Below are 110,734 nucleotides of genomic sequence, written 5' to 3'. Positions count from 1 at the left end.
GCCCCTACCCGGATAGCGCAGTCGATATTGTCACTTAAAAAATCAGCCGAGCGGTCATTGAGCATCCACTCCACATTGAGTCGTGGATAGCGCAGCAGGAACGCCGTCAATGGCTCCAGCAACTGCTCCTGTCCAAAGGCATGCGGCGCACGCACGCGAAGCACCCCGACCGGCTCATCTTCTGTTTGCCCGACTTCATCCTCCAGCGCGTACCAGCTGTCAATGACCCGCCGGGCATGCTGATAGCAGCGTTCGCCGTCATCCGTCAGCTTCATGGCGTGTGTCGTTCGCAGGATCAGGCGCACGCCCAATAGCGTCTCCAGCGATTGCAGCCGACGGCTGACGGTGGCCTGGCTGGTCGCCATCTGCACCGCGGCAGCAGAAAGAGAGCCCGTCTCCACGATACGCACAAAAGTACGCATCAGCTCTACCCGGTCTATACGTTCCGTACGTTTCATTTTTAATCCGGTTATACGTTACACGTATAAGTGTTTTAACACCGGGCCAGCTACCACCGCAAGGCGGGGTGATAAAGAATAGCGACACACCCGAAATGAGGAACTGCATATGAACTCCAGTACCCTGAGCCCAGCCGTCAGCCGTTGGGTAGTTTTCATTCTTGCCATCGGCGCGGGCTTTAGCGTCGCCGCCATCTATTATGCTCAGCCGCTACTGCCGCTGATGGGCGCTGATTTGCATCTCAGTATTGAAGGGATGGGGATGGTGCCCACTCTGACGCAGGCGGGCTATGCGCTGGGGATCCTCTTCCTGCTGCCGCTTGGCGATCGTTATGATCGCCGCACCCTGATTGTGGTGAAAAGCGTTGCGCTGGCATTGCTGCTTTTGGCCTGTAGCCTGACGGCTCAGATCCACTCCCTGCTGCTGGTCAGTCTGCTGATTGGGATGACCGCCACCATGGCGCAGGATATCGTTCCGGCTGCGGCGATCCTCGCCCCGGAGGGCAAACAGGGGAAAACCGTCGGTACGGTGATGACCGGCCTGTTACTGGGGATCCTGCTCTCCCGTACGGTGAGCGGCGTGGTAGGTGAAGCCTTTGGCTGGCGAGTGATGTACCAACTTGCGGCGGGCAGTATTGCGATCCTCGCCGCCGTGATGTGGTTTATTCTGCCCCGCTTCGCGGTGCCGTCGAACCTGCGTTATCCGCAGCTGATGCGTTCCATGGCACATCTGTGGCGTCGCTACCCCGCTCTGCGCCGCGCCGCGCTGGCACAGGGTTTTCTCTCCATCGCCTTTAGCGCCTTCTGGTCTACTCTGGCGGTGATGCTGATGGAACACTACGGGCTTGGCAGCGCCGTTGCCGGTGGCTATGGCATTGCCGGTGCCGCAGGCGCTCTGGCCGCGCCACTCGCAGGCGGTCTGGCGGATAAACTGGGCGCCGGTAAAGTCACTCAGCTGGGTGCCGCGCTGGTAACCGTCTCCTTCGCCCTGATGTTTTTCATGCCGGCACTAGGTGTACAGGGCCAGCTGATCCTGATTGCCATTGCCGCGGTAGGTTTTGATCTCGGTCTGCAGTCGAGCCTGGTGGCCCACCAGAACCTGGTTTACAGCCTTGAGCCCCAGGCCCGTGGCCGGCTGAACGCTCTGCTCTTTACCGGTGTGTTTATCGGGATGGCGTTAGGTTCCGCACTGGGCAGTCAGCTCTATACCATGGCCGGTTGGCCGGGCGTGATTGCGCTGGCGACCATTACAGCAGGCGTGGCGCTGGTTATCCGTATGACCGAAAACGTCCGCACCCGCTCATCGGCCCTGCAAAATTCCTGAAAAAAAAGCCCAATCCGCAAAACGGATTGGGCATACAGAACATAACCAGTTTCAAGCCATGTTCTAAAGGTCAAGTCAGTTATTTATTCAGCTGGAACAGGGACATCCCCTGCATATCGCTGAATGCTTTATAAGATGCCTGAAGCGCCGCTTGTTGCATCACATAAGAGGAGATAGCTGAGTTCCAGTCAACGTCCACCAGGTCGCTCATTTGCTGGGTTAGTCCTAACGCCCGGTCGCTGCCCAGGGAATCGAGCGAACTCAGCTCGGTCAGTTTAGTTCCGAGATCGGCGCGCACGGTCAGCACATTGTCCAGTGAATTACGCAATCCGCGGTTTGCCTTATCAATATCCAACGTCATCTGATCGGCTTTATCCTGATCGCCTTCAACCGGTGTTTTCAGCGCAGCAATCACGTTATCCAGAATTTTAAACATATTTTTTTCTGGCGTAGCGTCACCCGGTTCTGGTGCGGCATTACTGGTAAAGGATTCAAACACGTCGCTACCGATATGGCTAATCTGCATGGTACGTGCAGAATCGACCTGCTGACTGATTGGCGTATCGCCGCCAGCATACTCGCCAGTAGCTTGATCAAATGCCGGAGCATCGGTTTTATAGCCAGCAAATATATAGCGGCCGTTGCCATCGGTGCTGTTCGCCAGGTTCAGCAGCTGATCGCGAATACCCTGCAAATCGGTGGCGAGCGAGTTGCGGTCGTTATCACTCAGAGTACCGTTGCCTGCATAGACTATCTTTTCCTGTGCCGATTGCAGCGCCGTGGTCACCTGGCCCAGCACGTTCTCTTCCAGCGATACCTTCTGCGTGGCAAAAGAACGGGCGAGTGTATACTGGCTGTTTTGTGCCTGTGACTGAGAAATAACAACCGCCTGCGAGGCGGCAATTGGATCGTCAGAAGGACGGTTAACACGTTTACCGGTGGACATCTGCTCACCGTAGCTCAGCCACTTACTCTGGGATTCGGTGACCCCTCGCATGTTCTGCTCATACATCATCTGGGTGCTAATACGCATCGTTCACCTCGGCCTTAGCGAATATTGATTAACGCGTCAAAGAGCGTGCTGGCGGTTTGCAGCACCTGGGCATTGGCCAGGTAGTACTGCTGGTAGCGCTGGAGATTGCCATACTCTTCATCGAGGTTAACCCCGGAGATCGACTGCTGCTGGTTGCTCAGTTGCGTCGTCACGTTTGCCTGGGTGGTGCTGCTGGTTTTCAGCGTCGCGGTTTTGCTGCCGACGGTACTGACCAGCGAGGCATAGGCGTCGTTAAAGGTTTTATTGCCACCGACCACTTTGCTGCTTTGCAGATCCAGTAGCGCCTGGCCGTTGCGGTTGTCACTTTCGCCGCCTTTCTCTTCAGAGGCCATAGCAAGTTTTGACTCATCGCTGATCGCCACATCCATATTGACGATGGCATTGACGACAGGCTTAACGATAAAGCTGTCTTTGTTATTCGCCGTGCCCGATACGTTCACCGTCAGGCCATCAAAGGACAAGTTACCTTTGCCGTCATCAACTGGCTTAACCGTGGTTTTATCCGAGAGGCGGGTGATCTTCCAGCTGCCGCCGTCAAACTCCATCTTGTAGTCGGTAGCCTGTACTTTAGCGCTGTCTGCCACGTTAATGGCGGCAGTGACGGAGGCCGAGCCGGTATTTTTGGTGTTTCCCAGTACCGCGGGAGCACCGATATCAAACAATTTGCCGCCGGCGTTACCTTCAGGATCAAAGCCCTTTTCATGCTGGGTATTCATCTCATTAGCGAAAGAGAGCGCCAGCTGGTTAAGGGTGTTACGTGCCGCGTCGAGCTCTTCGGTACGGAAGGTCAACATGCCGCCCAGAGAGCCGCTGGTCAGCAGTTTTTCCGGGATCTCAACGGGGCCCGAGGTGCCGTCAACAAACGCCACCGTGGTACGGGATGGATCGGCGCTGGACTTCACGGCCGCCAGCTGATTAGCGGTGCTGCCCTGAACCAGGTTGTAGCCATTGCCAAAGGAGACGTTATAGGTGCCGCTATCCTGAACGGAGACTTCAACACCCACGATCTGGTTCAGCTCGCTCACCAGCTGGTCACGCTGGTCGAGCAGATTGTTCGGGGATGCGCCCGCACCCACGCCAGTCAGACGGGAAATCTGATCGTTCAGGTTGGCAATCTGTTTAGCGTAGTTGTTGATCTGATCAACGCTGGTGCCGATAGCGGTATTGATCTGCTTATCCTGATCGCGCAGATACTGATCGTTCACCTTGAACTGGTTCACCAGACCATCAGCCTTGCCCAGTACCGTCTGGCGCGCCGCCGGATCTTCGGCGTTGCTCACCAGAGTCTGCAGACTGGTAAAGAAACCCTGCAGGGTGGTCGCCAGGCTGTTGGTGCTGCCAGAGAGAATGTCGTCAATTTTGGACATCTGCTGGTAGCGGGTCGTCAGGGCACTGCTCTGGTTCTGCGCGGTGCGCAATTGGTTGGTAATGAATGCATCATATTCGCGCTGTACCCCGGAGACATACACGCCGTTGCCAACCCAACCGCCGCCTGTCAGGGTGCTGTTTGAGGCGCTCAGCACCGTAGTCTGACGGGTGTAGCCCGTCACGTTGTAACTTGAAATGTTATTACTGGCGGTATTCAGTGCAGCCTGGGCTGCACTGAGGCCACTCATGGCGCTGTTGATCAAACTGGACATGGGGGTTCCTTTTATACTTTCAGACATGAGTCCTGCTGGAGATTATCGGCAGGCCCCAGCCGGACTTGAGAACTTTCAGAACAGATTTTCGATATCGTTGCTGTAGGCTTTGCTGACTTTCTCGCCCATCGCTTTCAACTGCTGGATCATGCTGGTCAGCTTGCGGGCATACTGTGGATCGGTGGCGTAGCCCGCGTTCTGCAACGCCTGCGCACCCTGCTCTGCTGTCGCCGCCTGGGTCACGGCCGCATAGCGCGGGTTACGACTCAACAGGCCGACATAGTCTGAAAGTGCCTCGAGATAGGAGCTGTAGACGCGGAATTTGGCTTTGATCTTCTTCGCTTCGCCGTTTTCATACTCCGTGGTGGTGATCTCGGTAGTCGGCCCTTTCCAGCTTCCCGAGGCCTTCACCCCGAAGATGTTAAAGCTCGGCTCACCGTTCTCACGGCGGATCTGGCGTTGCCCCCAGCCCGACTCCAGCGCCGCCTGGGCCAGAATCAGGTGATGCGGCACCCCGCTCTGCTGGCTGGCGAGACGCGCCGGCAGGGAGAGCTGTGCCAGGAAGTCTTTGCTATCGCCGGTAAGGGGTTCATCATTGCTCTCAGGCACCTTCGGCACCGCTTTACGCACCATCTGCGTCAGGGCCTGGTTTTGATAGCTGGTGACCCTTTCCAGATCGAACTTCATCGGCACCTGCTGCGGTGCCTCTTCTGGCGGCACGCCCTGCGCGGCCGCCATCTGCTTAACGATCACATCGGCAAGTCCCAACCCTTTACCGGCAGTCATCTGCTGCGCAATCTGCTGGTCATACATGCTGGTGTACAGACGCGTGGAGTCGCTGCTGAAGATGCCATCTTTTGGCAGGGCTTCACGCATGCTTTTCAGCATCATCTGGACAAACATCCCCTCCACCTGGCGGGCAACCGGGCGGATATTGCCCGCCGGATCTTTGCCCGCTTTAGACTTCAGTTCGTTGAGCGACTGGGTATCCCAGGCCGCGCTGCTCAGCAGTTTGCTATCGGTCAGCATCAGATAATTTCCAGTTTGGCGCGCAGGCAGCCCGCGCTCTGCATGGATTGCAGAATCGACATCAGATCCATCGGGGTGGCGCCCAGCGCGTTCAGGGCACGTACCACGTTGTTCAGGTTGGCGCTGGAGCGCACGCTCTGCAGCGAGCCGCCGCTCTGACGCAAATCGATCTGGGTCTGCGGCGTCACTACCGTTTCACCGCCGCCAAACGGCGTATCCGGCTGGCTGACGTTAGCCGAGCGGTTGACGGTCACCGAAAGGTTGCCCTGCGCCACGGCGCAGCTGTCCAGCGTCACCTCACGGTTCATCACCACCGAGCCGGTGCGGGAGTTGATGATCACTTTGGCATCCTGCGGCGTGACGTTCACTTCCATATTCTGGATATCCGCCAGCAGACGCACCTGATTACTGCCGCCGCTGGAGACGCGGATCTGCACGGTACGGGCATCCAGCGCGGTGGCGCTGCCGTAGCCACGGTTGCGGTTGATGGTGTCCGCAATCTGCTGCGCCATGGTGAAGTCGTCATTATTCAGCTGCAGGTTAATGGTGTTGCCGCTGCCGAACTGGGTCGGCAGTTCACGCTCAATGACCGCCCCGTTGGTAATACGGCCGCCGTTCAGCTGGTTGACCTGCACGCTGCTGCCGCCTGCGGAGGCACCCGCCCCGCCGACAAGGATGTTACCCTGCGCCAGGGCATACACCTGGCTATCCACCCCTTTCAGAGGGGTCATCAGCAGAGTACCGCCCCGCAGGCTTTTCGCATTCCCCATAGAGGAAACCACCACGTCGATGGTTTGCCCCTGGCGCGCAAAGGCCGGGAAAGAGGCGGTAACCATTACCGCCGCCACGTTTTTCAGCTGCATGTTGGTCCCGGCGGGCACCGTGATGCCGAGCTGGGAGAGCATGTTGTTCAGACTCTGGGTCGTGAACGGCGTCTGGGTGGTCTGGTCACCCGTCCCGTCAAGCCCCACAACCAGACCGTAACCGATCAGTGAGTTTTCCCGCACACCCTGTACGCTTGCGAGATCGCGAATACGGTCGGCCTGGGCACAGGTCGCCACCAGCACCAGCAGGAACCCGAAGAGGGATTTAAACATAGGTCACCTCGATTACATCGGTGATAAGTTAAGGAAGAAACGCTGCAACCAGCCCATATTCTGCGCCTCATTGATGTAGCCGTTGCCGACATACTCAATGCGCGCATCGGCCACCTGGGTGGACGGTACGGTGTTGGAGCCGCTGATGGTGCGAGGGTTAACCACACCGGAGAAGCGAATGAATTCCGTGCCCTGGTTGATGGCGATCTGTTTTTCACCCACTACATGTAAATTGCCGTTCGCCAGCACCTGGTCGACGGTCACCGTCAACGTGCCGCTAAAGGTGTTGCTGGCATTGGCGCCGCCTTTACCGTTAAAGGAGTTGCCGCCAGACGCCTCGGCATCGGCGCGTGCGTTACCGAAGAGTCCTTCGAGATAGCGCGGCACAGTGTCGAAGCCAAAATTGGTTTTCCCGTCGCGGCTGGCATTCGCCGACGAGCTTTTACTGGCGCTGACGTTTTCCTGCAGCTGGATGGTCAGCGTATCGCCGATATTGCGTGGGCGACGGTCTTCAAACAGCGGCTGATAACCGTAGTTAATCGGCTGCGCGGTCTGGAAAATTGAGCCATTCACTACCGGCGTCGGGCCAGGAATGGGTTGGGCGGAAGTCGCACCCTGCACCAAAGGTTGAGACGGAACCCAGGCGCAACCGCTGAGGGTAACGGCCAGGAGAGTCACTATCGGATAACGAATCGCCGCGTGTTTTTGCATTGCCTTCATCTTCGAAAACAGGGAGCCGGTGCGGCGTGAACCGCACCGGGCTACACCTTAGAGTTGCGTCAGTTTCTGCAGCATCTGGTCGGTCGTCGACACTGCTTTACTGTTAATTTCGTACGCGCGTTGAACCTGGATCATATTCACCAGCTCTTCCGCGACGTTGACGTTTGAGGTTTCCACATACCCCTGATAGAGCAGACCTGAACCGTTCAGACCCGGTGTGCTCTCGTTCGGCGCGCCGGAGGACTGGGTTTCGATGTACAGGTTCTCACCGATGCTTTCCAGACCGGTGTCGTTCATGAAGGTGGTCAGGTTGAGCTGGCCAACCTGCACCGGCGCGGCCTGGCCCTGCTGGGTCACGCTCACGATCCCGTCACGCCCGATGGTAATGCTCAGGGCGTTCGCCGGAATGGTGATCGCCGGCTGCACCTGGAAACCGCCCGCGGTCACCAGCTGGCCGTTCTGATCCACCTGGAACGAACCGTCACGGGTATAGGCAGAGGTCCCGTCCGGGAGCTGAACCTGGAAGAAACCCTGGCCCTTGATCGCTACGTCTTTGCTATTGTTGGTCTGGGAGAGGTTGCCCTGGCTGTGCAGACGTTCAGTCGCTACCGGGCGAACACCGGTACCAATCTGCAGACCGGAAGGCAGCGTAGTCTGTTCAGACGACTGCGCTCCTGGCTGGCGAATGGTTTGATAAAGCAAATCTTCGAAAACCGCACGCTGACGCTTAAACCCATTGGTGCTGACGTTCGCCAGGTTGTTGGCGATGACATCCATATTGGTTTGCTGCGCATCGAGGCCCGTTTTCGCGATCCATAAAGAACTGATCATAAGTAGTCCTGTTAACTCATTGACAGCAGTTGGTTGGCGCGACTGGCGTTTTCATCAACGCTGGAAATCACCTTCATCTGCATTTCAAAACGGCGGGCGCTGGCGATCATGTCGGTCATCGCGGTCACCGGCTTAACGTTACTGCCTTCCAGCACGCCAGACATGACGCGAATGGTCGGGTCAGCCTGTAACGTCGCGCCACGGGTGGCCTGCGCCGCCTGGGTCAGACGGAACATGCCGTCGTCGCCACGCTGCACTTCAAAACCTTCGGCTTTTACCAGCTTCAGGCGGCCAACCGGCGCGACGGTGTTCGGCGGATCGCCCGGGTTCAGGGCGGAGATGGTGCCGTCGGCCGCGATGGTGATCTCCGAGCCTTCCGGCACGGTGATCGGGCCACCTTCACCAATAACCGGACGTCCCTGGATGGTCAGTTGCCCGACCGCGTCCACCTGGATGTTCCCGTTACGGGTGTAGCCTTCGCCGCCGTCTGCGGTCTGAACCGCCAGCCAGCCGTCCTGCTGCAGCGCCACATCGAGCGGGCGCGAGGTGTAGTCCATCTGCCCGGGTGTCATATCGGCCCCCGGGGTGGAGGCGGTCACCAGCGTACGCGTCGGCAGGGAGAGCCCTTCCACCGGGACGGCGCGCATCGCATTGAGCTGCGCGCGAAAGCCCGGCGTCGAGGCGTTCGCCAGGTTGCTGGCGGTGACGGCCTGCTGATTGAGCGTCTGACTGGCGGCGCCCATCGCGGTATATATTGCGTGATCCATTAAGCTATCCCGTCAGCCACTTAGCGGAGGTTAACCAGCGTGTTGAGGATCTGATCCTGGGTTTTGATGGTCTGCGCGTTCGACTGATAGTTACGCTGCGCGACGATCATATTGACCAGCTCTTTACTCAGGTCGACGTTGGAGGCTTCCAGCGCGCCGTTGGTCAGGGTACCGAAGTTACCGGAACCTGCGGTGCCCAGCAGCGCCACCCCTGAAGACTGCGTGGCAGACCAGACGTTGTTCCCTTCTGACTGCAGACCTTCGTTGTTGGCGAAGTTTGCCAGTACGATCTGACCCAGCACCTGGTTCTGTTCGTTGGAGTAGTTACCTACCACGGTGCCGTCGTCGTTGATCTGATAGCTCACCAGGTCGCCCGGCTTGTAGCCGTTCTGGTTGGTCGCCACGATGTTGTTCGCCCCGGTGTTCTGCTGCATGGAGTTCAGGAAGCTCAGGGTGAAATCTATCGAGTCCGCGCCGCTCAGCGGATCGGTGGTCACGGTAATGGCTGGGTTGGCGTTTGGCGTCGCACTCAAAACACCGGCTGGGCTGTAGTTATAGATCCCTTCCAGGTTACCGTTGGGGTCGAAGCTCATCTGGGCAGATTTGGTGATCTGGCCGTTCGCGGCGCTACCGTCCTGGGTGTAGAGATCCCACTTGTTGTCCGCCGTTTTCACGTAGTAGACATACATGTTGTGGGCGTTACCCTGGTTGTCATAGACGGTGATGGTGCCTTTCTTGTTGAAGCTGTCTGAATCCGGGTTGGCACTGGTCACGTCAAACGGAATGGTTGGCACGCTGTCCGTGGAGTTCAGGTTGATCTGCTGCGCTGCTGTGGTGGTCGCTTTGGCGGCCATCAGATTGTTAGGAATGGTGATCGGCTGCGGGTTCGCGCCGGTCTGTACCGTTGGCGGGCTGCCAGCTGCCGGATAGCCGGTCACCTGCAGACCCTGCATGTTTACCAGGTTGCGGTTTTCGTCCAGGCTGAACTGGCCGTTACGGCTGTAATAGACGGAACCGTTGCTGTCGAGCATACGGAAGAAACCGTTCTGGCTGATCGCCACATCCAGACCACGACCGGTATTGGTGGTGGTACCATCGCTGAAGTCTTGGGTGATCCCGGCGACTTTTACGCCCAGACCGACTTTGGAACCGGCGAACATATCTGCGAACGACGCGCTACCAGACTTAAAGCCATAGGTCGCGGAGTTGGCAATGTTGTTACCAATGACGTCGAGGTTAGTGGCTGCAGCATTCAGGCCGCTGACCGCTTGTGAAAAGGCCATTTGTTACTCCTGATAAAGGTTAAGGCTTATATAATCTGCCGAACTTCGTCGAGCGTAGTTGTACCGTAAGTCCCCAGATCCAGCGTGTTACCGTTGCTGCTGCGGATCACACCCTGCACCATCGCGAACTGCAGTGGCTGGGCCACCAGCTGCGTACTGCCGCTGCTGGCGGAGATAGCAACGTTATACGAACCATTTGGCGCACTGCTGCCGTCGGTCATCGTGCCGTCCCAGGTAAAGGTATGAACACCGGCTTTCAGTTCGCCGATATCAATAGTGCGAACCACCGCACCGTTTCTGTCGGTGATGGTGGCGGTCACTTTATCGGCGCTCTGCTGCAGCTCAACACCAAACGGCGTGGTGGAGGTGGTGCTGGTGCCCTCGGTGCTGCTGCTGCCTGCCAGAATGGTGGAGCCCGGGATCATCACGCCATGCCCAATCAGCGTGCTGGCCTGCATCGACTGGCTGCTGTCGAGCTGCCCGGAAATAGAACCCAGCGTGGTGTTGAGTTTCTCGATGCCGCTCACCGTACTGATCTGCGCAAGCTGCGTGGTCAGTTCGTTGTTCTGCATCGGGTTGGTTGGATCCTGGTTTTTCAGCTGCGCGACCAACAGCGTCAGGAAGCTGCTTTGCAGATCGGACGCGTTGCTGCCGGTAAGCGAACTGTTGCCGGTAGTGCCGCTGACGCCTGTGGCACTCGACCTGTCATTTACATTGACTGCAATGGACATTGATCTCTCCTTTACTGGCCCAGAGTGAGCGTTTTAAGCATCATGCTCTTCACGGTGTTCAGTACTTCAACGTTGGCCTGGTAGCTGCGGGACGCTGACATGGTGTTCACTATCTCGCCCACCACATCCACGTTCGGCATTTTGACGTAGCCGTTGGCGTCCGCCAGCGGGTTGCCCGGCTCGTAGACCAGCTTGTCCGGTGCCTGGCTCTCAATTACGCTGGCGACTTTTACCCCGCCGGTTGCGGCGCCCGGTGCGGCATCGACCTGGAACACCACCTGTTTGGCGCGATAAGGTTGCCCGTCCGGACCCGCCACGCTGTCGGCGTTCGCCAGGTTACTGGCGGCGACGTTCAGTCGTTGCGATTGCGCGGTCAGGGCTGAACCCGCGATATCAAAGATATTGAGTAAGGCCATTAACCATTGCCTCCCTGCAGAACATTCATCATGCCTTTAATCTGCCCGCCGAGAACGGTCAGCCCCATCTGGTACTGCAGGCTGTTATCGGCGAACTGCGTACGCTCCCGGTCCATATCAACGGTGTTACCGTCCAGGGATGGCTGATCGGGAATGCGATAAAGTAAATCGATACTCGGGGTGGTCACGGTCTGTGCGGGAATGTGGCGTGCAGACGTCAGCGCAAGGGCGACACCGCTATTTTCGGCCCGACCGCGCTCCATCACTTTCTTTAATTCACTGGAAAAATCGATATCGCGCGCCTGAAACCCGGGGGTGTCGGCGTTAGCGATATTGGCGGCCAGAATCTCCTGACGCTGGGCGCGTAAATTGAGCGCTTCCTGCTGAAAACGTAGCGCGGCGTCGAGTTTATCGAGCATGTCTCCTCCGCTGATGGCAAAATTTCAGTGGATAGCTTAAATCTCACCCCGTCTACTTCATCGACGGAATAAGCACAAAATGCGTCGCTATTTATTGCGTTGATGACAAACCGCTACAGGTAGAATTCTGCTCATCATTAAACCGACGGTAACGGGCGATATGGCACTCAAACGTGGTTTCACCGCAACCCTGCTCCTCTGGAGCGCCCTCACGCAGGCGCAGGATCTTGACGCCCAGCTGACGGAATTTTTTGCCCAGCGGCTGGCGGGGTTCAGCGATGAGGTTTCGGTGCAGGTTCGCACACCCGCCAGCATGCGTCCTTCGTGCAAGACGCCTGCATTCAGCGTTCTCGGCAACACGAAGCTGTGGGGCAACGTCAGCGTTACCGCACGATGTGGCAATGAAAAACGATTTATACAGGTTGCAGTTCAGGCAACGGGCGATTATGTTGTCGCGTCCCGGAGTATCCCCCGGGGTGCCGCCCTGCAGCCGGACAGCGTGACGCTGAAGCGCGGCAGGCTGGATCAGCTTCCACCCCGGGCCATCCTGGATATTCATCAGGTGCAGAATGCCGTCAGCTTGCGCGATCTGGTGCCAGGGCAGCCTTTGCAGCTATCGATGCTGCGTCAATCATGGCGGATCAAAGCCGGGCAGCGGGTGATGGTTATCGCCAGCGGCGACGGCTTTAGCGTTAACGGTGAAGGCCAGGCGCTAAACAATGCGGCGGTTGCGCAAAACGCCCGGGTGAGAATGTCTTCGGGCCAGGTGGTGAGCGGAACGGTGGATCCTGATGGGAATATTCTGATTAACCTATAATCTTTTTAAAGATTATGCGGCGGCTGCCGATATAGAAGTAACTTAATGATGATGTCAGGCGCCAACGCCGCGAACCCTCGATGAGGACAACATAATGAGCATTGATCGTACATCGCCCCTGAAGCCGGTTAGCCCAGTTCAACCGCGCGAAATGAATGACACTGCCACTGCAAAGACTCGCCCGCAAAAATCGGCGACCGCCAACAGCACCAGCGTCACGCTGAGCGATGCCCAGGCGAAACTGATGCAGCCTGGTAGCAACGATATCAACATGGAGCGTGTTGAAGCGCTGAAAACCGCCATTCGCAATGGCGAGCTGAAAATGGATACCAGTAAAATCGCTGATGCGCTGATCCAGGATGCGCAAAGTTTCTTAGAGTAACCACTGTATGAGTCGTCTGACGGAAATAATGGATCAAATGACGGTCGTGTTGAACGACCTGAAAACGGTCATGGACGCCGAACAGCAGCAGCTCTCTGCCGGAAATGTTCATGGCAGCGCGCTGCAGCGCATTACAGAAGATAAAAGCTCACTGCTGGCCACGCTGGATTACCTTGAACAGCAGCGACGCAGCGAGCAATCCGCGCGCCATAGTGCAAATGATGATGTCGTCGAACGCTGGCAAACTATTACTGAAAAAACGCAGCATCTGCGCGATCTGAATCAGCACAACGGGTGGTTACTGGAAGGGCAAATCCTTCGTAACCAGCAGGCGCTTGCCGTGCTTAAGCCGCATCAGGAGACAGGACTGTATGGCGCCGATGGCCAGACAGCCAGCTCACGCAGCGGCGGAAAGAAAATTTCGATTTAATCAGGCGATAGCCGCAGAAATGGGGAGCACCGACAGGCGCTCCCCTTTTTTTGCGTTACGCCGTGCGGCGGGTAAACTCTTTCACCTTAAAGCCCAGCACCGCGAGGGTGGCGAAGTAGGCCACTACCCCCACCAGCACGACCGCCATCAGGCGCAGCAGACGATACGGCATGGCGCCCAGAGACCAGTCCGGCATTACGTAGAGCATCCCCACCAGCGCGGCCGCCATCACCAGCACCGCAATCACCAGACGCAGCAGGAAGCGCGACCAGCCCGGCTGCGGAGTAAAGATCTGCTGCTTACGCAGTTGCCAGTAGAGCAGCCCGGCGTTGAGACAGGCCGCCAGACCGATGGATAATGACAGACCGGCATGCTTCAACGGGCCGATAAACGCAAGGTTCATCACCTGGGTCATGATCAGCGTCACAATGGCGATCTTCACCGGGGTTTTGATGTCCTGGCGCGAATAGAAGCCCGGAGCCAGCACTTTCACCACGATAAGCCCTATCAGCCCGACGGAATAGGCTACCAGCGCTCGCTGGGTCATGGCGGCATCAAACGCGGAAAATTTCCCGTACTGGAACAGGGAGACGGTGAGTGGTTTCGCCAGGATCCCCAGCGCCACGGCGCTTGGCAGCGCCAGCAGGAAGCAAAGGCGTAACCCCCAGTCCATCAGGCGGCAATATTCATCATGATTGCCGCTGGCGAAACTGCGGGAGAGTGACGGCAGCAGGATCGTACCCAGCGCCACCCCCAGCACCCCGGAGGGAAACTCCATCAGGCGATCGGCGTAGTACATCCAGGATACCGACCCGGAGACGAGGAAGGAGGCGAAGATGGTGTTGATGATGAGTGAAATCTGGCTCACTGACACGCCAAGGATCGCCGGCCCCATCTGCTTCACCACCCGCATCGCGCCGGCATCGCGCAGGTTAATGCGCGGCAGCACCAGCATGCCGATTTTCTTCAGGTGCGGCAGTTGATACGCCAGCTGGAGCACGCCCCCCACCGTCACCGCCCAGGCCAACGCCAGTACTGGCGGATGGAAGTGCGGCGCGGCAAACAGCGCAAAGCCGATCATGCTGACGTTAAGGAAGGTCGGCGCAAAGGCCGGTACCGAGAAGCGGTTCCAGGTATTGAGGATGGCCCCGACCAGCGACGCCAGCGAGATCAGCAGAATATAAGGAAAGGTGATGCGCAGCAGCTGCGTGGTCAGGGCAAACTTGTCAGCGGTATCGGCAAAGCCGGGGGCGGTCACCATAATCACCCAGGGTGCTGCCAGCATCCCAATCACGGTGACGATGGCCAGCGCGAGGGTCAACAGCCCCGACACATACGCGACAAAGACCCTGGTGGCGTCTTCACCCTGCTTGCTTTTGTATTCCGCGAGGATAGGCACAAACGCCTGGGAAAAGGCGCCTTCGGCAAAAATTCGACGCAGCAGGTTGGGCAGTTTGAACGCGACAAAAAAGGCGTCAGTGGCCATCCCTGCGCCAAAGACCCGCGCCACAATGGCGTCGCGCGCAAAACCCAGCACGCGCGAAAACATGGTCATCGAGCTGACGGCGGCCAGCGATTTTAATAGGTTCATTAACGTGAGCTTCCACTACCTGAAACAAAACGCCTGCAAAGCAGGCGTAATTTCGCCGGGTATCGCTATGCGTACCCGGCCTGGAAAACGCAAAACGCGCCTAGTCTACTCGTAAAAACAGGAATTGCTATGGGCAGATGTTACAGAGGGTTATTCGCTCATGGCATCGCGCCAGAGCTTCTCCACGATGCGCTGGGCGCGGATCGCCTGTTCACCCGAGGTTTCAGGAACCGTCTGATTTTGCACGCATTCAATAAAGTGGCGCGCGCAGCCCGCAAAACCACGCTGCTCCAGGGTGCTCTGCCAGCCAGGAATAGCCGGCGTAACCACTCCAGCGCCCCGCTCTTCGCGCCACTCGCGCATATCGGTCACGTCCAGCAGCGCGCCGTCCGTTACCGCCTGGACCCACTCCCGCTGGCTGCCTGCCCGGCGGTGCATGGAGGTGGTGATCTGCATATTGCCCGTGCTGAAATGGTGCTCGGCATAGATCATCGCCCCCTGCTCGTTGGTTTGCAGCGTGCCGCCGGTGAGACGCGCATTATCTCCCGCCAGCCACAGCGCGGTGTCCACCACGTGCAGATAATCATCCAGCAGGGTAAAACGCAGATCGTTGGGGCCGACGCTGTCGGCGCGATGCTTATCCATGCGCAGCGATGCCGCCCCCTGAAGCCCGTTTTTCAGCTGCTGATAGAGCGGCGCAAAGCGACGGTTGAAACCGACCATCAGAGTGAGCTTCTTCTGCGCGGCGAGATCGACCAGGCGCTCGGCGTCGGCCAGATTATCCGCCAGCGGTTTATCAACACAGACATGCACCCCGGCATGCAGTAGCTCGCTAACCACCTGGTAATGGGTGGCGGTGGAAGTATGGACAAAGACCGCATCACAGGCGCGGGCCAGATCCTGCAACGACTCATAGTAAGGCATACGCAGCGATTCACAGATCCTGATCGCCTTATCCCGCGAGGGCGACCATGCCCCCTGCAATGTCCAGTCTGATGCGGCGCTCAGCACCGGCAGCCAGGCTTTCTGGGCGATCCCACCCAGCCCTACCACGCCCACACGTAATTTTGTCACCGTTAATCTCCCAGATGTGCCAGCAGCGAATCGAGGCGCTGCTTCAGTTCTTCGACTTCGTTTTCCAGCGCTTCAACGCGGGCCAGTAAGGTTTCGTCCGTGGCGGGAGCCGCTGCCTCAACGACGGCGGCGACGGTTTCAACTTCTCCGCTGAAAAGATGCATATAGCGGCTTTCACGCTTGCCGGGCTCGCGCGCCAGACGCAGGACAAACGGGCCATCTTCTCTTGCCGCCAGGCCTTCGAGGGTCTGCTCCACCTCCTGCATATCGGCGAATTCATGCATACGCGCCGCCCGGGTGCGCAGCTCGCCAGGGGTCTGCGCCCCGCGCAGCAGCAGGGTGGCGATCAGCGCCACTTCGGCGGAGTTTAGCTTCAGGGCGCCAAACTCGGAGTTGCAAAAACGCTGCTCATATTTGGTGACGCGATTGCCAAAGCCGCTGACGGTGCGCAGGTAGTGGCGTTTCACCAGTGCATCCAGCAGATCCTGTACCTCATGTTCGGCAAGGTTCATCACCGGTTCACGGTTGGTTTTTTGGTTGCAGGCCAGGGTGACCGCATTTACCGAGAGCGGATACTGCTCCGGCGTCGTGACCTGCTTCTCCAGCAGGCAGCCAATGACGCGCGCTTCTGTGGCGCTTAACTGGTATTTCATCTCTGTTCCTTAGCGCCCCGCGCTCCACTCTTTGGTTGTCAGCGCCGTCAGGACATGATCGCGCCATTCGCCGTCAATCAGCAGGTAATCTTTGGCGTAGCCTTCCTTTTCAAATCCGAGGCGCGCCAGCAGACCGCCGCTGCGCTGATTGTGTGGCATATAGTTGGCCATAATGCGGTGCATATGCTGGGTACGTTGCATATAGCGGATTGCCGAGGTCAGCGCCTCAAACATCAGCCCCTGCCCCTGCCATTTTTGCCCGATGGAGTACCCCAGATAGCAGGCATGAAACGAGCCCCGCACCACGTTAGAGAAGTTGGCGATGCCGATAATCTCTTTTTCATCGGGATCCAGCAGAGCAAAGTAGAACGCCGAGCCCTGCTTGTGAAACTCGGCGATCATGCTCAGCCGGGCCTGCCAGCCGGAAGGATAGCAGTGGCTCTCATCCCGCACGGGTTCCCAGGGTTTTAAAAACTGACGATTCTCAGCGTAGTAGTCCGCCAGACGCCAGGCATCACGCTCATGCACGAGGCGAACCACCAGCCGGTCGGTCGTCAGACGCACTTTCGGCACATTACTGCGATAGCCAAACATGGATACAACTCCTTCATGTTACAACCTTGACCCGTTAGCTTTACTATACCTGCGCCGCTGCCGTCTGGGAAAACAGCGACATACCATTTTGAAGACTTTTCACATTTTTCGATGAAAACCCTCAATCAAAGTGCCTTTTTGATAAAAAAATATTGTCGCCTGCGCAGTGGGAAAAAACCCGGCGAAACCGCAGAATATTAGCGCGCTCATTATCTTGATACCCTAAATAATTCGAGTTGCAGGAAGGCGGCGACGCAGCGAATCCCCTGGAGCTTACTCCGGTAAGTGACAGGGGTGAGCGAGGAGGCCAACGCACCGGCAACTTGAAGTATGACGGGTATATTTCCCTGGAGGGGAAATGTCCCATATCTCACAGGCCCGGAGCCTGGGTAAATATTTCCTGCTTGTTGATAACATGCTGGTTGTACTCGGCTTTTTTGTCGTATTTCCGCTCATCTCCATTCGCTTTGTGGATCAGATGGGCTGGGCAGCGTTGATGGTCGGCATTGCGCTGGGGCTGCGCCAGTTTGTCCAGCAGGGGCTAGGGGTGTTTGGCGGCGCGATTGCCGACCGCTTTGGTGCCAAACCGATGATTGTCACCGGCATGCTGCTGCGGGCGGCGGGTTTTGCCACCATGGCGATTGCCCATGAACCCTGGCTGCTATGGGTCTCCTGTATTGTCTCCGGGCTGGGCGGCACGCTGTTCGATCCGCCGCGCACGGCGCTCGTCGTGAAGCTGATCCGTCCCCGGCATCGCGGGCGTTTTTTCTCGCTGCTGATGATGCAGGACAGCGCGGGCGCGGTGGTGGGTGCGCTGCTGGGAAGCTGGCTGTTGCAGTACGATTTTCGGCTGGTCTGCGCCACGGGTGCAGTGCTTTTTATTCTGTGTGCGGCCTTTAACGCCTGGCTGCTGCCCGCCTGGAAGCTCTCTACCGTCAAAGCGCCGGTACGGGAGGGGCTCGATCGCGTCTGGCGCGACAAACGTTTTATCACCTATGTGCTGACCCTGGCGGGCTATTACATGCTCGGCGTACAGGTGATGCTGATGCTGCCGATCATGGTTAATGATATTGCCGGCTCGCCGGCGGCGGTGAAGTGGATGTACGCCATTGAGGCCTGCCTCTCCCTCACCCTGCTCTACCCTATTGCCCGCTGGAGCGAAAAACGCTTCCGCCTGGAGCATCGCCTGATGGCGGGCCTGCTGCTGATGTCCCTGAGCATGCTGCCCATTGGGATGGTGAGCTCCCTGCAACAGCTGTTTATGCTGATTTGCACCTTCTATATTGGCTCCATCATCGCCGAACCCGCCCGTGAAACGCTGAGCGCCGAGCTGGCCGATCCGCGTGCGCGAGGCAGCTATATGGGTTTTAGCCGTCTCGGTCTGGCGATTGGTGGCGCGCTGGGCTATGCCGGCGGCGGCTGGCTGTTCGATGCCGGGAAAGCCTTTAACCAGCCTGAATTGCCATGGATGATGCTGACGTTGATTGGGGTAACCACCTTCTTCGCGCTGGGCTGGCAGTTCAGCCACAAGCGCGCTGCACCCGGCGTGCTGGAGCCCGGAGCCTGACCGGGACTCAGGCACTATTCCTGTTCTTCGCCGTTATCAGTTTATTCTGCTGGTCTGAGGGACAGTCCCCTGACATACTGGCGCGTCAGGATTGAAGCGCCAGTATGTCGAGGAAAACCATGAAAAAGATTGTTATTGCCACTGCGTTGATCATCAGCGGTCTGCTGGTTGGTTGTAATCAGCTCACCCAGTACACGGTCAGTGAACAGGAGATCAACCAGGCCCTGCAGAAGCGCAATAACTTTGCGAAAGATATCGGAGTGCCCGGCGTCGCCGATGCGCATATCGTCCTGAGCAATCTTGCCAGCCAGATTGGCCGCGAAGAGCCAAACAAAGTGATGCTCTCCGGCGATGCCAGTCTGGATATGAATTCGCTGTTCGGCAGCCAGAAAGCCAATATCAAGCTGAAGTTAAAAGCGTTGCCGGTCTTCAATAAGGATCTGGGCGCCATCTACCTGCAACAGATGGAGATCACCGACGCTGTGGTCTCGCCGGAGAAGATGAAGCCGGTTCTGCAGACGCTGATGCCGTACCTGAACCAGTCCCTGCAAAACTACTTTAATCACCAGCCGGCTTATATCCTGAGCGAAGACAACAGCCAGGGCGAAGCACTGGCGAAAAAGTATGCAAAAGGTATCGAAGTGAAGCCGGGTGAGATTGTCATCCCCTTCGTCGATTAACCTGTGAGGCGCTTCGGCGCCTTTTTTTACAGAAAAGAGTGCAAACGAAAACGTTTCCCCCTATTCTTTGTGTCCGGCAAAAATCATCTCACTCAGCCGGAGCCTATCCATGACTGCACAATCCCAGGTTTTGAAAATCCGCCGCCCAGACGACTGGCATATCCATCTTCGCGATGGCGATATGCTGAAAACCGTCGTGCCGTATACCAGTGAAATTTATGGCCGCGCGATTGTCATGCCAAACCTGGTGCCGCCGGTCACCACGGTCGATGCGGCGATCGCCTATCGCCAGCGCATTCTTGATGCCGTGCCTGCCGGCCACGATTTTACCCCGCTGATGACCTGTTATCTGACCGACACGCTCGATCCGAATGAGATTGAGCGCGGCTTTAGCGAAGGGGTCTTTACCGCCGCCAAACTCTATCCGGCCAACGCCACCACCAACTCCAGCCACGGTGTCACCAGCATTGACGCGATTATGCCGGTGCTGGAGCGTATGGAAAAACTGGGGATGCCGCTGCTGGTGCACGGCGAAGTGACCCACGCCGACATCGACATTTTCGACCGTGAAGCCCGCTTCATCGAAACCGTGATGGAGCCGCTGCGCCAGCGCCTGCCGGGTCTGAAAGTGGTGTTTGAACACATCACCACCAAAGATGCCGCGGAGTACGTGCGTGATGGCAATGAGCTTCTGGCGGCCACCATCACCCCGCAGCACCTGATGTTCAACCGCAACCATATGCTGGTGGGTGGCGTGCGTCCGCACCTCTACTGCCTGCCGATCCTCAAACGCAATGTCCACCAGCAGGCGCTACGCGAACTGGTTGCCAGCGGCTTTGAGCGCGCCTTCCTCGGCACCGACTCCGCGCCCCATGCCCGTCATCGGAAAGAGGCCAGCTGCGGCTGTGCAGGCTGCTTTAACGCCCCGACCGCCCTTGCCAGCTACGCGCAGGTGTTTGACGAGATGAATGCCCTGCAACATTTTGAGGCGTTCAGCTCCCTGAACGGGCCGCGTTTCTATGGTCTGCCAGTGAATGAGAGCTTTGTTGAGCTGGTGCGCGAAGAGAGCAGCGTCGCGGAGTCTATCCCCCTGACCGACGACACCCTGATCCCCTTCCTCGCAGGTGAAACCGTTCAGTGGACGGTGAAGCGTTAAAAATTGTTTGCCCCCTGTTGTAAGTTCAATAATATAACTGTATAAATACACAGTATATGACACAGGGGGCAATTATGCGTATTGAAGTGACCATTGCCAGAACAACGCCTTTGCCTGCTGGTGCGCTGGATGCACTGGCGGGTGAATTATCCCGCCGTATAAACAACTCCTTTCCCGAACGCGAAGGTGCCGTCACCGTGCGTTATGCGGGGTCAAACAATCTCTCGGTCATCGGTGGCGCAAAAGATGATAAAGAGCGCATCAGCGAAATTTTACAGGAAACCTGGGAGAGCGCTGACGACTGGTTTATTACCGATTAAATTTCTCCTTCATTGTGTTTTTTTGCCGGGTCGCCCCGGCTTTTTTTCCTCTTTTCACGTCAAAAGCACGAATATTCTGACTGACTCTGTCAAAAATCATCGGCAAGGTGATGTTTTAATGTTCAAACAATCCTAAAACGCATAAATATTTTGGACTGCCTGTTTCTTTTTCCCTTCAGAAGCCTTATTTATTGATATACTGAAATTGCTTCAGAAAAACACGCATTGAACCTCACAGTCGTTATCTTTTTAACACGTATTCAGGGGGTTATGATGGAAAAGAATAATGAAGTCATCCAGACCCATCCGCTTGTAGGCTGGGATATCAGCACTGTAGATAGCTACGACGCACTGATGCTGCGTTTGCATTACCAGACCCCAAATCACCCTGACACCGAAGAAGCGGAAGTTGGGCAGACGTTGTGGTTAACCACAGATGTCGCACGTCAGTTTATTTCTATTCTAGAAGCCGGTATTGCAAAAATAGAATCCAGTGACTACCAGGAAAATGAGTACCGGCGACACTAGCGTCACGACACTTTTTCACCCAACAGGCACCTCACGGTGCCTCGTTTATTTCTCCCTTGTATAACCCTGCCTTCTTAATTACCCTGCTAACCAACGAAACGCGTAAAGAGAGCCTCATGAAATACGATCTTATTATTATTGGCAGCGGATCTGTCGGCGCGGCGGCAGGCTATTACGCAACGCGAGCCGGTCAGAACGTACTGATGATCGATGCCCATATGCCGCCCCACACCGAAGGGAGTCACCACGGCGATACCCGTTTGATGCGCCACGCTTACGGCGAAGGCGAACGCTATGTGCCGCTGGTGTTACGGGCGCAGGCGCTGTGGGATGAACTGGCGCAAATCAGCGGTGAGCCGGTCTTTGAACGTACGGGCGTGGTCAATCTTGGGCCATCCGATTCGTCATTCCTGGCGAACGTCGAGCAGAGCGCCCGTCAGTTCAATCTCAATCTTGAGCGGCTGGACGCGGCGGCGGTAATGAAGCGCTGGCCTGAAATCCAGGTGCCCGAAGGTTATATCGGTCTGTTTGAGGCCGAATCCGGGGTACTACGCAGCGAACTGGCCATTAAAACCTGGATTGCACTGGCGAAAGAGGCGGGTTGCGCCCAATTGTTTAACTGCCCGGTGAGCGCCATTACCCATCATGATGACGGCGTCACCGTTGACACCCCGGAAGGCCCCTACAGCGCAAGCCGCCTGTTGGTGAGCGCCGGCACCTGGGTTTCACGTCTGGTGCCAGGTCTGCCTGTCCAGCCGGTGCGCAAGGTCTTCTCCTGGTTCCAGTCCGACGGCCGTTACAGCCATCAGAATCACTTCCCTGCCTTTACCGGCGAGCTGCCTGACGGCGACCAGTTTTACGGCTTCCCATCCGAGAAAGATGCCCTGAAGATCGGTAAACACAACGGCGGGCAGGTGATTAACTCCCCGGAAGAACGTAAGCCGTTTGGCGCGTATCCTGGCGATGGCTCTGAAGCGTTTAAATTCCTGCGCAACGTACTGCCGGGTATCGGCGGCCTGTTACACGGAGCAGCCTGTACCTATGACAACACGCCGGACGAAGATTTCATCATTGATACCCTGCCGGGCCATGATAATACGCTGCTGATCACCGGCCTGAGCGGGCACGGATTCAAATTCGCCAGCGTGCTGGGAGAGATTGCCGCACAATTCTCACAGCAGATCGCCCCACCGTTTGATCTCACGCCTTTCTCCCTGTCTCGCTTTAGCCGATAATGGTGTCAGGCTTCGGGTTTCCGAAGCCTTTCTTTCATCCTTTTACCGGTATATTCATGCGTCGTATCGTTAGCTATCTGGTCAATAATATTCGCGAGCACCTGATGCTCTATATTTTGCTGTGGTCGCTGTTGGCAATCCTCGATATCCTTTATATTGTATTTTTCTGATGAGATTCATTGACAAAAATTGACATTTCTTAAAATAACTATAATTTCACAATAAATTATTTGAACATCATAAAAACGTCTTAACCCACCAAAAATCAGCCAATCCCGAAAATCCTTTACAGCGTAATTGACTATAACTTCTGTTTTTAATTCAAAATAACTGAACGAATAAAATTAATATTGAATATATGTAAATATCATTTGCATTAATGTTTTCCCCACGCCATTTTTAGCGCTTGCGAATTAATAATGGTGTTCAAAATGCAGGTGCGAAATTCCCCCACACGCTATGGCGTTATTTCCATGAGTCTGCACTGGCTGATGGCGATTGCGGTTTACGGCATGTTTGGTCTTGGCCTCTGGATGGTGACCCTGAGCTATTACGATGGCTGGTATCACCAGGCACCGGAGCTGCACAAAAGCATTGGCTTTATGCTGATGCTGGCGCTGGTGGTGCGGCTGCTGTGGCGCCATGTCTCCCCTGTTCCGCCGGCGTTGAAAAGCCAGACTCGCTTTACGCGTATGAGCGCTGCCGCCGCGCATATTGCCCTCTACGCCTTGCTTTTCGCCATCCTGATCAGCGGCTATTTGATCTCCACCGCCGACGGAAAACCTATCAGTGTCTTCGGCCTGTTTGACGTGCCCGCCCTGCTGGCCGATGCCGGCCCACAGGCCGATCTGGCCGGAACCGTGCATTTATGGCTGGCCTGGGGCGTAGTCATTCTCTCCGTATTACATGGCCTTGCCGCCATAAAACATCACTTTATCGACAAAGACGCCACCCTGACACGTATGTTGGGCAAAGCGTCCCCTGACTCTGGAGCATAAAATGAAGAAAAGCCTGCTGGGATTAACCTTAGCGTCTCTGCTGTTCACCACCGGCGCCGCCGTGGCAGCGGATTACAAAATTGATAAACAAGGCCAGCACGCCTTTGTGAACTTCCGTATTCAGCATCTGGGGTACAGCTGGCTGTACGGCACATTCAAGGATTTCGATGGCTCCTTCACCTTTGATGAGAGCAATCCGGCGAATGATAAGGTCAATGTCACCCTGAACACCAACAGCCTCGATACGAACCACGCTGAGCGCGATAAGCATCTGCGCAGCGCAGACTTCCTCAACGTGGCGAAATACCCGCAGGCGACCTTTACCTCGACCGAGGTGAAAAAGGATGGTGACGGGCTGGATATTACCGGCAACCTGACGCTCAATGGCGTAACGAAACCGGTTAAGCTGGATGCAAAACTGATTGGTCAGGGTGACGATCCCTGGGGCGGCAAACGCGCAGGCTTTGAAGCATCAGGCAAAATTCATCTGAAAGACTTCAACATCACGACCGATCTGGGCCCGGCGTCGCAGGACGTTGAGCTGATTATTTCGGTGGAAGGGGTACAGCAGAAGTAATGCCCTCGCCCGGTCACGCGACCGGGCAAGGTTTCAGGGTCACTCCGGATCAGGAATGCCCAGGCGGGTATTCAGACGCCCCCGCGACTTATTAAAGATCTTATTGCCATTTTCGCGCCCGGCACGGCGGCGACGCTGCTCCTCTTCAGGCAACATGCTCTCTTCGCTACACAGCTCGCTGCAGCAGCCGTTAAACTTCTCAGCGCAGGCCGGACACTGAATAAACAGCAGATGACAACCGTCATTTTTGCAGTTGGTATGGGTGTCGCAGGCGGTGCCGCACTGATGGCAGTGGGCAATCACATCGTCCGAGATGCGCTCCCCCATCCGCTCGTCAAAGACGAAGTTCTTGCCAATAAAGCGCACTGGCAGCCCCTGCTCGCGGGCGCGACGGGCATACTCGATGATCCCGCCTTCGATATGCCAGACTTTGTTAAAACCGTTGTGCTTCATCCAGGCGCTGGCTTTTTCGCAGCGGATCCCGCCGGTGCAGTACATGACAATTTTTTTGTCCTTATGCTCCTGCATCATCTCAACGGCTTTTGGCAACTGCTCACGGAAAGTATCTGCCGGGATCTCAAGGGCGTTTTCGAAATGGCCCACTTCATATTCGTAGTGGTTACGCATATCGATAAACACGGCGTCAGGATCGTCCAGCATGGCATTCACTTCTGACGCTTTCAGGTAATCGCCCACGTCGCTGGCATCAAAGGTCGGGTCATCAATGCCGTCCGCCACAATGCGCTCGCGCACTTTCATGCGCAGCACCCAGAAGGATTTCCCATCATCGTCCAGGGCAATGTTCAGGCGCAGGCCGTCCAGAGCCGGATCGAAGCCATAAAGGAAGCTGCGCAACTCATCGACCTTGCTTTCAGGCACGCTGATCTGAGCATTGATGCCCTCATGGGCAAGATAGATACGGCCAAAGACGTTCAGCGCGGTTAACGCCTTGTACAGCGCGTCGCGGGTAGCCTGCGGGTTAACGATGGTGAAATATTTATAGAACGAGATCGTCGTGCGCGGCTCGGTTTCAGCCAACATGCGCGCTTTCAGCTCTTCGTTCGAAATGAGGTTGTGTAACACTGGCATGGTGTACGGTTCCTGCAATCGTATAAGAATGAAAATCGGTCGGCATCATATAGCAAACATTGGGAATTTACATCCCTTCATTTTGCGCTACATTTCTCACGTTAAAATGCCGAGGGTATAACATTTGCTCTATTCATGACCATTCCATAGCGATGCATTTTGGTTATCAATGGAAAAATGCGACACTACGCCAACAGGACGTATCACAAACAGGAACGACATGACTCAACTACCTAAATTTTCCATTGCGCTTCTACATCCTCGTTACTGGCTGACCTGGGCTGGCATCGGTTTATTATGGTTACTGGTGCAACTGCCTTACCCGCTGATCTACCGTCTTGGCTGCGGTCTGGGTCGACTGGCGATGCGCTTTATGTCCCGCCGCGCCCGCATTGCCCGCCGTAATCTGGAACTCTGTTTCCCGGAGATGAGCGAGCATGAGCGTGACACCATGGTGGTGAAAAATTTTGAATCCGTCGGCATGGGGCTGATGGAAACCGGCATGGCCTGGTTCTGGTCTAATAAGCGCATGGCGCGCTGGACGGAAGTGACCGGTACCGGCATGGATCCGGTGCACAATCTGCAGGCCAATAAAACCGGCGTTCTGCTGATCGGCGTCCATTTTCTGACCCTGGAGATAGGCGCGCGGATGTTTGGTATGCAGGCGCCCGGTATTGGCGTCTATCGCCCGAACGACAACCCGGTGATCGACTGGCTGCAAACCTGGGGCCGGATGCGCTCCAACAAGAGCATGATCGACCGTAAAGATCTCAAGGGGATGATCCGCGCCCTGAAATCCGGTGAAGTGATCTGGTACGCGCCGGATCATGACTACGGCCCGACCGCCAGCGTCTTTGTGCCCTTCTTTGCGGTCGACGAGGCGGCAACCACCACCGGGACATGGACCCTGGCCCGTCTCTCGAACGCGGCCATTGTTCCTTTTGTGCCGCGTCGCAAACCTGACGGCAAGGGCTATGAACTGATGATGCTGGAACCGGAATGTTCTCCGCCGCTGGACGATGCGACAACCACCGCCGCGTGGATGAATCGCGTGGTTGAGAAATGCATCCTGCTGGCACCGGAACAGTATATGTGGCTGCATCGTCGCTTTAAAACCCGTCCGGAAGGCGTGCCTTCCCGCTATTAATCCTCCTTTGCGGCCTACGGGCCGCACTTCCCTTTAAGCTTATAATGCTCACCATCATTGCAGCACCCATCACCCAGGCGCATAATTAGCAGGCTTATTACTTTCTTTTATAATGATGCCGCTGCGCATCATAACGCGGATAGCTATGTCTCCCTCAGAAACGCCAATAAACTGGAAGCGGAACCTCATGGTTGCCTGGCTGGGCTGCTTTCTCACGGGTGCCGCATTTAGCCTGGTGATGCCTTTTCTGCCGCTTTACGTAGAACAGCTCGGCGTCAGCGGTCACAGCGCGCTCAATATGTGGTCCGGACTGGTGTTCAGCATCACGTTTCTCTTCTCCGCCATCGCCTCACCGTTCTGGGGTGGGCTGGCCGACCGCAAAGGGCGCAAAATTATGCTGCTGCGTTCGGCGCTGGGGATGGCCATCATCATGCTGCTGATGGGGCTGGCGCAAAACATCTGGCAGTTTCTGGTGTTACGCGCGCTGCTGGGGCTGCTGGGCGGCTTTGTACCCAATGCCAACGCGCTCATCGCCACGCAGATCCCCCGTCATAAAAGCGGCTGGGCGCTGGGAACCCTCTCCACTGGTGCGGTGAGTGGTGCCCTGCTTGGCCCGCTGGCCGGGGGATTACTGGCGGACAGCTACGGTTTGCGGCCAGTATTTTTTATCACCGCGGGCGTTCTGTTTGCCTGCTTCCTGGTGACCTTATTCTGCATCCGGGAAAATTTTACCCCGGTGCCGAAAAAAGAGATGCTGCATGCCCGCGAGGTCTTTGCCTCGCTTAAAAATCCTCGCCTGGTCATCAGCCTGTTTGTCACCACCATGATTATTCAGGTCGCTACCGGCTCCATTGCGCCGATCCTGACGCTCTACGTGCGCGACCTGGCCGGGCACTTGGGCAATATCGCCTTTATCAGCGGCATGATTGCCTCGGTGCCCGGCGTAGCCGCCCTGATCAGCGCCCCGCGGCTGGGGAAACTGGGCGATCGGATTGGTCCGGAAAGGATCCTGATCGTCGCGCTGGTGATCTCCGTGCTACTCCTCATCCCGATGTCATTTGTGCAATCGCCGTGGCAGTTGGGCGTTCTGCGCTTTTTACTCGGGGCGGCCGATGGCGCCCTGCTGCCTGCGGTGCAGACCCTGCTGGTCTATAACTCCACCAATCAGATAGCCGGACGCATCTTCAGCTATAACCAGTCGTTCCGCGATATCGGTAACGTCACCGGCCCGCTCCTCGGAGCCGGTATTGCCGCCAGCTACTGTTTCCGGGCGGTGTTTATTGTGACCGCCTGCGTGGTGATGTTTAACGCCTTTTACTCATGGGTGAGTCTGTCGCGCGCCTTTCGCCAGCCGCGGGGGGTTCCCGGGCAGGATAAGGTCTCTGCGCCCGATTAAGACAACTTCGTGAAGGTTTTACGGCTTTCATACTTGCAATTATGGAGAATCAGCTATCCTTTCCCTGAACACCATGTCAAATCACAGGGAGACGCCGATGACTATGTTTGCCACTCTAGAGGAAGCGATTGATGCCGCGCGCGAGGAATTCCTCGCTGATAATCCCGGCATTGAGGAAGATGACGCGAATATTGAGCAACTCAATATCCAGAAATATGTCATGCAGGATGGGGACATTATGTGGCAGGCCGAATTTTTTGCCGATGACGGCGAAGACGGCGAGTGCCTGCCCGTACTGAGCGGCGAAGCGGCTCAGGCGGTGTTTGATGGCGATTATGACGAGATAGAGCTGCGTCAGGAGTGGCTGGAAGAGAACACCCTGCATGAATGGGATGAGGGTGAGTTTCAGCTTGAACCGCCGCTGGATACCGAAGAGGGGCAAACCGCAGCGGATGAGTGGGACGAGCGCTAATTACTCATAAGGCCCGTGCTGAGCGTCGATGGGCAGCAGTAGCGTGTCAAAGACCAGCGAGAACGGCAGATCCAGCACCGTCAGGTAGCGCCATGCGGAGTCGCGAACGTCCCACTGCACGCCCGGGTAGTATTGATTGCCGTGTCCCTGCCCTGGGATCGTCCGGCTGATAATACTGCCGCAGCCGCTCAGTAATAGCGCCATTGTGATGACGGTGAAAAATCTCATCCAGTACCTCGAAAGATAAAAATACCGGCTCAAGAGCCGGTATTTATTTGCCCGGCGGCGCTGCGCTTGCACGGGTCTACAGATTTTGTAGGCCGGGTAAGCGTAGCGCCATCCGACACATCACTTCGCTTTCAACGCCTGCGGATTCAGCTTCAGCGTCTGGTAATAGTTCACCCACGAAGAGTATTTCTCCGGGGCGGCCCAGACACGATGATGCATCCGCGCCATGGTGACAGGATCGCTTAGCAGCACCAGACGACGGTCACGGTTCAGCTTTTCTGGCGTCTCGTTCAGCGCCTGCTCAACGTGACGATCGCGGGCGATCTCCAGCACGCGGCTGGCACGGTGACGGGCAGTCGCCATAGCGATGGCCAGGGCGTTGAATGACGGGTTAAACACCGCGTGCATAAACCCATCTTCCAGCGAACGGCTGCGGTTGAGCTCCAGATACTTGTCTGTATCCACCAGCACCTGCGGCGGGGAATACTCTTCCGGGATCAGGAACAGCTTCCAGCGTTTGGTGCGCAGACCCACCGTTGAACGGCTTGAGATCACCGACACAAACGGGGAGAGGATCAGCGAGAAGACAATCGGCGCCAGCCAGAACAGGAAGCGCAGATCCAGCCACGCCATGCCCACCGCCCAGACCAGACCGAGCAGCATCTGCGAACCGTGACGCATAAAGGCTTCACTCCACGGCGTAGAGTCATCGTCACGCTGCGGCGAGTTCCAGACCACTTCCCAGCCGAGGAAGGCGCTGACCACGAAGACGGTGTGGAACAGCATACGCACCGGGGCCAGCAGCACGGAGAACAACACCTCCAGCAGCAGGGAGAGCGTCACGCGGAAGAAACCACCGTACTCCTTAGAGCCCTTACACCAGATGAGCACAATACTCAGCAGCTTCGGCAGGAAGAGCAGCACCATCGTCGAGGCAAAGAGCGCTATCGCCAGCTCAGGACGCCACTGCGGCCAGACCGGGAACAGCTGGCGCGGCTGCAGGAAGTACTGCGGCTCGGTCAGGGCGTGTACCACCTGCAGGGCGGTCGACAGGGCCAGGAACATAAACCACAGCGGCGCTGAGAGGTAGGACATTACGCCGGTCAGGAACACGGCACGGTGTACCGGGTGCATCCCTTTTACGAGGAACAGACGGAAGTTCATCAGGTTCCCGTGACACCAGCGGCGGTCACGCTTCAGCTCATCCAGCAGGTTTGGCGGCAGCTCTTCATAGGAGCCCGGCAGGTCATAGGCGATCCACACCCCCCAACCGGCACGACGCATCAGCGCGGCTTCCACGAAGTCATGCGACAGGATAGAACCCGCAAACGAGCCTTCGCCCGGCAGCGGCGCCAGCGCACAGTGCTCAATGAACGGCTTCACGCGGATAATGGCGTTATGCCCCCAGTAGTGCGACTCACCCAGCTGCCAGAAGTGCAGACCGGCAGTAAACAGCGGCCCGTAGACGCGGGTCGCAAACTGCTGGCAACGCGCATAGAGCGTGTCCATACCCGACGCTTTCGGCGAAGACTGAATGATCCCGGCATTCGGGTTCGCTTCCATCAGGCGCACAAGGCCCGTCAGACACTCACCGGTCATCACCGAGTCGGCATCCAGCACCACCATATAGCTGTACTGACTGCCCCAGCGACGGCAGAAGTCATCGATGTTACCGCTTTTACGCTTCACGCGACGACGACGACGACGGTAGAAGATCTGCCCTTCGCCCTGCACTTCGGCGATAAGTTCCATCCACGCTTTCTGTTCTGCCACGCAGATATCCGGGTTGTAGCTGTCACTCAGGATGTAAACGTCGAAGTGTTCGGCGTTACCGGTGGCTTTCACCGACTCCCAGGTGGCGCGCAGGCCGGCAAAAACGCGATCCACATCTTCGTTACAGATAGGCATGATAAGCGCAGTACGGTGTTCAGGATTGAGGGGTTCATCCCCCACCGTAGAGTGCGAAATGCTGTACTTATCCCGGCCTATCAGCAGCTGCAGGAAGCCCATCAGCGCAGTCCAGAAACCGGCCGATACCCAGCAGAAGAGAATGGCGAACAGCAGCAGGATGCCGCTTTGCAGAATATAAGGCAGCAGCTGCATAAACGAGACCAGCAGATCCTGGTCGAACATATCGGCCGGATTGATCAGCGCCCAGCCCTGGTACGGAAGGATCGTCTTCATATACCAGGTAGCGACGACGGTCTGCGCAATGGTTAACAGCAGCAGGATGTAGCGGCGAATACTGCCGACGGTACGCCATTTTTCCTCGCTGGCCTGCTGCTCTTTAGAGAGGCGAGAGAGATAGCGCGGATTGGTGTCGCGGCCACGCAGGCGATCCCAGAAACGGCCCACCGGGTTGGTGCGCCAGGGATCCGGGAACATGGAAGAGCGCGTCGCTTTCGGCATCGCCTCAAGCTGGGTGCGCCCTTCGTCATCGCGGATCAGCTGGCCTTCGGCCAGTGAATCGGGCCAGGCCTGTTCGAGACGGCTTTTAACCGAGCCCAGCGGAGTATCATCTTCACGCGTAAACGGATGATGATCGGCATCCAGCGCGGTGTGAACCGCGCTGATGTCACCCTTCGGCAGTGCCGCCTTCTCGATATCGGTCAGCGGCATGGCATCGATATACTCAGTTATCTTATTCATTGGCAGGTAGCTGATAGCTCCAGGTTTCACTCAACGGCTGATCGGCGTTGACCAGGGCGGCACGCATCTCAGTCGGCTGTTTCGCGTCTTTCACTTTAATGCGCAGAGTTAAACGCCAGCCTTTGGTGACCGGGTTATAACGCACGCTGTTCTCAACGATCTCACCATTGTCACCAATGCTCGCCTGAGCGGTGACCGGGGTTTCCGGCGCCAGGTTCTGCATATCCTGGCCGGTGAAATCGACAACAAACGCGATGGTGCCATCAGGCTGGCGGATCAGATTGGACTGTTTCACATCCCCTGTTGAGCGGCGGGTCTGCAGAACATACGCGCTTTCCGGCGCATGCAGCTTGTCTTCATCGCGGCTCATGGTGATGCTGTAGTTGAAGTTCATCTCTTTACCGGCTTCCGGCAGCTGGTCCGGCGTCCAGTACGCGACGATGTTGTCGTTGGTTTCGTCGTTGGTTGGGATCTCTACCAGCTCAACTTTGCCTTTGCCCCACTCGCCTTTCGGGGTGATCCAGGCGCTTGGACGCAGATCGTAACGATCGTCCAGATCTTCAAAGCGGGAGAACTGACGGCCACGCTGCAGCAGACCAAACCCCTGCGGGTTCTCCATGCTGAAGCTGCTTACCGCCAGGTGTTTCGGGTTGTTCAGCGGACGCCAGATCCACTCACCGTTGCCGGCAAGGATCGACAGACCGTTAGAGTCGTGCAGTTCCGGGCGGAAGTTGGTGGCAGGAGAAGGCTGGTTTGGCCCGAACAGGAACATACTGGTCAGCGGAGCAACGCCCAGTTTGCCGACTTTATCGCGCAGATAGACTTTAAACTGCACGTCGACCACCGTATCGCGGCCAGGAATAATGACAAAGCGATAGGCGCCCGTTGCGCGCGGGGAATCCAGCAGTGCATAGATGGTCAGGCGCTTGTCGGTTGGTTTCGGACGTTCGATCCAGAACTCGCGAAAACGTGGGAACTCTTCCCCGGACGGCAGCGCGGTATCGATCGCCAGACCACGCGCGGAGAGGCCATAAACCTGACCGCCACCAATCACACGGAAATAGCTTGCCCCCAACATGCTGACAATTTCGTCGTTTTTATCTTTACTGTTGATGGGATAAAGCACTTTAAAGCCCGCGAAGCCCAAATCTTTCACGGTGTCTTTGTCGTGTTGCACATTGCCGAAATTAAAGTAGTCCGGGCTGTACTTGATTTTGCGTACCGCGTTAGAGGTCACTTCATTAATGGTGACAGGCGTGTCGAAGTACATCCCCTGATGATAAAACTCGAGCTTGAACGGGGTTTTTATTTTATTCCAGTAGGCTTTATCGTGATTAAACTGGATCTGCTGATAGTCCGCATATTTCATGTCGCGGAAAACGGAGGGTAAGTTACTTTTTGGCGCTTCGTACCCTTTACTGGCCATCGATTTTGCCTGTTTTGCGACGTCGTCGATGGTAAAGGCCAGGGCCGATGAGGTATACAGAGACAACAGGACTGCCGCTCCTAACCAACGCATTTTCATCATTTGTGGTTTATGTTTCATAATAAGTAAGCACTTCCCCCTTTGTGTGCTTATATCGATCCGATCCATTTTAATGGAAAATCAGGCATTCCGACAACATAATCACCGCTTTGTTCAGCGTGCTGGCTCATGGTTTAAGCAAGTGAAAGTAACCCGTTTTCACTTTGCGTGCTTATCCTGGAGACAGTGTGTCAGACTTCGTGTAGGGTTGGCACCGAATGTAAACACTATTGGTCTTAGGGATAAGACGAAAAGTCTGAGAATGCGCAACGTCATATGAGTACCGTACCCGCACAACGCGAATATTTCCTTGATTCCATCCGGGCATGGCTCATGCTGCTGGGGATCCCGTTTCATATTTCCTTGATTTATTCGAGCCACGTCTGGCACGTCAATAGTGCAGAGTCGTCGTGGTGGCTGACGCTGTTTAACGATTTTATCCACTCCTTCCGGATGCAGGTCTTTTTCGTTATTTCGGGCTACTTCTCTTACATGCTTTTTTTGCGCTATCCGCTCAAGCGCTGGTGGAAAGTGCGCGTGGAACGCGTCGGTATTCCGATGCTTACCGCCATTCCCCTGCTGACGCTGCCGCAATTCATTATGCTGCAACATGTCAAAGGCAAAGCGGAGAGCTGGCACACCCTGTCGCTGTACGATAAATACAACACCCTCGCCTGGGAACTGGTTTCTCACCTGTGGTTCCTGCTGGTGCTGGTGGTGATGACCACGGTCAGCCTGTGGCTCTTCAGCCGCATGCGCCATCATCTCAGCGCCCGGTCGGAGGCGTTTTTTGCCGATATTACCTGGGGCAAGCTGTCGGTACTGTTTTTAATCCTGGGTATCGTCTATGCCGCGCTGCGCCGCACGCTTTTAATTATCTATTCACCGATCCTCAGCGACGGCCTGTTTAACTTTGTGGTGATGCAGACGCTCTTCTACCTGCCCTTCTTCCTGATTGGCGCCCTGGCGTTTGTGCATCCGAAGCTGAAAGCGCTGTTTACTACTCCGTCACGCGGCTGTACGCTCGGCGCGCTACTGGCGTTTATCGCTTATCTGCTTAACCAGCGTTATGGCAGCGGCGATGCGTGGATGTATGAAACCGAAAGCGTGATCACCATGCTGCTGGGGCTGTGGATGGTGAACGTGGTCTTTGCCCTGGGTCACCGCCTGCTGAACTTTAAATCGGCGCGCGTCACCTATTTCGTCAACGCCTCGCTGTTCATTTATCTGGTGCACCATCCGTTAACGCTGTTCTTTGGCGCCTACATTACGCCGCATATCAGCTCAAATCTGCTGGGCTTTATCTGTGGGCTGGTGTTTGTGGTGGGTATTGCGATTGTGCTGTATGAAATTCATCTGCGTATTCCGCTGCTGCGCTTTCTCTTTTCCGGCAAACCAGCCAGCAAAACGGAAAAAACGCCGCAGGTCACCAGTTAAGCCGTTGCGCGCCGGTCGCAGAACCGGCGCGTCATTACAGCAGCCACTCGACCGGCAGCCAGTAGGCCAGGCGCACCAGCATCCGCTGCCAGAAACGGGTTTTGGGCTCCTTTTTATGCACGATCTCCTGCCCCTCCTTACGCTCAATCCAGTTAAGACGTCCCATTTTATCCAACCGGAGTTGCCAGGCTTCATGGCGCTGGCTGCGCACGAACCGGGTGTGGATCATCCTTGCTAGCTTTTCGCTTTCAATGACAAAGCCCATCTCGGTATTGAGCATGGTTGAACGGGGATCAAAATTAAGTGAACCGATAAACACTTTCTCGCCGTCGACGCTGAACGTCTTGACATGCAGGCTGGAGCCGGAGTTCCCGGTGATGCCGCGATCGTGCGCCGGCGGTACGCCATCCTGAATGGGCTTTAGTTCATATAGCTCGATGCCGTGGCGCAACAGCTTTTTTCGCCAGCGGGCGTAACCGGCATGCACAACGGAGACGTCGTTCGCTGCCAGCGAGTTGGTGAGGATGGCGACTTTCACCCCTTTTCGCACCATCTGCAGCAGCAGCGCCACCCCCGCCCGGGTAGGGACAAAATAAGCGGAGATGATATCGATTTGTTGCAACGGTGAGCCCATTACCCCCATCAGGCGCTGGGGCAGCAGCGAGTGCCGTTTTGCCCGGCCCTGCCCTTTACGCGGATCGTCGCTGAGTAACCGGGTTTTAGCCCAAATCAGCGGCAATTTGCCCGCCTCAAGGTTGGTAATAAAATCGCTGGACTGTAATTTATCCAGATAACGACGGGTAATGTCGTCGCGATACCACTCCTCAGGGGGATGAATTTTGTCTTCAATTTCCGCCTCGGAAAGTTCCAGCACCTGCTGGAGCGTGGAGACCGACGCGCAGTTCCAGTAGCGCTCAAAATCATTGGCCACATCCTGCACCACCGGGCCTGTGGCCATCACGTCCAGATCGGAAAAGAGCGGCTCTTCGCCTGCGCCAAAATAGGCATCACCGATGTTTCGCCCGCCAATAATGGTGACCTCGCCGTCCACGGTGAAACTCTTGTTGTGCATCCGGCGATTGAGACGGGCGAAATCGGTGAGATAGCCCAGCGCGCGCAGGGAGCGGAACGAAAAGGGATTAAACAGCCGGACATCAAAGTTGGGATGCGCGTCCAGCAGGCGCAGGATGCTGTCCAGCCCCTGGGTATTGTTGTCATCGAGCAACAAACGCACGCGGACACCGCGCATGGCAGCGGATAATAAGACGGAAAACAACAGGCGTCCTGACATGTCGTCTTCCCAGATGTAGTACTGCACATCCAGCGTCTTTTCTGCCATTTCCACCAGCCGGTAACGGCAGGCGAAGGCATCGAGACTGTTATCAAGAGGGAGAAGCCCACAAAGGCCGGGATGTGCAGAGCTGACCGGTGCAATCGCGCGTCCAAGTCGCGTGTTATGCGTCGGTTTCCTGTCCTCGCTGGGTAAGCAGTCGCTTGTATAGTCGGGCATTTTCTTCATCATAGCAGACAAAGTATACCCGCTCCGGCAGAGGCTTGAGGGTGAGATAATCCGAAACCGTGTTAACGGCGATTTCAGCCGCTGCCGCGCGGGGATAGCCATAAACGCCAGTGCTGATTGCCGGGAAGGCGAGAGTCTGATAACCGTTGGCCGCCGCCAGGTTCAGGCTGTTGCGGTAGGCCTCCTCCAGAATCCGCGCTTCGTGATGCTCTCCCCCGTGCCAGACGGGACCAACGGTGTGGATCACCGCTTTGGCGGGCAGGTTTCCGGCAAGCGTAATCACCGCCTGCCCCGGGGCGCACTCGCCCTGCTGCTGGCGCACCAGCTTACACGCCTCCAGCAGGGCGGGGCCTGCCGCCCGATGAATGGCGCCGTCCACGCCACCACCGCCCATCAAAGAAGGATTGGCTGCGTTAACCACCACATCCACATGCAGCGTGGTGATATCACCATGAAAGACTTCAATTCGGGAGTACATAATCAACCTCTGCATACCGTTTTTTCTTAAGTGTATCGCAGAGGTTGGGTTGTGGAAGTCCGGTTGACAGAAAACGGTCCTGCCTCAGCGGTAGTCAACCTGCACAATGGCGAGCGATTTTTCCGGGTTGATGTACCTCATGCTGACAGTGGCAAGATCTGCGGCATTCACCCTGCCCTCGAGCGCATCTTTATAGCTGACCTGTTGAACAGACATTTTATTGTCCTGCGGACAGGAGACGGTTAAGGCGCGCGCATCAGGCGTGACGTTACAGGGATCTTCGACAATCCGTCCGATAAAATGGATGACATTGGCCGTGCAGACTGGGGTAAGCGTAACCGCAGCAACAAAGGCTGCGGCCAGGGTGATACGGGACGAAACCATCAGTGTAATCCTCAATGATAATCGTCCCTGACGCTTAAACAACGCCCTTCATGGAGGGCTGTCGACTGGCATCGACGACGCCAGCAACATGAGAATAACAATGGAATAACATCCGCGCCACTTTAATCAATATATTGATTTTGTGAATGTTTTAAACATCAGGCTTTCGACGGTGGCCACTGTTGCGACAGATGCAACGACTTACCATCCGAGACCGTCACAATAACGTTTATCTTGTCATTGGGTCCGGAATTAAGAGTCATACGGGAAAGATTGACCGTTTTATTTGCCGGTAACGAGACGGTGTTTTGCTGACGCGAGGTGCTCTGCCCGCCCGGGCCACTGCGCGAGGTGAGGATTTGCACCTGGCATAAACACGGTTCTGTGACGGTCACCTGAGGAATAATGGTCACGTTCTCACCTTCGGTGGAGGTCTGAAAGGTAATCTGACTGGTCAGCGCGGCAAGTAGTAAAAGAGTATTCATTATCATCTCCCAAAAAAAAACAGGGCCTCAGCCCTGTTTTTTCGACGTACAGCGGCAGTATTAGTACTGACCAGCAGTCACGGTGTTGCCGAAGCCAACCTGAGTGATGTTAGCAGAAGCGCCGTTCATAGTTTGACGAAGATCGACTTCGTTACGACCACCAGACTGGCTTACAGTCGCAGAGAGGTCACGACCGCTCCACTGGCTGATGGTTGCTTCGTTACCCTGGCCACGCTGGGTCAGGCTGATTTCGCTGCTATCAGCACCCTGAGACAGATCGGCATCGTTACCGAAGCCATTCTGACGAACGGTGATTTCAGAGCCACGTGCATCGCTTTGCAAAGCGTCCACATTGTTACGGCCACCATATTGATAAACGGTCAGCGATTCTGGGCTGACGTTGTTATTTCCGTTACCACCATGGTTATTACCCCACTGTGGAACAGAACCAGCCATAGCACTGCCAGAAACCACGATTGCTGCAATTACTGCCACTTTTAAAAGTTTCATTGTAAAGCCCCCATCGGATTGATTAATTATCGCTCAATAGCTAGCGTTGGATGACGCGAATTGCCATTTGCGACTGTCTCTGTACTACAACTGCCGTTTTTTGCGTACCGTACTGCGTAATATTCGCTTTATTACCAGAACCTTTCTGAATAATCACTGCGGTATTACCATATGCACCTTGATTAATACTCGCATTGTTCGAGTTCCCTTTTTGATCAATATAAGCAAGGTTATAACTCCCTGATTGATCAATGTTCGCCCGATTATTTCCGCCCTCCTGAGAAACGACAGACAACAGTTTCTGGCCGTTTTGTTGAACGTTAGCGTTATTATTTACGCCAACTTGTCCAATGATTGCAGCCTGGTTATATGAGGATTTACTCAGCTCATTAACCGCGAAATTGTATTCTGCCGAAGCTAAATCAGTCGCTGCGAAAACAAATCCAGGTGCACCCAGTAATGTCAACATCAATAACAACTTGTTCTTCATGTTATCACCCTGGACCTGGTGGTATAATAACTGCGTTAACAAGAGCAAATATTTTGTTAACCCGGCGTTACGATGAAGAGTATGTCTGCCGAAACAATTTTAATATCTCACCCGCCAGTTGTATTTTTATTCTTCCGTTCACCCCAAAGTATTAATTAAAATTAAATACCGTGGCGATACAACGATTTTACAGGGGGTTAGCAAGGGCCATTTTCCCTTTGCAAAAATGGAAAACCTCAAATGCGTGGATTTGCCGTTTCGTCTGGTCCCGAGGAGAGGAAACGGAATATATCCATGATTGCGTGACAAAGTCCGTGATTTCTTAAGACGTTTACATATTGTAAAAATAGGCTTAGCGTTTTGCCCTGTCTCATACCTTATCGCTAATAGCCTTCAATTTACATTAATCATTACAATCAATGACTTGAGTGAATTTGTATGATTTTTAAAATGTGTGCATCAATATCGTAATGTACAACTTTTTGATGATTCTTAATCAATTCATGAACTCATTTTTTACAAAGTAATATTGATTTTTACATCCTGTTACACGTTTAACACTTGCTTTAAAAAACGTTAAAGCTAGATTGAAAACAGAAGTTCGGCATTGCGAATTAATTCTCCCTTCTCTCTAAGGGATATGGTCTTTTTTCTACACACAGCAGTGCAACATCTGTCAGTACTTCTGGTGCCCCCAATAATATATTGGGGGCAGCTGCCAGGTGTTTCATAAAAAGGGGTTTCATCATGTTTAATGAAGTCCAAAGCTTGCATGGTCAGACTTTATTGTTAGTGACCAAACCTTCTTTACAAGCGACAGCTTTACTACAGCATTTAAAGCATAGTTTATCGTTGAGCGGAAAATTGCATAGCATTCAACGCTCTTTCGATGACATTGCGCCTGGTAGCATTATTCTTTTCGATATGATGGAAGCGGATAAAAAACTTATCCAATACTGGCAAGATATTTTAAGCAGGAAAAACAACAATATCCGTGTGTTGTTGTTAAATACGCCGGAAGAATACCCATTCAGGGATATTGAAAGTTGGCCACATATCAATGGCGTCTTTTATGTCAATGAGGACGAAACGCGCGTGGTTGAAGGCCTGCAGGGGGTTCTGCGTGGTGAATGTTACTTTTCGCAGAAACTTGCCAGCTACCTCATAACGCACTCCGGAAATTATCGCTATAACAGTTCAGAGTCCGCTTTGCTGACCCATCGCGAAAAAGAGATTCTGAATAAATTACGTATCGGTGCTTCAAATATTGAAATCGCCCGTTCGTTATTTATCAGCGAAAATACGGTTAAGACTCATCTTTACAATCTTTTCAAGAAGATAGCTGTCAAAAACCGGACTCAGGCGGTTTCATGGGCGAATGATAACCTCAGGCGTTAACAGTATGAAACGCACAGTGAGTTGGATTGCCGCAGCAGGCTTATGGCTTGCTGCCGGGAATCTTCATGCGGTTGAAGTAGAGATCCCGGGATTGTTAACTGACCACACCGTCTCCGCAGTCGGCCATGCTTTTTATCGCGGCTTCAGCGACAAATGGGAAAGTGATTATCCCGGTAACTTAACTATCAATGAACGGCCCAGCGCACGTTGGGGAAGCTGGATCACCATAACGGTTAATCAGGACGTTATATTCCAGACCTTTTTATTCCCCACGAAAACTGACCTGGATAAAAATGTGGTCTTTGCTCTGGCTCAAACCGAAGAGGCATTAAATCGCCTGCAGATCGATAAAGCTCTGCTGGGTACGGGCGATTTAGCACCAGACGAATTTTAATTCGGAGGCATCCATGCGTGTTGTCCATGCAGTAGTAGCTTTAATGCTTATTCCATCTCTGAGCTGGGCCGGAAATATGACCTTCCAGTTCCGCAACCCGAACTTTGGTGGAAACCCTAATAACGGTTCTTTTCTTTTAAACTCGGCCCAGGCACAAAACTCTTATACGGATCCAGGCTCTGACGACTTCGGGATTGAAACCCCGAGTGCGCTGGATAACTTTACCCAGGCAATCCAGGCCCAGGTTCTGGGCGGGCTGCTGACCAATATTAATACCGGCAAACCCGGCCGTATGGTGACCAGCGACTTTATTGTCGACATTGCCAATGCGGACGGACAAATGCAGCTGAACGTGACAGACCGCAAAACGGGGAAAACGTCCACCATTCAGGTTGCTGGCTTGCAAAGCGGTTCTACCGACTTTTAAATAATGTCGAGATAAGGATAATAATCATGCAGCGCTTTCTCCTCCTTGTTGCAGTGTGCTTATTGAGCGGCTGTTTAACTGCTCCTCCAAAAGAAGCAGCAAAACCGACATTAATGCCTCGCGCCCAGAGCTATCGTGATTTAACCAAATTGCCATTGCCAACGGGTAAGATCTACGTGTCGGTTTATAATATTCAGGATGAAACCGGGCAATTTAAACCGTATCCGGCAAGTAACTTCTCAACGGCTGTACCGCAGAGCGCCACCGCCATGCTGGTTACTGCGTTAAAAGATTCTCGCTGGTTTATTCCTCTGGAACGTCAGGGGCTGCAAAACCTGCTCAACGAACGTAAGATCATTCGTGCTGCGCAGGATAACGGCACCGTGGCGATGAACAACCGTATTCCGTTGCATTCGCTTACAGCGGCGAACGTGATGGTAGAAGGTTCAATTATCGGCTACGAAAGTAACGTGAAATCGGGCGGTGTGGGGGCCCGGTATTTCGGTATTGGCGGCGATACGCAGTACCAGCTTGACCAGATTGCGGTGAACCTGCGTGTGGTCAACGTCAGTACCGGCGAGATTTTGTCTTCCGTGACTACCAGCAAAACCATTCTCTCGTATGAAGTGCAGGCCGGGGTGTTCCGTTTCATCGACTACCAGCGTCTGCTGGAGGGCGAAATCGGTTATACCTCTAACGAGCCGGTCATGCTCTGCCTGATGTCTGCTATCGAAACCGGGGTGATCTTCCTGATTAACGACGGTATCGATCGCGGATTGTGGGACCTGCAAAACAAAAATGAAGTGAAAAACGATATTCTGGTGAAATACCGCGAGATGTCGACGCCGCCAGAATCCTGACAGAAAGCGCATTAAAAAGGCGAGACCCTGGTCTCGCCTTTTTTATTCGCTCAACGCCGTGACGTTTCGCGTTTTCTCCCTGCGCGCCGCCAGCCACAGGCCGCTGTTTTTCATGGCGTAGCCAAACACCAGCCCCAGCGCCAGCGAAGGCACCACCAGCCGCCACTCCCCCTGCCCTGCAAAAGTAGCGCAGGCCCCCATAAAGGTGCCGGGCACAAACGAGAGCAGCAGATGTTTTGCCTGGATACACATCAAAAACGCCACCACGCCGGTCATAACGTAGCCAACGATTTCCAGATGAGGTGCCAGCGCGCTGCCGTGGATGATAATCATCGCCCACGCCACGCCGCTCATCAGCGTACAGGCGGAGATAAACAGCCCCTTCACGCCCCCCTGCGGGCAGGCGAAATAGGCCGTGCAGCCAAGGAAGCCCGCCCAACTGAGGAGTCCGAGAGAGACGGCAACCCAGCCCCATAAACCGGATAGGATGCCTGTCGTGATTGCGATAGAAAATAGAATGTTCATGGCGCGCATCTTAACAGATACGCGGCCATTAAATGAGATCAGGAACACATAATATGCAAATTGAGATTTGCCGTTACATTCAGATGGTGAGCTAAATCACTCTTCGTTCTCTTCCTGTAGCTCATCCCACATTGCGGCAATGGCATCGCGGGTCAGTGGCGCCATGGTGCGCCAGAAAGATGAAGTGGCGTGCGCTTCAACCTTCCCGAGGAACGTCCCGCACCAGGGCAGGATGTACTCCCCGAAGAGGGTTTCCAGCGCCTCGTTTTCATCTTCCGCCGCATGATCTTCAATCCACGAGGCCGCCAGCAGCAGCGTGCCGAGGTGGTCGGCTGGGGTATCGGTCAGCGGCATTCCGCGTTCAGAGAGGAATGCGCGCACTTCGGCTTCGGTCGCGCCCTCTTCCCAGGCAGAGCGATACGGCGACACGCGGCACTCTTCCCCAACAAACAGCGCATTGTAGTCGGCGGCGACCTGCTGCATGTCGCAGCTGTTTTGCAGACGCAGCAACAACTCATCCTGCTCAAGCGGCCAGTTCTGGGCCAGCTTGCCTTCGCGGATCAAGGTAAACAGCGGCACCAGCAGCGGATCCTGCGGCTGGCGATAATAGAGAGAACCCAGTACGCGACAGAGGATGGAAAACTCATTCATTTATTTAGTCCATTACACAGTTAAAAATCAGCAAATTCATTGATTGGCGCCATGCCACGCGACTCCAGGAAATCGAGTAGCCGACGCGGGGAGACGTTCAGGATGCGATCTTCCGGGAAGTCCACCGCGTCGAGGATTTTGCGGCATTCGCTAAAATCGCCCAGCGTGAAGGCGGTATGGGAATCGGAGCCCAGCGCTACATAGCCACCGGCCTCCTTCACCGCAGCCGCCACTGCCCGGCAGTTTGCTTCGCTACCTTTACGGGAGTGAATAAAGGAGGAATTGTTGATCTCCAGCGCCACGCGATGCTCCGCCGCCGCCTGCGCGACCGCCTGAATATCAATCGGGTATTTCGGGTTCCCCGGATGGCTGATGATATGTACGTTACCGCTGGCGATAGTGGCGATCATCGCCTCGGTATGGGTAGCTTGATCCTGAGGAGCGAAAACCGGCTCATGGAAACCGGCGAGGATCAGATCCAGAGAGGTGAGCATTGGGCCGGTACAATCAATGTCGCCCTGGGTATTTTTGATGTTGGCCTCAATGCCGCGCAGGATCCCGACGCCATCCACCACCCGCGGCCAGATGCGCATGTTCACAAAGTGCCAATAGTGCGGCGCATCTGCCATATCCGGGCCATGATCGGTGATCGCAAAGAGCTTAATGTTCTTCTGTTTTGCCTGGGCGATGTAGTCATGAAGGTTGCTGTAGGCGTGGGTACTGGCGACGGTGTGCATATGCAGGTCAACGGGGTACATCGTTCTCTCCTCTCGTGTTTCCCAAAGGATAGCAGTTATCACGGGCGTTTATCAGCAAAAACCCGGCAATCGCCGGGTATAACTCAGTAACCGCGCTGTCTGTCGACCTGGCCGGTGACCAGCTCACCCTTCTCCAGCTGCGAGATGGTGCGGGCGATATAGTCGATGGCTTCTGCCGGACGCGTCACCGCCGCAATGTGCGGCGTCATGGCCACACGCGGGTGGGCCCACAAAGGATTGTCATCAGGCAGTGGCTCTTTACTGTAGACATCCAGCATCGCCCCTTTCAGCTTGCCGCTCTCCAGCGCCGCCAGCAGATCGGCTTCCACCACATGTACACCACGCGCCAGGTTCATCAGGTAGCTGTTGTCCGCCAGCTGGTTGATGAGCGCCTTATTAATGATCCCAACCGTCTCAGCCGTATTCGGCAGCAGGTTAATCAGCACCCGCGTGCCGTCTAAAAACTGCGGCAACTCTTCCTTCCCGGCAAAGCTGGTGACGCCAGGGTAATCTTTACGGGTACGGCTCCAGCAGCGCAGCGGGAAGCCCCACGGCGCAAGCGCTTCGGCCACTTTCGATCCCAACACCCCTGCCCCGAGGATCCCGATAGTAAAATCTTCGCGCTGATAGTCGGCCAGCGGCTCCCAGCGGGCCTGCTGTTTCAGCGCCTGGTAATCGTCAAAGCGGCGGAACCAGTGCAGCACCTGGCTGACCGCATACTCCTGCATCTGCTGGCCCATGCCGGTATCTTCCAGGCGAAACAGCGGGATCGACTCCGCCAGCATTTCCGGGTGCGCCTTGAGCTTGCTGAGGATCGAGTCCACCCCTGCGCCAAGGGCAAACACCGCTTTCAGGTTTCGCCCCTGCAGCATCTCAACCGGAGGGTGCCACACCAGGGCATAATCTGCAGGTTCGTTATCGCCGCGCTTCCACTCCCGAACCCGCGCGCCCGGCAGGGCCGCCGAAAGTGTTTTTATCCAGTAAGCGTTATCAAATGTCGGGTGATAAAAAATAATGTCCATTGCGATTGCCTTCTGTTGCGCTGTTTTATGTTCATTATCAACTGGATTGCAGCATAACAAATTTTGGGTGTGGGGTCTTTGCTGATAAAAAAGGCACTTTCAGCGCAATTAAAAATCATGTTGGCTGAAGTTTGTCTGAACGCGCTAATTTACTGAAAAAGGTGATTGACGTAAGTCAGGCTTTTCCTTACATTAGCGCCCGTCCCAGCAACAACGGGATGACAATATGGTGAGGTGTCCGAGTGGCTGAAGGAGCACGCCTGGAAAGTGTGTATACGGCAACGTATCGGGGGTTCGAATCCCCCCCTCACCGCCATATTCAAGATGAGAGCTCGTACGAAAGTACGGGCTTTTTTCTTTTATATTCTCCGCTGGGGGGATGAGAACCCCCGACTGGGGTTCGACAACTGGCGCAGCCAGTTGGACAGACTGAGAGCGCAACGAACAGGCTGCCCGCAGGGCGAGCGCAGCGAGTCAATCCCCCCCTCACCGCCATATTCAAGATGAGAGCTCGTACGAAAGTACGGGCTTTTTTCTTTTATATTCTCCGCTGGGGGGATGAGAACCGCCGACTGGGGTTCGACAACTGGCGCAGCCAGTTGGACAGACTGAGAGCGCAGCGAACAGGCTGCCCGTAGGGCGAGCGCAGCGAGTCAATCCCCCCCTCACCGCCATATTCAAGAGAAGAGCTCGTACGAAAGTACGGGCTTTTTTCTTTTATATTCTCCGCGGGGGGATGAGAATCCCCGACCGGGGTTCGACAACTGGCGACAGCCAGTACATGTCGGGTGGCGCTACGCTTACCCGCCCTACGAAACCCAAACCTGGCTTCACTCCTCTACCATCCGCGCATACTCCTCGGTCAAAAAATCCACCAGCGTCCTGACTGACGGCAACAGCCCGCGCCGGGAGGGATACACCGCATGGATCACTTCCCGTCGTGGCTCCCACTCTTCAAGCACTTTTATTAATGCCCCGGACGCCAGCTGCTCTTTGACCATCAAAATGGGTAACTGCACCAGCCCCACGCCCGCTATCGCCGCTTCCCGTAGCGCCAGCATATCGGTAGTCATCAGGCGCGGCTGAAAATGGATCTCCGCTTTTGCTCCCTCCGGCCCGCTTAACGCCCACTTATGAACCTGTCTCCCCTCCCCCAGACTCAGCCCGGGCCAGGCGCTGAGCTCCGATGGCATGGTCGGCATACCCAGACGCTGGATCAACTGCGGACTCGCCACCAGGCAATGCCCTCTGTCTGCAAGCACCCGCAACACCAGATCGCTGTCATCAAACGGGCGAGGACGCACACGGATGGCGATATCAACGCCCTCCGCCACCAGATCCACCCGCCGGTTGGTCGCCTCAAGCTGGAGGTTAATTCCGGGGTAATGCGCCATAAATTTAGCCAGCATCGGTCCGACGTGGACGTGCAGCAGCGTGACCGGGCAGGTGATCCGCACCAGGCCGCGCGGTTCCGCCTGCAAGGCCGCGACCGCCTCCTCCGCTGCCTCGGCTTCTATCAGCATCGCCTTGCAGTGCTGATAGAAGGTCTGCCCCACTTCAGTAACCGTAAACTGCCGCGTTGTCCGCTGGATCAGACGTACCCCAAGCCGTGCCTCCAGCTGGGCAATCCGTCGGCTGAGTCGGGATTTTGGCAGGTCGAGCGCCCGCCCGGCTGCCGCGAAACCAACGTGTTCGACCACTTTGACAAACCACGCGAAATCATTGAGATCCTGCATAACGTCCTCATCGTTCCATAAATGGAACAGTGCATGTCATTTTCACTATCTACCGGGATATTAACCCTGAATATAAGCTAATTACATCAACAGAACATCAGGAGAAAACGATGAAAAACGTAACAGGCATTTATACCGCACCCCGGCCGCACTGGGTTGGCGACGGTTTCCCGGTGCGTTCAATGTTTTCATACCAGACCCATGGGGAGCCACTGAGCCCGTTTTTACTGCTGGATTACGCCGGGCCTTATTCGTTCCCGGCGGATGGCGCGAAACGCGGCGTGGGCCAGCATCCCCACCGCGGTTTTGAAACGGTGACCATCGTCTATTCCGGCGAAGTTGAACACCGCGACTCAACCGGTAAAGGTGGCGTGATTGGCCCGGGCGACGTGCAGTGGATGACTGCAGGCGCCGGCATCCTGCATGAGGAGTTCCACTCCAGCGCCTTTGCGCAAAACGGAGGGGAGCTAAAAATGTTGCAGCTGTGGGTCAACCTGCCGGCGAAGGACAAGATGGCGGCACCGGGCTATCAGAGCATCACAAAACGTAAGATCCCGGTGGTGACGCTGCCTGACAACGCCGGCTCGCTACGGGTGATCGCCGGACGCTACGAGGAGACTACCGGTCCGGCGCACACTTACTCGCCGCTGAACGTCTGGGACATCGCCCTGCATCAGGGCAGCCACCTTACGCTCAGCCAACCCGAGGGCTGGAGCACCGCGCTGGTAGTGCTTAAGGGCAGCGTGACGGTAAACGGCACCGAGCAGGCGGGTGAAGCCCAACTGGTGGTGCTGAGCCAGCAAGGGGAGAAGCTGCATCTGGAAGCCAGCAGCGACGCCAAAGTGCTGCTGATGGCCGGTGAGCCGCTGAATGAGCCGATTGTGGGCTATGGTCCATTTGTGATGAACAGTAAAACCGAAATCGCCGAAGCCGTTCGCGATTTCAATTCCGGCCGCTTCGGCCAGATCTGAATGTAATAAAGGAGAGAATCATGTCTACCCCTGCTAACTTTAATGGCGCCCGTCCGGCTATTGATGTGAATGATGCGGTAATGTTGCTTATCGATCACCAGAGCGGCCTGTTCCAGACAGTTGGTGATATGCCGATGCCGGAGCTGCGTGCCCGCGCCGCAGCGCTGGCAAAAATCGCTACTCTTGCGAATATCCCGGTGATCACCACTGCCTCCGTACCACAAGGGCCAAACGGGCCGCTGATCCCGGAGATCCACGCCAATGCGCCCCATGCGCAGTACGTGGCGCGGAAGGGTGAGATCAACGCCTGGGATAATCCGGACTTCGTCGCTGCTGTGAAGGCGACCGGGCGCAAGACGCTGATTATCGCCGGTACCATTACCAGCGTCTGCATGGCCTTCCCGTCGATCAGCGCGGTGGCTGACGGCTATAAAGTGTTTGCGGTGATCGATGCTTCGGGCACCTACAGTAAAATGGCGCAGGAGATCACCCTGGCGCGTATCGTGCAGGCTGGCGTCGTGCCGATGGATACTGCCGCCGTCGCCTCGGAGATCCAGCGCACCTGGAATCGTGAAGATGCAATGCAATGGGCAGAAGTCTATACCCATATCTTCCCGGCTTATCAGCTGCTGATTGAAAGCTACGGTAAAGCGCAAGAGGTGGTGAAGAACGGGGAAGCACTCGATTCACAACGCTAATCGCCTGCTCCACGGCCTGAAAACCGTGGAGCTGCTTATTGCTTAACCGAACGCGCAGTAAAGCAGAAAATCTGCTTGACCGTTTTAGCCTGACTCCCTATAGTAGCGCCCCGTTGCCCCCGAGAGGAAAGGCAGCAAAAAAAATATGGTGAGGTGTCCGAGTGGCTGAAGGAGCACGCCTGGAAAGTGTGTATACGGCAACGTATCGGGGGTTCGAATCCCCCCCTCACCGCCATATTTAAAGAAGAGCTCGCATGAAAATGCGGGCTTTTTTTTCGCATATTGCACGCCTGTGGGGGGATGAGAACCCCCGACCGGGGTTCGACAACTGGCGACAGCCAGTTGGACAGACCACGAACGCAGTGAGTGGGCTGCCCGTAGGGCGAGCGCAGCGAGTCAATCCCCCCCTCACCGCCATATTTTAAGAAGAGCTCGCATGAAAATGCGGGCTTTTTTTCTCATATTGCACATCTGTGGGGGGAGCTTTACCTCACCACGCCATTAAAAAAGCCCGTACTTGCGTACGGGCTTTTCTCGCACCATCAACTTACCGTCCGGCCTCCCGGCAGAGGAGATGTCTGATCCGGGTTCATACCCTTTTCATCTTTAGGTTCCTTAACCCAATGATCGGCATTTTTAATTCCAAGCCGGATCGGGTCAAATTGGGGATCGATTCCTTGCGCCTTCTGCGTTTCATAATCTTTAAGGCTGGCAAATGCTTTTTTATGTAAAAGAACAATTGCAATAATGTTAAGCCACGCCATCAATCCGACCCCAATATCGCCCAGCCCCCATGCCAGATCCGCAGTACGCACGGTGCCATATACCGTGGAGGTTAACAGGAATATTTTCAGCAAAAACGTCAGCCATGGGCGGTTAATTTTGCGGTTGATAAAGGCAATATTTGTTTCAGCAATATAGTAGTAGGCAATAATAGTGGTGAAGGCAAAGAAGAACAGCGCAATGGCGACAAAGTAGTTACCAAAACCAGGCATCATACTTTCCATCGCGGTCTGCACATAGCCAGGACCTGCCGCCACGCCTGCGATGCCGGTGTAGATTGCCGCGCCGTCGACGCCCTGAACATTATACAACCCGGTGATCAACAGCATAAACCCGGTAGCGGAGCAGACGAACAGCGTGTCGATATAGACTGAGAAAGCCTGAACCAACCCCTGTTTTGCCGGATGACTGACTTCGGCTGCTGATGAAGCATGTGGCCCTGTACCCTGCGCCGCCTCGTTGGAATAAACCCCGCGCTTTACGCCCCACATGATCGCCTGCCCCAGAACGGCACCAAAGCCCGCTTCAAGGCCAAATGCACTTTTCCAGATCAGCAGAATTACGGAAGGGAGCTGTTCAATATTAATAGCGATAATAACGCAGGCCACAATAATATAGCCGAGCGCCATAAAAGGAACGACCATGCTGCTAAAGCTGGCGATCCTTTTTACACCACCGAAAATAATGAAACTTAACAGCATGGCCAATAATGCGGCGGTAACATTCGGATTAAGTCCAAATGCAATATCCAGGCTGGCACCAATAGAGTTTGCCTGTACACCTGGAAGTAATAAGCCGCAGGAGAAAATAGTCACTACAGCAAATAACCATGCATACCATTTTACGCCCAGCCCTTTTTCAATATAAAAGGCAGGGCCGCCACGATATTCACCGTTAATTTTTTCTTTGTATACCTGACCCAGCGTGGATTCAACAAAAGCAGAGCTGGCACCCAAAAAGGCTACCATCCACATCCAGAACATCGCGCCAGGACCACCAAAGGTAATGGCGGTCGCTACGCCGGCGATATTCCCGGTCCCCACACGTCCTGCCAGCGTCATCGTCAGTGCCTGAAACGACGACACTCCTGCATCGGTGGCGCGCCCCTGAAACATCAGCGCGACCATATGTTTAACATGGCGTAATTGCAGAAAGCGACTACGCAGTGAGAAATAGAGGCCGACACCCAGGCATAAAAATATTAACGCCGGGCTCCAGATAACACCATTAATTGCACCAACCAGTTCGTTCATGTATGGCCCTCAGCGTAATGGTCCAGAGAAAACGGATTCTCTGTAAGTTTCTTTATAGAATTGTGTTTGGATAACTACGAAACATAGATAATAGTCAGAAAGAGACCAACTTAATATTAGCATGGCAGTAATGAATTGTGACAACATTCACGTTTAATCGATTATTTACAATTAGCCTGATCATGATTTTCATACATATTTTGTGGGTATTATGATTAAATATCACACTTCTGCATTTTTTATTAAAAAGCGCATTTGAATTAACGTTAAGACTTATAGATACAGCAAAACGTTGCGTAATACCCGGCATTTTCTGTACGAAATAAATATGACATTATCATAATGTGATCTTTAAAAAGACAACCCAACAGAAGTGTTTCGACAGACGCAGCTTCCCGGCATTGCGCCGGGAAGGGATTGCAGAAGAAAGTAAAACGAGAAGGTTATGCCATTACCGGGAATAGACCTGCAACGTCCGCTGGCACAGCGCCGAGCGCACGCAGTCGTCTTTATTGAAACGCACAATGCCCACCATCTCATCTTCCTCAAAACGTGCCAGCGCGTCGCTCAGCCCGGACGGAACGCCCGCCGGCAGGTCGCACTGGGTGATATCGCCATTGACGATAACCGTCACGTTCTCCCCGAGGCGCGTTAAGAACATCTTCATTTGCGCAGCAGTTACGTTCTGAGCCTCGTCGAGAATCACAACTGCATTTTCAAATGTACGTCCGCGCATATAGGCGAACGGCGCAATTTCAACCTTACCGATTTCGGGACGCAGGCAGTACTGCATAAAAGAGGCCCCCAGACGCTTCACCAGCACGTCATAAACAGGCCGGAAGTAAGGGGCAAATTTCTCCGAAATATCGCCTGGCAAGAAACCGAGATCTTCATCGGCCTGCAGTACCGGACGGGTGACAATGATTTTATCGACGTCCTTATGAATCAGCGCCTCCGCCGCTTTGGCTGCACTTATCCACGTTTTCCCGCACCCGGCTTCCCCGGTGGCGAAAATGAGCGACTTACTCTCGATAGCATTCAGGTACTGCGCCTGAGCGTCGTTGCGTGCCGCAATCGGGGTCGTATCACGGCAGTCCCGCGCCATGCCAATTGCTTCAACACCACTCATCTGCACAAGCGAGGTGACCGACTCTTCTTCACGCTGTTTATGGCTACGTGAATCCCGTCTCAGCACACGTTTTGCTTCACGACGAGCTTTGATCACTGCTTTTTGTCTTCCCATGGATAGCACCTTGAGTTGTTGGTATTCATCACTCGCACCAGAGTCGGTGCGATTAGGCGAACAAACATCTGAGGGTTGGCTTCCTTCTAAGCCATAGCTTGCTTGGTTAAATGACCCGGCCGAATCGCTATGCTCACCATTCGTCAGGTCGGAAAAATCAGGATTTGCTGTGGAGGGGGAGAATTTTTCGGTGAAGAGATCGCTGCCGGAGTGTGGGCCTCCGCGCCGTGTGCTGCGGTTGTTGCGTTTACCATGTCCAGTAGAGGACCCAACCATTCGCGATCTCCAGAGTGATTCATGTTCACTGTAAGGTTTACCGCTTTCTTAATCTAAGTACATCAGGATTTAGCATGAATGCAACATTATTTTTACCTGAGTGCAACTTTTAAGATTCGCCTGACAGCGATACTTAGTCTGCTATGGGGATATTACAGAATTATAACAAAGAGATAGCGGGACGTGAAAAAACTGTCCCGCTTAAGGGGTAAGCGGGACGGTATTCAGGCCTCGAGCAGCCCCTGGGCAAGCCAGCCGTTTTTATCCTGTACGCCAGGCAGCGCAAAGAAGTAGCCTCCGCCAATGGGTTTGACGTACTCCTCCAGCGCCTCGCCGTTCAGGCGCTTCTGCACGGTCAAGAAGCCCTTCTCCAGATCGTGCTGGAAGCAGACAAACAGCAGCCCCATATCCAGCTGACCGGAATTGGTCACCCCCAGCGAGTAGCTGTAGCCCCGGCGCATCATCAGGTTTTGTTCAGTCTCCTGCGTGCGCGGGTTAGCGAGGCGGATATGACTGTCGAGGGCGATAACATTGCCCTCCGGGTCGCTGGCGTAATCCGGCACGTCGTGCTCGTTTTTCATGCCCAGCGGCGCACCGCTCTGCTTGTCGCGGCCAAAAATGGTCTGCTGTTCTTTCAGCGGCGTCCGGTCCCAGAACTCCACGCGGAACTGGATAATGCGTACAGCCTGATAGCTGCCGCCCACTGCCCAGGCCGGTTCGCCCTGATCGGCGGTCACCCACACCACCCGATCCATTAACGGCCCATCCTGGCTGTTGGGGTTGGCAGTGCCATCCTTAAAGCCGAGCAGATTCACCGGGGTCTCTTTGCCTTTGCTGCGCGCGGCGTGGTCAGAGATAAACCCTTCCCGCTTCCAGCGCACGCTTAACAGATCCGGGGTGTGCTTGATGAGATCCCGCAGGGCGTGGATCACCGTGTCCTGGGTATTGGCGCAGATCTGGATCAGCAGATCGCCATGGCACAACGCCGCATCCAGGGAGTCATTCGGGAAGCGAACCATCTTCTGCAACGATTTCGGTTTCTGCGCCGCCAGACCAAAGCGATCATCAAACAGCGACGCCCCCAGCGATACCGTCATGGTGAGGTTATCCGGGGCGATATAGCTCCCCAGAATACCGGAATCCATCGGCGGCAGACGCGGGTTCGGTGTCTCAGGCGCCGGGCCGCCGGTGGTCAGAAAGGTAATGCGCTGGGTCAGGAGGCGGAACAGACGCTCCAGCTCGCTTTTATCGCTGGCGAGCACGTCAAAGGCCACCAGCATCATCGAAGCCTGCTGCGGGGTTAAGATCCCAGCCTGATGCAGGCCGTGAAACGGCTGGGTCTCCATCCGCGCATCAGGGGAGAGCGTGCCCGGCGCGCTCTGCGGTTTTGCCGCATGCGCCACCGGGCAACCGCCTGCCAGGGCCAGGGCGCCGCCAAGCGCCCCTACCCCTTTTAACAACCGACGTCGTGAAGGTTCAGCCACGTCGTACTCGTCATGCTTGTTCATCAACTTAGTCCAGACCCAGTACACCGCGCAGCTGAGCCAGATCTTCCGCCAGGGTGGTAATCGGCCCTTTCAGGGCATTACGGTCGGCGTCGGTCAGCTTGTCGTAAGTCTCAAAGCCCTCTTTGGTGCGGTATTTCGCCAGAATGGTATTCACTTTCTTAAAGTTGGCATCCACTTTTTCCAGCAGGGCGCTGTTATCTTTTTGTAGCTGCGGACGCAGCAGGTCAACGATCTTCTGCGCGCCTTCGACGTTGGCCTGGAAGTCCCACAGGTCGGTATGGCTGTAGCGATCTTCTTCGCCGCTGATTTTGCTGGCGGCCACTTCTTCAATCAGCCCTGCCGCGCCACCCACCACTTTTGACGGCGGGAAGGCCAGCTCGCTGATGCGTTTTTGCAGCTCCAACACGTCGCTGTTCAGCTGCTCCGCGTACTGCTCCATCCCTTTGGTGGAATTGTCGCCAAACAGCGCTTTCTCCAGACGGTGGAAACCGGTGAATTTCGGATCGGCAGCTTTCTGCTCGTAGTCGTCTTCACGGGCGTCGATGCTGCCATCGAGATCCGAGAAGAGCTCGGCAATCGGCTCGATACGCTCGTAGTGCTGACGGGTCGGCGCATAGAGGGATTTCGCTTTTTCGATATCGCCCGCTTTCACCGCATCGGTAAAGGCTTTGGTACCCGCGACCAGATCCGCGGTCTCTTTAGTGACGTATGCTTTATAGGCGGTAATGGCATCGCCGAGGCTCAACAGTGCGTCGCCTTTGGCGGCATCGGCGGTGGCGGCACCTTTCACGATCAGCTTGCCTTTCGGGTTGGTCAGCAGGCCGCAGGTCATGTCGTATTCGCCCGGCTCAAGGTTGGCGGTCATCTTCTGGCTAAAGCCCGGCGCGATGTTTTCCCGCTCTTCCACCACCATCACCCCTTTGAGGATCTCCCACTCCAGCGCTTTCTGGCTGTGGTTCTGGATGATGAACTGGGTTTTACCGCTGTTGACCGTGATGGTCATCGGCTCACACTGTTTATCATTGACGGTGACTTTTACCTGTGGAACATCCGCGGCCTGTGCGGCGAATGCAGAAGCGATCAGCGCTGCCACGCCAGCCTGTAATGCACTGCGACGAAAGTGGATTGCCATGACTTTTCCCTTAACCTTTTAGAGTATGTTGTAACTACAATGAGCACTTCAGGGCGCAGTACGCGACGGCTGAGCGCTGGGGCGCGATGGCATAAAGAACAGCGCCAGCGCCGGAATAAGATAGATAAAGTACACCGCCACTTCGCTGACGCTCGGGGTCTCCTGATAGCCAAAGATCCCTTCCAGCAGGGTGCCGGTCAGCGAATGGGTAGAGAGGACGTTACTGAGATCGAACGCCACCCCCTGGAAGTGGTTCCACAGACCCGCCTCATGGAAGGCGCGGATCGCCCCCGCCGCCAGCCCGGCGGCCACCAGCAGAATAAACAGGCTGGTCCATTTGAAGAAAGCGCCCAGATTGAGACGAATGCCGCCCCAGTAGAGCAGGAAGCCGAGCACCACCGCGGTCGCCAGGCCCAGCACCGCACCCAGCGGCGGCCAGATCCCGACATCCTGCTGGAAGGCGGCCAGCAGGAAGAAGACCGACTCCAGCCCTTCACGCGCCACGGCGAAAAAGACCATCATGATCAGTGCCCAGCCGTGGCTCTTGCCCTTCGCCAGCGCGCTGTCCACCGCCTGCTCCAGCTGGACTTTGACGTTACGGGACACTTTACGCATCCAGAAGACCATCCAGGTGAGGATCACCACCGCAATCAGCGCCACGATCCCTTCAAACAGCTCCTGCTCTTTTTGCGGGAATTCACCGGTGGTTTCGTTGATGGCAATGCCCAGGCCCAGGCAGAGGGCGGCAGCAAGGAAGACACCAATCCACATCACGCCGATCCAGCGGCCCCGCTGGGTGCGTTTCAGATAGCTGGCGATAAGACTGACAATTAAGGCTGCTTCGAGCCCTTCACGTAACATAATGAGGAATGGAACAAACATGCGACACCTTAAATGTTTTTCGCCGTCAACTCATGCAAAGAAAGGTAAATTCTTGTGATAGTGATTATCATTACGGCAATAAGAAATACAAGCGAAATATGCTGCATTTTGATGACAGGATGTAAACCTGTACCGGGAAAATAATCACATAAGTGACTAAAAGGTGAATAAGTTATAACGTAAATGCCCATTTACGCTCACAGCAGGCTGTGGCTAAATATGCGCCTCATTAATCTGCTGAAAATCAACTATGTATCAATTCCTGCACTTCTTGCTGGCGCTGGTGGTTATCCTTGCGCTGGCCTGGCTGGTGAGCTTCGACCGCCGCAACGTCCGTATTCGCTACGTCATTCAACTCATTGTTATTGAGATTGCGCTGGCGTTTTTTTTCCTCCATGCCGAAAGCGGTCTGTTCGTTATTCAGTACGTCTCGGGCTTCTTTGAATCGTTACTGAAATATGCCGCCGAAGGGACCAACTTTGTATTTGGCGGGATGGGCGAAAAAGGGCTGGCGTTTATTTTCCTTGGGGTGTTGTGTCCGATTATCTTTATTTCCGCACTGATCGGCATTCTGCAGCACTGGCGCATTCTGCCGGTAATTATTCGCGTTGTCGGCACCCTGCTGTCGAAAGTGAACGGCATGGGCAAGCTGGAGTCGTTTAACGCCATTAGCTCCCTGACGCTGGGCCAGTCAGAAAACTTTATTGCTTACAAAGGGGTGCTGGGCGATCTCTCCTCGCGTCGTCTGTTCACCATGGCGGCCACCGCGATGTCCACCGTGTCGCTCTCCATCGTCGGCGCCTATATGACGATGCTGGAGGCAAAATATGTGGTCGCGGCGCTGATCCTGAATATGTTCAGCACCTTTATCATCCTCACGGTGATTAACCCCACCCGCCCGGAAGCGGAGCCGGAAATTAAGCTGGAGAAGATGCATGAGTCCCAAAGTTTCTTTGAGATGCTGGGGGAATATATTCTGGCTGGCTTCAAAGTGGCGATGATTATTCTGGCGATGCTGATTGGCTTTATTGCCCTGATCAGCGCCGTCAACGCCCTTTTCTCCAGCCTGTTTGGTTTGAGCTTCCAGCAGATTCTGGGCTATGTCTTCTATCCCCTGGCCTGGCTGGTGGGGATCCCGCTGAGCGATGCCCTGCACGCGGGCGGCATTATGGCGACCAAGCTGGTAGCGAACGAGTTCGTGGCGATGATCGAGCTGCAAAAGATTGCCGCAGAGATGACCCCGCGCGGGCTGGGCATTCTGTCGGTGTTCCTGGTCTCTTTCGCTAACTTTGCCTCTATCGGCATTGTGGCCGGGGCAATTAAAGGGCTGAACGAGAAACAGGGCAACGTGGTGTCACGCTTTGGCCTGCGCCTGGTGTATGGCGCGACGCTGGTAAGCCTGTTATCGGCGAGCTTTGCGGGATTAGTGTTGTAGTTTGTTGCCCGGCGGCGCTGCGCTTGCACGGGCCTACAGGATAAGTAGGCCGGGTAAGCGCTAGCGCCACCCGGCAAACAGGCCGCACCCGGTCTTATCAAAACTGCACACACACCGGCTGGTCAACGCGCATCACCGACTCCTGGGCGAAGCGCGTTTTATAGATCCCGCGCAGCGCCTCGATATTGCTCTCGCTTTGCGCATCTTTACCGTGGATCAGCATCAGCGCCTTGCTCGCCTCACGCGCCACTTTTCCGTCGTTACCCAGCCACTGCCCGCGGGCATCAAACACCGTTAAGCCATCACGAAAACGTGGCGTGACGTCCTGGTCCACAAACTGCTGCCACTCCTGGCCGGTGATCGCCTCCCCTGCCGGACGGTTCAGGCCAAAATAGAGAGTGGTCTGCTGCATCTGGTTATCGGCTTTGCAGGTGTTGTCCGCGGTGCTGTGAGAGGGCGCATTACAGCCTGCCAGCAGTAAAAGCGCGCCCGCCATAAGTCCGTTTTTAAGTCTCATTCTTCGCTATCCTCATTGTAATTTGCCCAGCGATATCAGCGTAAATCACGGAAATTAGCAATAAAAAAAGCCGGGCAAGCCCGGCTTATAGCGTGTCTGTCACTTACTGCGCCTGCAACTTCGTCGGCGCGGTGGTGTGGTACTGCGCGTCGGCTTCCGCAAAGCGTTTCTGCATTGAGGTAGATGGCGCTTTACCCATCAAGCTGAAGACCACGATCCCGATGCTGCCGAAGATAAAGCCTGGAATGATTTCATACAGGCCCAGCCAGGCGAACTGCTTCCAGACGATAACGGTAACCGCACCGATGATCATCCCCGCCAGGGCGCCATTACGGGTCATGCGGGACCACATCACGGAGAACAGCACCACCGGACCAAAGGCGGCGCCAAAGCCCGCCCAGGCGTAGCTCACCAGACCTAGCACGCGGTTTTCCGGGTTTGACGCCAGCGCGATAGCGACCAGCGCCACCAACAGCACCATAAAGCGGCCGACCCACACCAGCTCTTTCTGGCTGGCGCCCTTACGCAGGAAGGCTTTGTAGAGATCTTCTGTGATGGCACTGGAGCAGACCAGCAGCTGGCAGCTCAGGGTGGACATCACCGCCGCCAGAATAGCGGAGAGCAGAATACCGGCAATCCACGGGTTGAAGAGGATCTGCGCCAGCTCAATGAACACGCGCTCGGCGTTCTGGTTCACCTCGCCCGCCAGCGACGGGTTGTTCGTAAAGTACGCGATACCGAAGAAGCCCACCGCACAGGCGCCGCCCAGGCAGAGGATCATCCACGCCATACTGATACGACGGGCATGAACGATGGTGTGGTGCGAATCCGCCGCCATAAAGCGCGCCAGGATGTGCGGCTGGCCGAAGTAACCCAGCCCCCAGCCCATCAGCGACACGATGGCAACAAAATTCAGCCCTTTCAGCATATCGACGTTTTCGATGCTCTTCTGCTGGATCACCGCCAGGGAATCACCCAGGCCGCCCACCGACAGGATCACAATCACCGGGGTCAGGATCAGGGCAAAAATCATCAGGCTGGCCTGCACGGTGTCGGTCCAGCTGACCGCCAGGAACCCGCCCACGAAGGTATAGAGGATGGTCGCCGCCGCGCCCGCCCACAGTGCGGTTTCATAGCTCATGCCGAAGGTGCTTTCGAACAGACGCGCGCCTGCCACGATGCCAGAGGCACAGTAGATGGTGAAGAAGAGCAGAATCACTAATGCGGAGATAATACGCAGGATGCGGCTGTTATCTTCGAAACGGCCGGTGAAGTAGTCCGGCAGGGTCAGGGCGTTGTTGTTAGCTTCGGTGTGCACGCGCAGACGCCCGGCCACCAGCTTCCAGTTAATCCATGCCCCCAGCGTCAGACCGATGGCGATCCAGCTTTCTGAAATACCGGAGATGAAGATGGCGCCCGGCAGGCCCATCAGCAGCCAGCCGCTCATATCTGACGCGCCCGCAGAGAGCGCCGTCACGAACGGCCCAAGGCTTCGCCCGCCGAGGATGTAGTCGTCAAAGTTTTTGGTTGAACGCCATGCAAGGAACCCTATCAGGATCATGCCAAAAATATAGATAAGAAATGTCACCAGCATCGGTGTGCTAATTGCCATTTAAATACTCCGCAAAGATGTTCGACAGCCTTTTTGGCCGTCTTTATTACACCCCCGGAACGAGAGGGTGATGATGTGTGTTTCTGTTGGCCGCGCGTATCCTGCCGTATGCGCCTCCATGACACAAACGATTTAACACTGCATTTACATGAATTTCATCCCCGGTTTCACACCAGTTTCCTGGAGGTTGCACTCGCTCACGTTTTTTGAGGTTGCACCTGCAAAAAGTGTTAAGCGCCGCATGAAACCAGGGTTGATCGCTAAAATCCACAACTTTTTTACGGTTAACCATCACGTAACATTCCATTCATTTTCCAGCTTGCAAACCGGGTCACATTTAACGTGGTTGCACAAAGTTGCAACATAGTGGATATTTCACGTTAACTACACTAGCGCTACTGAATCACAGGAGTTTTTGGCATGGGCATGACCACCATGGGGGTTAAGCTGGATGATGCGACCCGCGAACGGATTAAATCGGCTGCGACCCGAATTGACCGCACGCCACACTGGTTAATCAAGCAGGCGATCTTTAACTATCTGGAAAAACTGGAGAGCAATGACGATCTGCCAGAGCTGCCTGCCCTGCTGGCCGGTGCCGCCAACGAGAGTGACGAACAGGCCGAGGCCGTCGAAGAGGTTCACCAGCCGTTCCTTGAGTTTGCCGAGCAGATCCTGCCCCAGTCGGTGAGCCGCGCGGCCATTACCGCCGCCTACCGTCGCGCAGAGACCGATGCCGTGCCGATGCTGCTGGAACAGGCGCGTCTGCCGGAGCCAGTCGCCTCCCAGGCGCACAGCCTGGCCTATCAGCTTGCCGAAAAACTGCGTAACCAGAAAACGGCCTCCGGCCGGGCTGGCATGGTGCAGAGCCTGCTGCAGGAGTTCTCCCTCTCCTCCCAGGAGGGCGTAGCGTTAATGTGTCTGGCGGAAGCGCTGCTGCGTATCCCGGACAAAGCGACCCGCGACGCGCTGATCCGCGACAAGATCAGCAACGGTAACTGGCATTCGCACATTGGCCGCAGCCCGTCGCTGTTCGTTAACGCCGCCACCTGGGGCCTGCTGTTCACTGGCCGTCTGGTCTCCACCCACAACGAAGCCAGCCTCTCCCGCTCCCTGAACCGCATTATCGGCAAGAGCGGCGAGCCGCTGATCCGTAAAGGTGTGGACATGGCGATGCGCCTGATGGGCGAGCAGTTCGTCACCGGCGAAACCATCGCCGAAGCGCTGGCTAACGCCCGCAAGCTGGAAGATAAAGGCTTCCGCTACTCCTATGACATGCTGGGCGAAGCGGCGCTGACCGCCGCCGACGCGCAGGCCTATCTGGTCTCTTACCAGCAGGCGATCCACGCCATCGGTAAAGCCTCCAACGGTCGCGGCATTTATGAAGGCCCGGGGATCTCCATCAAGCTCTCCGCCCTGCACCCGCGCTACAGCCGCGCCCAGTACGACCGGGTGATGGAAGAGCTCTATCCGCGCCTGAAGTCCCTGACCCTGCTGGCGCGCCAGTATGACATCGGGATCAACATCGACGCCGAAGAGGCCGACCGCCTGGAGATCTCCCTCGATCTGCTGGAAAAACTCTGCTTCGAGCCGGAGCTGGCGGGCTGGAACGGGATTGGCTTTGTCATTCAGGCCTACCAGAAACGCTGCCCGTTCGTCATTGATTACCTGATTGATCTCGCCACCCGCAGCCGTCGCCGCCTGATGATCCGTCTGGTGAAGGGCGCCTACTGGGACAGCGAAATCAAACGCGCGCAGATGGAGGGTCTGGAGGGTTATCCGGTCTATACCCGCAAGGTCTACACCGACGTCTCCTACCTCGCCTGCGCCAAAAAGCTGCTCGGCGTGCCGAACCTGATCTATCCGCAGTTCGCCACCCACAACGCCCACACCCTGGCGGCCATCTATCAGCTGGCCGGTCAGAACTACTATCCAGGCCAGTACGAGTTCCAGTGCCTGCACGGCATGGGTGAACCGCTGTACGAGCAGGTCACCGGTAAAGTGTCCGAGGGTAAACTGAACCGTCCGTGCCGTATCTACGCCCCGGTCGGTACTCACGAAACCCTGCTGGCGTACCTGGTGCGTCGTCTGCTGGAGAACGGGGCCAACACCTCCTTCGTTAACCGCATCGCCGATGCCACCCTGCCGCTGGATGAGCTGGTGGCCGACCCGGTACAGGCGGTGGAAAAGCTGGCCGCCCAGGAGGGTCAGGTGGGTCTGCCGCATCCGAAGATTGCCCTGCCGCGCGAGCTGTACGGCAATGGCCGCATCAACTCCGCGGGCCTCGACCTGGCGAACGAACACCGTCTGGCATCGCTCTCCTCGTCACTGCTCAACAGCGCCCTGCAAAAATGGCAGGCGAAACCGATCCTTGAGCAGCCGGTCAGCAATGGCGAAATGCAGCCGGTGATCAACCCGGCCGAACCGAAAGACATTGTCGGCTTTGTCCGCGAAGCGACCGAAGAGGAAGTGGATCTGGCCCTCGACAGCGCGGTGAACAACGCACCGATCTGGTTCGCCACCCCGCCGCAGGAGCGTGCAGCCATTCTGGAGCGCGCTGCGGTGCTGATGGAAGATCAGATGCAGCAGCTGATTGGCATTCTGGTGCGTGAAGCGGGTAAAACCTTCAGCAATGCTATCGCCGAAGTGCGCGAGGCCGTTGACTTCCTGCACTACTATGCCGGTCAGGTGCGTGACGATTTCGACAACGAAACCCACCGCCCGCTGGGCCCGGTGGTCTGTATCAGCCCGTGGAACTTCCCGCTGGCGATCTTCACTGGCCAGATTGCCGCCGCCCTTGCCGCGGGTAACAGCGTGCTGGCCAAACCGGCGGAACAGACCCCGCTGATTGCCGCTCAGGGGATCAATATCCTGCTGGAAGCGGGTGTCCCGGCGGGCGTCGTGCAGCTGCTGCCAGGCCGCGGCGAGACCGTGGGTGCCAAACTCACCGCCGACAACCGCGTGCGCGGCGTAATGTTCACCGGCTCCACCGAAGTGGCCTCCCTGTTGCAGCGCAACATCGCCACCCGTCTGGATGCCCAGGGTCGTCCGGCGCCGCTGATCGCCGAAACCGGCGGTATGAACGCGATGATCGTCGACTCCTCTGCCCTCACCGAGCAGGTGGTGGTGGACGTGGTAGCCTCCGCCTTCGACAGCGCCGGACAGCGCTGCTCCGCCCTGCGCGTGCTCTGCGTGCAGGACGAAGTGGCCGATCACACCCTGAAAATGCTGCGTGGCGCGATGGCGGAGTGCCGGATGGGCAACCCTGGCCGTCTGACCACCGACATTGGCCCGGTGATCGACGCCGAAGCGAAAGCCAACATCGAAAACCACATCCAGGCAATGCGTGCCAAAGGCCGTCCGGTCTATCAGGCGGTGCGTGAGAACAGCGAAGATGCCCGCGAATGGACCAGCGGCACCTTTGTGGCGCCAACCCTGATTGAGCTGGCGAGCTTCGATGAGCTGAAGAAAGAGGTATTTGGCCCGGTGCTGCACGTGGTGCGCTACAACCGTAACAACCTCGACCAGCTGATCGCGCAGATCAACGCCTCCGGCTACGGTCTGACCCTGGGGGTGCATACTCGTATCGACGAAACCATCGCCCAGGTGACCGGCAGCGCCAACGTCGGCAACCTCTACGTGAACCGCAACATGGTCGGTGCCGTGGTCGGCGTGCAGCCGTTCGGCGGCGAAGGGCTGTCGGGCACTGGTCCGAAAGCCGGTGGTCCAATGTACCTCTATCGCCTGCTGGCTAACCGTCCGGCCAATGCGCTGGGCGTCACCCTGGCGCGTCAGGATGCGCAGTACGCGGTAGACACCCAGGTGAAAACGGTGCTGACCCAGCCGCTGGAAGCATTAAAAGCGTGGGCAGAAAAACGCCCTGAACTGCGCGAGCTGTGTCAGGAGTATGGCGAGCTGGCCCAGGCCGGTACCCAGCGCGTACTGCCAGGGCCAACGGGCGAGCGCAACACCTGGACGCTGATGCCGCGCGAGCGTGTGCTGTGCGTGGCGGATAACGAGCAGGATGTGCTGATCCAGCTGGCGGCAGCGATGGCGACCGGGTGTGAAGTGCTGTGGCCGGAAGATAGCCTGCACCGTGACCTGGCGAAGCAGCTGCCGAAGGCGGTGACGGAACGGATTCGTTTCGCCAAAGCCGATGTGCTGACCAGCCAGCCGTTCGACGCGGTGATCTATCACGGTGATTCCGACCAGCTGCGCGAGCTGTGCGAGCAGGTTGCGGCCCGCAGCGGGGCGATTGTCTCCGTGCAGGGCTTCGCCCGGGGTGAAACCAACCTGCAGCTGGAGCGTCTGTACGTGGAGCGTTCGCTCAGCGTGAACACCGCCGCAGCAGGGGGTAACGCCAGCCTGATGACCATCGGTTAAGCGTGCAATCTCTCCCCGGTGGCGCTACGCTTACCGGGGCTACAGAGATGACATTCTGTTTTAGTAGGCCGGATAAGCGCAGCGCATCCGGCTTTTTTATAGGGAGGGAAAGATGAAACGAGCTTTGATCGCCGGTGCCGCGTTACTGCTGAGCACCAGCGCGCTGGCGGATGAGTGCGCCAACGCCAGTACCCAGGCGGAGATGAACAGCTGCACCGCGCAGCAGTATCAGGCCGCGGATAAAACCCTGAACCAGACGTATCAGTCAGCCATCAAGCGCGCCGACGCCCCCCAGCGTGAGCTGCTGAAAAAGGCGCAACAGGCGTGGATCGCCCTGCGCGATGCCGACTGCGCCTTTATCGGCTCCAGCACCGAAGGCGGCTCCATTCAGCCGATGATTGTGAACCAGTGTCTGGCGGATAAAACCAACGAACGGGAAGCCTATCTGGCTACGCTGATGCAGTGCGAAGAGGGCGATTTAAGCTGCCCGCTGCCCCCGGGGAATTAACGCACCCGGATCCCTTCGATAATCATCCGCTCAACGTTTTCCACCGTGCTGTGGAAAAAGTCGTCATCCTTGAGCGTCTTGCCCGTCACCGCCTCCACCTGGGCGGAGAAGTCGGCGTAGTGCTGGGTCGCCGCCCAGATCATAAAGATCAGATGGTGCGGATCCACCGGGGCCAGTTTGCCGGTGGCGACCCACCCGGCAATAATCGCTGACTTCTCATCCACCAGCGATTTCATATCCCCGCTCAGCACCGTTTTCAGCAGCGGTGCTCCCTGCAACATCTCCAGACAGAACAGTCGCGACGCCTGGGGATAGTCCCGGGAGACCTCCAGCTTGAGGCGGATATACTGCTGGATCGCCACCAGCGGGGTGAGCTCCTCGCGAAACGCCTTCAGCGGGGCCAGCCAGATATCGAGGATCTGTTGCAGAACGGAGAGGTACAGCGCCTCTTTGGAGGGGAAGTAGTAGAGCAGATTGGTTTTTGACACCCCCGCCAGCTCGGCCACCTGCTCCAGCCGCGTGCCGTGGATGCCAAACTGCGAGAAGGTCTCCAGCGCCGCCGCAAGGATCGCCTGTTTTTTCGCGCTCACCGCCTGCGAACGTTTACCGCCTGTCTTCACTGCGCCTTGTGCCATTTGCTCACTCCGTGTTAATCAGCTCCCAGCATAGCAAAAACCCCTGCCTTACCACGACAATCTGCACCGCCACCGCGCACGACTGCCTGCTTTGTGTGCAACTATTTTGACCAGACAGTCCACTTTTATCACCAGCAATTCATCAACCATTTCTTAACACCCTAATAACATTACAGATTTCAAAACTGGCATTCCCTTTGCAAAACCGAGACTACGCGGCTGAACAGGAGATGCAGGATGCAGCGCCACGTCTGACTTTCACCCCATGCTGAGATGAAGAGAGGTTCGTGATGAAAATTGGCGTATTCGTTCCCATTGGCAATAACGGCTGGTTGATCTCTACCCACGCGCCGCAGTACATGCCGACCTTTGAGCTGAACAAAGCCATCGTGCAGAAGGCAGAGCACTATCATTTCGATTTTGCCCTGTCGATGATCAAGCTCCGCGGCTTCGGCGGGAAAACCGAATTCTGGGATCACAACCTGGAGTCCTTCACCCTGATGGCGGGGCTGGCGGCGGTCACCTCCCGCATCCAGATCTACGCTACCGCCGCCACCCTGACCCTGCCTCCGGCTATCGTGGCGCGGATGGCCTCCACCATCGACACCATCTCCGGCGGACGTTTTGGCGTCAACCTTGTAACCGGCTGGCAAAAACCGGAGTACGAGCAGATGGGGCTCTGGCCGGGAGATGACTATTTTTCGAAGCGCTATGACTACCTCACCGAATATGTGCAGGTCCTGCGGGATCTGTGGGGCACCGGCAAGAGCGATTTCAAAGGTGAGTTCTTTACCATGAACGACTGCCGCGTCAGCCCCCAGCCGTCGGTGCCGATGAAGGTGATCTGCGCCGGGCAGAGCGATGCGGGAATGGACTTCTCGGCGAAATACGCCGACTTCAACTTCTGCTTCGGCAAAGGGGTGAACACCCCGGCAGCCTTTGCCCCTACCGCTGCGCGCATGAAACAGGCCGCCGAAAAAACCGGGCGCGATGTCGGCTCCTACGTGCTGTTTATGGTCATTGCCGATGAGACCGACGAGGCGGCGCGGGCGAAGTGGGAGCACTACAAAGCCGGGGCCGACGACGAAGCCCTGAGTTGGCTCAGCGAACAGAGCCAAAAGGACACCCGCTCCGGGGCCGACACCAACGTGCGGCAGATGGCCGACCCGACCTCGGCAGTCAATATCAACATGGGCACCCTGGTGGGCTCTTATGCCAGCGTGGCGCGCATGCTCGATGAGGTTGCCAGCGTGCCGGGCGCTGAAGGGGTGCTTCTGACCTTTGATGACTTTATTGCCGGGATTGAAACCTTTGGCGAGCGCATCCAGCCGCTGATGCAGTGCCGCGCCCATATTCCGGTTATGACGAAGGAGGTGGCGTGATGACCACTCTGCCCGCACGCCCGGAAGCCATCACCTTTGACGTCCAGCAGAGTGCGCTGATCGTGGTGGATATGCAGAACGCCTACGCCAGCCCTGGCGGCTATCTCGACCTCGCCGGGTTTGACGTCTCCGCCACCCGGCCGGTGATCGAGAATATCCGCACCGCGGTTTCCGCCGCCCGCAACGCCGGGATGCTGATTATCTGGTTTCAGAACGGCTGGGATGAAGAGTATGTAGAGGCGGGCGGCCCTGGCTCGCCCAACTTCCACAAATCGAACGCGCTGAAAACCATGCGCCAGCGCCCGGAGCTGCACGGCAAGCTGCTGGCGAAAGGCGGCTGGGATTACCAGCTGGTGAATGAGCTGGTGCCGGAGCCGGGGGACATCGTGCTGCCGAAACCGCGCTACAGCGGCTTTTTCAACACCCCGCTGGACAGCATTTTGCGCAGCCGCGGCATCCGCCATCTGATCTTTACCGGTATCGCCACCAACGTCTGCGTAGAGTCGACCCTGCGCGACGGCTTTTTCCTGGAGTACTTCGGCGTGGTGCTGGAAGACGCCACCCACCAGGCGGGGCCGGCATTTGCCCAGCAGGCTGCGCTGTTCAACATCGAAACCTTTTTTGGCTGGGTTACTGACGTCGCCACCTTCTGCGACGCCCTTTCCCCTGCCGCTTACGCCCGTATTGCCTGAGGAGCTACCTTATGCCGAAATCTGTGATTATCCCCCAGGGCACCAGCACGCCGATTGCCCCCTTCGTCCCCGGCACCCTGGCGGACGGGGTGGTTTACGTCTCGGGCACCCTGCCGTTCGACGCGGACAATAATGTGGTGTTTCCCGATGACCCAAAGGCGCAAACCCGCCACGTGCTGCAGACCATCCAGCGCGTTATCGAAACGGCGGGCGGGACCATGGCGGACGTGACCTTCAACAGCATCTTTATTACCGACTGGAAAAACTACGCCGCGATTAACGAGATCTACGCCGAATTTTTCCCCGGCGATAAACCGGCGCGCTTCTGTATTCAGTGCGGGCTGGTGAAACCCGAGGCGCTGGTGGAGATTGCCACCATCGCCCACATTGGCCGCTGAGGTTGTCATGAATCTATCCATTTCACCGCCGCCCTTTGCGGACGCGCCGGTTGTGGTGCTGATCGCCGGACTGGGGGGCTGCGGCAGCTACTGGCTGCCTCAGCTCGCCGACCTGGAGCAAGGGTATCAGGTGGTCTGCTACGACCAGCGCGGCACCGGCAATAACCCCGGCGAGCTGCCGGAAGATTACACCCTGGCAGCGATGGCCGACGAGCTGTGGCAGGCGCTCTCTCTCGCAGGGATCGCGCGGTTCAGCGTGGTGGGCCATGCCCTGGGGGCGCTTATCGGCCTGCAGCTGGCAGTGGATCACCCGCAGGCGATCGGTGCCCTGGTGTGCGTTAACGGCTGGCTGACGCTGCATTCCCATACCCGCCGCTGCTTCCAGATCCGCGAGCGGCTGCTGCATGCCGGAGGGGCGCAGGCGTGGGTGGAAGCCCAGCCGCTCTTTCTCTATCCCGCCGACTGGATGGCGGCCCGCCAGCCGCGCATGGAGGCGGAAGAGGCGCTGGCCCTGGCCCACTTCCAGGGCAAAACCACGCTCCTGCGCAGGCTGAATGCCCTGAAGCGGGCCGATTTCAGCCGCCAGACGGCGCGCATTCACTGCCCGGTGCAGATAATGTGCGCCGCCGACGATCTGCTGGTGCCCTCGGTCTGTTCAGCAGAGCTGCATGCCGCCCTGCCCGGCAGCCTGCTTACCGTGATGCCCCGGGGCGGACACGCCTGCAACGTGACCGAGCCGGAGGCGTTTAACGCCCTGCTGCAAAACGGGCTCGCCAGCCTGCTGCACCGCCACGAACGTTTACTGAAGGAGTTGCCATGAGTGAAGCCATCACCCCGACGGCGCAGCATGCGCTGTTTACCGAAGCGCGAACCCACAACGGCTGGCTGGATCGTCCGGTCAGCGACGAGACGCTGCGCGAAATCTATGACCTGATGAAGTGGGGGCCCACCTCCGCCAACTGCTCTCCGGCGCGGATGGTCTTTATCCGCACCCCGGAAGGCAAAGAGAAGCTGCGCCCAGCCCTCTCCAGCGGCAACCTGCAAAAGACCCTCACCGCCCCGGTGACGGTTATCGTTGCCTGGGACAGTCAGTTTTACGACCGTCTGCCGGAGCTGTTCCCCCACGGCGATGCCCGGAGCTGGTTTACCGCCAGCCCACAGCTCGCCGAGGAGACCGCCTTTCGCAACAGCACCATGCAGGCGGCCTATCTGATCGTTGCCTGCAGGGCGCTGGGGCTGGACACCGGGCCGATGTCCGGTTTTGACCGGGAGAAGGTGGACGCGGCCTTCTTCACCGGCAGCAACCTGAAAAGCAATCTGCTGATCAATATCGGCTACGGCGATACCAGCAAACTCTACGGGCGACTGCCCCGCCTGAGTTTTGAAGACGCCTGCGGGCTGGCATAAGGAGCCACCATGAATATCGATAAACAAACGTTTCGTGATGCCATGGCCTGTCTGGGCGCGGCGGTCAATATTATCACCACCGACGGCCCGGCCGGCCAGGCGGGCTTTACCGCCAGCGCGGTATGCAGCGTGACCGACTCACCGCCAACGCTGCTGGTGTGCCTGAATCGTAGCGCCTCGGTGTGGCCGGTGTTTAACGACAACCGCACCCTGTGCGTCAATACCCTGAGCGCCGGGCAGGAGTCGCTCTCGAATCTGTTTGGCGGCAAAACCCCGATGGCCGACCGCTTTGCCGCAGCAGGCTGGCAGACGGGCGCCACCGGCTGTCCACGTCTCGACGAGGCGCTGGCCTCGTTCGACTGCCGCATTAGCCAGGTGGTGAGCGTCGGCACCCACGACATTCTGTTTTGCGAGATCGTTGCAATAACCCGCCACCCGGTGCCCCAGGGCCTGGTGTGGTTTGACCGCGGCTACCACGCGCTGATGCGACCCGCCTGTTAATCCTCCTTAAGGAGCAGCTGATGGCACTATTCGGTTTTCCTCACTGGCAGTTGAAATCGACCTCCTCTGATAGCGGCGTGGTCGCGCCGGATGAACGTCTCCCGCTGGCGCAAACCGCGGTGATGGGGGTGCAGCATGCGGTGGCGATGTTTGGCGCCACGGTGCTGATGCCCATTCTGATGGGGCTGGATCCTAACCTGTCGATTCTGATGTCGGGCATTGGCACCCTGCTCTTCTTTTTCATCACCGGCGGACGGGTGCCGAGCTATCTCGGCTCCAGCGCTGCCTTTGTCGGGGTGGTGATTGCCGCCACCGGTTTTTCCGGCCAGGGGGTAAACCCGCAGCTGAGCGTGGCGCTGGGCGGGATCATCGCCTGCGGGGCAATCTACACCGCGGTCGGTCTGGTGGTGATGAAGCTGGGCACCCGCTGGATCGAACGCCTGATGCCGCCGGTGGTCACCGGGGCGGTGGTGATGGCGATTGGCCTCAACCTGGCGCCTATCGCCGTCAAAGGGGTCTCCGGCTCCGCCTTTGACAGCTGGATGGCGGTAATGACGGTGCTCTGCATCGGCCTGGTGGCGGTGTTTACCCGGGGGATGATCCAGCGGCTGCTGATCCTGGTGGGGCTGATACTTGCCTGCCTGCTCTACGGTCTGCTGACCAGTGTCTTCGGGTTCGGTAAACCGGTCGATTTTGCTCTCGTGCAACAGGCGGCGTGGTTTGGCCTTCCGCAACTCACCTCGCCCACCTTTAACGGTCAGGCGATCATGCTGATTGCCCCGGTAGCGGTGATCCTGGTGGCGGAAAACCTCGGCCATTTGAAAGCGGTGGCCGGCATGACCGGACGCAATATGGACCCCTATATGGGGCGAGCATTTGTGGGAGACGGGCTGGCGACCATGCTGTCGGGTTCGGTGGGCGGCAGCGGCGTGACCACCTATGCCGAGAATATCGGCGTGATGGCGGTCACCAAGGTCTACTCGACGCTGGTCTTCGTGGCGGCAGCGGTGATTGCCGTGCTGCTCGGCTTTTCACCTAAATTCGGTGCCTTGATCCACACCATCCCAGGGCCGGTGATTGGCGGTGCGTCGATTGTGGTGTTTGGCCTGATTGCGGTGGCCGGGGCGCGGATCTGGGTGCAGAACCATGTTGATCTCAGCCAGAACGGCAACCTAATTATGGTCGCCGTAACGCTGGTGCTGGGTGCGGGGGATTTTGCCCTTTCGCTCGGCGGCTTTACCCTGGGCGGGATCGGCACGGCCACCTTTGGCGCGATTGCCCTTAACGCCCTGCTCAGCCGCCGGATGGCGGGGGTGACGCAGGGCACAGTGGCAACTCAGGACTGATCCAGCGTGGCGCTGTCGTCCGGCAGCGCCTTCTTTTTCCTTTTCAGCTTCAGCTCACTCACCAGCACGCCCGCGATGATAAAGGCGGCACCCACCAGGGCGAGCAGCGGCAGGCGCTCCCCGGCCAGACGGCCAAAGATCCCCGCCCAGACCGGTTCGCCGGTATAGATAACGGTCGCCCGGGTTGGCGAGACGCTGCGCTGGGCCCAGTTCATGGTCACCTGAATAATGGCGCTGAAAATCCCCAGCCCAAGGGCCACCATCCACAGCCCTGCCGACATCGGCGGAACCGACTCCCCGGCTGGGATCATGGTCAGAAACGCCACCAGCGAGGCGGTCGCCAGCTGCACGACGGTGACACGCTTGACGTCCACCTTTCCAGCCCAGGCGCTGATGAGGATGATCTCGGCGGCAATCGCCACCGCGCCCACCAGGGTGATCATCTCTCCAGGCCCGAGCGCCAGCAGGTTATCTTCCGGCCCTGCCAGCAGGATCAGCCCGATAAAGGCCAGCACAATGCCGATGCAGGACATCATTCCCGGCATACGGCGCAGGCAGAGCCACTGCAGCAGCGGCACCAGCGGGACATACATGGCGGTAATAAACGCCGATTTACTGCTGGGAATAGTCTGTAATCCCCAGGTTTGCAGGCTGTAGCCCATCGCGATCGCCACCCCGATCGCCAGCCCCGCTTTCAGTTCGGTCAGGGTCAGGCCGCGCAGGGTTTTGAGCGAAATGAGCGCCACCGCCAGCGCAGCCGTGGCAAAACGCAGGCCGACAAAGAAGAAAGGGCCGCTCTGCGTGACGGCGTACTGTACGGCAAGAAAGGTCCCACCCCAGAACATGGTGATAAGGATCAGGATCGCTTCCTGCGGTTTGATCGAAAAGGCATAACGGGAGAGAGACATGGGGCACCAGCACAAAGAGTCAATCCGCTAGTGTGGAAGGAATTTGATAACACTTCAATAACAGGCATAAAAAAACCGCCGGGGATCCCGGCGGCGGGGGTGCCAGAGGTCAAAAGACCCCTACTTCAGACGGCTGCAACTCAACTGCTCTTGTTGCCGCCATGGCTATTTTTGCCCCCTTTTTTGCCAGCTTCGGATGCACGTTGAGGGTCGTTTTTAAAGTTACCCCCACTTTGCTGGCCACCTTTACGTCCTGCTTCTGATGCTCTTTCACGGTCTTCTGCAAAATTACCTGACCCACCACGATGGTTTGCCATGTCGGACCTCCAGAGTTAAAAACATAAGATTTAATTCTGCATTCAGTGAAAGCGAATTCTTCCACCTGACGACGCTAAAAAAGAGTCTTTAACTGCGCCGCGTGAACTTAAGCTTAGTGGAGCAGGCGCATTCGGCCAGCGAATCGTAATATCCTGCAATACGATATCAGCCTTTTGTATGAAGCCTGCCGAAACGGAACCATAAGCCTTTCTTATCATTCCGAAAATTTGCCCTAGTGAAAATGTTTCATTTTGCTACGACGAAAGTCTGTCATTCTTTATTGTTTAAAATCAAATAAATGGCGTCCAGATTTGCAGTCTCGCTGTCACGTCATATCTTTAAAAGAGGGCAGCATGCCGCTGACCGTAAAAATCATGCGAGGAGTGAAGCGAAATGACGAAAATTCTGGTGCTCTACTATTCCATGTACGGACACATCGAAACCATGGCTCATGCAGTTGCGGAAGGCGCCAGGAAAATCGAGGGGGTTGAGGTGGTGATCAAACGCGTACCGGAAACCATGCAGGCAGAAGCTTTTGCCAAAGCGGGCGGTAAAGCGCAGGACGCGCCGGTGGCCTCCCCGCAGGAACTGGGCGATTATGACGCAATCATCTTTGGTACCCCAACGCGCTTCGGCAATATGGCCGGCCAGATGCGCACCTTCCTCGACCAGACCGGAGGATTGTGGGCCAAAAATGCGTTACTCGGCAAAGTCGCCAGCGTGTTCAGCTCCACCGGCACCGGTGGCGGACAGGAGCAGACCATCACCTCAACCTGGACCACCCTTGCGCACCACGGGATGGTGATTGTGCCCATCGGCTACGGCACCCCGGAACTGTTTGATCTTTCCCAGCTCCGTGGCGGTACGCCGTATGGCGCAACAACGATTGCCGGGGGGGACGGTTCACGTCAGCCTTCGGAAGCAGAACTGAACATTGCCCGCTATCAGGGTGAATATGTCGCCGGCCTGGCTGCTAAACTGAAAGGTTAACTCTCAACAGGAGGATTACTATGCCAACTCAAGAAGCTAAAGCACATCGCGTCGGGGAATTTGCGCGTTTACGTAATACGTCACCGGAGATCGCTGAGGCGATTTTTGAAGTCGCAAAATATGACGAAAAACTGGCAGAGAAAATCTGGGAAGAAGGTAATGATGAAGTTCTGATGTTAGCCTTCCAAAAAACCGACAAAGACTCGCTGTTCTGGGGCGAGCAGACCATCGAGCGCAAAAACGTCTGATAACCGTGCGGACAAAAAACGCCTGATGGCGCTACGCTTATCAGGCCTACGGGATTCGTAACCAGAGTTGGATTTTGTAGGTCGGGTAAGCGAAACGCCACCCGACATTTCAGCCCCTCTCCCCTTCAGGGAGAGGGGCTGAACTTACTGCGCCGCGGTATTCATTACCTTATTAAAGCTCTCCACCGGACAGAATCCGTCAGCATCCACCGGACAGCCATTCAGCTCCAGGGTAACGCGCTGGGCCGGGGCTTCTAACGTCAGCACCTGGGCATTACGCAGCTGCTCGGTACTCTGATAGACATACTCAATTTTCATCAAATCGCGATTGCCAGTTTTGTCGTGCCAGCGCTGGAAGACGATCTTGCCGCCAATCGGCGTGCGCTCGTACTGGCCGTGAAGCTGATAGGGTTTAAAATCCAGCGCTTTCAGCAGGGAGGCGATGTTGGAGTCATGCCCCACCAGCACGGTGATTTTTGGCGCTTTCGCCCGATCGGTGACCAGTGCGTTATCGATATATTTCACCAGCGGTTTCGCCACGTTACGCGCCACCTCTGCCGAGGTAAAAAGCGAATCCTGATAGCCATTTTTCAGCTGAGAGAGCACCCGCCACTGCTGGTCGGTTTTGATCTCGCCCCACGCCACCTGATCCAGCGGGAAGCCTTCGTAATACTGCAAGGTGAAGGCGTCCACCAGCGAGTTACCTACCTTCAGCGGACCGGATACGCCAGGCTCTTTCTGGTACTCGGCGCTGTAGGTGTCTTTCGCGTCCGTCAGGGAACAGACCTGTTTCTCTTTGCAGGACGGAGACTGTTTGTAGTCGGTCATCTGCTCCAGCAGTTTGTAGCTCTCATCAAGCTGCATCCCCTGACGTTCTTTGTTCATCGCCTGTAGCGCTTTTTCGCGGAATTCCGGGGAGTTGTCGGTGATCACCGGGTTAAACGTGGGGTCCATAGTGCCCATCTGTTCCTGATGGTGCACCGGCACATCACAGCCCGGGAACGCGCCGGTAATGAAGAACTGTGCGGTCGCCACCGTGCGTTGCAGGCTGTTGGCATAGGCATAGACGCTGTTCGCTGCCGGACACTCCCCGGCGGTCATCAGCCCCTGTTCTGCCAGCCATTCACGCATGTAGTGCCCCATGTAGACTTCCAGCACCCCACCTTTGGTGGTGAGCTGCCCGCCAGGCACATCCCACTCAGGCCATTTTTCCGGGGTCGACAGCTCCAGCACGCTGCCGTTATTGGCCAGCGGCGCACGCAGGTTATGACGGCTCATGATCAGAACCTGTTCCAGCTGATACCCTTCCGGCGCGGTTTGCGCCTGAACGCCACCAGAGAGCCCGATGCTGCCCGCCACGGCGACAGCGATTAGTGCTTTTCTCATCCCTAATTCCTCACCTGTTTATTGTCGTTAACAGTGTGACAGATCTGTGACGAATTACCTGGAGCCTGCCCGCAAAGTGACGGCTTGCTTTGTACGCGGGAGTAATTGGTTTTATAATTAAACTTACTGCTGATAAGGAGAGACCGTGAAACGTACCCGCCTCGAAGAGAGTCCCTGTCCTGTCGCCCGCTCGCTGGATATTATCGGCGACTGGTGGTCCCTGCTGATTGTGCGTGATGCCCTGAGCGGCATTACGCGTTTTGGTGAGTTTCAGAAAAGCCTCGGCATCGCCAAAAACATGCTGGCGACCCGGCTGAAGCTGCTGGTGGACGAAGGCATCCTGACGCTGCAACCCGCCTCCGACGGCAGCGCCTGGCAGGAGTATGTGCTGACCACGAAAGGCCGCGAACTGCAAACCGTGCTGCTGGCGCTCTCGCAGTGGGGAAATGAACACCTGTTCGCCGAGGGGGATACCGGTACGGTGCTGGTGGACGCGCGGGATCGCCAGCCGTTACGCAAGCTCACAATGGTGGCGAGTGATGGGCGGGAGCTGGGGCCAGGTGAGGTAGTGGCGAAGTATCCGCAGGCGAAATAACTGAGTGAAATAACACAAACGCCCGACCAGGACCGTTGCCGGGCGTTGCGGAATAAAACGGGACGTTAAAGACCCAGTTCCGATAACCCTGGATGATCGTCAGGACGACGCCCCAGCGGCCAGTGGAATTTACGTTCGCTTTCCTTGATAGGCATGTCGTTGATGCAGGCGAAACGGCGTTGCATCAGGCCATCTTCGCCAAATTCCCAGTTCTCATTTCCGTAAGAGCGGAACCAGTTACCGGAATCATCGCGCCATTCATAAGCGTAACGGACGGCAATGCGGTTGCCGCCAAATGCCCATAATTCTTTAATCAGGCGATACTCAAGTTCTTTTTTCCATTTACGTTCCAGGAAGCATTTAGCTTCTTCGCGATTATTCGCAAATTCTGCGCGATTACGCCATTTGGTATCCAGAGAATAGGCCAGCGCGACTTTTTCGGCGTCGCGGCTATTCCAGCCATCTTCAGCAAGCCTGACTTTTTCAATTGCTGATTCAAGCGTAAACGGAGGCAGTGGCGGACGAATTTGTGCATCAGACATGGTTAAGACTCCTGTAAATTGGGATAGAGGGTTAATACGCATTTTCGAGAGACAGACATAAACTATTCCCCCTGTTATATAACGTCCTTTTCATTCATGGCGGTTTTGCAAAATGCAGTCGCGCAATATCCATTTATCAGAGAATTCTTGTTGTCCATGCACTCATGGTAGAACGATCGTTCTACCTCGTCAAGTGTGTGTCTGTAAAAGGATTAAAAAAATAAAAAATGCCATTATCGATATTCTTATTTTACCGCCCCTTACAAGCAAGCCAACAAATTTTGTTTGTATACAACAAAATATGATTATAGCGCCTTAATTTTATGGCCTTTGCGATACGAAAGTCGTATCCGATCAGAATAAAAAAGGCGGCAGGGAATAGCGTCGGGAATAAATATCCAACAAGGGAGAAGATATTTATGAAATTTTATATTCTGTTCATAAAAACAGAATATAAGTATGAAAGGTATGAGGATGAATTATTTCTGTTTCATTGTCTGTGCCTCTGAGTTCAGGTCTCGTTTACGAGACCTGTTTCAGTAACAATTGAGCAATATCTTTTGCATCATCGGCGGCGCTGTAATCGCCCATGACGCGTGATACGGTTATAGCGCCTTCAACCAATAACAGCAATTGCCTTGCCAGGGCTGAAGCGTGCTCAATATTCAGTTGCCCGGTCAACTCCAGGGCATAATCCAGTATTTTCTGTTTATGCAGTCTGGCAATCTGGCGAATGGGATCGGCACTGTCCCCCACTTCCCCGGCGGTATTGATGAATGCACACCCGCGGTATCCTTCCGACTCAAACCAGCCTTTAAGCACGGTGAACATATTCAGGATACGTTCTTGCGGTGTATCCCCTTTGTCGCACTCGCTTCTGAACCATTCCATCCAGCGGACATCCCGCGCGTTCAGCGCAGCAGCCGCCACTTCGTCTTTATTCGCGAAATAGCGATAGATGCTTTTCCGGGCCACACCTGAGGTCTTCACCAGAAGGTCCATACCGGTGGCATGGATGCCGTTCTGGTAAATGAGTTCTTCAGCGGACGCGAGGATTTTTTCTCGTGTGTCAGTCGTATTTTTGTTCATAGGTTAATGGTAGAACGATCGTTCTCCTCAGTCAATTCTCTTTTCGTCCAGAATCGCTACGAATTTTTCCTGTTCCGGAATGCCGCTACCTTCATGCGATTGCCGCACGTCGCCATACTGCACCAGCGGCGGCGATGGGATTTACTCAAATCATGAAACAGCAAAATACAGTTATGCGCTTCACATTGCCGCACGTATTCAAACTTATCGTCAGAGATGAGTTTCACCAACGCATCCGCAACAGGCCAGAGCAGGCCTGCGGGGCTGAGCATCTCCGGCCGAACAGTAATCCGGTATCGCTGCGTCTCTTCGTCCCACTGCAGAGTCGTCTCAGGACGCCCCACCTGGAGTATGTGGTTAATCACCGTCAGGTCAGCCGCAACGGACTTCATCGCGGCATGCACGACTGCCCTGGCGGCATCGCGCAGCTGCCGGGCTTCCGCCACGAGCCCATCAGGAGCCTTAGTACCTTTCGGCACAAGCCCCGCGATCACCAGCCAGTCGATGACGCGGGTATCGTCTTCAAAACAGTCGTGCCGTTCATCCCCTGTCCCGTATTCACTGTTAATAAAATCCAGCGCAAGGTTGTCAGCCAGGAAGAGGGGCTGAGAAGAAGATTGTTTAAATTCCATACCGCTCCGTAACTTATAAAATCATTTTGACAGGTTACCAAATTTACATGTAACCTTCAAATAGCCACTTTAAAGGTTACATGAGGCTTATCATGATCTCTTCCACTACGGATTTATCTGCTCCCGCTACGCCGGTGCATTACCGCTATAAACAGGCAGGTGATGTTAACGTTTTCTACCGTGAGGCCGGCGATCCGGCATCGCCTGTATTGTTGTTACTTCACGGCTTCGCGGGCTCATCATTTATGTTTCGGGATCTTTTTGCCCAGCTGGCGGATCGTTATCACTTAATCGCGCCAGATTTGCCGGCCTTCGGTTTTACCGAGGCGCCAGCGCACGGTGAATACGCTTATACCTTTGACCAGCTCGCGGAAACCATTGACCGGTTTACCGAAGCACTTAATCTCAACCGCTATGCGCTGTTGGTTCATGACTACGGTGCCCCTGTCGGATGGCGGCTGGCATTAGCCCATCCGGAGCGTGTGACAGCGCTTATTTCCCAGAATGGCAATGCCTACGAAGAGGGCCTGGGCGAGGCCTGGGAACCCATTCAGAGATACTGGCGCGAGCCCACGTCTGAAAACCGGCATGCGCTGCGTGAGTTTCCGACCCCGGCTTCAATCAAATGGCAGTATCTGGAAGGTGTTGCCGATCAAAGCCTGGTTTCACCCGATGGCTATTCCCTTGAAGGAATGCAGGTATTACGGCCTGGTAATGCCGAGATTCAGCTTGACCTGTTACTGGATTACGCCTCAAACGTGAAGATGTATCCTCTGTTTCAGCACTATTTTCGTCAGCATCAGCCCCCGTTATTGGCTGTGTGGGGTAAACACGATCCCTTTTTCATGGCGGCGGGCGCTGAAGCCTGGAAACGCGATCTGCCAGACGCGGAAATCCGCTTCTACGACACGGGCCACTTTGCCCTTGAAACGCACGCCAGAGAGATAGGGTCTGATATTCGGGACTTCCTTGACCGCCACATCCGCCAGACGTCTTTACCGATGGGTGATGTAAACGTTGACTAAAACACTTTCTCTGGAGAACACAACGATGGCTGTTACTGCTGGTGTGCAGCATATCGGCTTAGCCGTATCTAAGCTTGAAGAAAGCGCTGCGTTTTTTACCAATATATTGGGCTGGGAGGAAGTGAAACGACGTGAAGATTATCCCGCCATCTTCGTAAGAGATGATGCGCTGACCATCACGCTATGGAAAACACAAACCGATGAGCCCATTACATTTATCGTAAAACCAATGTCGGACTTCATCACTTAGCTTTACGGGTCGAAAATAAAGTGGATCTGTTCAGGCTTGTTGACCTGTTAAAGGCGAATCAGATTGAAATCGAATTTGAACCCACTTTAATCCGGGAGGGGCCATCACTGCATATGATGTGTTACGAACCGAGCGGCATCAGAATCGAATTCTATTATCCTGGATAGATGGGCATTGCTTGAAGCTTTTAAGGCCGCTCCATCCTGGGCAAATCCCATATGTAACCGGCATTTTGCCCTTCCAGCGTCCAGCGCCTTAGCATCTATTCTTTTATGTCCATCCGAAATAGAGAGCCTTGAAAGGAAAAAACAGGTGCCCGGTTCGCCGGACACCTTGTATCAAGAGTTAAGCCTGATCAACGGTGGGGGACTTAACCCATGTCCTCACTCGCCACATACGCAACCCGATAATTCTCCTTGCCCTCCTGCGGCGTCTCGCCAAAATTTACCTGCAACAGTTGCCAGCGGCTGACATCCCACCCGCAAAGCGGAGCGTCCAGTTGCAGTGCCGACAGGTCGCTGTGCGCGGGGATCGTCTTACGAGCAATCGACAGCCAGGCGGCACTTTTCACCTCTGCCACAGCCGGCAGGCGCAGCGCCAGCCAGGTGTCGATCTGCGGCCAGCCAAAATCCTGTGTCAGCCTGCGAAAGCCGGGGCTCTGTAAAAACTGCGTCATCGCGGCGACACTCTCCCAGACGTAGAGCGGTGCATAGCGGTTTTCCACGCTAAAATCGGCATCGCGTCTGGCAACAAGGAAGGCCTTAAACAGCAGGCCGGGAAAGCCATTCAGTTTCGCACCATGCTCCGCGATGCGCCGTTCAATAATGGTCATATTGTAGTCGGCTGGCAGCGTGAAGCGATACTGCATAACGATCATAACCCCTCCTCTGACAGCATCTGTCCCCGACTAAAGCTCCACTCTTCGGCGGTATTGAACTGGATCATCACCATCACGTCATCCGGGTGAATAGCCAGCGTCCTGTGCAGCTCTTCACAGAGCCGGCGGCAGAGATTTCGCTTTTGCGCAGCGGTGCGGGGCTTGCCCGCCAGGATGTGAAACTGAATAAACTTGTCGCTGCGCCCGCCGCTTTTATAGTGGCGATCGAATAGATGCCGCCTGGCCGGGATCTCCTCAAAAATCTGGAAGCGGTCCCCCGGCGGAACCGCGAATTCCGCCTCCAGGCTCTGCTGGAGGAGGTCGGAGATCCGTGCTATCTGCGCGTCGCTGTACCCCGGCCGCAGGGAGATACGAGTAAAAGGCATTGGGTTACCCCTCTTCCAGGCAGCCGAGAGCGGAGACCGCCGCAGGCCAGCCGGCGTAGAACGCCAGATGGGTGAACACTTCGGTAATCTCCTCCCGGGTCAGGCCATTTTGCTGGGCGAAGTCGATATGCCAGGGCAGTTGCTGCACCCGCCCCAGCGCCGTCAGCGCGCCCAGGGTGATAAGGCTGCGATCGCGTGGGGAGAGCGCGTCGCGTTTCCAGATGTCATTGAACAGCACCTCCCTGCTCAGCTCGGCCAGTTTCGGCGCGACGCGACTCAGGGTTTCAGAAGTAAGGGATGTGGCCATGATGTTCTCTCCGCATTGACAGTAAGGCGATTCTGGCCCCATAGTTTCATCCTGAAAATCAAATTATATTTGCACCACCATCCCGTATTTCAGGACGTTTATGAACAAGCTCCCTCCGACGCTCGACCTTGATGCGCTGCGCAGTTTTGTCACCGGCATTGAGTGCGGCAGCTTTGCCCTGGCCGCCACCCATCTCTGCCGCTCCACCTCGGCGGTGAGCGCCCAGCTCAAAAAGCTGGAGCAGCAGTGCGGCGCAGAGCTGGTGATGAAAAAGGGCCGAGGCCTGACGCTGACCCGCAACGGAGAGATCGTCATGAGCTACGCCCGCCGCATGCTGGCGCTGAATGACGAGGTGCAGTTCGCGCTAAAAGGCGAGCTGCTGCAGGCGGAGATCCGCATCGGCATGCAGGAGGATTTTGGTGAGTCGCTGATGCCGGGCATCCTGGGCGAATTCAGACGCCACCATCCGGGAGTGCGGATCGTTGCCAGAGTGGATCGCAACCGGGCGCTGCTCAATGCCTTTGATGATCACGCCCTGGATATGGTGCTGCTGTGGCAGAACGAGAGTGAGCCACGCAAAGGACGGTCGATCGGCCAGAGCCAGATGGTGTGGATCCAGCCCCCGGAGATGGAGATCCGTTCCCTGCTGGCCCGGGGCGAGCCCCTGCCGCTGGTGATGTTCGACACCCCCTGCCTGATGCGCGCCCACGCCATCGACTGCCTGAACCGGGCAGGCATCCCCTGGCGGGTGGTCTTTGTCAGCCACAGCCTGAGCGGGATCTGGGCGGCGGTGCAGGCCGGGCTCGGCGTAACGCTGCGGACCCGGATCGGGATGCCTGCCAACCTGCGGGTGGCGGGAAGCGTCCTACCCACGCCGGGCAGGCTGGGGATCACCCTCGAGCAGCACGGCAGCGAGGCAGAGCCACGGGCGCAGACCCTGCTGGCGCAACTGATGGAGCAGGCTCTGCTCGGAGTGAAATAAATGGCGGTTCCTCGCCACAGGTTGTCAGTTATGCGCCAGTGCCCTGCCCCGTTCTTCGCCAGGATAAAAACAGAACATCACCTGGAGAACCCCTATGTTGCGCAACCCTTCGCAAAAGTACGTGGCCTATGCCCCCATTTCGTTACCCGACCGCCAGTGGCCGGATAAGATGTTGACCCACGCCCCGCGCTGGCTTTCAACCGACCTGCGTGACGGCAACCAGGCGCTGGCGGAACCGATGGATATCTCCCGCAAGCTGCGCTTCTGGGAGCAACTGCTCAAATGCGGCTTCAAGGAGATTGAGGTGGCGTTCCCCTCCGCCTCCGAAACGGACTTTCAGTTTGTCCGCCAGCTGATTGAGGAGCAGCGCATCCCGGATGATGTCACCATTCAGGTGCTTACCCAGGCCCGCAGCGATCTGATTGAGCGCACCTTTGCTTCCCTCGATGGGGCAAAACGCGCCACGGTGCATCTCTATAACGCCACTGCGCCGCTGTTCCGCCAGCTGGTCTTTCGCCAGAGCCAGGAGGAGATTGTGCAGCTGGCGGTCAGCGCCACGCGGCAGATACGCGCGCTGTGCGAGGCCAACCCGCAGACGCGCTGGACCTATGAGTATTCGCCGGAAACCTTCTGCTTTACTGAACCGGAGTTTGCCCTGCATATCTGTGAGGCGGTGGCGGATGTCTGGGAACCCTCTGCCGAACGGCCGATGATCGTCAACCTGCCTGCCACGGTGGAGGTCAACACCCCCAACGTCTATGCCGATCAGATCGAGTATTTCTGCCGCCACTTCTCCCGTCGGAGCGAGGTCTGCATCAGCGTCCATCCCCATAACGATCGCGGCAGCGGCGTTGCCAGCGCCGAGCTCGCCCTGCTGGCGGGTGCCGACCGGGTGGAAGGTTGCCTGTTCGGTAACGGGGAGCGCACCGGGAACGTCTGTCTGGTGACCCTGGCGATGAACCTCTACAGCCAGGGGATTTCGCCGAAGCTCGATTTCAGCGATATGAAGCAGGTGGTGGAACTTGTGGAGCAGTGCAACCAGCTGCCGGTGCATCCCCGCCATCCTTACGCCGGTAAGCTGGCCTTTACCGCCTTCTCTGGCTCGCATCAGGACGCCATCAAAAAGGGGTTTCACGCCCGGGAACAGTCCGCCTCCCCGCGCTGGGAGATGCCCTATCTTCCGGTGGACCCGGAAGATATCGGCTGTAGCTATGAGGCGGTGATCCGCGTGAACAGCCAGTCCGGCAAAAGCGGCGCGGCGTGGATGCTGGAGCAAAATCATGGCCTGGCGCTGCCCCGGGCCCTGCAACAGGACTTTAGCCGCCACGTTCAGGCGCACACCGATCGGGAAGGTACCGAGATGACGCTGAGTGCGTTGTGGCAGCTTTATCGCGAGCTGTACGGGCCACATCAGCACGCCCCGCGGCAGCTGCTGGATTACCGCACCGAAAGCCAGGCCGACGGCGGGCTGCTGCTGTGGGCCCGCGTCCAGACCGCCGACGGGATTGTGATCCTGGAGGGGAACGGCAACGGCCTGCTCTCTGCCGCCGCCAGTGCGATAAAAGCCAGTTTTCATCTGGCCTTCGCCATTGAGGATTATCACGAGCATACCCTCGGGAGGTGTAGCGAAAGCCGCTCGGCGGCCTATATCCGCTGCAGCTTTAAGCAGGGTGGGAGCCGCTGGGGAACGGGCATCGACAACGATGTTTCCCGGGCGTCGCTTCAGGCCTTGCTGAATGCGTTGCCGGAGAGCGCCTCGGGCGGGAAGTAGTCGCTCGGCGCCACGCCGAGCGTGCGACGGAACATGGCGCTAAAGGCGCTGTGACTCTCATAACCGAGGTCCAGCGCCACCCGCAGCACCGATTGCCCCTGCGCGAGGCGGTTCAGCGCCTCCATCAGCCGCGCCCGGCGCAACCATTCGCTGAATGCCAGCCCGGTCTGCTGGCGAAAGTGCCGCAGCAGGGTGCGTTCACTGATATTGAGCGTTTTTGCTGCCAGCGCCGTCGTCCATTTTGTTCCCGGCTCGGCCTGGATCTGGCGGCACAGGGCCAGCAGCGCGGGGGCCTGGGGTTCCGGCAGGTTAAACGGCAGCACACCGATCCCCCTGATTTCATCAAGGATCAGCTCGTAAATGCGCTCCGCCCGGCTGCCCGCGGCGTAGCTTTCCGGTAGTTGCAGCGAGGCGACGATCAGCTCGCGCAGCAGGGTGGAGATTTGCACAACCTGGCAGACCGAGGGTAAATCCGCCCGGGCGAAGGGATCAATAAAGAGCGTCCGGGCCGCCACGTCACCGGTGATCAGCAGCCGGTGCTGCGTCCCGGCAGGCAGCCAGACGCCTCGCCCCGGCGGTACAATCCAGATCCCCTGCCCGGTCTCTACCCGCACCACTCCGCTGAGGGTATGCAGAAGCTGGGCGCAGGTATGGCTGTGCCAGGGCTCCGTTTCGCCATGGGTGTAATCATGGGCGAAAGGCACCAGCGGGCGGGTGGCGAAGCTGAACTGCTGTTGGGTTGTCATCGATTATCTATTTTGCGCTAACTGCGCGTTGATAAAGTCAAACACCTCTGCGGCTTCGTTTGCTGAGGCAAATACTCTCTCGGGTATCACCACACAATTATCACTGCGCATATGGATAAAAATAAAACCCCCTTTCCTGTAGCTTTCCTTCACTTTTTCCCAATAGATTTTAACGCTGGCGGTGTTAGTGATATTTTCAATAAAGAAGCGGTTGAGCTTCACTTTCTGTAAAGTCTCCTCGTCTTCCTGCTCAGCCTGTTGCTGCTTTTGCATGACCTTATTCATGACCACATCATAGAGTTTGAACAGCGCCAACGCGACGCCAAACAGCACGAGCAGCGCGATACTGAACATTTTTGTTCTGGCGAGAAAATCACCGTCGGGGGCGGTTTGCAGGCTTAACTGCAACAGGGTGATAAAATTAAATAAGGCCGCCACAGCTAAAACAGAGACCGCAGCCTTATGAATGAGAAAAAGAGAACCGTAAGGTTTGAGGTGTTCTTTTTTATGATCGTTGATGAGCTTGCCAGCGTTAGTACGCTCCAGGGCTGATAATGAATAATCCACAACGATTCTGTTTTTTCTTATCATGCCTCTCCCTCTTATTTAGCGCCTGATTGTTTTTTTTATCCTAACATATTGCCCCATCAGGATGGCCTTTCCCCTCAGCCTATTACCGTCTTACACAGGGTTGCATGATGCCATCCAGAGTGCGGAGATCTGTTTTTGCCCCGGCAATGAGCGTGATACTGATCTCTTCTGACCCGCGTACATGGTACATATCTACCTGAGCGATCCGCTGCTGCGCTTTGTTGATATCAAAAAAGTTAGGGGTATCCGCCTCAGGATAAATCACCTCAACGCCATAGCCCTCTGCCGACAAGGCATCGCGCAGACAGTGGTAGCGCCCCACCAGCCCCGGGTGAGAAGAGACCGAATAGACCTGATACACCGTCGCATCACCAAAGGGATGGATAACACTGCACGCCGTCAGGATACCCGCTAACGCTATAAGTCCAATGATTTTCATACTTGTTCCCACTTTTCAGAGGCTCCCGGCTGGAAAGCCCGCCATCAGTGGCAGTGAATTCACCCCTGAAAAAACCACAAATCAACTTTTTGTTGATAATTAAACATTATGAGTATAATTTAAGACTGCCAGCCCATCCCTCCCCTGCAGAGGCGATGGTTCGCGTGGCAAATGGTAAACTCGTGGCCCTGACAATGACCCAGACGAAGGAAAAATGATGAAGTCAGAATATGCAGAACAAATTAAGCTGATTTCCGGGCCACTGGAAGCTGCCATGGATGCGCTGGCGGGTACGCTCTCCGCCAATCAGGAAGCCGTTTTACACAATCTCACCACGCCCGAATGCTCGATCGTCAAAATCATTAACGGGCACGTCAGCGGCAGACGTCAAGGCGACCACCTGTTATCTGGCCCCGAGAAAGATAAGGGATTTGCCCTGTTGCTCAGTAAAAACGAGGGCCGTAAATCGTTGACGGTTAAAGATTATAAAACCGTGACTGCCTCGGAGAAGATCCTCAACAGCGCCTCCACCATCTACTACAGCGATGACGGCCATCCGCTGATGGCTTTCTGCATGAATGTCGACACCTCACCGTATGAACACATTCGCAAAAGTCTCGACATCATCATGGCCACCGCGCCTGCCGAAACGGATGCAGCCGATCTCAACCTGGGTGGCCTTGTTGAGCAATCAATTCAGGAAATTATTGAAAAATATACCGTTACCGGAAAGAAAATTCAGAAAACGCAACGTCTTAAAATCGTTGCGGAGATGCGCGATAAAGGCATTTTTAAAATGAGGGGGGGCGTGCAACACGCGGCCCAGGCGCTGGGTGTGACACGCTATACGGTTTATAACGATCTTGAGGTGATGAATGAAAAATAGCTATTCGCAACGCATTCCTTTTTACCAGGTGGATGCTTTCTCTCAGGGCCCGTTTACGGGTAATCCCGCAGCGGTTTGTCTGCTGGAAGCGTGGCCAGAGGATGCGCTGTTACAGCGTATAGCCAGCGAGAATAATCTCTCCGAAACGGCGTTTGTCGTTAAGCAGGGGCATGATTACGCCCTTCGCTGGTTTACCCCTGCCGTTGAAGTCGACCTTTGCGGTCATGCGACGCTTGCTGCAGCCAGTGTCCTTCTGCGTCGCGAAGAGACGGGCAAGACGGTGCGTTTTTTCACCCGCAGCGGTGAGTTGACCGTTACCTCTGATAACGGAAAATTCACGATGGACTTTCCCCTCGTCACCCCCCGCAGGATTGCGGCCCCGGACGGGCTTTTGTCAGCGCTTGGCATCGTTGCCGGGGCGACTGAAATCTGGCAGGCCTCCGATCTGATCGTGGTCATGGATGACGAAACGCAACTTGATGGCTTAACGCCAGATTTCACCGCCCTGGCGAAATTCAACACCCGCGGCGTGGTAGTAACGGCGCCTTCTCGTCAGTTTGATTTCCGCTCCCGCTGGTTTGGGCCCCAGGTGGGCGTCAATGAAGATCCCGTTACCGGCTCTGCGCATACCTTTCTGGCCCCGCTGTGGAGCGACAAGCTGGCGAAAAAAACGCTCCATGCCCAACAGGGCGGCAGCCGTAAAGGAGAATTGATCTGCCATATTAACGATACGGGCCGCGTGGCGCTGACGGGCGAAGCCTGTCTGGTCATTGAGGGGGTATTTATTATTTAAACAGACCTGTTTTACAGTATTCATTTAATTCACCGAGAATAGAATAAGCGGATTAAATTCTGACCGGCATCCTGTTACCTGAACCAAACACTATTGGTGACTTATAACCAAGGATAATCTAATGACTTTAACCAGATGCGTTACTGCGCTTATTGCTGCCGTATCTATTGAAATCGTCGCGACAACATTATTATCGCTTTCTGACAGTTTTAAAATTATCTCCGTTGGTGTACTGGCCATTATCTGTTATGGCGTAAGCTATTATTTTTTATCTCTCGCCCTGAGGAGGATTCATATAGGTGTGGCCTATGCTATCTGGTCTGCCGTCGGGATCATAAGTATTACCTTTATACAAACCCGTTACTTTGATTTCACCCTGGCACAGGATTCGTGGATAGGTGTGGGTATGGTTATTATTGGCACATTAATTCTCAATCTTGCTATCAAACAAAAAAGATAACAGTGTGGTTTTAAATGGTGAATATTTTATTTGGCTTTTTCTGGCTTTTTATTTCCGTCTCAATGGAAGTGATTGCCACCTTAATGCTGCCGCAAACCAATACATTCAAAAATACGCTGATAACGGTTCTCTGCCTGATTTGTTACGCGACATCCTTTTTTGCCCTGTCGATGCTAATGGGCTGGATTTCACCGATTGTCGCCTATGCCGCCTGGTCAGGAACCGGCATTGTGATGATTTCACTCCTGAGCAGCATCTTTTATCAACTGCGCAGCAGCGCCCTGGAAAAGGTGGGGATCGGCTGCATCGTCGCCGGACTCATCGTGATTGCGTTTTAAAGGATCGACAGTATGAATAGCAAACCCCTTCCACCGCGTGTGGAACGGCTACGCGACGCCTTTTTGCAGGCGAAGCCCTTTATTTCTGCCCATCGTGCCCTTAGCGTCACCCGGGTTTATCAGGCCAATCCGGGAATGGATAATATTCTGCTCAGGGCGTTAGCGTTTCGTCATGCCTGCGAGAACGCGCCTTTATATGTCGCCGAAAACGAGCTTATCGTCAGCCACCCTGCCGGCGGCGCGCGCGGGGGTGAAGTTTCGCCGGAAATAAGCTGGCGCTGGGTGGCCAACGAGCTGGATAACCTCCCTTTCCGGGCCCAGGATCCCTACCAGATTGACGACGAGACGAAACGTATCCTGCGGGAAGAGGTGTTTCCTTACTGGCAAGGCCGCTCACTGGATGAGATGGCGGAGACGCAGCTAAAAACCGTCGGGCTGTGGGAGTGGTGTCATGACGATGCGATATGCGACGTCACGATTAAAACACAAAACGGCGGCGGTGACGCTTGCCCGGGCTACGACAATATTCTGCTGACCAAAGGGATAAAGGGAATACGGGATGAGGCAGCCGCGCACCTGGCCGCCCTCGATCCCGCCACCTCCGACGGCATCGAGGCGTTTAATTTTTATACCGCCGTGCAGCACACCTGTGACGGCGTGATGGCTTACACCCGGCGCTATGCGCGTTATCTGCGCCAGCTGGCCGGGGCCGAGCCCCGCCCCCTTCGCCGGAAAGAACTGCTGCATATTGCCACGATTTGCGAGCGTGTCCCTGAACATCCTCCGCAGCATTTTTACGATGCCCTGCAGGCTATCTGGTTTGTGCATTCGCTGTTTATGCTGGAAGAGAATCAGACCGGGATCTCCCTTGGCCGCGTCGATCAATATCTCTGGCCGTTGCTGGAACGCGATCTCAGTGACGGAACCTTAACACATGCCCAGGCTGAAGAGCTGCTTTGCTGCTGGCTGATTAAGATGGCGGAAACCCTGTGGATTTGCAGCGAATCGACGGCGATGTATTTCGCCGGGTATCAGCCCTTTATCAACCTCGTGGTCGGCGGGCAGAAGCGTGAAGGCGGCGATGCCACCAATCCGCTCACGCTGCTCATTATGGACTGCTCCGCGCGATTAAAAATTTATCAGCCGGGCCTCGCCGTGCGAATTCACAATCAGTCGCCGCAGTCGTTTATGCGCAAGGTGGTGGATGTGGTGCGCAGCGGAATGGGGTTCCCGGCATGCCATTTCGATGATGCGCATATTCGCATGATGCTGCATAAAGGGTTCAGCTATGAAGATGCCCGTGACTACTGTCTGATGGGCTGCGTCGAGCCGCAGAAAGCGGGGAAAATGTACCAGTGGACCTCGGTGGGTTATACCACCTTCACCGCAGCGATCGAGATGGCCCTGCATAACGGCCGCTCGCGCGCCGGGAAGCAGACAGGCCCCCGCACCGGCGAGGTATCGCAGTTCCACTGCTATGAAGATGTCAAACGTGCGGTTATGGCCCAGTTATCCGCTATGGTCAGAAAGGCCGCGCAGGTCACGCTCATCGTGCAGAAACTGCATGCGGCTCATGCCAGAAAACCGCTGATGTCGAGCCTCATCGAGGGCTGTATGGCAACCGCGAAGGATGTCACCCAGGGCGGCGCGTTTCTGAATGCGGGGCCGGGACTTATCTGGACGGGGCTTGCCGACTTCGTGAACTCTCTGATGGTCATCAGGACGCTGGTATTTGAAACCTCCCGCTTCACGCTGCAACAGATTGTTGACGCGCTCGACCATAATTTTGTCGGTTATGAGGCGCTCCTTACTGCATGTCTGCGGGTGCCGAAATACGGTAACGACATTGCCGCCGTGGATGAGATTGCCCGCGAAAGCGTGCACTTTCTGGAAAAGGAGCATCGTCAGTACCGGATGCTGTATGCACCTTTTGCATTCGGCACGCTCTCCATCTCGAACAATACGCCGTTCGGGCTAATAACCGGCGCCCTTCCATCCGGTCGCCTTGCGGGCAAGCCGCTGGCGGATGGAATAAGCCCGGCCCAGCAGACGGATTATCTGGGCCCCACCGCGATCATCAACTCGGTCAGCCGAATCAATGTCGAAGAGATGGATATCGGCATGGTCCATAACATCAAGCTTATGTACGGCATGCTGGAAACGCCGGAAGGGCAAAACAGCCTTATCCATCTGCTGCGGACAGCCAGTATCCTGGGAAATGCCCAGTTGCAGTTCAGCTACCTGGATGATGAAACGCTGCTGAAGGCGCAGCAAAATCCGGAGGAGTACCGCAACCTGATGATCCGTGTCGCAGGATACAGCGCCTTTTTCGTTGAATTAAGTAAAGAGGTGCAGGATGAGATCATCAGCCGAACCACTCAACGTCGCTTCTGAGCCGACATCCGGCTGGATAACACATATTCAGCGGTTTTCGCTGCATGACGGACCGGGGATCCGCAGCGTTGTGTTTCTGAAAGGCTGCCAGATGCGCTGCCGCTGGTGCGCCAACCCGGAAGGACTCAACCCCGGCAGCGAGATCTTCTGGCATGCTGAGCGCTGTCTTCACTGCGGAAAATGTGCCCTGCACTGCCCGGCCGGCGTACATCGTTGGGTGGACGGTGTGCACACGCTTGATCGCTCGCGTCAGTGCCAGGGTTGCAGGCGATGCGAAGAGAGCTGCCCGGCTGGTGCACTTAATGTGACAGGGGAAAAACTGACCTCAGAGGCCGTTTTTCACCGCGTCATGGCGGATGAGACCTGGTTTCGTCAATCCGGGGGCGGCATCACTCTCAGCGGGGGTGAAGTCTGTACCCAGCCCGATTTTGCCACACAACTCATCCAACGAATTAGCGCAGAGGATATTCACACGGCAATTGAAACCGCCGGGTACGCCCCGTGGCGCGCCGTTCAACAGATCGCATCGGTTTGCGATCTGATTCTCTATGACCTGAAAAGCGCCGATGACGAGCAGCATAAACGCTATACCGGGGTGAGTAATAAGATCATCCTGCGTAACCTTGAAAGATTATTGCAGGGAGATCGACAGATTATTATCCGTATCCCGGTGATTCCAGACTTTAACGATAGTCCCGAACAGGCTGAAAAATTGTTAATGCTGATACATTCCCTGACCTGGCATCGCCCCGCGTTCAAATTTATCGAATTACTGCCCTACCATCGTTTTGGCACCGGGAAATATGCCTTACTTAATAAGGCCTACGAATGGAATGACTCTGCTGCAAAAGTAGAAAACTTCTTACAACATACCCACAAATATAACCTGCCGGTAAGGGTTTCAGGGGTAATGGTGGGCTAACGAAAAGAGGCAATCATGTTAAATAAACCAGAGAAGCGTGCTGACAAAAATACTTCGGCTCTCGAACGACGCGTCGTTATCGGTACGCTCTTTTTCATGTTCGTGATTTATGCTGCACTGCTTCTGACGCAATTTAACTAGCGTGCAGCATCATTGTGCCTGTGACAGGCTTGAGTAAATAAGGAGTTGTAATGAAGAAAGTTGTGGCTGTAATAAGCCTGGTGCTATTGAGCCTCACCGTCGCCGGATGTTCAAGCGATTATGTTTTACAGAAGAAAAATGGTGAGATGATTATTACTCACGGAAAACCCGAAGTTGATGATGATAATGGCCTCATTACTTATGAAGATATCGCGGGAAATGAACATGCGATCAACCGGGATCAGATTATCCAGATGATAGAGAAATAAGGTAGCACAGCGGGCAGAGGGTCGGCGGAAACTCTGCCCTGCTTGCATGCTCGTTCAAGAGAGAGGCTAAAGAGGATGAAGAAGATCTTATTTCCCCTCCTCCTTTCAGGCGCGTTGATTATTCATGGCGATTCAGGCGCACTCTGGCAACTTCGCTCGGGCAGCCAAAAGCCGATCCTCCCGGAAGCGAATAAGGTCGTAGTCGATCCGGCAAAAATCAACGCCACACGCAGAGGCTCACCCAAAAAACATCTCAGACGCTTCATTTCCGGTATTACCCGTAAACAACAGCACAAATAATCTCCTCCGCCCTCACGCTTGCGGCCCAAAAGGGGGCGCGTGTTTAATGACCTTACAAAGTGAAGATAAAATCAAAAATATATCCAGAAGAAGAATAATCTGAATTATCCCTTCCAGAAAGGTGCGTTCCGTCACAGTGGCTACGCTTTAAATTCATTGATAAAGGAGGTCGGGATGACATCAGGAAACACCACTTCAAAAAACTACCCACAACCCCCGTTTGTGGAACAGCCGCAGCAAACGCCCGGACTGGCGTCAGAGATGAAGCCAATCCCCGATCATGGCGAGACGAGTTATACCGGCTCGGGCAGACTTTCTGGCAAAAAAGCGCTGATTACCGGCGGCGATTCCGGGATTGGTCGCGCGGTGGCGATTGCCTACGCCCGTGAAGGTGCGGACGTGGCCATTGGCTATCTGCCGGAAGAGGAGTCCGATGCCGCAGCCGTTATTGCCCTGATTCAGGCGGAAGGACGCAAAGCCGTTGCGATCCCGGGTGATATTCGGGTGGAGTCGTTCTGTGAGACGCTGGTTGAGCGCGCGGTGACGGAGCTGGGTGGACTCGATATTTTAGTCAACAATGCGGGCAGACAGCAGTTCTGCGAATCCATTGAAGATCTGACCACCGCCGCTTTCGACGCGACCTTCAAAACCAACGTTTATGCCCCCTTCTGGATCACCCGCGCCGCCCTGCGTCATCTGTCGGAAGGCGCGGTGATTATTAATACCTCTTCGGTTCAGGCCTTTAAGCCCAGCGAAATCCTGCTGGATTACGCCCAGACCAAAGCCTGTAACGTGGCATTTACCAAATCCCTGGCAAAACAGCTTGGGCCGAAAGGCATCCGCGTGAATGCCGTGGCGCCGGGCCCTTACTGGACGCCATTGCAGTCAAGCGGCGGACAGCCGCAGGAGAAGGTGCAGCAGTTCGGGGGAGATACCCCGCTGGGCAGACCGGGTCAGCCCGTGGAGATTGCGCCGCTGTATGTTCTGCTGGCATCTGAAGATTGTTCGTATGCCTCCGGTCAGGTCTGGTGCTCAGACGGCGGTACCGGCGTAGTCTAATTCTGTTGCCTTTATTTTGACGCGCCTGACGACAACAAGGCTAATTATAAAATCCGTTATCCGAAGCGGTAACGGATTTTTAAAGCTGAAAAGCCGTCCGGCGCAAAATTATCAACTATTCTTAGATCGTTGATTTTTGTTTTTTATTTCGGTCAGTTTTACAGCCTTCCTCGTTATAAATGACATCATCCGGTCCCTGAAGGGCTTAAACGTTCAAGTTGATAATGTTTCCTGTTTTTCAATCAGTTCCTGGTTCCGAACGCAAAGATTAATTAAAGGACAACAGCTATGACTCACATTCATGAACACGCCACGGTTAACACTACGTATCCCGATTCGCGGCTGCCCCTGCCTGCGACAAACAGCAGCGCCGTATCATGGGGTGCCATCTTTGCCGGCGCGGCGGCAGCGGCCTCCCTGTCGTTGATTTTGCTTATGCTGGGCACCGGGCTGGGTCTGACAACGATTTCGCCTTGGGAAAACCGCGGGCTCGACGCCGGTACGGTGGGTATCGCAGCCATCGCCTGGCTGACGTTCACACAAATTGTGGCGTCAGGCATGGGCGGCTATTTAGCCGGGCGCCTGCGTACCAAATGGGTCGATACCCGTACCGATGAAGTGTACTTCCGCGATACTGCCCACGGTTTTTTAACCTGGGCTGTCGCGGCACTGGTTTCTGCGGCGCTGTTTACAAGCACCGTGGGCGCACTGATTGGCGGCGGCGCTAAAGTCGTGGGTACCGTTGCTGGCGGGGCTGCGACGGCCACGGCAGCTGGCGCGGCGGGTATGGCGAACAGTTCGTCTGAGGCACCGGGTTCATCCATGGACTATTTTGTGAATTCGATGTTCAGGGCCAGTAACCCTGCCACACCGGCACCGGCCGCACCAGCAAACGGTGCCACCGATCCTGCTGACCCAACCGCTGCACCTGCGCCTGCTCCCGCCACGCCAGCCGCACCTGCTGAGCCATTAACGCCTGCGCAGGTAAGTGAAGTGACCGGTATTTTTGCCAATAGCATCACCACCGGTACCTTACCGCAGGAAGATCGTCAGTATGTTGCCCAGCTGATTGCACAAAAGACGGGTATCAGTCAGCAAGAAGCTGAACAGCGTGTACAAACCACCTATGACAAAGCCCAGGCTAAATTAAAAGAAACGAAGGAGAAAGCGCAGCAAGCTGCTGATGCCGCACGTAAAACCACAAGCTATCTGATGCTCTGGACATTTATTGCGCTGCTGGCCGGTGCTTTCGTTGCCAGCCTGTGTGCGACCTTCGGTGGTCGTCAACGTGATTTATAATTCTTAATTAAGCAGGAGGTTTAAAATGCGCTCACTATTACTCTTCTTTTTAGGCGTACCTATTCCAATCATTATCCTGATTGCACTGTTCTTCCATTAATGGCTTTTTAAAACATAAATGCCCTGACGGGCATTTATGTTTTTTTCTTTTTTCACCACGCCTTCATTCAGCCACGCGATTTATCCGTTGCGGATCCTGCCATCGATTCCCGGCTGCGGTTTACCAAACAGATAGCCCTGGGCGAGATCGCAGCCCAGCGCCTGAAGACTTTCCAGCTGTTCCTGCGTTTCGACCCCTTCTGCAACCGCCTTCATATTAAGAGACTTCGCCATACCGGTGATCAGTTTGATGATGGTCAGGGCGTCGTCCTGGTCAGATATCGAATGCACAAAGGATTTATCGATTTTAATTTTATCGAAGGCGAGCTTACTCAACCGCGAAAGGGAAGAATATCCCGTACCAAAATCATCAATGGAGATTTGCACGCCACGGGCTCTGAGCATGTTGAGAGTATTGAGCGGAGTATCGTTATCGGTAAAGAGAGAGGATTCCGTCACCTCCAGCTCCAGACGATTGGCCGAAAGCCCTGTCTCCTCCAGAATGGAGAGCACGATGCCGGCAAAGGCTTTGCTGCTGAGCTGGATAGGCGAAACATTCACGGAGATTTTTGCCGGAACCGCCCAGGTCGCCGCTTCCCGGCAGGCGATTTCAAGCACCGACCTTCCCAGTTCGTTAATCATGCCTGTTTTTTCAGCAACGGGAATAAAGCTATCGGGCGACAGAAGGCCCTTTAATGGATGCACCCAGCGAACCAGGGCTTCATAGCTGTAAATTTCCCGGCTGAACGAATCGACAATGGGCTGATAATAAACCACGAATTCTTTATTCGCTAAGGCCATCGCCAGATCGTGCTCAAGGGTTCTGCTCTCCTGCAGCTTTTGTAACATGATCGGCCGGAAGACTTTTATCTGACCGGGGCCCTCTTTTTTGGCTTCATACAGGGCCAGATCGGCAAATTTATAGAGAAAGTCGGAGCGGCGCTCCGTGTCTGAGATAACAATCCCGACACAGGTGGCGATATTAATGATGGTGTTATAAATAGTGTACGGCTGGTTGATGGAAGCACATATTTTCCGCGCGCGTGAAACGGCGCTGCTCTCTGTCAAACCGCTTGAGAGAAAGGCAAACTCATCCCCGCCTAAGCGATAAAGCGTATCGGATGTCAGGCTCATGGCAATCAGGCGTTCGGAGATCTGGCGCAGCAACATATCGCCAACATCATGACCATAAGTATCATTGATCTCCTTGAAACGATCTAAATCAAAGAGCATTACCGTTACAGAATCATTATTTTTTTCTGCCACCTGAATGATTTTCTTTATATTTCCCCAGAAAAACTGACGGTTATTCATTCCTGTCAGCGAGTCATGGTAAACATCATATTCCAGTTGCGTATTCTGGATTTGCAGCTTTTCCTTAGATTTTTGCAGCTCTTCAGCAAGGCTTTTGACCTGAAGATGCGCCGTCAGAATATTTCTGTTCTGGAAGAATATGAGTACCCCAAGAATGCCGCTCAAAATGATGAGCAGTAAAGAAGCGGCTGAATAAATATAATATAATGTCTGTATTTTAAGATTAGCTTTATTGATCGAGTTAATATCATTATCTAATGCACTGGATGACAGGCGGCTTAAAGGGGCATCAAGCAGGTGCATTTGAATCAGGTATGTCTGGAGCTCTGAACGATCCATTTTCTCAAGATTAGCGTCCAGTTCTTTGAGAATATTTTCTATATTTACCGCCAGTTCATGATGCGCTTTATTGCTGGCGATATAGCGCCCCAGATCGCCCTCTTTCATTAAACCGCTCTGGCTGAGCATAATGTCAAGACGCAGGCGTACGTCGTCTATCGTCAATGCGTCAATACCGTTGGCGTAAAGACCAAGCGTTGATTCAAATCGATAAAATTCTGATACCAGCTGAGCTGCAGACCATGAGTCCGTATAGTGCGTCAGTTTTTGTAGCTCTTGTTGCCTCTCGTGCACAAGAAAAGAGATATATCCCGTAGAGATAAATAGGAAAAAAATGATGCCCGCCAGTATCCTGTTCATGTTGCGCTTCTGAACTCCTACTCAATATTCATTTTGCTGACCTGCCATGCCGATCGTGAATAATAAATTTGATTATTCAGCTCGTGCAGGCTGTCATAGGGATACACAATGAATAGCGGGCCTTTGTCACGGATACGCATGTATTCACCGTTGACTTTCAAGGCAAGGATAACGTTGTATTTTTTGAAATCACTAAGCGGGATAACGGTGGTGTAGTCATTGAGCGCAATGACCTTAGCAACGGTGCCTTTTGCTCCAACGTAATCCATGATCTTTTGCAGCGGCACACCCGTAAAGGTTGTACGTCCATTATACCAGGGCGAAGTGGTCTGAAAACTGACCATCCCGAGTTTCTCAAGGCTGGCGACATCGAAAACGGCTTTACCCTCTTCGTTTGTATTTTGAATATTACCGGACAGGGTTAAAAGCGCTTTACCGGCAGGTTTGGGCAGTTCACCCGCCCAGGCATGGGTGGCAACCACAACGCTTAACAACATGACAATAAACCGCATACTAACCTCACCTATCTGCCGGATATGAAAGAATTATAATTTAGTTAACGTGCTATTAATATATGCTCCCTGCCTATTATTGCAGCAACAAAATCATTTATACAATAAATCATTAAAATCAATAAGTTAAATTTTTACTTCTTTTAAAAATGATTAAGTAAAGTCTGTACATTTATTTCAGTTAGGGCAAATTTTATTGAATCTGTACAAAAAATAATCTACCCACTTATATAATGCAATTAAACACACAAAAATATAAAGGTTTAAATTTTATCACTGCTTAGTGAAAGCCAGATGAGGGCGGGAGAATCATTACCTCCTGCCCGTTCATAAACCGTTTTTTTCCGGCTGTTGCCGCTTCTTGTTATCGGCGGCGATAACCATTGCTATTCCGGCCAGCACCGCCAGCGTGCAAAGCAACATCCGCAGATCCGGTACCTCGCCAAGAAATAACACACCCCCTGCCGCCGCAATACACGGAACGCTCAGCTGCAGCGTGCTGGCGGTTGCTGAAGAGAGCGTGCCAACCAGGGCATACCAGAGCACGTAGGCAACGCCAGATGCCAGCCCGCCGGAAAGCAGGGCCAGGATGATGCCGCTGGCGTCAATATGGACTGGCGCCTGTCGTATCAGGCTTACAACGAGAATAACCGGCAGGCTCAGGATGAAATTTCCGTTCGTCGTTCCCGCCGCAGCCTGGATATTTTTGCCGCGCAGCGAATAGGCTCCCCACGCGAGGCCAGAGGCCACCATCGTAATGGCCGCCGCTAGCGGAGGCGCCGTCGCGCCAGGAAGCAGTAAGGTAATAATGCCCCCTACGGCAATGACGATCCCGCAGGCCTTATAGCCGCTCAGTTTCTCGCCTTTTACCACGCTCCAGCCGATCATACAGACCTGGACTGCGCCAAACAGCAGCAATGCGCCTGTCGCCGTATTGAGCTGGACGTACGCCAGCGAGAAAAAGAGAACATAGGCGCACAGCAGCAGGGCGTCGATGATTTTCCAGCGTATCTCTTTCAGCCTTCCCCGCGCCAGATGCCAGACAAACAGCACTGCCGCTCCCCCCAGCAATCTCAGCATGCTGAAGGTTTCAGGATCGGCATGGCCGTTCTTCAGGGCGATGCGGCAAAGAATGGAGTTCGCTGCAAATGCAGTTAAGACAAAGAGAACCAGCAACAGCTTTTTCATACCCTTCCTGAGAGAGACCGTTCCGGACCGACGGTGGGATCGTGAGTTTGTCTATTCACTTTACTGTAAAACCGCGCTTTTGCGGACGGTCATCTCCACCGCCCAACGCAGAGATTAAAAAATTCCGGCGACATGGTTGCATAATAAAACCAAATGGCGCACAGTTTATTTAGTTTCATATTAAAACCACCTTTCCCCTTCAAGAGGTACGACAATGACTACGCAACGTTCAACGGCTTTGATTACAGGTGCATCTTCCGGGATTGGCGCGGTCTACGCCGATCGTCTCGCCGCTCGCGGTTACGATCTGGTGCTGGTGGCCCGCCGGGAGGCGCGTCTGCTGGCGCTGGCGGAACAGCTCAGGCAGCGCTATGGCGTGAAGGTCACCACCCTGACGGCGGATCTTACCGATGAAAGCGGGATCCGCGCCGTGGAAGAGATGTTGCGCAACAACACCGCTATCGACACGCTGATCAACAATGCCGGTACTGCGCAAATGGCACCGTTCCTCGCGGGGGATGTGGCGCAGCATCAGGCGATCAACATGCTCAACACCACCGCGCTGATGCGCCTCACTTATGCCCTGCTGCCGCGTCTGGCGCAAAACAACCGCGGTACTTTGATTAATATCGCCTCGGTACTGTCGATCCATGCCCGGGCGGGCAGCGCGCTGTACAGCGCCACCAAAGCCTGGGTGCTGAATTTTACGCGCGGATTACAGGAGGAGTTTGCTGACAGCCAGGTGCGTATCCAGGCGGTACTGCCCGCAGCCACGGCCACGGAGATCTGGGAGCTGTCCGGCATCAGCGCCGACGCTCTGCCCGCCGGGTCGGTGATGACCACCGACAATATGGTGGATGCGGCGCTGGCGGGGCTCGATCAGGGCGAGCTGATCACCATCCCGCCGATGCACGATCAAGCCCTGTGGACGCGCTACGAAGAGGCGCGCCTGGCGCTGTTTGCCAGCGCCCGCACCGGCGAACCCGCCCCCCGCTACCTGACACGCTAAAAATTGCGCGAATTGCCCCCTGCTTCAGGGGGCTTTTTAACAGGCGACGGTCAGCGCGTTAAATCCCGAAATTTGCGGTATATTTTCCCTTTAACTTCTCTCACGTTGATAAAGGGATAAGACAATGCCGGTCGACTGTATTATTACTGCCGCAGGACTCTCCTCCCGCATGGAAACGTGGAAAGTGATGTTACCCTGGCGCGAGGGGACCCTTCTGGATGCCAGTATCAACAACGCTCTGCAGTTTTGCTCCCGCATTATTCTCGTCACCGGTTTTCGCGCCCAGGAGCTACAGGCGCGATATCAGCACCGGGAAAATGTCACCCTGGTTCATAATCCCGATTATGAAAACGGACTGGTCAGTTCGGTGATAACCGGTGCCCGGGCGGTGAGCACGGATTATTGTTTTATTACCCCTGGCGATCTGCCCTGCCTGGACGGGGAGATTTACCGCCAACTGTGGGCATTACGCACCGGGGGGGCGATCTTGCCGCACTATCACGGTACGCCCGGCCACCCTGTTTTGATTGATCGCGCCAGCCTGCAACAGGCGATCTCCCGTCCGGCTATCCGCAGCATGCGTCAGGCCCTGATGCAGGGTAAACACCAATGCGTGGCCCTCGATCGCCCGGAAATTATTGTTGATATCGATACCCCTGACGATTTCAGAAGCGTGCAACAGGGGAGTTAACGCTCCCCGCGTCACGTTATTATTATGCTGTCGCGGCTTTTTTTACTCTCTGGCATAGTAAAAAAAGGCCCCCACCCAACAGGATAAGAACCATGCTTGAACTCCGCCCGAACTGCGAATGGTGCGATCGTGACCTGCCTCCTGATGATCTGGACGCACGGATCTGCTCCTTTGAGTGCACTTTCTGCGCGACCTGTGCCGACACCCACCTTCACCATCGCTGCCCTAACTGCCAGGGGGAGCTGGTGCGCCGCCCGGTGCGTCCGGCAAATAAGCTGGTAAACGCGCCGGCCTCCACCGTGCGGGTTCATGCGCAAAAAAGCGCCTGAACCGCCTTCTGACGACGAGGGAAATCATGATCCAGCTGCAGACCATTCCTGCGCCACGTACCTTCACCGATGTGGCTCCGGTGTTGCTTACCGATGCCACCCTGCTTGAGCGCAAAAATAAAGTGCTGGCCCGCATCAACGAGGCGGGCTATGACGCCCTGGTGATCTATGCCGACAAAGAACACGGCAGCAACTTTGAGTACCTGACCGGGTTTGTGCCGCGTTTTGAGGAGGGTCTGCTGATTCTGGAAAAGAGCGGCGCGGCGACGGCGATCCTCGGCAATGAAAATCTGAAGATGGCCCGCCATTCCCGCATTCCGGTTACCCTCAGACACTGCCCGTTTTTCTCGCTGCCCAACCAGCCGATGGATAATGAAACCTCGCTGCAGTCGCTGTTTCGCGAAGCGGGTCTGCATGCGCATGGCCGAATCGGACTGGTGGGCTGGAAGATGTTTACCGCAGCCGGGGCGGATAACAGGCAGCTTTTCGATCTGCCTTATTTTATCGTCGAAGCGCTGAAAAACAGCACCGATGCGACGCTTGAGAACGCCACACACCTGTTTATCGGCGGCGATAACGGCGCCCGCATCACCAACAACGAGAACGAAATCGCGCATTATGAATATGGCGCAAACCTGGCCTCGACCTGCATCCTGAACGCCATGAACGCAGTGGAGCCAGGGATGCGCGAAACCGAGCTGGGGGCGCGGCTGGCGGCAGAGGGGCAGTATCAGACGGTGGTGACCATTGCCGCCGCCGGACAGCGTTTTGAGAAGGCAAATTTCTACCCCACCTATAAAAAGCTGGAGCGCGGGCAGCCGCTGTCGATGACCACCGGCTTTAAGGGTGGGCTGTCCAGCCGGACCGGGTTTGTGATTGCTGACGAGAGCGAGCTGCCGGACGGCCAGAAAGATTATCTGGATCGGGTGGCGAAACCCTATTTTGCCGCCGTCGCCAGCTGGCTTGAGCAGATTAAAATCGGCATGCCGGGCGGCGAGCTGTATGCCCATATCGAACAGGTGCTCAATAAAGCGCAGTATGGCTGGCATCTTAATCCCGGGCACCTTAGCGCCGACGAGGAGTGGATGTCCTCTCCCATCTACCCGGGCTCTGCCGAGACGTTAAAAAGCGGCATGATCCTGCAACTCGATATCATCCCCTCGGTTCCTGGTTATACCGGCGTGAGCGCCGAGGAGAGCGTCGCCCTGGCGGACCAGGCCTTGCAGGAGAAAATTGAGGCGGCGTACCCGGAGCTGTGGGCGCGGATTACCAGCCGCCGGGCGTACATTCGCGAGGTGTTAAACATCAATCTGGCGGATGAGGTGATCCCGCTCTCGAATACCGTGGGTTATCTTCGTCCATTCCTGCTGGCGAAGGAGATGGCGTTTACCTGTTGAAGTTTGTTGATGCTCCGCTATTGGCCCGGCAAGCGTAGCGCTGCCGGGCCTTTGAGGGCAATCAACCTTACTGCAATGCTGCAAGAATGCGGTACGCTGCCTTGACCCGCTCGCTGTTGGGGTAACTTTTATTCGCCAGCATCACAATGCCGAGGTTCTTCTCAGGGATAAAGGCGATGTAGCTGCCGAATCCGCCGGTCGAGCCGGTTTTGTGTACCCATGAGGCCTGCACCGGCGGCTGTGGAGGCGCGATAGCGGTGGCATCGCGGGCGGCCAGGGCATATTTATTATCGGCCCCCTGCTCCAGCGTCCGGGAGGAGACCGGCCAGTTGAGCATCTCCCAGCCCAGCCCCTGGTACATATCCCCCACCTGCCAGTAGCGTGACTGGGCAATCTCCACCCCTTTTTTCAGCGATGCGTCTTTAATGCTGTCCGGTTGCAGGTTGGCCTGTAACCAGCCTGCCATATCCACGATGGAGGTTTTTACCCCGTAGGCTTCGGCATCAAGCATCCCTGGCGAGACGTGCACCGCCTTACCGTCCCGGTAGCCCCAGGCATAGTTCGCCTGTTCGCTTGCCGGTACGGTCACCCAGGTGTGGCTCAGCTTCAACGGCTCCAGCACCCGGCGGGTGAGCGCCTGCTCGAAACTCATCTTTGAGGGCTTGACCGCCAGGGCGCCGAACAGGCCAATACTGGCGTTGGCGTAAAGGCGTTTAGTTCCCGGCGACCACGCTGGCTGCCAGGTCTGATAGTACGTTTGCAGCGCTGCGGCATCGGTCACGCTCTCCGGCACCTGGAGTGGGAGTCCCCCTGCGGTGTAGGTCGCCAGATGGAGGAGGCTGATGCCCTGCCACTGCTTGCCTGACAGCGCGGGCCAGTACTTGCTGGCCGGATCGTTGAGAGCAATCTCCCCGCGCGCCACCGCATCGCCGCCGAGCACCCCGGTAAAGGTTTTGCTCACCGAGCCAAGCTCAAACAGAGTTTGTCGGGTGACGGGCTTTTTCCCGGCGACATCCGCTAGCCCTTGCGTGAAGAAATAGGTCTGGCCCTTGTAGATGACCGCAACGGCCATGCCCGGGATCGACTGGTCGTTCATCAGCGCGGTAAGCGTAGGTTTCACCGCCTCCGCGACCTGCGCCTCCTCCGGGGAAGTGGCAAAAGCAGAACCGGACAGGCAAACGAGGAGCGTACAGAGCAGGGATTTTTTCATCGTTATGATCTTTAGCGAAAAGTGAGAGCGCTATTTTGCAGGCCTGACGGGAAGATGTAAAACGGGCACCCGTGAACCGATGCCCGTTCGCAGAAGTCTAGTTATACTCCAGCGCAAAGGTGGCAGTGGTGTTTGCCCACCCCGCCGTCACGGTCGGGTCGGTCTGTACCAGCTGGGCAACAAAGTGGAAAGGCTGGGCGCTGGCCGCATTTGTCGCGGTCACCTGTCCCAGACCCGGCAGGTTTCCGGCCTCGTTGATGTGCAGGGCGGTGCCCGCGACCGGTGCACTGGCGCCATTATTGCCGTAGCTCAGCCTGACCCCCACGCCGCTGGCGCTCGACGGCGACGGGGTAATGGCCAGCGTATCGGTGACGCCGGTGGCGGCTGGGGTGCCGAAAAAGCCAATTTTGATCTGCGCCGGCTGCGAACAATAGACCGGAATGGTCAATGTCTTCGCCGTCCCCGCCGTCTGCCCCACTCCTTTAAAATCGGCGCGGTTAACCTTGCCTAAATCGACAAAAATGGCCGGGGTGGTGACATTACAACTGCCCACCGCGCCGATATCCACGTTCATCGCCGTCAGGTCGGCGCTGATGGGCGTGCCGGTTGTGCCTGAGCCGGGAATATCGACATAGAGTTTACCGACCGCCCCCAACGGCGAGGCGTTGGTGTGGTTGCCGCTGACCAGGCTGACGTTGCCGGTTTTAAAGAAGGTGATAAACGCCTTCACCACGATATGTTCCTGGTGCAGCAGCGCGGGGTTCTCGCTGCTGTTACAGACCTCCGTCTCATGCATACCGGAGCCATCCAGGTAGTGGATCGGCCCGCCGTTACACTGAAAGCCCAGGGCATAGCCGATACCCGGAATGGCCGACTCAAACACCATTCGGCCATTGATGAAGGTCTCATTCCCGGTGCGCTCCTGTTCATATTTCACCGCTATCGCCCCGGCCTGCCGGGCCTCCTGATCGCAGCTAAAACGAAACCCGCTGCCGCTGTCGGCCATGATGCTGGTCATCTGGGTGTTGTTACGCAGCGAAGGCAGGTATTTGATGTTCTGAACGTTAATCGTCATCTGGCCGGTATCGCCATTGCAGGCAGCCGCCCATACGCCAGGGCTGAACAGCCCGGCGACCGTCAGAAGTAAACAGACTAACCGCATGGTTAATATCCTCATTGTGATAAACAGGCTGCATCAATACGCTTCACCGTATCCGGCTGGTCGGCGGCGATGTGGAAAGGCAGCGTGCAGCGGTGGTCCTCCCCTTTGTCATTCCAGTTCACCTCCAGGGTGCCGGTATCCTGAATACCGCTCAGGTAGACCGTTCCGCCGTCGGCCACCATGCCGGTGGCGGCGTTGCGATCGCCAGCCAGCTGGGCGCTGGCGCCAAACGGCACTGGCCCCGACTGGTCATGCAGGGTAAACAGCACGCGATGGCCGATATGGGTCCGGAAGTTTGCCTCGACCACCGCCCCACCGCCGGGGATCACGGTCGCGCCGAACTGTTCGACGTCGGTGTCGCTGGTCATCGATTCGGTATCAAGGGTAATGACGTTTTTGTGCCAGGCCATCAGCGCAGGCACCACCGCGTAACCCCGCCAGTCGGTATGAACGTTGCTGCCGTTCTGAACAGCCACGTTGACCGCTCCCGGCGCACGCACGATGGCAAAGCTGTCGCCCAGACTCTGCCCCAATGTGATGCCATGCGGATGCGCGACGATGGAGCCCGACGCCCCCCAGGTGAGCTGGCTGCTGTCGCGATCGTGCCGATAACCCAGCTGCGCCTGGCCATAGCCGCCGTGGTAGTCGAGGGATGCGCCGCTGTTACTCCCCTGCCCCTGGCTGGCGTAGCCCTGTTGCACGGCGTAGTAGAGATTCGGGCTCTTCGGCACCGAGCCATACATCGACACCTGGTGCGAGGTATAGCCGCGATTATCCGACGAGGTGGTGTAGCTCACCGAACTGCTGGCAAGCGACCCTCCCAGCGGAATGGTGATATTGAAGGACCAGAGCGATCGGGATTATTGTGTCCGCTGGACTGGGTGTAGTAGTAGCCCAGCCCCCAGGAGATCCCTTTCCAGGCGCTGTAAAAACCGGCATGGAGCGTTTTGTCGCTGCTCTGGTTATGCCAGTAATCCTGAACGTAAGCGGAAAATGACAGGTTACCCATCTCGCCGAGGGTCTGGCTGATGGCAACCTCTTCCCGGGTGCGTTTGTTATCCACCAGCCCGTAACGTTTCTCCAGCCTCATCGCCTCACTGAAGTCGTAAAACCCGCTGGAGGAGTAGCGGTAGCTGGCGAGGCTGAACGAGGTGCCCACCCGGGCAAAACTTTTCTGATACTGCGCCCGCAGGGAGTGGCCGCGGTAGCGCTTGCCGGAGGGAGTGGTGGTACCCGCCAGCGTCACGTCGGTGCCAAGCGAGCCCAGCTCCCCTAAGCTATGCCCCACCCCGAGGGCCAGCGCGTGATAATCGTCGGCCAGTTGCGTGCCACCAAAAAGGGTAAAGGCTGCCGGTAAACCGTAAAACAGCGTGCTCTGGATAAACGCCGGGGTGCGGCTCTCATCCTTGCCTGCGTGAAAGCCCCCGGCGCTGAGGCTGTATTTTACCCGCTCCTCCCGCAGCATAAACGGCACCGACGAGAACGGCTGGGTAAAGGTGCGCTCCGAACCGTCGCTCTCCTTCACGTTGACCTCCAGGTCGCCGCTCTGCGCGGTCGGGTAGAGATCCTTAATAGCAAACGCCCCCGGCGAGACGTAGGTTTCGTAGATTACGTAGCCATGCTGGGAGATGGTCACTTTGGCGTTACTGTGGGCCACGCCGCGGATCACCGGAGCAAAACCGCGCTGGCTGTCCGGGAGCATCTCTTCATTTGACTTCAGCTGGACGCCGCGAAACTGCACGCTGTCAAACACCTCCCCGCTGGTGTAGGTATCCCCAATCCGCAGCTGGCTTTTCAGCGGGGCGACGTCCCGTTGCAGGTATGTACTGAGCGACTGCCAGCGCCGGGTGGAGTCATACTGCATGGATGAGGTATTGCGCAACCGCCATGGCCCGAGGTTCACCCCGCTGTGCAGGTTGAGAAAGGTGGAGCGACCGTTATGGGTGGATTGCCCGGTTTGCGCGCCGGAGAGCGTGTAGTCGACAAACGCCGCCGATATTCCCTCATCCCAGCGTGCGGGATCAATATCCCCCTCGCGCTGAACGTTCATTGCCGCCTGGGGAATACTCAGGTTCAGCCGCTGGGTCGGGAAGTCGAACCGGCTGCTGGCGTCGGGGATGTACTGGTCGATACGGGTGAAGGTCTCCCCGTCGTGCAGACGTTCAAATGAGGAGAACGCGCTAACGTTGACGCCATATTCCGCCAGCTGGGCCGCCGTCAGCACCGGTGCGAGGGTGCCATCCTCCTCCACGAAGGTAATGTTGCCTTCGCTGACCTGCTGGTCATTGACCCAGATGGTGACCGGCCACGTGCCGGGCTGCTGCCCGCCCGCGGTGGCAAAATAGTGCAGATCGGCAGTTTTTTGCTGCGGTGAGCTCAGCTCCAGCGCCGCCGGATCGAAGTAATCTTCTGCCCGCACCACCCCGGGCCTCGAGAGCATCAACAGCGCAGTGGGGAGCGTTGCCAGCAGTAACGCACCGTCGCGGCGTGAAGTGTTCGTTTTCACCCTCGCCCCCGGTTACTGTTGCGCGGCGTCAGTGATACCGCCAGAGTCGTTAATGGCGCGCCACGTCACCTGCCCGGTGCCGACACCCGTCCACGTCTGGCTGCTCTGAGGCGCGATCATGCCCGGTTCGGGGATCGCTTTGCCGCCAACCGTCAGGCTGTAGAGGGAGACATAAAACGGCGTCGGGTTATGGGCCACCAGCCGATTACCCTCCCGGGTAAAGGTCAGCTTCTGCCAGGCGTCTTTGGCCTCGCCCAGCCCTTTTGGCCGCCAGAAGAGCTTGAACTTCGATTTCACGTTGATCTGGAGCTTGTTGGACGCCGCTTTTTGCGTTGGGGCGATGTTTTTCACGCACAGCCAGTAAACTGACTCCCGGTCTGTGGGTAATGCGCCCCCGGTAAAGCTTATCCGCAGGACGTTCTCCTGCTCAGGATCGAGGCGAAAGAGCGGCGGCGTAACCACAAAAGGCACCGGGCGTTTATCGTCTGCGGCCTGGTTTTCCACCCACGACTGCACCAGATAGGGAACGCGGGTATCCATGTTCGTCACCGTAATGGTGGCTTCGCGTTTTCCTTCCTCATAGATCACGCGAGTTCCGCCCATCACTACCCCGGCCTGCGCGGTGGCGCAGACCAGAAGAAAAGCGGTCATCACAGCGGCAAAAAGCTGTTTCATCGTGCAGGTACCATTGGACAAAAAAGAGAATGAACAGGCGCAGGGCCTGCTCATGCGGGGATCAGTTGTAAACCATCAGGAAGTTTGCAACGCCATTAGCCGCACCCGGGGTAACGGTCTTCTCTGTAGAGACGTAGTCGGCGGAAAAGGGCACCGTGGCTTTACCGGAGGCTACCGGAACGCTCGCTGAAACCGTCCCCAGGGCAACCTGAGAGCTGGATGCGCCATTGTTATACAATTTGATACCCACACCTTTCGCCCCACCGGCCACCGCCAGCAGGGTGGCATCAAGGGCATCTTTTTGACCATCGAACAGCACGGCAACCGTCGTCACCGACGCCGGACAGTTATCTACCTCAATTTTGAAAGGGGTTTTGGTCGTTTCGGTGCCCGCTGCGGTGAAATAGCTTACGCCCCATTTCCCCAGGTCCACCTGCACGTCTTTGCTTTTGGTGGTGATATTGCAGGAGGCGTCGACGATTTCACCGCTGAACTCCACAATCCCGCCGGTGTTTTGCGTACCCGCGGCAGCACCCGGATTCGTGGTCATATTATTGGAAAATGCGGCACCAGAGGCCAGCGTGCCCGCCAGAATTGCAGCTACGCGAAATTGATTCTTCATTATTACGCTCAACTTTACTTGTTATTCATGATGACGTTGACCGATGCCCTCCGGTCCTAAAACTCATCCCTTCTGCGTTTCCCTTTAAATTAAAATGCCTCTCCCGGCTAACCAGAGAGCATTATTTCCCTGATTAATCGCCCTTTATTTAAAATAAAATGCGTTTAATCCACCTACGCGCATAAAAATGATATTTCCCGTATACCTAAAAAACAACCGGGTATCTGATGCGAAAACTAGCCGCACCGGCAATGTTGACATGTCAACATTGACATCATTGATTAATCTTAATATTTTTGTATTTCCTTGCACTGCAATGGTGAGAAATGGCTACATAAAAATAACATTCAGCCCTATAAATTGGCTATCTTTGCAATTATACCCAAAAGGAAAACTAGCAGTGAAATTAATATTAAGATAAATCTCATAACGAGCTAATAAACAAAAAACCGAATATTAATGTTTACATTAAAATACCAATACAGACAACTTAAGTGTTATTACCAATACCCTGAGCAGGGTTTAAAATAAAGCCCGCTTCATGTTTTACTGCCATTATCTGGCGCAACGATAAAGCCGCCCATGTCACGGTGCGCATCGTGTCCCCCGCCACATACTCACGGCACACCTCACCCGCAGGAACAGCAAAAAAGTGAAAGTGTTTGTCGATTTTCTGATGGCGCATCTTTCAGCAACGTCGCAAAGTGAATAGCGTAATCATTAAAGCGTTGCGTCTGACGCAACGGACTTTTGCATAAACGGCAGGTTCAGTTATCGTTATCTCTGCGTTATGTTGATGAATATATAAGGGTAAAAATCGCCCTCCCCTGTTTCTAACGCTGCAATCTGGAGTGACATGTATGTCTCAACCCAAGCTGTTTACACCGTTACGTATCCGCAATCTTGAACTCGACAATCGCATCGTGATCGCCCCCATGTGTCAGTATTCTGCCGAAGAGGGCTGCATGAATGACTGGCATACCCTTCACCTGGGGCAACTGGCCCTCTCCGGCGCGGGTCTGCTCACCATTGAGGCGGCAGCCGTCTCCCCGGAAGGCCGCATTACCTACGCTGACGTCGGGCTCTATGATGACAAAACCGAGGAAGCGATGGGCCGGGTGCTGGACACCCTGCGTAAGTGGTCCGATATTCCTGTTGGCATCCAGCTGGCCCACGCGGGCAGAAAAGCGTCAACGCACAAGCCGTGGGATCATCGGGGACAGCAAATTCCACCCGACCAGCAAGGGGGCTGGCAGACGTTAGCCCCTTCCGCAGTGCCTTACAACGAGGGCTATGTCCCGCCAACCGCTCTCGACAGCGAGGGCTTAGCCGAAATCCGCAACCAGTTCGCTGAGGCCGCAAAACGTGCGGCCAGACTGAATATCGATCTGATCCAGATCCACGCCGCCCACGGCTATCTGCTTCATCAGTTTTTATCGCCGCTCTCTAATCAGCGCACGGATAATTACGGCGGTTCGCTGGAAAACAGAGCCCGGTTCCCACTGGAAATTGTCGACGCGGTGCGGAAAGCCTTCCCGGCGGAGAGAGCCATCAGCGTACGTATCTCCGGGACGGACTGGGTGGAAGGCGGATTCAACCTTGAAGAAGCGGTTGAGTTCTCCAGAATGCTGGAAGCGCGCGGCGTTGACGTGATCCACGTCTCCAGCGGCGGTCTGCATCCGGATCAGAAGATTGAGGTCTATCCTGGCTATCAGGTGCCGCTGGCAAGGGCGGTGAAAGCTGCGGTAAATATTCCGGTGGTGGCGGTGGGATTAATCACCGAGCCCGAGCATGCGGAATCTATCGTAGCCAGCGGGGATGCAGATTTTATTGCCATCGCCCGCGGCGCGCTCTATAACCCACGCTGGCCTTGGCATGCGGCAGCGGCGCTGGGCGCCCAGGTCCATGCGCCGGAACAGTATCTGCGTTGCCAGCCGCATACCCTGAAGAACCTGTTTAAGTCCTGATGTTTCGGATACCCGTGGCATCACGGGTATCCTTCCCCGCCTAAAAGCAGGATCATTTACAACTCGTTAACCTAGTCACAATTTCTTAACTTTCCCCGCGCTTCTCTTGACTGTTCCTGTATCAGTCGTAAAACTCTTGAAAAAGTAAAACGTTTTACTTTTTTCTAAAAACTGTCGCGGTATTCATGCTTTTTCCGTGATTTTCAGTGGGTTAAACGCTACTGGGATACATCATGAAACACGTAGAAGAGTTCGATAGTACGCTGGCCGGTGTGGGTGTTACGCCTGAGCCAGGCCAAACAGAAATTTCATCGCTGGCAAGGGGGGCGATAAAAAAAGCCAAATTTCGGCTGATGCCCCTGATACTGCTGATGTATCTGCTTGCGTTTATAGATCGCTCAAATATCGGCATGGCCGCGTTAACCATGAATCAATCCCTGGGGTTAACGCCTGAACATTTTGGGTTTGCTGTGGGGATATTTTCCTTCGGTTATATCCTGTTTGAAATTCCCAGCAATGTGCTGCTGGAACGATACGGTGCACGCTTCTGGTTAGCCCGAATCATGATCACATGGGGCATTATTTCCATGGCGATGGCGTTTGCACAAGGCGTGGTGACGCTAAGTATCCTGCGCTTTTTACTGGGCGTGGCCGAGGCGGGACTGGCGCCAGGTATTGTTTTCTATCTGACAACCTGGTTTCCCAAAAAGGAGCTGGCTAAGGTCTTCTCCATTTACTATTTAGGGGTTCCGCTGGCTGCTATTATCGCCAATCCGATCTCGGGTTATATTCTCGACAATTTCCATAATGTTGGGGGGCTGGAGAGTTGGCAGTGGCTATTTTTAATTGAAGGCTGCCCGCCCGTCATCTTATCCGTTGTGGTTTTTCTGTATCTTACCGATAAACCGTCTAAAGCGTCCTGGCTTAAACCCGAAGAGCGTCAGGCTTACCAGGACCTGATGGAAAAAGACCAGGAGGCGACCTTGTCCGCCGGGCACTCCGGTTTCAGGGAAATGATCAAAGACCGACGGGTCTGGCTGCTGGGGATGGCCTATTTCTTTACCGTCATTGGTCTCACAGGCCTCGGTTTCTGGATGCCGCAGTTCATCAAGCGCTTCGATTACTCTGATACTGTTGTCGGCATGCTGGGCACGATTCCCTATATCGCAGGCGCGGTGGTGATGTGTTGGTGGTCGAATCACTCTGATAAAACCAATGAGCGAACCTGGCATTTTATTCTTCCATCGCTGCTCTTTTCTGTCGGATTTGTGGTCGCCGCTATCAGCGACTCACCCGTGATATCCATGGTGGGGTTAACACTTTCGACGGTGGGTATGCTGTCATGCGTGCCGACGTTTTATACCCTTCCAGCATCCTTTCTTACCAGCCGAGGCTGTGCCGGTGGCATGGCACTGATTAACTCAATTGGCAATATTGGTGGGTTCTTCGGACCCTTCCTGGTTGGCCTCGTTATCTCGATTTCCGGTAAATCACAGAGCGGTCTCTATCTGTTAGCTGTCCTGGTTTTGTTCTCGCCGTTGCTGATTTATCTCATGAGCAGAAATCGCCGTCAGATTGCTGGCTGGCGTTAATCCATCCCCCTTAAAGGAGTAGAAAATGAACTTAGCAGCATTGTTAGCTGAGCGTGCCTGTGCCGCAAAATCGGGTTCAGCACAGCCTGTTCGTGTGGGCATTATCGGCGCCGGCAAATTTGGTTCGATGGTACTTGCCCAACTGCGGCACCTGGAAGGACTGCATGTGGTGGCCGTTGCAGACCTGGATGTCCAGAAAGCCCGTGCTGCCCTGGCGCGTGTGGGATGGCCAGAATCGCAGTATCAGGCGCATAACATCGAAGCAGCTTTACGCGAAGGCACAACCTGCGTCGTTGAGGATGCAGAACAGCTGATCCGGTGTGAGCAAATCCACTGCATAGTTGAAGCGACGGGACATCCTCTGGCCGGCACTCGTCATGCTCTCCATGCGGTCGAAAATGGAAAACACGTGGTGATGGTAAATGTGGAAGCCGACGTGTTGTGCGGGCCTTTGATAGCGGAACGTGCGCGCCAGAACGGGGTGATTTACAGCATGGCTTATGGTGATCAACCGGCGATCATTTGTGAACTGGTTGACTGGGCTAAAGCCTGTGGCTTTGAAATCGTTGCCGCAGGTAAAGGGATGAATTACGAACCGCGATACCGCTACTCCACACCGGATACCGTCTGGGGGTTCTTTGGCTGGTCTGACGAAGAAGTTGCTGCCGGGGACTTTAACCCAAAAATGTACAACTCGTTTACCGATGGTACCAAAGCGGCCATTGAGATGGCGGCTGTCGCCAACGCAACCGGATTAGACTGTCCCGATAACGGACTGGAATTTCCCCCAACCGGGGTGCATGACCTGGCGCGGGTCTTCTCTCCGGCATCTGATGGCGGGCGCCTGGGCCGCAGTGGGCTTGTGGATATCGCAGCCAGTCAGGAGCCTGACGGACGTGAGGTGCTTAACAATATCCGCTACGGCGTTTTCGTGACATTTAAAGCCCGGGATGAATACAGCCGGGCCTGTTTCAAACAGTACGGATTACTGACCGACCCAAGCGGCTGGTACGCATCGATGTGGCGCCCTTTCCATCTGATTGGTCTGGAAACCAGCATCAGTATTCTCTCCGCGGTATTACGAGGAGAAGCTACCGGGACAGCATTAAGTTTCCGGGGCGATGCGGTTGCAACGGCAAAACGCGATCTCAAAGCGGGTGAGATGCTGGATGGTGAAGGCGGGTTTACTGTCTGGGCCAACGCCTTGCCAGCCAGCATCAGTGTGGCACAAGATTTCTTGCCAATGGGGCTGGCCCATCATGTCCGACTGGTGAAGGATGTCGCAAAAGATAAGGCGATTCGTTTC

Annotated in this window: 117 protein-coding genes, 2 tRNA genes, 3 other RNA genes and 1 pseudogene (2 of these 123 cut by a window edge); 63 read left to right on the top strand and 60 right to left on the bottom strand. The window is 55.8% G+C overall.

From position 1 onward, the window contains the following. On the bottom strand, positions 1-458 hold the 5' portion of the coding sequence (locus C3406_RS04260; RefSeq protein ID WP_103823709.1) for a LysR family transcriptional regulator. It extends 481 nt beyond the left edge of the window; only the first 458 of its 939 coding nucleotides appear in the window; it begins with the start codon at positions 456-458; its stop codon lies off the left edge, out of view. Positions 459-567: 109 nt separating this feature from the next. On the opposite strand from C3406_RS04260, the gene C3406_RS04255 reads away from it, so the two are divergent. Continuing rightward, complete coding sequence (locus C3406_RS04255; RefSeq protein ID WP_103823708.1) at positions 568-1,782, top strand: MFS transporter; 1,215 nt, start codon at positions 568-570, stop codon at positions 1,780-1,782. 79 nt (positions 1,783-1,861) lie between these two features. Here the strand turns inward: C3406_RS04255 and flgL are convergent, their stop codons facing one another. The 11 genes from flgL to flgB form a co-directional block, all read right to left on the bottom strand. Next, positions 1,862-2,815 carry a flagellar hook-associated protein FlgL gene (gene flgL, locus C3406_RS04250; RefSeq protein WP_103823707.1) on the bottom strand — a complete coding sequence of 318 codons (954 nt, stop codon included), beginning with the start codon at positions 2,813-2,815 and terminating at the stop codon, positions 1,862-1,864. A 14-nt stretch (positions 2,816-2,829) separates the two neighbouring features. Further along, complete coding sequence (gene flgK, locus C3406_RS04245; RefSeq protein WP_103823706.1) at positions 2,830-4,476, bottom strand: flagellar hook-associated protein FlgK; 1,647 nt, start codon at positions 4,474-4,476, stop codon at positions 2,830-2,832. Positions 4,477-4,551: 75 nt separating this feature from the next. Then, positions 4,552-5,505 carry a flagellar assembly peptidoglycan hydrolase FlgJ gene (gene flgJ / locus C3406_RS04240; protein ID WP_103823705.1) on the bottom strand — a complete coding sequence of 318 codons (954 nt, stop codon included), beginning with the start codon at positions 5,503-5,505 and terminating at the stop codon, positions 4,552-4,554. Next, positions 5,505-6,602: a flagellar basal body P-ring protein FlgI gene (locus C3406_RS04235; RefSeq protein ID WP_103823704.1), complete on the bottom strand. Its 1,098-nt coding sequence runs from the start codon at positions 6,600-6,602 to the stop codon at positions 5,505-5,507. The genes flgJ and C3406_RS04235 overlap by 1 nt, the downstream gene beginning before the upstream one ends. 12 nt (positions 6,603-6,614) lie before the next feature. Continuing rightward, positions 6,615-7,313, bottom strand: a complete 699-nt coding sequence (flgH, locus tag C3406_RS04230; RefSeq protein WP_039028917.1) for a flagellar basal body L-ring protein FlgH — start codon at positions 7,311-7,313, stop codon at positions 6,615-6,617. A gap of 57 nt (positions 7,314-7,370) precedes the next feature. Beyond that, entirely contained in the window at positions 7,371-8,153 is a 783-nt protein-coding gene (gene flgG, locus C3406_RS04225; RefSeq protein ID WP_032617536.1) for a flagellar basal-body rod protein FlgG, read from the bottom strand. Positions 8,154-8,164: 11 nt separating this feature from the next. Continuing rightward, a complete protein-coding gene (locus tag C3406_RS04220; RefSeq protein WP_103179079.1) occupies positions 8,165-8,920 on the bottom strand; it encodes a flagellar basal body rod protein FlgF in 756 nt (251 codons plus the stop codon). Between the two features lie 20 nt (positions 8,921-8,940). Then, positions 8,941-10,203, bottom strand: coding sequence for a flagellar hook protein FlgE (gene flgE / locus C3406_RS04215; RefSeq protein ID WP_103823702.1), 1,263 nt, complete (start codon positions 10,201-10,203; stop codon positions 8,941-8,943). Positions 10,204-10,229: 26 nt separating this feature from the next. Beyond that, the gene (flgD, locus tag C3406_RS04210) at positions 10,230-10,934 is read right to left on the bottom strand and encodes a flagellar hook assembly protein FlgD (RefSeq protein ID WP_103823701.1); all 705 of its coding nucleotides are present in this window, start codon (positions 10,932-10,934) and stop codon (positions 10,230-10,232) included. A gap of 11 nt (positions 10,935-10,945) precedes the next feature. Then, entirely contained in the window at positions 10,946-11,350 is a 405-nt protein-coding gene (gene flgC, locus C3406_RS04205) for a flagellar basal body rod protein FlgC (RefSeq protein ID WP_103823700.1), read from the bottom strand. Continuing rightward, positions 11,350-11,769, bottom strand: a complete 420-nt coding sequence (flgB, locus tag C3406_RS04200; RefSeq protein WP_103179075.1) for a flagellar basal body rod protein FlgB — start codon at positions 11,767-11,769, stop codon at positions 11,350-11,352. The genes flgC and flgB overlap by 1 nt, the downstream gene beginning before the upstream one ends. 160 nt (positions 11,770-11,929) lie before the next feature. Between flgB and flgA the strand changes: the two genes are divergently transcribed. The 3 genes from flgA (at position 11,930) to flgN (ending at position 13,398) form a co-directional block, all read left to right on the top strand. After that, positions 11,930-12,586 (top strand): flagellar basal body P-ring formation chaperone FlgA, encoded by a 657-nt coding sequence (gene flgA / locus C3406_RS04195; RefSeq protein WP_103823699.1) that lies wholly within the window; start codon positions 11,930-11,932, stop codon positions 12,584-12,586. A gap of 94 nt (positions 12,587-12,680) precedes the next feature. Beyond that, entirely contained in the window at positions 12,681-12,968 is a 288-nt protein-coding gene (gene flgM, locus C3406_RS04190) for a flagellar biosynthesis anti-sigma factor FlgM (RefSeq protein WP_103179073.1), read from the top strand. A gap of 7 nt (positions 12,969-12,975) precedes the next feature. Beyond that, positions 12,976-13,398, top strand: coding sequence for a flagella biosynthesis chaperone FlgN (gene flgN, locus C3406_RS04185; RefSeq protein ID WP_103179072.1), 423 nt, complete (start codon positions 12,976-12,978; stop codon positions 13,396-13,398). Between the two features lie 55 nt (positions 13,399-13,453). Here the strand turns inward: flgN and murJ are convergent, their stop codons facing one another. The 4 genes from murJ to rimJ form a co-directional block, all read right to left on the bottom strand. Then, positions 13,454-14,989: a murein biosynthesis integral membrane protein MurJ gene (gene murJ, locus C3406_RS04180; protein ID WP_103823698.1), complete on the bottom strand. Its 1,536-nt coding sequence runs from the start codon at positions 14,987-14,989 to the stop codon at positions 13,454-13,456. Positions 14,990-15,139: 150 nt separating this feature from the next. Further along, positions 15,140-16,063 carry a Gfo/Idh/MocA family protein gene (locus tag C3406_RS04175; RefSeq protein WP_103823697.1) on the bottom strand — a complete coding sequence of 308 codons (924 nt, stop codon included), beginning with the start codon at positions 16,061-16,063 and terminating at the stop codon, positions 15,140-15,142. A 2-nt stretch (positions 16,064-16,065) separates the two neighbouring features. Next, the gene (locus C3406_RS04170) at positions 16,066-16,716 is read right to left on the bottom strand and encodes a YceH family protein (RefSeq protein ID WP_103823696.1); all 651 of its coding nucleotides are present in this window, start codon (positions 16,714-16,716) and stop codon (positions 16,066-16,068) included. Between the two features lie 9 nt (positions 16,717-16,725). Then, positions 16,726-17,310: a ribosomal protein S5-alanine N-acetyltransferase gene (rimJ, locus tag C3406_RS04165; protein ID WP_103179068.1), complete on the bottom strand. Its 585-nt coding sequence runs from the start codon at positions 17,308-17,310 to the stop codon at positions 16,726-16,728. 358 nt (positions 17,311-17,668) lie between these two features. Here rimJ and mdtH point away from each other — a divergent pair, with 358 nt between their 5' ends. The 9 genes from mdtH to C3406_RS04115 all read left to right on the top strand — a co-directional run bounded on the left by mdtH (position 17,669) and on the right by C3406_RS04115 (position 24,371). Beyond that, positions 17,669-18,877 carry a multidrug efflux MFS transporter MdtH gene (gene mdtH / locus C3406_RS04160; protein WP_103823695.1) on the top strand — a complete coding sequence of 403 codons (1,209 nt, stop codon included), beginning with the start codon at positions 17,669-17,671 and terminating at the stop codon, positions 18,875-18,877. Positions 18,878-18,996: 119 nt separating this feature from the next. Then, a complete protein-coding gene (locus C3406_RS04155; RefSeq protein WP_103823694.1) occupies positions 18,997-19,557 on the top strand; it encodes a lipoprotein in 561 nt (186 codons plus the stop codon). Between the two features lie 109 nt (positions 19,558-19,666). Continuing rightward, entirely contained in the window at positions 19,667-20,713 is a 1,047-nt protein-coding gene (pyrC, locus tag C3406_RS04145; RefSeq protein ID WP_103823693.1) for a dihydroorotase, read from the top strand. Between the two features lie 74 nt (positions 20,714-20,787). Continuing rightward, a complete protein-coding gene (gene dinI / locus C3406_RS04140; RefSeq protein WP_103823692.1) occupies positions 20,788-21,033 on the top strand; it encodes a DNA damage-inducible protein I in 246 nt (81 codons plus the stop codon). Positions 21,034-21,306: 273 nt separating this feature from the next. After that, entirely contained in the window at positions 21,307-21,561 is a 255-nt protein-coding gene (gene bssS, locus C3406_RS04135) for a biofilm formation regulator BssS (protein WP_103179063.1), read from the top strand. Positions 21,562-21,677: 116 nt separating this feature from the next. Continuing rightward, the gene (gene solA, locus C3406_RS04130) at positions 21,678-22,796 is read left to right on the top strand and encodes an N-methyl-L-tryptophan oxidase (protein WP_103823919.1); all 1,119 of its coding nucleotides are present in this window, start codon (positions 21,678-21,680) and stop codon (positions 22,794-22,796) included. Positions 22,797-22,852: 56 nt separating this feature from the next. Further along, positions 22,853-22,966, top strand: coding sequence for a YceO family protein (locus C3406_RS04125; protein ID WP_103823691.1), 114 nt, complete (start codon positions 22,853-22,855; stop codon positions 22,964-22,966). A gap of 261 nt (positions 22,967-23,227) precedes the next feature. Beyond that, positions 23,228-23,794 (top strand): cytochrome b, encoded by a 567-nt coding sequence (locus C3406_RS04120; RefSeq protein WP_103823918.1) that lies wholly within the window; start codon positions 23,228-23,230, stop codon positions 23,792-23,794. A gap of 1 nt (position 23,795) precedes the next feature. Beyond that, positions 23,796-24,371 carry a YceI family protein gene (locus C3406_RS04115; protein WP_103179061.1) on the top strand — a complete coding sequence of 192 codons (576 nt, stop codon included), beginning with the start codon at positions 23,796-23,798 and terminating at the stop codon, positions 24,369-24,371. A gap of 39 nt (positions 24,372-24,410) precedes the next feature. Here the strand turns inward: C3406_RS04115 and trhO are convergent, their stop codons facing one another. Continuing rightward, positions 24,411-25,460 carry an oxygen-dependent tRNA uridine(34) hydroxylase TrhO gene (trhO, locus tag C3406_RS04110; protein ID WP_103823690.1) on the bottom strand — a complete coding sequence of 350 codons (1,050 nt, stop codon included), beginning with the start codon at positions 25,458-25,460 and terminating at the stop codon, positions 24,411-24,413. A gap of 220 nt (positions 25,461-25,680) precedes the next feature. On the opposite strand from trhO, the gene C3406_RS04100 reads away from it, so the two are divergent. The 3 genes from C3406_RS04100 (at position 25,681) to C3406_RS04090 (ending at position 28,475) form a co-directional block, all read left to right on the top strand. Further along, positions 25,681-26,607, top strand: coding sequence for a Kdo(2)-lipid IV(A) acyltransferase (locus tag C3406_RS04100; RefSeq protein ID WP_103823689.1), 927 nt, complete (start codon positions 25,681-25,683; stop codon positions 26,605-26,607). A 145-nt stretch (positions 26,608-26,752) separates the two neighbouring features. Further along, positions 26,753-28,003 carry a multidrug efflux MFS transporter MdtG gene (gene mdtG, locus C3406_RS04095; protein WP_103823688.1) on the top strand — a complete coding sequence of 417 codons (1,251 nt, stop codon included), beginning with the start codon at positions 26,753-26,755 and terminating at the stop codon, positions 28,001-28,003. A 97-nt stretch (positions 28,004-28,100) separates the two neighbouring features. Continuing rightward, on the top strand, positions 28,101-28,475 hold the full coding sequence (locus tag C3406_RS04090; protein ID WP_039032335.1) for a MysB family protein: 375 nt from the start codon (positions 28,101-28,103) through the stop codon (positions 28,473-28,475). Here C3406_RS04090 and C3406_RS04085 read toward each other — a convergent pair whose 3' ends face one another. The 3 genes from C3406_RS04085 to mdoG all read right to left on the bottom strand — a co-directional run bounded on the left by C3406_RS04085 (position 28,476) and on the right by mdoG (position 32,880). After that, entirely contained in the window at positions 28,476-28,703 is a 228-nt protein-coding gene (locus C3406_RS04085; RefSeq protein WP_103823687.1) for a YceK/YidQ family lipoprotein, read from the bottom strand. A 120-nt stretch (positions 28,704-28,823) separates the two neighbouring features. Then, positions 28,824-31,352 (bottom strand): glucans biosynthesis glucosyltransferase MdoH, encoded by a 2,529-nt coding sequence (mdoH, locus tag C3406_RS04080; protein WP_103179055.1) that lies wholly within the window; start codon positions 31,350-31,352, stop codon positions 28,824-28,826. Beyond that, positions 31,345-32,880 carry a glucans biosynthesis protein MdoG gene (gene mdoG / locus C3406_RS04075; protein ID WP_146052353.1) on the bottom strand — a complete coding sequence of 512 codons (1,536 nt, stop codon included), beginning with the start codon at positions 32,878-32,880 and terminating at the stop codon, positions 31,345-31,347. The genes mdoH and mdoG overlap by 8 nt, the downstream gene beginning before the upstream one ends. A gap of 273 nt (positions 32,881-33,153) precedes the next feature. Between mdoG and mdoC the strand changes: the two genes are divergently transcribed. Continuing rightward, a complete protein-coding gene (gene mdoC / locus C3406_RS04065) occupies positions 33,154-34,314 on the top strand; it encodes a glucans biosynthesis protein MdoC (RefSeq protein ID WP_103823685.1) in 1,161 nt (386 codons plus the stop codon). Between the two features lie 34 nt (positions 34,315-34,348). Here mdoC and C3406_RS04060 read toward each other — a convergent pair whose 3' ends face one another. The 6 genes from C3406_RS04060 to csgB form a co-directional block, all read right to left on the bottom strand. Next, positions 34,349-35,833, bottom strand: coding sequence for a phospholipase D family protein (locus C3406_RS04060; RefSeq protein WP_199182734.1), 1,485 nt, complete (start codon positions 35,831-35,833; stop codon positions 34,349-34,351). Continuing rightward, entirely contained in the window at positions 35,769-36,311 is a 543-nt protein-coding gene (gene ymdB / locus C3406_RS04055) for an O-acetyl-ADP-ribose deacetylase (RefSeq protein ID WP_103823683.1), read from the bottom strand. Before ymdB ends, C3406_RS04060 begins: the two co-directional genes overlap by 65 nt. Before the next feature lie 84 nt (positions 36,312-36,395). Then, positions 36,396-36,695, bottom strand: coding sequence for a fimbrial protein (locus tag C3406_RS04050; RefSeq protein WP_231604244.1), 300 nt, complete (start codon positions 36,693-36,695; stop codon positions 36,396-36,398). A gap of 158 nt (positions 36,696-36,853) precedes the next feature. Further along, positions 36,854-37,180: a curli assembly chaperone CsgC gene (gene csgC / locus C3406_RS04045; RefSeq protein WP_103823682.1), complete on the bottom strand. Its 327-nt coding sequence runs from the start codon at positions 37,178-37,180 to the stop codon at positions 36,854-36,856. A 60-nt stretch (positions 37,181-37,240) separates the two neighbouring features. Next, on the bottom strand, positions 37,241-37,690 hold the full coding sequence (csgA, locus tag C3406_RS04040; protein WP_103823681.1) for a curli major subunit CsgA: 450 nt from the start codon (positions 37,688-37,690) through the stop codon (positions 37,241-37,243). Between the two features lie 40 nt (positions 37,691-37,730). Then, positions 37,731-38,180 carry a curli minor subunit CsgB gene (csgB, locus tag C3406_RS04035; protein ID WP_103823680.1) on the bottom strand — a complete coding sequence of 150 codons (450 nt, stop codon included), beginning with the start codon at positions 38,178-38,180 and terminating at the stop codon, positions 37,731-37,733. Positions 38,181-38,927: 747 nt separating this feature from the next. Here csgB and csgD point away from each other — a divergent pair. Genes csgD through csgG form a run of 4 tightly spaced genes read left to right on the top strand, consistent with a single transcriptional unit; the run spans position 38,928 to position 41,259 of the window. Then, entirely contained in the window at positions 38,928-39,578 is a 651-nt protein-coding gene (gene csgD, locus C3406_RS04030; RefSeq protein WP_103823679.1) for a biofilm master transcriptional regulator CsgD, read from the top strand. 4 nt (positions 39,579-39,582) lie between these two features. Beyond that, positions 39,583-39,972: a curli production assembly/transport protein CsgE gene (gene csgE / locus C3406_RS04025; RefSeq protein ID WP_103823678.1), complete on the top strand. Its 390-nt coding sequence runs from the start codon at positions 39,583-39,585 to the stop codon at positions 39,970-39,972. 13 nt (positions 39,973-39,985) lie between these two features. Next, a complete protein-coding gene (csgF, locus tag C3406_RS04020) occupies positions 39,986-40,399 on the top strand; it encodes a curli production assembly/transport protein CsgF (protein ID WP_103823677.1) in 414 nt (137 codons plus the stop codon). Between the two features lie 26 nt (positions 40,400-40,425). Beyond that, a complete protein-coding gene (gene csgG, locus C3406_RS04015; protein WP_039032323.1) occupies positions 40,426-41,259 on the top strand; it encodes a curli production assembly/transport protein CsgG in 834 nt (277 codons plus the stop codon). A 42-nt stretch (positions 41,260-41,301) separates the two neighbouring features. Here csgG and C3406_RS04010 read toward each other — a convergent pair whose 3' ends face one another. The 4 genes from C3406_RS04010 to ghrA all read right to left on the bottom strand — a co-directional run bounded on the left by C3406_RS04010 (position 41,302) and on the right by ghrA (position 44,215). Then, positions 41,302-41,784: a DUF1097 domain-containing protein gene (locus tag C3406_RS04010; RefSeq protein WP_231604241.1), complete on the bottom strand. Its 483-nt coding sequence runs from the start codon at positions 41,782-41,784 to the stop codon at positions 41,302-41,304. A 96-nt stretch (positions 41,785-41,880) separates the two neighbouring features. Then, positions 41,881-42,435, bottom strand: coding sequence for a TorD/DmsD family molecular chaperone (locus C3406_RS04005; protein ID WP_103179043.1), 555 nt, complete (start codon positions 42,433-42,435; stop codon positions 41,881-41,883). A gap of 20 nt (positions 42,436-42,455) precedes the next feature. After that, positions 42,456-43,193 carry a phosphatase gene (locus tag C3406_RS04000; protein WP_103823676.1) on the bottom strand — a complete coding sequence of 246 codons (738 nt, stop codon included), beginning with the start codon at positions 43,191-43,193 and terminating at the stop codon, positions 42,456-42,458. An 83-nt stretch (positions 43,194-43,276) separates the two neighbouring features. Further along, positions 43,277-44,215: a glyoxylate/hydroxypyruvate reductase GhrA gene (gene ghrA / locus C3406_RS03995; RefSeq protein ID WP_103823675.1), complete on the bottom strand. Its 939-nt coding sequence runs from the start codon at positions 44,213-44,215 to the stop codon at positions 43,277-43,279. Positions 44,216-44,443: 228 nt separating this feature from the next. Here ghrA and C3406_RS03990 point away from each other — a divergent pair. The 3 genes from C3406_RS03990 (at position 44,444) to C3406_RS26765 (ending at position 44,889) form a co-directional block, all read left to right on the top strand. Further along, positions 44,444-44,531, top strand: a tRNA-Ser gene (locus C3406_RS03990). A gap of 42 nt (positions 44,532-44,573) precedes the next feature. Continuing rightward, positions 44,574-44,710: non-coding RNA, RtT sRNA (locus C3406_RS03985), on the top strand. A gap of 42 nt (positions 44,711-44,752) precedes the next feature. Beyond that, positions 44,753-44,889: non-coding RNA, RtT sRNA (locus C3406_RS26765), on the top strand. 156 nt (positions 44,890-45,045) lie between these two features. On the opposite strand, the gene C3406_RS03975 is transcribed toward C3406_RS26765, so the two are convergent. Continuing rightward, the gene (locus C3406_RS03975) at positions 45,046-45,951 is read right to left on the bottom strand and encodes a LysR family transcriptional regulator (RefSeq protein ID WP_103823674.1); all 906 of its coding nucleotides are present in this window, start codon (positions 45,949-45,951) and stop codon (positions 45,046-45,048) included. Positions 45,952-46,061: 110 nt separating this feature from the next. On the opposite strand from C3406_RS03975, the gene C3406_RS03970 reads away from it, so the two are divergent. The 4 genes from C3406_RS03970 (at position 46,062) to C3406_RS03955 (ending at position 48,037) form a co-directional block, all read left to right on the top strand. Continuing rightward, positions 46,062-46,922, top strand: a complete 861-nt coding sequence (locus C3406_RS03970) for a pirin family protein (protein WP_103823673.1) — start codon at positions 46,062-46,064, stop codon at positions 46,920-46,922. A gap of 20 nt (positions 46,923-46,942) precedes the next feature. Continuing rightward, complete coding sequence (locus C3406_RS03965; RefSeq protein WP_103823672.1) at positions 46,943-47,620, top strand: isochorismatase family protein; 678 nt, start codon at positions 46,943-46,945, stop codon at positions 47,618-47,620. 147 nt (positions 47,621-47,767) lie between these two features. After that, positions 47,768-47,855, top strand: a tRNA-Ser gene (locus C3406_RS03960). Between the two features lie 44 nt (positions 47,856-47,899). Then, a non-coding RNA gene (locus C3406_RS03955) (RtT sRNA) lies at positions 47,900-48,037 on the top strand. Between the two features lie 125 nt (positions 48,038-48,162). Here the strand turns inward: C3406_RS03955 and C3406_RS03950 are convergent. From C3406_RS03950 to efeU, 5 genes are all read right to left on the bottom strand, one after another. Continuing rightward, positions 48,163-49,656 (bottom strand): alanine/glycine:cation symporter family protein, encoded by a 1,494-nt coding sequence (locus C3406_RS03950; RefSeq protein ID WP_103823671.1) that lies wholly within the window; start codon positions 49,654-49,656, stop codon positions 48,163-48,165. A 451-nt stretch (positions 49,657-50,107) separates the two neighbouring features. Beyond that, positions 50,108-50,899, bottom strand: coding sequence for a phosphate starvation-inducible protein PhoH (gene phoH / locus C3406_RS03945; RefSeq protein WP_180210573.1), 792 nt, complete (start codon positions 50,897-50,899; stop codon positions 50,108-50,110). Between the two features lie 500 nt (positions 50,900-51,399). Next, positions 51,400-52,683 carry an iron uptake transporter deferrochelatase/peroxidase subunit gene (gene efeB / locus C3406_RS03940; protein ID WP_103823669.1) on the bottom strand — a complete coding sequence of 428 codons (1,284 nt, stop codon included), beginning with the start codon at positions 52,681-52,683 and terminating at the stop codon, positions 51,400-51,402. Between the two features lie 4 nt (positions 52,684-52,687). Next, the gene (gene efeO, locus C3406_RS03935) at positions 52,688-53,815 is read right to left on the bottom strand and encodes an iron uptake system protein EfeO (protein WP_103823668.1); all 1,128 of its coding nucleotides are present in this window, start codon (positions 53,813-53,815) and stop codon (positions 52,688-52,690) included. Positions 53,816-53,863: 48 nt separating this feature from the next. After that, entirely contained in the window at positions 53,864-54,697 is an 834-nt protein-coding gene (efeU, locus tag C3406_RS03930) for an iron uptake transporter permease EfeU (protein WP_103823667.1), read from the bottom strand. Between the two features lie 250 nt (positions 54,698-54,947). Here efeU and C3406_RS03925 point away from each other — a divergent pair, with 250 nt between their 5' ends. Then, positions 54,948-56,132 (top strand): NupC/NupG family nucleoside CNT transporter, encoded by a 1,185-nt coding sequence (locus C3406_RS03925; protein ID WP_103179030.1) that lies wholly within the window; start codon positions 54,948-54,950, stop codon positions 56,130-56,132. 97 nt (positions 56,133-56,229) lie between these two features. On the opposite strand, the gene C3406_RS03920 is transcribed toward C3406_RS03925, so the two are convergent. Both C3406_RS03920 and putP read right to left on the bottom strand, forming a co-directional pair. Then, the gene (locus tag C3406_RS03920) at positions 56,230-56,649 is read right to left on the bottom strand and encodes a DUF3574 domain-containing protein (protein WP_103823666.1); all 420 of its coding nucleotides are present in this window, start codon (positions 56,647-56,649) and stop codon (positions 56,230-56,232) included. 103 nt (positions 56,650-56,752) lie between these two features. Continuing rightward, a complete protein-coding gene (gene putP, locus C3406_RS03915) occupies positions 56,753-58,261 on the bottom strand; it encodes a sodium/proline symporter PutP (protein ID WP_103823665.1) in 1,509 nt (502 codons plus the stop codon). 420 nt (positions 58,262-58,681) lie between these two features. Here putP and putA point away from each other — a divergent pair, with 420 nt between their 5' ends. Together putA and C3406_RS03905 are read left to right on the top strand one after the other, a co-directional pair. After that, positions 58,682-62,644 carry a trifunctional transcriptional regulator/proline dehydrogenase/L-glutamate gamma-semialdehyde dehydrogenase gene (putA, locus tag C3406_RS03910; RefSeq protein WP_103823664.1) on the top strand — a complete coding sequence of 1,321 codons (3,963 nt, stop codon included), beginning with the start codon at positions 58,682-58,684 and terminating at the stop codon, positions 62,642-62,644. A gap of 112 nt (positions 62,645-62,756) precedes the next feature. After that, positions 62,757-63,152, top strand: coding sequence for a lysozyme inhibitor LprI family protein (locus tag C3406_RS03905; RefSeq protein WP_103823663.1), 396 nt, complete (start codon positions 62,757-62,759; stop codon positions 63,150-63,152). Here C3406_RS03905 and rutR read toward each other — a convergent pair. After that, the gene (gene rutR / locus C3406_RS03900; protein ID WP_103823662.1) at positions 63,149-63,787 is read right to left on the bottom strand and encodes an HTH-type transcriptional regulator RutR; all 639 of its coding nucleotides are present in this window, start codon (positions 63,785-63,787) and stop codon (positions 63,149-63,151) included. The two genes, C3406_RS03905 and rutR, sit on opposite strands and share 4 nt — an antisense overlap. Positions 63,788-64,077: 290 nt before the next feature. Here rutR and rutA point away from each other — a divergent pair, with 290 nt between their 5' ends. Genes rutA through rutG form a run of 7 tightly spaced genes read left to right on the top strand, consistent with a single transcriptional unit; the run spans position 64,078 to position 69,513 of the window. Next, the gene (gene rutA / locus C3406_RS03895) at positions 64,078-65,169 is read left to right on the top strand and encodes a pyrimidine utilization protein A (protein WP_103823661.1); all 1,092 of its coding nucleotides are present in this window, start codon (positions 64,078-64,080) and stop codon (positions 65,167-65,169) included. Next, positions 65,169-65,861: a pyrimidine utilization protein B gene (gene rutB, locus C3406_RS03890; protein WP_103823660.1), complete on the top strand. Its 693-nt coding sequence runs from the start codon at positions 65,169-65,171 to the stop codon at positions 65,859-65,861. Before rutA ends, rutB begins: the two co-directional genes overlap by 1 nt. An 11-nt stretch (positions 65,862-65,872) precedes the next feature. Further along, on the top strand, positions 65,873-66,259 hold the full coding sequence (gene rutC, locus C3406_RS03885) for a pyrimidine utilization protein C (RefSeq protein ID WP_103823659.1): 387 nt from the start codon (positions 65,873-65,875) through the stop codon (positions 66,257-66,259). 7 nt (positions 66,260-66,266) lie between these two features. Next, complete coding sequence (gene rutD, locus C3406_RS03880; protein ID WP_103823658.1) at positions 66,267-67,079, top strand: pyrimidine utilization protein D; 813 nt, start codon at positions 66,267-66,269, stop codon at positions 67,077-67,079. Then, positions 67,076-67,666, top strand: coding sequence for a malonic semialdehyde reductase (locus C3406_RS03875; RefSeq protein WP_103823657.1), 591 nt, complete (start codon positions 67,076-67,078; stop codon positions 67,664-67,666). Before rutD ends, C3406_RS03875 begins: the two co-directional genes overlap by 4 nt. A 9-nt stretch (positions 67,667-67,675) precedes the next feature. After that, entirely contained in the window at positions 67,676-68,167 is a 492-nt protein-coding gene (gene rutF / locus C3406_RS03870; RefSeq protein WP_103823656.1) for an NADH-dependent FMN reductase RutF, read from the top strand. Positions 68,168-68,187: 20 nt separating this feature from the next. Further along, positions 68,188-69,513 carry a pyrimidine utilization transport protein G gene (gene rutG, locus C3406_RS03865; protein ID WP_103823655.1) on the top strand — a complete coding sequence of 442 codons (1,326 nt, stop codon included), beginning with the start codon at positions 68,188-68,190 and terminating at the stop codon, positions 69,511-69,513. Here the strand turns inward: rutG and C3406_RS03860 are convergent. Continuing rightward, a complete protein-coding gene (locus C3406_RS03860; protein WP_103823654.1) occupies positions 69,504-70,421 on the bottom strand; it encodes a DMT family transporter in 918 nt (305 codons plus the stop codon). The genes rutG and C3406_RS03860 overlap by 10 nt on opposite strands. A gap of 140 nt (positions 70,422-70,561) precedes the next feature. Then, on the bottom strand, positions 70,562-70,738 hold the full coding sequence (locus C3406_RS03855; RefSeq protein ID WP_032617468.1) for a con-10 family general stress protein: 177 nt from the start codon (positions 70,736-70,738) through the stop codon (positions 70,562-70,564). A 394-nt stretch (positions 70,739-71,132) separates the two neighbouring features. On the opposite strand from C3406_RS03855, the gene wrbA reads away from it, so the two are divergent. Together wrbA and C3406_RS03845 are read left to right on the top strand one after the other, a co-directional pair. Then, on the top strand, positions 71,133-71,729 hold the full coding sequence (gene wrbA / locus C3406_RS03850) for an NAD(P)H:quinone oxidoreductase (protein WP_103823653.1): 597 nt from the start codon (positions 71,133-71,135) through the stop codon (positions 71,727-71,729). A 20-nt stretch (positions 71,730-71,749) separates the two neighbouring features. Next, complete coding sequence (locus tag C3406_RS03845) at positions 71,750-71,977, top strand: YccJ family protein (RefSeq protein ID WP_103179015.1); 228 nt, start codon at positions 71,750-71,752, stop codon at positions 71,975-71,977. A 144-nt stretch (positions 71,978-72,121) separates the two neighbouring features. On the opposite strand, the gene agp is transcribed toward C3406_RS03845, so the two are convergent. Further along, positions 72,122-73,363, bottom strand: a complete 1,242-nt coding sequence (gene agp / locus C3406_RS03840) for a bifunctional glucose-1-phosphatase/inositol phosphatase (protein ID WP_103823652.1) — start codon at positions 73,361-73,363, stop codon at positions 72,122-72,124. A gap of 145 nt (positions 73,364-73,508) precedes the next feature. Between agp and C3406_RS03835 the strand changes: the two genes are divergently transcribed. Further along, positions 73,509-73,958, top strand: coding sequence for a winged helix-turn-helix transcriptional regulator (locus C3406_RS03835; RefSeq protein WP_103823651.1), 450 nt, complete (start codon positions 73,509-73,511; stop codon positions 73,956-73,958). 65 nt (positions 73,959-74,023) lie between these two features. Here C3406_RS03835 and C3406_RS03830 read toward each other — a convergent pair whose 3' ends face one another. The 3 genes from C3406_RS03830 to C3406_RS03820 all read right to left on the bottom strand — a co-directional run bounded on the left by C3406_RS03830 (position 74,024) and on the right by C3406_RS03820 (position 76,221). Continuing rightward, on the bottom strand, positions 74,024-74,500 hold the full coding sequence (locus C3406_RS03830; RefSeq protein ID WP_103823650.1) for a nuclear transport factor 2 family protein: 477 nt from the start codon (positions 74,498-74,500) through the stop codon (positions 74,024-74,026). 522 nt (positions 74,501-75,022) lie between these two features. Next, positions 75,023-75,589 (bottom strand): TetR/AcrR family transcriptional regulator, encoded by a 567-nt coding sequence (locus C3406_RS03825; RefSeq protein ID WP_103823649.1) that lies wholly within the window; start codon positions 75,587-75,589, stop codon positions 75,023-75,025. Positions 75,590-75,645: 56 nt separating this feature from the next. After that, complete coding sequence (locus C3406_RS03820) at positions 75,646-76,221, bottom strand: CGNR zinc finger domain-containing protein (RefSeq protein ID WP_103823648.1); 576 nt, start codon at positions 76,219-76,221, stop codon at positions 75,646-75,648. Positions 76,222-76,313: 92 nt separating this feature from the next. On the opposite strand from C3406_RS03820, the gene C3406_RS03815 reads away from it, so the two are divergent. Genes C3406_RS03815 through C3406_RS26715 form a run of 3 tightly spaced genes read left to right on the top strand, consistent with a single transcriptional unit; the run spans position 76,314 to position 77,663 of the window. Next, entirely contained in the window at positions 76,314-77,246 is a 933-nt protein-coding gene (locus tag C3406_RS03815; RefSeq protein WP_103823647.1) for an alpha/beta fold hydrolase, read from the top strand. Positions 77,247-77,271: 25 nt separating this feature from the next. Beyond that, positions 77,272-77,496, top strand: a complete 225-nt coding sequence (locus tag C3406_RS26720) for a VOC family protein (protein ID WP_255410188.1) — start codon at positions 77,272-77,274, stop codon at positions 77,494-77,496. A 20-nt stretch (positions 77,497-77,516) separates the two neighbouring features. After that, on the top strand, positions 77,517-77,663 hold the full coding sequence (locus tag C3406_RS26715; RefSeq protein ID WP_255410187.1) for a hypothetical protein: 147 nt from the start codon (positions 77,517-77,519) through the stop codon (positions 77,661-77,663). Between the two features lie 203 nt (positions 77,664-77,866). Here C3406_RS26715 and C3406_RS03805 read toward each other — a convergent pair whose 3' ends face one another. Genes C3406_RS03805 through C3406_RS03795 form a run of 3 tightly spaced genes read right to left on the bottom strand, consistent with a single transcriptional unit; the run spans position 77,867 to position 79,066 of the window. Next, positions 77,867-78,373, bottom strand: coding sequence for a DUF4865 family protein (locus tag C3406_RS03805; RefSeq protein ID WP_103823646.1), 507 nt, complete (start codon positions 78,371-78,373; stop codon positions 77,867-77,869). Beyond that, the gene (locus C3406_RS03800) at positions 78,370-78,759 is read right to left on the bottom strand and encodes a tautomerase family protein (RefSeq protein ID WP_103823645.1); all 390 of its coding nucleotides are present in this window, start codon (positions 78,757-78,759) and stop codon (positions 78,370-78,372) included. The genes C3406_RS03805 and C3406_RS03800 overlap by 4 nt, the downstream gene beginning before the upstream one ends. 4 nt (positions 78,760-78,763) lie before the next feature. Then, positions 78,764-79,066 carry a carboxymuconolactone decarboxylase family protein gene (locus C3406_RS03795; RefSeq protein ID WP_103823644.1) on the bottom strand — a complete coding sequence of 101 codons (303 nt, stop codon included), beginning with the start codon at positions 79,064-79,066 and terminating at the stop codon, positions 78,764-78,766. A gap of 100 nt (positions 79,067-79,166) precedes the next feature. On the opposite strand from C3406_RS03795, the gene C3406_RS03790 reads away from it, so the two are divergent. Next, positions 79,167-80,048 (top strand): LysR substrate-binding domain-containing protein, encoded by an 882-nt coding sequence (locus C3406_RS03790; protein ID WP_103823643.1) that lies wholly within the window; start codon positions 79,167-79,169, stop codon positions 80,046-80,048. Positions 80,049-80,142: 94 nt separating this feature from the next. Beyond that, on the top strand, positions 80,143-81,819 hold the full coding sequence (gene leuA / locus C3406_RS03785) for a 2-isopropylmalate synthase (RefSeq protein ID WP_103823642.1): 1,677 nt from the start codon (positions 80,143-80,145) through the stop codon (positions 81,817-81,819). Here the strand turns inward: leuA and C3406_RS03780 are convergent. The 3 genes from C3406_RS03780 to C3406_RS03770 form a co-directional block, all read right to left on the bottom strand. Beyond that, positions 81,771-82,565 (bottom strand): AraC family transcriptional regulator, encoded by a 795-nt coding sequence (locus C3406_RS03780; RefSeq protein WP_103823641.1) that lies wholly within the window; start codon positions 82,563-82,565, stop codon positions 81,771-81,773. The two genes, leuA and C3406_RS03780, sit on opposite strands and share 49 nt — an antisense overlap. 3 nt (positions 82,566-82,568) lie before the next feature. Continuing rightward, the gene (locus C3406_RS03775) at positions 82,569-83,156 is read right to left on the bottom strand and encodes a YcxB family protein (protein WP_233210531.1); all 588 of its coding nucleotides are present in this window, start codon (positions 83,154-83,156) and stop codon (positions 82,569-82,571) included. Positions 83,157-83,238: 82 nt separating this feature from the next. Beyond that, positions 83,239-83,595: a hypothetical protein gene (locus tag C3406_RS03770; RefSeq protein ID WP_103823640.1), complete on the bottom strand. Its 357-nt coding sequence runs from the start codon at positions 83,593-83,595 to the stop codon at positions 83,239-83,241. 217 nt (positions 83,596-83,812) lie between these two features. On the opposite strand from C3406_RS03770, the gene C3406_RS03765 reads away from it, so the two are divergent. The 10 genes from C3406_RS03765 (at position 83,813) to C3406_RS03720 (ending at position 92,456) form a co-directional block, all read left to right on the top strand. Then, on the top strand, positions 83,813-84,481 hold the full coding sequence (locus C3406_RS03765) for a helix-turn-helix transcriptional regulator (RefSeq protein WP_103823639.1): 669 nt from the start codon (positions 83,813-83,815) through the stop codon (positions 84,479-84,481). Then, complete coding sequence (locus tag C3406_RS03760) at positions 84,471-85,274, top strand: PhzF family phenazine biosynthesis protein (protein WP_103823638.1); 804 nt, start codon at positions 84,471-84,473, stop codon at positions 85,272-85,274. Before C3406_RS03765 ends, C3406_RS03760 begins: the two co-directional genes overlap by 11 nt. 121 nt (positions 85,275-85,395) lie before the next feature. Then, a complete protein-coding gene (locus C3406_RS03755; RefSeq protein WP_103823637.1) occupies positions 85,396-85,734 on the top strand; it encodes a DMT family transporter in 339 nt (112 codons plus the stop codon). A 14-nt stretch (positions 85,735-85,748) separates the two neighbouring features. Beyond that, positions 85,749-86,072 (top strand): DMT family transporter, encoded by a 324-nt coding sequence (locus C3406_RS03750; protein ID WP_103823636.1) that lies wholly within the window; start codon positions 85,749-85,751, stop codon positions 86,070-86,072. A gap of 12 nt (positions 86,073-86,084) precedes the next feature. Then, on the top strand, positions 86,085-88,466 hold the full coding sequence (gene cutC / locus C3406_RS03745) for a choline trimethylamine-lyase (RefSeq protein WP_103823635.1): 2,382 nt from the start codon (positions 86,085-86,087) through the stop codon (positions 88,464-88,466). Beyond that, positions 88,429-89,388, top strand: a complete 960-nt coding sequence (locus C3406_RS03740; RefSeq protein ID WP_103823634.1) for a glycyl-radical enzyme activating protein — start codon at positions 88,429-88,431, stop codon at positions 89,386-89,388. The genes cutC and C3406_RS03740 overlap by 38 nt, the downstream gene beginning before the upstream one ends. Positions 89,389-89,579: 191 nt before the next feature. Further along, on the top strand, positions 89,580-89,798 hold the full coding sequence (locus C3406_RS03735) for a YgdI/YgdR family lipoprotein (protein WP_103178994.1): 219 nt from the start codon (positions 89,580-89,582) through the stop codon (positions 89,796-89,798). A gap of 75 nt (positions 89,799-89,873) precedes the next feature. Further along, complete coding sequence (locus C3406_RS03730) at positions 89,874-90,098, top strand: hypothetical protein (RefSeq protein ID WP_103823633.1); 225 nt, start codon at positions 89,874-89,876, stop codon at positions 90,096-90,098. A gap of 174 nt (positions 90,099-90,272) precedes the next feature. Next, complete coding sequence (locus C3406_RS03725; protein ID WP_103823632.1) at positions 90,273-91,157, top strand: SDR family oxidoreductase; 885 nt, start codon at positions 90,273-90,275, stop codon at positions 91,155-91,157. A 288-nt stretch (positions 91,158-91,445) separates the two neighbouring features. Further along, positions 91,446-92,456: a hypothetical protein gene (locus C3406_RS03720; protein WP_103823631.1), complete on the top strand. Its 1,011-nt coding sequence runs from the start codon at positions 91,446-91,448 to the stop codon at positions 92,454-92,456. Positions 92,457-92,636: 180 nt separating this feature from the next. On the opposite strand, the gene C3406_RS03715 is transcribed toward C3406_RS03720, so the two are convergent. The 3 genes from C3406_RS03715 to C3406_RS03705 form a co-directional block, all read right to left on the bottom strand. Then, on the bottom strand, positions 92,637-94,568 hold the full coding sequence (locus C3406_RS03715; RefSeq protein ID WP_103823630.1) for a putative bifunctional diguanylate cyclase/phosphodiesterase: 1,932 nt from the start codon (positions 94,566-94,568) through the stop codon (positions 92,637-92,639). A gap of 17 nt (positions 94,569-94,585) precedes the next feature. Next, positions 94,586-95,080: a putative pterin-binding protein gene (locus C3406_RS03710; RefSeq protein WP_103823629.1), complete on the bottom strand. Its 495-nt coding sequence runs from the start codon at positions 95,078-95,080 to the stop codon at positions 94,586-94,588. Between the two features lie 327 nt (positions 95,081-95,407). Beyond that, the gene (locus C3406_RS03705) at positions 95,408-96,268 is read right to left on the bottom strand and encodes a DMT family transporter (RefSeq protein ID WP_103823628.1); all 861 of its coding nucleotides are present in this window, start codon (positions 96,266-96,268) and stop codon (positions 95,408-95,410) included. Between the two features lie 214 nt (positions 96,269-96,482). Here C3406_RS03705 and C3406_RS03700 point away from each other — a divergent pair, with 214 nt between their 5' ends. The 4 genes from C3406_RS03700 (at position 96,483) to C3406_RS03685 (ending at position 99,694) form a co-directional block, all read left to right on the top strand. Beyond that, positions 96,483-97,277, top strand: coding sequence for an SDR family NAD(P)-dependent oxidoreductase (locus C3406_RS03700; protein WP_103823627.1), 795 nt, complete (start codon positions 96,483-96,485; stop codon positions 97,275-97,277). A 124-nt stretch (positions 97,278-97,401) separates the two neighbouring features. After that, entirely contained in the window at positions 97,402-97,968 is a 567-nt protein-coding gene (locus tag C3406_RS03695; protein WP_103823626.1) for an NTP transferase domain-containing protein, read from the top strand. Positions 97,969-98,060: 92 nt separating this feature from the next. Further along, a complete protein-coding gene (locus C3406_RS03690) occupies positions 98,061-98,297 on the top strand; it encodes a DUF1272 domain-containing protein (RefSeq protein WP_103823625.1) in 237 nt (78 codons plus the stop codon). A 26-nt stretch (positions 98,298-98,323) separates the two neighbouring features. Beyond that, positions 98,324-99,694 carry a M24 family metallopeptidase gene (locus C3406_RS03685; RefSeq protein WP_103823624.1) on the top strand — a complete coding sequence of 457 codons (1,371 nt, stop codon included), beginning with the start codon at positions 98,324-98,326 and terminating at the stop codon, positions 99,692-99,694. Between the two features lie 67 nt (positions 99,695-99,761). Here the strand turns inward: C3406_RS03685 and ampC are convergent, their stop codons facing one another. From ampC to C3406_RS25920, 6 genes and pseudogenes are all read right to left on the bottom strand, one after another. After that, entirely contained in the window at positions 99,762-100,904 is a 1,143-nt protein-coding gene (ampC, locus tag C3406_RS03680) for a CMY2/MIR/ACT/EC family class C beta-lactamase (RefSeq protein ID WP_103823623.1), read from the bottom strand. Positions 100,905-101,001: 97 nt separating this feature from the next. Further along, positions 101,002-102,066, bottom strand: a complete 1,065-nt coding sequence (locus C3406_RS03675) for a fimbrial protein (RefSeq protein ID WP_103823622.1) — start codon at positions 102,064-102,066, stop codon at positions 101,002-101,004. 11 nt (positions 102,067-102,077) lie between these two features. Then, a pseudogene (locus tag C3406_RS03670) lies at positions 102,078-104,506 on the bottom strand (fimbria/pilus outer membrane usher protein). A 78-nt stretch (positions 104,507-104,584) separates the two neighbouring features. After that, positions 104,585-105,247: a fimbrial biogenesis chaperone gene (locus C3406_RS03665; protein WP_103823621.1), complete on the bottom strand. Its 663-nt coding sequence runs from the start codon at positions 105,245-105,247 to the stop codon at positions 104,585-104,587. 61 nt (positions 105,248-105,308) lie between these two features. Further along, positions 105,309-105,869, bottom strand: coding sequence for a fimbrial protein (locus tag C3406_RS03660; protein WP_103823620.1), 561 nt, complete (start codon positions 105,867-105,869; stop codon positions 105,309-105,311). Positions 105,870-106,359: 490 nt separating this feature from the next. After that, on the bottom strand, positions 106,360-106,554 hold the full coding sequence (locus C3406_RS25920) for a hypothetical protein (protein ID WP_103823326.1): 195 nt from the start codon (positions 106,552-106,554) through the stop codon (positions 106,360-106,362). 175 nt (positions 106,555-106,729) lie between these two features. Here C3406_RS25920 and C3406_RS03655 point away from each other — a divergent pair, with 175 nt between their 5' ends. The 3 genes from C3406_RS03655 to C3406_RS03645 form a co-directional block, all read left to right on the top strand. Beyond that, on the top strand, positions 106,730-107,836 hold the full coding sequence (locus tag C3406_RS03655; protein WP_103823327.1) for an NADH:flavin oxidoreductase/NADH oxidase: 1,107 nt from the start codon (positions 106,730-106,732) through the stop codon (positions 107,834-107,836). Positions 107,837-108,069: 233 nt separating this feature from the next. Further along, on the top strand, positions 108,070-109,428 hold the full coding sequence (locus C3406_RS03650) for an MFS transporter (RefSeq protein ID WP_103823328.1): 1,359 nt from the start codon (positions 108,070-108,072) through the stop codon (positions 109,426-109,428). 25 nt (positions 109,429-109,453) lie between these two features. After that, a protein-coding gene (locus tag C3406_RS03645) for an NAD(P)H-dependent oxidoreductase (RefSeq protein ID WP_103823329.1) crosses the window boundary here: on the top strand, positions 109,454-110,734 show its 5' portion. The gene runs 75 nt beyond the window's last position; 1,281 of the gene's 1,356 nt are visible here — the first part of the coding sequence; its start codon is at positions 109,454-109,456; the stop codon falls past the right edge of the window.

The sequence above is a fragment of the Leclercia sp. LSNIH8 genome (assembly GCF_002920195.1).
Classification (GTDB): Bacteria; Pseudomonadota; Gammaproteobacteria; order Enterobacterales; family Enterobacteriaceae; genus Enterobacter.
The sequence above is the reverse complement of the archived record's forward strand: the minus strand, read 5'-3'. Positions and strand labels throughout refer to the sequence as shown.

Excerpts from the sequence above, each read along its gene's own strand:
- C3406_RS04255 (WP_103823708.1), top strand. The coding sequence starts at position 568 with ATGAACTCCAGTACCCTGAGCCCAGCCGTCAGCCGTTGGGTAGTTTTC.
- flgL (WP_103823707.1), bottom strand. The coding sequence starts at position 2,815 with ATGCGTATTAGCACCCAGATGATGTATGAGCAGAACATGCGAGGGGTC.
- flgK (WP_103823706.1), bottom strand. The coding sequence starts at position 4,476 with ATGTCCAGTTTGATCAACAGCGCCATGAGTGGCCTCAGTGCAGCCCAG.
- flgJ (WP_103823705.1), bottom strand. The coding sequence starts at position 5,505 with ATGCTGACCGATAGCAAACTGCTGAGCAGCGCGGCCTGGGATACCCAG.
- C3406_RS04235 (WP_103823704.1), bottom strand. The coding sequence starts at position 6,602 with ATGTTTAAATCCCTCTTCGGGTTCCTGCTGGTGCTGGTGGCGACCTGT.
- flgH (WP_039028917.1), bottom strand. The coding sequence starts at position 7,313 with ATGCAAAAACACGCGGCGATTCGTTATCCGATAGTGACTCTCCTGGCC.
- flgG (WP_032617536.1), bottom strand. The coding sequence starts at position 8,153 with ATGATCAGTTCTTTATGGATCGCGAAAACGGGCCTCGATGCGCAGCAA.
- C3406_RS04220 (WP_103179079.1), bottom strand. The coding sequence starts at position 8,920 with ATGGATCACGCAATATATACCGCGATGGGCGCCGCCAGTCAGACGCTC.
- flgE (WP_103823702.1), bottom strand. The coding sequence starts at position 10,203 with ATGGCCTTTTCACAAGCGGTCAGCGGCCTGAATGCTGCAGCCACTAAC.
- flgD (WP_103823701.1), bottom strand. The coding sequence starts at position 10,934 with ATGTCCATTGCAGTCAATGTAAATGACAGGTCGAGTGCCACAGGCGTC.
- flgC (WP_103823700.1), bottom strand. The coding sequence starts at position 11,350 with ATGGCCTTACTCAATATCTTTGATATCGCGGGTTCAGCCCTGACCGCG.
- flgB (WP_103179075.1), bottom strand. The coding sequence starts at position 11,769 with ATGCTCGATAAACTCGACGCCGCGCTACGTTTTCAGCAGGAAGCGCTC.
- flgA (WP_103823699.1), top strand. The coding sequence starts at position 11,930 with ATGGCACTCAAACGTGGTTTCACCGCAACCCTGCTCCTCTGGAGCGCC.
- flgM (WP_103179073.1), top strand. The coding sequence starts at position 12,681 with ATGAGCATTGATCGTACATCGCCCCTGAAGCCGGTTAGCCCAGTTCAA.
- flgN (WP_103179072.1), top strand. The coding sequence starts at position 12,976 with ATGAGTCGTCTGACGGAAATAATGGATCAAATGACGGTCGTGTTGAAC.
- murJ (WP_103823698.1), bottom strand. The coding sequence starts at position 14,989 with ATGAACCTATTAAAATCGCTGGCCGCCGTCAGCTCGATGACCATGTTT.
- C3406_RS04170 (WP_103823696.1), bottom strand. The coding sequence starts at position 16,716 with ATGAAATACCAGTTAAGCGCCACAGAAGCGCGCGTCATTGGCTGCCTG.
- rimJ (WP_103179068.1), bottom strand. The coding sequence starts at position 17,310 with ATGTTTGGCTATCGCAGTAATGTGCCGAAAGTGCGTCTGACGACCGAC.
- mdtH (WP_103823695.1), top strand. The coding sequence starts at position 17,669 with ATGTCCCATATCTCACAGGCCCGGAGCCTGGGTAAATATTTCCTGCTT.
- C3406_RS04155 (WP_103823694.1), top strand. The coding sequence starts at position 18,997 with ATGAAAAAGATTGTTATTGCCACTGCGTTGATCATCAGCGGTCTGCTG.
- pyrC (WP_103823693.1), top strand. The coding sequence starts at position 19,667 with ATGACTGCACAATCCCAGGTTTTGAAAATCCGCCGCCCAGACGACTGG.
- dinI (WP_103823692.1), top strand. The coding sequence starts at position 20,788 with ATGCGTATTGAAGTGACCATTGCCAGAACAACGCCTTTGCCTGCTGGT.
- bssS (WP_103179063.1), top strand. The coding sequence starts at position 21,307 with ATGGAAAAGAATAATGAAGTCATCCAGACCCATCCGCTTGTAGGCTGG.
- solA (WP_103823919.1), top strand. The coding sequence starts at position 21,678 with ATGAAATACGATCTTATTATTATTGGCAGCGGATCTGTCGGCGCGGCG.
- C3406_RS04125 (WP_103823691.1), top strand. The coding sequence starts at position 22,853 with ATGCGTCGTATCGTTAGCTATCTGGTCAATAATATTCGCGAGCACCTG.
- C3406_RS04120 (WP_103823918.1), top strand. The coding sequence starts at position 23,228 with ATGCAGGTGCGAAATTCCCCCACACGCTATGGCGTTATTTCCATGAGT.
- C3406_RS04115 (WP_103179061.1), top strand. The coding sequence starts at position 23,796 with ATGAAGAAAAGCCTGCTGGGATTAACCTTAGCGTCTCTGCTGTTCACC.
- trhO (WP_103823690.1), bottom strand. The coding sequence starts at position 25,460 with ATGCCAGTGTTACACAACCTCATTTCGAACGAAGAGCTGAAAGCGCGC.
- C3406_RS04100 (WP_103823689.1), top strand. The coding sequence starts at position 25,681 with ATGACTCAACTACCTAAATTTTCCATTGCGCTTCTACATCCTCGTTAC.
- mdtG (WP_103823688.1), top strand. The coding sequence starts at position 26,753 with ATGTCTCCCTCAGAAACGCCAATAAACTGGAAGCGGAACCTCATGGTT.
- C3406_RS04090 (WP_039032335.1), top strand. The coding sequence starts at position 28,101 with ATGACTATGTTTGCCACTCTAGAGGAAGCGATTGATGCCGCGCGCGAG.
- C3406_RS04085 (WP_103823687.1), bottom strand. The coding sequence starts at position 28,703 with ATGAGATTTTTCACCGTCATCACAATGGCGCTATTACTGAGCGGCTGC.
- mdoH (WP_103179055.1), bottom strand. The coding sequence starts at position 31,352 with ATGAATAAGATAACTGAGTATATCGATGCCATGCCGCTGACCGATATC.
- mdoG (WP_146052353.1), bottom strand. The coding sequence starts at position 32,880 with ATGATGAAAATGCGTTGGTTAGGAGCGGCAGTCCTGTTGTCTCTGTAT.
- mdoC (WP_103823685.1), top strand. The coding sequence starts at position 33,154 with ATGAGTACCGTACCCGCACAACGCGAATATTTCCTTGATTCCATCCGG.
- C3406_RS04060 (WP_199182734.1), bottom strand. The coding sequence starts at position 35,833 with ATGAAGAAAATGCCCGACTATACAAGCGACTGCTTACCCAGCGAGGAC.
- ymdB (WP_103823683.1), bottom strand. The coding sequence starts at position 36,311 with ATGTACTCCCGAATTGAAGTCTTTCATGGTGATATCACCACGCTGCAT.
- C3406_RS04050 (WP_231604244.1), bottom strand. The coding sequence starts at position 36,695 with ATGGTTTCGTCCCGTATCACCCTGGCCGCAGCCTTTGTTGCTGCGGTT.
- csgC (WP_103823682.1), bottom strand. The coding sequence starts at position 37,180 with ATGAATACTCTTTTACTACTTGCCGCGCTGACCAGTCAGATTACCTTT.
- csgA (WP_103823681.1), bottom strand. The coding sequence starts at position 37,690 with ATGAAACTTTTAAAAGTGGCAGTAATTGCAGCAATCGTGGTTTCTGGC.
- csgB (WP_103823680.1), bottom strand. The coding sequence starts at position 38,180 with ATGAAGAACAAGTTGTTATTGATGTTGACATTACTGGGTGCACCTGGA.
- csgD (WP_103823679.1), top strand. The coding sequence starts at position 38,928 with ATGTTTAATGAAGTCCAAAGCTTGCATGGTCAGACTTTATTGTTAGTG.
- csgE (WP_103823678.1), top strand. The coding sequence starts at position 39,583 with ATGAAACGCACAGTGAGTTGGATTGCCGCAGCAGGCTTATGGCTTGCT.
- csgF (WP_103823677.1), top strand. The coding sequence starts at position 39,986 with ATGCGTGTTGTCCATGCAGTAGTAGCTTTAATGCTTATTCCATCTCTG.
- csgG (WP_039032323.1), top strand. The coding sequence starts at position 40,426 with ATGCAGCGCTTTCTCCTCCTTGTTGCAGTGTGCTTATTGAGCGGCTGT.
- C3406_RS04010 (WP_231604241.1), bottom strand. The coding sequence starts at position 41,784 with ATGAACATTCTATTTTCTATCGCAATCACGACAGGCATCCTATCCGGT.
- C3406_RS04005 (WP_103179043.1), bottom strand. The coding sequence starts at position 42,435 with ATGAATGAGTTTTCCATCCTCTGTCGCGTACTGGGTTCTCTCTATTAT.
- C3406_RS04000 (WP_103823676.1), bottom strand. The coding sequence starts at position 43,193 with ATGTACCCCGTTGACCTGCATATGCACACCGTCGCCAGTACCCACGCC.
- ghrA (WP_103823675.1), bottom strand. The coding sequence starts at position 44,215 with ATGGACATTATTTTTTATCACCCGACATTTGATAACGCTTACTGGATA.
- C3406_RS03975 (WP_103823674.1), bottom strand. The coding sequence starts at position 45,951 with ATGCAGGATCTCAATGATTTCGCGTGGTTTGTCAAAGTGGTCGAACAC.
- C3406_RS03970 (WP_103823673.1), top strand. The coding sequence starts at position 46,062 with ATGAAAAACGTAACAGGCATTTATACCGCACCCCGGCCGCACTGGGTT.
- C3406_RS03965 (WP_103823672.1), top strand. The coding sequence starts at position 46,943 with ATGTCTACCCCTGCTAACTTTAATGGCGCCCGTCCGGCTATTGATGTG.
- C3406_RS03950 (WP_103823671.1), bottom strand. The coding sequence starts at position 49,656 with ATGAACGAACTGGTTGGTGCAATTAATGGTGTTATCTGGAGCCCGGCG.
- phoH (WP_180210573.1), bottom strand. The coding sequence starts at position 50,899 with ATGGGAAGACAAAAAGCAGTGATCAAAGCTCGTCGTGAAGCAAAACGT.
- efeB (WP_103823669.1), bottom strand. The coding sequence starts at position 52,683 with ATGAACAAGCATGACGAGTACGACGTGGCTGAACCTTCACGACGTCGG.
- efeO (WP_103823668.1), bottom strand. The coding sequence starts at position 53,815 with ATGGCAATCCACTTTCGTCGCAGTGCATTACAGGCTGGCGTGGCAGCG.
- efeU (WP_103823667.1), bottom strand. The coding sequence starts at position 54,697 with ATGTTTGTTCCATTCCTCATTATGTTACGTGAAGGGCTCGAAGCAGCC.
- C3406_RS03925 (WP_103179030.1), top strand. The coding sequence starts at position 54,948 with ATGTATCAATTCCTGCACTTCTTGCTGGCGCTGGTGGTTATCCTTGCG.
- C3406_RS03920 (WP_103823666.1), bottom strand. The coding sequence starts at position 56,649 with ATGAGACTTAAAAACGGACTTATGGCGGGCGCGCTTTTACTGCTGGCA.
- putP (WP_103823665.1), bottom strand. The coding sequence starts at position 58,261 with ATGGCAATTAGCACACCGATGCTGGTGACATTTCTTATCTATATTTTT.
- putA (WP_103823664.1), top strand. The coding sequence starts at position 58,682 with ATGGGCATGACCACCATGGGGGTTAAGCTGGATGATGCGACCCGCGAA.
- C3406_RS03905 (WP_103823663.1), top strand. The coding sequence starts at position 62,757 with ATGAAACGAGCTTTGATCGCCGGTGCCGCGTTACTGCTGAGCACCAGC.
- rutR (WP_103823662.1), bottom strand. The coding sequence starts at position 63,787 with ATGGCACAAGGCGCAGTGAAGACAGGCGGTAAACGTTCGCAGGCGGTG.
- rutA (WP_103823661.1), top strand. The coding sequence starts at position 64,078 with ATGAAAATTGGCGTATTCGTTCCCATTGGCAATAACGGCTGGTTGATC.
- rutB (WP_103823660.1), top strand. The coding sequence starts at position 65,169 with ATGACCACTCTGCCCGCACGCCCGGAAGCCATCACCTTTGACGTCCAG.
- rutC (WP_103823659.1), top strand. The coding sequence starts at position 65,873 with ATGCCGAAATCTGTGATTATCCCCCAGGGCACCAGCACGCCGATTGCC.
- rutD (WP_103823658.1), top strand. The coding sequence starts at position 66,267 with ATGAATCTATCCATTTCACCGCCGCCCTTTGCGGACGCGCCGGTTGTG.
- C3406_RS03875 (WP_103823657.1), top strand. The coding sequence starts at position 67,076 with ATGAGTGAAGCCATCACCCCGACGGCGCAGCATGCGCTGTTTACCGAA.
- rutF (WP_103823656.1), top strand. The coding sequence starts at position 67,676 with ATGAATATCGATAAACAAACGTTTCGTGATGCCATGGCCTGTCTGGGC.
- rutG (WP_103823655.1), top strand. The coding sequence starts at position 68,188 with ATGGCACTATTCGGTTTTCCTCACTGGCAGTTGAAATCGACCTCCTCT.
- C3406_RS03860 (WP_103823654.1), bottom strand. The coding sequence starts at position 70,421 with ATGTCTCTCTCCCGTTATGCCTTTTCGATCAAACCGCAGGAAGCGATC.
- C3406_RS03855 (WP_032617468.1), bottom strand. The coding sequence starts at position 70,738 with ATGGCAAACCATCGTGGTGGGTCAGGTAATTTTGCAGAAGACCGTGAA.
- wrbA (WP_103823653.1), top strand. The coding sequence starts at position 71,133 with ATGACGAAAATTCTGGTGCTCTACTATTCCATGTACGGACACATCGAA.
- C3406_RS03845 (WP_103179015.1), top strand. The coding sequence starts at position 71,750 with ATGCCAACTCAAGAAGCTAAAGCACATCGCGTCGGGGAATTTGCGCGT.
- agp (WP_103823652.1), bottom strand. The coding sequence starts at position 73,363 with ATGAGAAAAGCACTAATCGCTGTCGCCGTGGCGGGCAGCATCGGGCTC.
- C3406_RS03830 (WP_103823650.1), bottom strand. The coding sequence starts at position 74,500 with ATGTCTGATGCACAAATTCGTCCGCCACTGCCTCCGTTTACGCTTGAA.
- C3406_RS03825 (WP_103823649.1), bottom strand. The coding sequence starts at position 75,589 with ATGAACAAAAATACGACTGACACACGAGAAAAAATCCTCGCGTCCGCT.
- C3406_RS03820 (WP_103823648.1), bottom strand. The coding sequence starts at position 76,221 with ATGGAATTTAAACAATCTTCTTCTCAGCCCCTCTTCCTGGCTGACAAC.
- C3406_RS03815 (WP_103823647.1), top strand. The coding sequence starts at position 76,314 with ATGATCTCTTCCACTACGGATTTATCTGCTCCCGCTACGCCGGTGCAT.
- C3406_RS26720 (WP_255410188.1), top strand. The coding sequence starts at position 77,272 with ATGGCTGTTACTGCTGGTGTGCAGCATATCGGCTTAGCCGTATCTAAG.
- C3406_RS03805 (WP_103823646.1), bottom strand. The coding sequence starts at position 78,373 with ATGATCGTTATGCAGTATCGCTTCACGCTGCCAGCCGACTACAATATG.
- C3406_RS03800 (WP_103823645.1), bottom strand. The coding sequence starts at position 78,759 with ATGCCTTTTACTCGTATCTCCCTGCGGCCGGGGTACAGCGACGCGCAG.
- C3406_RS03795 (WP_103823644.1), bottom strand. The coding sequence starts at position 79,066 with ATGGCCACATCCCTTACTTCTGAAACCCTGAGTCGCGTCGCGCCGAAA.
- C3406_RS03790 (WP_103823643.1), top strand. The coding sequence starts at position 79,167 with ATGAACAAGCTCCCTCCGACGCTCGACCTTGATGCGCTGCGCAGTTTT.
- leuA (WP_103823642.1), top strand. The coding sequence starts at position 80,143 with ATGTTGCGCAACCCTTCGCAAAAGTACGTGGCCTATGCCCCCATTTCG.
- C3406_RS03780 (WP_103823641.1), bottom strand. The coding sequence starts at position 82,565 with ATGACAACCCAACAGCAGTTCAGCTTCGCCACCCGCCCGCTGGTGCCT.
- C3406_RS03775 (WP_233210531.1), bottom strand. The coding sequence starts at position 83,156 with ATGATAAGAAAAAACAGAATCGTTGTGGATTATTCATTATCAGCCCTG.
- C3406_RS03770 (WP_103823640.1), bottom strand. The coding sequence starts at position 83,595 with ATGAAAATCATTGGACTTATAGCGTTAGCGGGTATCCTGACGGCGTGC.
- C3406_RS03765 (WP_103823639.1), top strand. The coding sequence starts at position 83,813 with ATGAAGTCAGAATATGCAGAACAAATTAAGCTGATTTCCGGGCCACTG.
- C3406_RS03760 (WP_103823638.1), top strand. The coding sequence starts at position 84,471 with ATGAAAAATAGCTATTCGCAACGCATTCCTTTTTACCAGGTGGATGCT.
- C3406_RS03755 (WP_103823637.1), top strand. The coding sequence starts at position 85,396 with ATGACTTTAACCAGATGCGTTACTGCGCTTATTGCTGCCGTATCTATT.
- C3406_RS03750 (WP_103823636.1), top strand. The coding sequence starts at position 85,749 with ATGGTGAATATTTTATTTGGCTTTTTCTGGCTTTTTATTTCCGTCTCA.
- cutC (WP_103823635.1), top strand. The coding sequence starts at position 86,085 with ATGAATAGCAAACCCCTTCCACCGCGTGTGGAACGGCTACGCGACGCC.
- C3406_RS03740 (WP_103823634.1), top strand. The coding sequence starts at position 88,429 with ATGAGATCATCAGCCGAACCACTCAACGTCGCTTCTGAGCCGACATCC.
- C3406_RS03735 (WP_103178994.1), top strand. The coding sequence starts at position 89,580 with ATGAAGAAAGTTGTGGCTGTAATAAGCCTGGTGCTATTGAGCCTCACC.
- C3406_RS03730 (WP_103823633.1), top strand. The coding sequence starts at position 89,874 with ATGAAGAAGATCTTATTTCCCCTCCTCCTTTCAGGCGCGTTGATTATT.
- C3406_RS03725 (WP_103823632.1), top strand. The coding sequence starts at position 90,273 with ATGACATCAGGAAACACCACTTCAAAAAACTACCCACAACCCCCGTTT.
- C3406_RS03720 (WP_103823631.1), top strand. The coding sequence starts at position 91,446 with ATGACTCACATTCATGAACACGCCACGGTTAACACTACGTATCCCGAT.
- C3406_RS03715 (WP_103823630.1), bottom strand. The coding sequence starts at position 94,568 with ATGAACAGGATACTGGCGGGCATCATTTTTTTCCTATTTATCTCTACG.
- C3406_RS03710 (WP_103823629.1), bottom strand. The coding sequence starts at position 95,080 with ATGCGGTTTATTGTCATGTTGTTAAGCGTTGTGGTTGCCACCCATGCC.
- C3406_RS03705 (WP_103823628.1), bottom strand. The coding sequence starts at position 96,268 with ATGAAAAAGCTGTTGCTGGTTCTCTTTGTCTTAACTGCATTTGCAGCG.
- C3406_RS03700 (WP_103823627.1), top strand. The coding sequence starts at position 96,483 with ATGACTACGCAACGTTCAACGGCTTTGATTACAGGTGCATCTTCCGGG.
- C3406_RS03695 (WP_103823626.1), top strand. The coding sequence starts at position 97,402 with ATGCCGGTCGACTGTATTATTACTGCCGCAGGACTCTCCTCCCGCATG.
- C3406_RS03690 (WP_103823625.1), top strand. The coding sequence starts at position 98,061 with ATGCTTGAACTCCGCCCGAACTGCGAATGGTGCGATCGTGACCTGCCT.
- C3406_RS03685 (WP_103823624.1), top strand. The coding sequence starts at position 98,324 with ATGATCCAGCTGCAGACCATTCCTGCGCCACGTACCTTCACCGATGTG.
- ampC (WP_103823623.1), bottom strand. The coding sequence starts at position 100,904 with ATGAAAAAATCCCTGCTCTGTACGCTCCTCGTTTGCCTGTCCGGTTCT.
- C3406_RS03675 (WP_103823622.1), bottom strand. The coding sequence starts at position 102,066 with ATGCGGTTAGTCTGTTTACTTCTGACGGTCGCCGGGCTGTTCAGCCCT.
- C3406_RS03665 (WP_103823621.1), bottom strand. The coding sequence starts at position 105,247 with ATGAAACAGCTTTTTGCCGCTGTGATGACCGCTTTTCTTCTGGTCTGC.
- C3406_RS03660 (WP_103823620.1), bottom strand. The coding sequence starts at position 105,869 with ATGAAGAATCAATTTCGCGTAGCTGCAATTCTGGCGGGCACGCTGGCC.
- C3406_RS25920 (WP_103823326.1), bottom strand. The coding sequence starts at position 106,554 with ATGCGCCATCAGAAAATCGACAAACACTTTCACTTTTTTGCTGTTCCT.
- C3406_RS03655 (WP_103823327.1), top strand. The coding sequence starts at position 106,730 with ATGTCTCAACCCAAGCTGTTTACACCGTTACGTATCCGCAATCTTGAA.
- C3406_RS03650 (WP_103823328.1), top strand. The coding sequence starts at position 108,070 with ATGAAACACGTAGAAGAGTTCGATAGTACGCTGGCCGGTGTGGGTGTT.